113 protein-coding genes, 1 tRNA gene and 1 pseudogene (1 of these 115 cut by a window edge) are annotated in these 111,506 nt (G+C 58.3%); 66 read left to right on the top strand and 49 right to left on the bottom strand.

Annotated elements, in window-relative coordinates:
• From ACN0TS_RS02315 to recN, 19 genes are all read left to right on the top strand, one after another.
• Nucleotides 1-1,239: the 3' portion of a UDP-N-acetylmuramoyl-L-alanyl-D-glutamate--2,6-diaminopimelate ligase gene (locus ACN0TS_RS02315; protein ID WP_417257698.1), read on the top strand. Its footprint begins 234 nt before the window's first position; only the last 1,239 of its 1,473 coding nucleotides appear in the window; its start codon lies off the left edge, out of view; it ends in the stop codon at nt 1,237-1,239.
• On the top strand, nt 1,236-2,672 hold the full coding sequence (locus ACN0TS_RS02310; protein ID WP_417257697.1) for a UDP-N-acetylmuramoyl-tripeptide--D-alanyl-D-alanine ligase: 1,437 nt from the start codon (nt 1,236-1,238) through the stop codon (nt 2,670-2,672). The genes ACN0TS_RS02315 and ACN0TS_RS02310 overlap by 4 nt, the downstream gene beginning before the upstream one ends.
• Before the next feature lie 7 nt (nt 2,673-2,679).
• Complete coding sequence (mraY, locus tag ACN0TS_RS02305; RefSeq protein WP_417257696.1) at nt 2,680-3,762, top strand: phospho-N-acetylmuramoyl-pentapeptide-transferase; 1,083 nt, start codon at nt 2,680-2,682, stop codon at nt 3,760-3,762.
• Nucleotides 3,763-3,807: 45 nt separating this feature from the next.
• Nucleotides 3,808-5,202 (top strand): UDP-N-acetylmuramoyl-L-alanine--D-glutamate ligase, encoded by a 1,395-nt coding sequence (murD, locus tag ACN0TS_RS02300; protein WP_417257695.1) that lies wholly within the window; start codon nt 3,808-3,810, stop codon nt 5,200-5,202.
• Nucleotides 5,203-5,340: 138 nt separating this feature from the next.
• Nucleotides 5,341-6,507 carry a putative lipid II flippase FtsW gene (gene ftsW / locus ACN0TS_RS02295; protein WP_417257694.1) on the top strand — a complete coding sequence of 389 codons (1,167 nt, stop codon included), beginning with the start codon at nt 5,341-5,343 and terminating at the stop codon, nt 6,505-6,507.
• Nucleotides 6,508-6,523: 16 nt separating this feature from the next.
• Nucleotides 6,524-7,615 (top strand): undecaprenyldiphospho-muramoylpentapeptide beta-N-acetylglucosaminyltransferase, encoded by a 1,092-nt coding sequence (gene murG / locus ACN0TS_RS02290; RefSeq protein WP_417257693.1) that lies wholly within the window; start codon nt 6,524-6,526, stop codon nt 7,613-7,615.
• A 69-nt stretch (nt 7,616-7,684) separates the two neighbouring features.
• Nucleotides 7,685-9,085, top strand: a complete 1,401-nt coding sequence (gene murC / locus ACN0TS_RS02285; protein ID WP_417257692.1) for a UDP-N-acetylmuramate--L-alanine ligase — start codon at nt 7,685-7,687, stop codon at nt 9,083-9,085.
• A gap of 56 nt (nt 9,086-9,141) precedes the next feature.
• Complete coding sequence (locus tag ACN0TS_RS02280; protein ID WP_417257691.1) at nt 9,142-9,429, top strand: hypothetical protein; 288 nt, start codon at nt 9,142-9,144, stop codon at nt 9,427-9,429.
• Complete coding sequence (locus ACN0TS_RS02275; RefSeq protein ID WP_417257690.1) at nt 9,413-10,603, top strand: APC family permease; 1,191 nt, start codon at nt 9,413-9,415, stop codon at nt 10,601-10,603. Before ACN0TS_RS02280 ends, ACN0TS_RS02275 begins: the two co-directional genes overlap by 17 nt.
• The gene (locus ACN0TS_RS02270) at nt 10,603-10,848 is read left to right on the top strand and encodes a DUF2484 family protein (protein ID WP_417257689.1); all 246 of its coding nucleotides are present in this window, start codon (nt 10,603-10,605) and stop codon (nt 10,846-10,848) included. Before ACN0TS_RS02275 ends, ACN0TS_RS02270 begins: the two co-directional genes overlap by 1 nt.
• Nucleotides 10,849-10,862: 14 nt before the next feature.
• Nucleotides 10,863-11,123 (top strand): DUF2484 family protein, encoded by a 261-nt coding sequence (locus ACN0TS_RS02265; protein WP_417257688.1) that lies wholly within the window; start codon nt 10,863-10,865, stop codon nt 11,121-11,123.
• 69 nt (nt 11,124-11,192) lie between these two features.
• Complete coding sequence (gene murB, locus ACN0TS_RS02260; RefSeq protein ID WP_417257687.1) at nt 11,193-12,152, top strand: UDP-N-acetylmuramate dehydrogenase; 960 nt, start codon at nt 11,193-11,195, stop codon at nt 12,150-12,152.
• 168 nt (nt 12,153-12,320) lie between these two features.
• The gene (locus tag ACN0TS_RS02255) at nt 12,321-13,232 is read left to right on the top strand and encodes a D-alanine--D-alanine ligase (RefSeq protein ID WP_417258170.1); all 912 of its coding nucleotides are present in this window, start codon (nt 12,321-12,323) and stop codon (nt 13,230-13,232) included.
• Complete coding sequence (locus ACN0TS_RS02250) at nt 13,220-14,221, top strand: cell division protein FtsQ/DivIB (protein ID WP_417257686.1); 1,002 nt, start codon at nt 13,220-13,222, stop codon at nt 14,219-14,221. Before ACN0TS_RS02255 ends, ACN0TS_RS02250 begins: the two co-directional genes overlap by 13 nt.
• Nucleotides 14,218-15,549 (top strand): cell division protein FtsA, encoded by a 1,332-nt coding sequence (ftsA, locus tag ACN0TS_RS02245; protein ID WP_417257685.1) that lies wholly within the window; start codon nt 14,218-14,220, stop codon nt 15,547-15,549. The genes ACN0TS_RS02250 and ftsA overlap by 4 nt, the downstream gene beginning before the upstream one ends.
• Before the next feature lie 478 nt (nt 15,550-16,027).
• Nucleotides 16,028-17,665, top strand: coding sequence for a cell division protein FtsZ (gene ftsZ / locus ACN0TS_RS02240; RefSeq protein ID WP_417257684.1), 1,638 nt, complete (start codon nt 16,028-16,030; stop codon nt 17,663-17,665).
• 294 nt (nt 17,666-17,959) lie between these two features.
• Nucleotides 17,960-18,895, top strand: a complete 936-nt coding sequence (gene lpxC, locus ACN0TS_RS02235; RefSeq protein WP_417258169.1) for a UDP-3-O-acyl-N-acetylglucosamine deacetylase — start codon at nt 17,960-17,962, stop codon at nt 18,893-18,895.
• A gap of 174 nt (nt 18,896-19,069) precedes the next feature.
• The gene (locus tag ACN0TS_RS02230; RefSeq protein ID WP_417257683.1) at nt 19,070-19,921 is read left to right on the top strand and encodes an outer membrane protein assembly factor BamD; all 852 of its coding nucleotides are present in this window, start codon (nt 19,070-19,072) and stop codon (nt 19,919-19,921) included.
• Nucleotides 19,922-19,940: 19 nt separating this feature from the next.
• Nucleotides 19,941-21,593 carry a DNA repair protein RecN gene (recN, locus tag ACN0TS_RS02225; protein WP_417257682.1) on the top strand — a complete coding sequence of 551 codons (1,653 nt, stop codon included), beginning with the start codon at nt 19,941-19,943 and terminating at the stop codon, nt 21,591-21,593.
• 35 nt (nt 21,594-21,628) lie between these two features.
• Here the strand turns inward: recN and ACN0TS_RS02220 are convergent, their stop codons facing one another.
• Entirely contained in the window at nt 21,629-22,996 is a 1,368-nt protein-coding gene (locus ACN0TS_RS02220) for an FAD-binding oxidoreductase (protein WP_417257681.1), read from the bottom strand.
• A 104-nt stretch (nt 22,997-23,100) separates the two neighbouring features.
• On the opposite strand from ACN0TS_RS02220, the gene ACN0TS_RS02215 reads away from it, so the two are divergent.
• Nucleotides 23,101-24,786: a chloride channel protein gene (locus tag ACN0TS_RS02215; protein ID WP_417257680.1), complete on the top strand. Its 1,686-nt coding sequence runs from the start codon at nt 23,101-23,103 to the stop codon at nt 24,784-24,786.
• Between the two features lie 77 nt (nt 24,787-24,863).
• Here ACN0TS_RS02215 and ACN0TS_RS02210 read toward each other — a convergent pair whose 3' ends face one another.
• The 4 genes from ACN0TS_RS02210 to cobS form a co-directional block, all read right to left on the bottom strand.
• The gene (locus tag ACN0TS_RS02210) at nt 24,864-25,205 is read right to left on the bottom strand and encodes a DUF427 domain-containing protein (protein ID WP_417257679.1); all 342 of its coding nucleotides are present in this window, start codon (nt 25,203-25,205) and stop codon (nt 24,864-24,866) included.
• A 62-nt stretch (nt 25,206-25,267) separates the two neighbouring features.
• Nucleotides 25,268-27,058, bottom strand: a complete 1,791-nt coding sequence (locus ACN0TS_RS02205) for an aminopeptidase P family protein (RefSeq protein WP_417257678.1) — start codon at nt 27,056-27,058, stop codon at nt 25,268-25,270.
• Nucleotides 27,059-27,114: 56 nt separating this feature from the next.
• Nucleotides 27,115-28,992 carry a cobaltochelatase subunit CobT gene (gene cobT / locus ACN0TS_RS02200; RefSeq protein ID WP_417257677.1) on the bottom strand — a complete coding sequence of 626 codons (1,878 nt, stop codon included), beginning with the start codon at nt 28,990-28,992 and terminating at the stop codon, nt 27,115-27,117.
• A 206-nt stretch (nt 28,993-29,198) separates the two neighbouring features.
• On the bottom strand, nt 29,199-30,167 hold the full coding sequence (cobS, locus tag ACN0TS_RS02195; RefSeq protein WP_417257676.1) for a cobaltochelatase subunit CobS: 969 nt from the start codon (nt 30,165-30,167) through the stop codon (nt 29,199-29,201).
• A 252-nt stretch (nt 30,168-30,419) separates the two neighbouring features.
• On the opposite strand from cobS, the gene ACN0TS_RS02190 reads away from it, so the two are divergent.
• Nucleotides 30,420-30,977, top strand: coding sequence for a fasciclin domain-containing protein (locus ACN0TS_RS02190; RefSeq protein WP_417257675.1), 558 nt, complete (start codon nt 30,420-30,422; stop codon nt 30,975-30,977).
• A 140-nt stretch (nt 30,978-31,117) separates the two neighbouring features.
• Nucleotides 31,118-32,098, top strand: a complete 981-nt coding sequence (locus ACN0TS_RS02185) for a DUF808 domain-containing protein (RefSeq protein ID WP_417257674.1) — start codon at nt 31,118-31,120, stop codon at nt 32,096-32,098.
• Nucleotides 32,099-32,138: 40 nt separating this feature from the next.
• Here the strand turns inward: ACN0TS_RS02185 and ACN0TS_RS02180 are convergent, their stop codons facing one another.
• The 3 genes from ACN0TS_RS02180 to ACN0TS_RS02170 form a co-directional block, all read right to left on the bottom strand.
• Complete coding sequence (locus tag ACN0TS_RS02180; protein WP_417257673.1) at nt 32,139-32,684, bottom strand: hypothetical protein; 546 nt, start codon at nt 32,682-32,684, stop codon at nt 32,139-32,141.
• Nucleotides 32,681-33,187 carry a hypothetical protein gene (locus tag ACN0TS_RS02175; RefSeq protein WP_417257672.1) on the bottom strand — a complete coding sequence of 169 codons (507 nt, stop codon included), beginning with the start codon at nt 33,185-33,187 and terminating at the stop codon, nt 32,681-32,683. The genes ACN0TS_RS02180 and ACN0TS_RS02175 overlap by 4 nt, the downstream gene beginning before the upstream one ends.
• Nucleotides 33,188-33,287: 100 nt before the next feature.
• A complete protein-coding gene (locus tag ACN0TS_RS02170; RefSeq protein WP_417257671.1) occupies nt 33,288-33,923 on the bottom strand; it encodes a J domain-containing protein in 636 nt (211 codons plus the stop codon).
• 70 nt (nt 33,924-33,993) lie between these two features.
• Here ACN0TS_RS02170 and ACN0TS_RS02165 point away from each other — a divergent pair, with 70 nt between their 5' ends.
• Nucleotides 33,994-34,251, top strand: a complete 258-nt coding sequence (locus tag ACN0TS_RS02165) for a BolA family protein (RefSeq protein ID WP_417257670.1) — start codon at nt 33,994-33,996, stop codon at nt 34,249-34,251.
• On the opposite strand, the gene ACN0TS_RS02160 is transcribed toward ACN0TS_RS02165, so the two are convergent.
• The 3 genes from ACN0TS_RS02160 to gatB form a co-directional block, all read right to left on the bottom strand.
• Nucleotides 34,248-34,658, bottom strand: coding sequence for a DUF4177 domain-containing protein (locus ACN0TS_RS02160; protein ID WP_417257669.1), 411 nt, complete (start codon nt 34,656-34,658; stop codon nt 34,248-34,250). The genes ACN0TS_RS02165 and ACN0TS_RS02160 overlap by 4 nt on opposite strands.
• A gap of 146 nt (nt 34,659-34,804) precedes the next feature.
• The gene (locus ACN0TS_RS02155; protein WP_417257668.1) at nt 34,805-35,077 is read right to left on the bottom strand and encodes a DUF4177 domain-containing protein; all 273 of its coding nucleotides are present in this window, start codon (nt 35,075-35,077) and stop codon (nt 34,805-34,807) included.
• Nucleotides 35,078-35,217: 140 nt separating this feature from the next.
• Nucleotides 35,218-36,735, bottom strand: coding sequence for an Asp-tRNA(Asn)/Glu-tRNA(Gln) amidotransferase subunit GatB (gene gatB, locus ACN0TS_RS02150; RefSeq protein WP_417257667.1), 1,518 nt, complete (start codon nt 36,733-36,735; stop codon nt 35,218-35,220).
• 137 nt (nt 36,736-36,872) lie between these two features.
• On the opposite strand from gatB, the gene ACN0TS_RS02145 reads away from it, so the two are divergent.
• Both ACN0TS_RS02145 and ACN0TS_RS02140 read left to right on the top strand, forming a co-directional pair.
• Entirely contained in the window at nt 36,873-37,595 is a 723-nt protein-coding gene (locus ACN0TS_RS02145; protein WP_417257666.1) for a transglycosylase SLT domain-containing protein, read from the top strand.
• 97 nt (nt 37,596-37,692) lie between these two features.
• Nucleotides 37,693-38,820 (top strand): aminotransferase class V-fold PLP-dependent enzyme, encoded by a 1,128-nt coding sequence (locus ACN0TS_RS02140; RefSeq protein ID WP_417257665.1) that lies wholly within the window; start codon nt 37,693-37,695, stop codon nt 38,818-38,820.
• A gap of 70 nt (nt 38,821-38,890) precedes the next feature.
• Here the strand turns inward: ACN0TS_RS02140 and ACN0TS_RS02135 are convergent, their stop codons facing one another.
• The 3 genes from ACN0TS_RS02135 to ACN0TS_RS02125 form a co-directional block, all read right to left on the bottom strand.
• Nucleotides 38,891-40,153 (bottom strand): FAD-dependent monooxygenase, encoded by a 1,263-nt coding sequence (locus tag ACN0TS_RS02135; RefSeq protein WP_417257664.1) that lies wholly within the window; start codon nt 40,151-40,153, stop codon nt 38,891-38,893.
• Between the two features lie 129 nt (nt 40,154-40,282).
• Nucleotides 40,283-40,495: a hypothetical protein gene (locus ACN0TS_RS02130; protein WP_417257663.1), complete on the bottom strand. Its 213-nt coding sequence runs from the start codon at nt 40,493-40,495 to the stop codon at nt 40,283-40,285.
• Nucleotides 40,496-40,683: 188 nt separating this feature from the next.
• On the bottom strand, nt 40,684-41,337 hold the full coding sequence (locus tag ACN0TS_RS02125) for a pyrimidine 5'-nucleotidase (RefSeq protein WP_417257662.1): 654 nt from the start codon (nt 41,335-41,337) through the stop codon (nt 40,684-40,686).
• 139 nt (nt 41,338-41,476) lie between these two features.
• Here ACN0TS_RS02125 and ACN0TS_RS02120 point away from each other — a divergent pair, with 139 nt between their 5' ends.
• Nucleotides 41,477-42,121, top strand: a complete 645-nt coding sequence (locus tag ACN0TS_RS02120) for a GntR family transcriptional regulator (protein WP_417257661.1) — start codon at nt 41,477-41,479, stop codon at nt 42,119-42,121.
• A 50-nt stretch (nt 42,122-42,171) separates the two neighbouring features.
• Here the strand turns inward: ACN0TS_RS02120 and ACN0TS_RS02115 are convergent, their stop codons facing one another.
• Both ACN0TS_RS02115 and carA read right to left on the bottom strand, forming a co-directional pair.
• The gene (locus tag ACN0TS_RS02115) at nt 42,172-44,640 is read right to left on the bottom strand and encodes a glycosyltransferase family 2 protein (RefSeq protein ID WP_417257660.1); all 2,469 of its coding nucleotides are present in this window, start codon (nt 44,638-44,640) and stop codon (nt 42,172-42,174) included.
• Between the two features lie 176 nt (nt 44,641-44,816).
• A complete protein-coding gene (gene carA, locus ACN0TS_RS02110; RefSeq protein WP_417257659.1) occupies nt 44,817-45,980 on the bottom strand; it encodes a glutamine-hydrolyzing carbamoyl-phosphate synthase small subunit in 1,164 nt (387 codons plus the stop codon).
• A 205-nt stretch (nt 45,981-46,185) separates the two neighbouring features.
• On the opposite strand from carA, the gene ACN0TS_RS02105 reads away from it, so the two are divergent.
• A complete protein-coding gene (locus ACN0TS_RS02105) occupies nt 46,186-46,644 on the top strand; it encodes a GatB/YqeY domain-containing protein (RefSeq protein WP_417257658.1) in 459 nt (152 codons plus the stop codon).
• A 121-nt stretch (nt 46,645-46,765) separates the two neighbouring features.
• Nucleotides 46,766-46,951, top strand: a complete 186-nt coding sequence (locus ACN0TS_RS02100) for a DUF3008 family protein (protein WP_417257657.1) — start codon at nt 46,766-46,768, stop codon at nt 46,949-46,951.
• Between the two features lie 10 nt (nt 46,952-46,961).
• On the opposite strand, the gene ACN0TS_RS02095 is transcribed toward ACN0TS_RS02100, so the two are convergent.
• The 6 genes from ACN0TS_RS02095 to lipB form a co-directional block, all read right to left on the bottom strand.
• The gene (locus ACN0TS_RS02095) at nt 46,962-47,582 is read right to left on the bottom strand and encodes a DUF2244 domain-containing protein (protein WP_417257656.1); all 621 of its coding nucleotides are present in this window, start codon (nt 47,580-47,582) and stop codon (nt 46,962-46,964) included.
• A 75-nt stretch (nt 47,583-47,657) separates the two neighbouring features.
• Complete coding sequence (locus tag ACN0TS_RS02090; protein WP_417257655.1) at nt 47,658-48,095, bottom strand: bleomycin resistance protein; 438 nt, start codon at nt 48,093-48,095, stop codon at nt 47,658-47,660.
• Nucleotides 48,092-48,541 (bottom strand): hypothetical protein, encoded by a 450-nt coding sequence (locus tag ACN0TS_RS02085; protein ID WP_417257654.1) that lies wholly within the window; start codon nt 48,539-48,541, stop codon nt 48,092-48,094. Before ACN0TS_RS02085 ends, ACN0TS_RS02090 begins: the two co-directional genes overlap by 4 nt.
• Before the next feature lie 129 nt (nt 48,542-48,670).
• On the bottom strand, nt 48,671-50,323 hold the full coding sequence (locus ACN0TS_RS02080; protein WP_417257653.1) for a cytochrome c oxidase subunit 1: 1,653 nt from the start codon (nt 50,321-50,323) through the stop codon (nt 48,671-48,673).
• Between the two features lie 374 nt (nt 50,324-50,697).
• Nucleotides 50,698-51,102 (bottom strand): c-type cytochrome, encoded by a 405-nt coding sequence (locus tag ACN0TS_RS02075; RefSeq protein WP_417257652.1) that lies wholly within the window; start codon nt 51,100-51,102, stop codon nt 50,698-50,700.
• Between the two features lie 64 nt (nt 51,103-51,166).
• Nucleotides 51,167-51,841 (bottom strand): lipoyl(octanoyl) transferase LipB, encoded by a 675-nt coding sequence (gene lipB / locus ACN0TS_RS02070; protein WP_417258168.1) that lies wholly within the window; start codon nt 51,839-51,841, stop codon nt 51,167-51,169.
• 300 nt (nt 51,842-52,141) lie between these two features.
• Between lipB and ACN0TS_RS02065 the strand changes: the two genes are divergently transcribed.
• Together ACN0TS_RS02065 and mnmH are read left to right on the top strand one after the other, a co-directional pair.
• Nucleotides 52,142-52,228, top strand: a tRNA-Leu gene (locus ACN0TS_RS02065).
• A gap of 193 nt (nt 52,229-52,421) precedes the next feature.
• Nucleotides 52,422-53,471: a tRNA 2-selenouridine(34) synthase MnmH gene (gene mnmH / locus ACN0TS_RS02060; protein ID WP_417257651.1), complete on the top strand. Its 1,050-nt coding sequence runs from the start codon at nt 52,422-52,424 to the stop codon at nt 53,469-53,471.
• Here mnmH and selD read toward each other — a convergent pair.
• The gene (selD, locus tag ACN0TS_RS02055) at nt 53,455-55,662 is read right to left on the bottom strand and encodes a selenide, water dikinase SelD (RefSeq protein ID WP_417257650.1); all 2,208 of its coding nucleotides are present in this window, start codon (nt 55,660-55,662) and stop codon (nt 53,455-53,457) included. The genes mnmH and selD overlap by 17 nt on opposite strands.
• A 79-nt stretch (nt 55,663-55,741) precedes the next feature.
• Nucleotides 55,742-56,317: a pyridoxamine 5'-phosphate oxidase family protein gene (locus ACN0TS_RS02050; RefSeq protein WP_417257649.1), complete on the bottom strand. Its 576-nt coding sequence runs from the start codon at nt 56,315-56,317 to the stop codon at nt 55,742-55,744.
• A gap of 111 nt (nt 56,318-56,428) precedes the next feature.
• Between ACN0TS_RS02050 and ACN0TS_RS02045 the strand changes: the two genes are divergently transcribed.
• Entirely contained in the window at nt 56,429-57,697 is a 1,269-nt protein-coding gene (locus ACN0TS_RS02045; RefSeq protein ID WP_417257648.1) for a glycerate kinase type-2 family protein, read from the top strand.
• Between the two features lie 18 nt (nt 57,698-57,715).
• Here the strand turns inward: ACN0TS_RS02045 and ACN0TS_RS02040 are convergent, their stop codons facing one another.
• From ACN0TS_RS02040 to ACN0TS_RS02025, 4 genes are all read right to left on the bottom strand, one after another.
• A complete protein-coding gene (locus tag ACN0TS_RS02040) occupies nt 57,716-58,741 on the bottom strand; it encodes a YeeE/YedE family protein (RefSeq protein WP_417257647.1) in 1,026 nt (341 codons plus the stop codon).
• 39 nt (nt 58,742-58,780) lie between these two features.
• Nucleotides 58,781-59,155: an ArsR/SmtB family transcription factor gene (locus ACN0TS_RS02035; RefSeq protein WP_417257646.1), complete on the bottom strand. Its 375-nt coding sequence runs from the start codon at nt 59,153-59,155 to the stop codon at nt 58,781-58,783.
• A 26-nt stretch (nt 59,156-59,181) separates the two neighbouring features.
• The gene (locus ACN0TS_RS02030; protein ID WP_417257645.1) at nt 59,182-59,697 is read right to left on the bottom strand and encodes a GlcG/HbpS family heme-binding protein; all 516 of its coding nucleotides are present in this window, start codon (nt 59,695-59,697) and stop codon (nt 59,182-59,184) included.
• Between the two features lie 99 nt (nt 59,698-59,796).
• A complete protein-coding gene (locus ACN0TS_RS02025) occupies nt 59,797-60,222 on the bottom strand; it encodes a hypothetical protein (RefSeq protein ID WP_417257644.1) in 426 nt (141 codons plus the stop codon).
• Nucleotides 60,223-60,335: 113 nt separating this feature from the next.
• Between ACN0TS_RS02025 and ACN0TS_RS02020 the strand changes: the two genes are divergently transcribed.
• The 11 genes from ACN0TS_RS02020 to ACN0TS_RS01970 all read left to right on the top strand — a co-directional run bounded on the left by ACN0TS_RS02020 (nt 60,336) and on the right by ACN0TS_RS01970 (nt 69,637).
• Nucleotides 60,336-61,091: a cytochrome c biogenesis CcdA family protein gene (locus ACN0TS_RS02020; RefSeq protein WP_417257643.1), complete on the top strand. Its 756-nt coding sequence runs from the start codon at nt 60,336-60,338 to the stop codon at nt 61,089-61,091.
• Between the two features lie 29 nt (nt 61,092-61,120).
• A complete protein-coding gene (locus ACN0TS_RS02015) occupies nt 61,121-61,720 on the top strand; it encodes a thioredoxin family protein (protein WP_417257642.1) in 600 nt (199 codons plus the stop codon).
• Nucleotides 61,721-61,868: 148 nt separating this feature from the next.
• The gene (gene soxX, locus ACN0TS_RS02010; RefSeq protein WP_417257641.1) at nt 61,869-62,342 is read left to right on the top strand and encodes a sulfur oxidation c-type cytochrome SoxX; all 474 of its coding nucleotides are present in this window, start codon (nt 61,869-61,871) and stop codon (nt 62,340-62,342) included.
• 34 nt (nt 62,343-62,376) lie between these two features.
• Nucleotides 62,377-62,793, top strand: a complete 417-nt coding sequence (gene soxY / locus ACN0TS_RS02005; protein WP_417257640.1) for a thiosulfate oxidation carrier protein SoxY — start codon at nt 62,377-62,379, stop codon at nt 62,791-62,793.
• A 33-nt stretch (nt 62,794-62,826) separates the two neighbouring features.
• A complete protein-coding gene (soxZ, locus tag ACN0TS_RS02000) occupies nt 62,827-63,156 on the top strand; it encodes a thiosulfate oxidation carrier complex protein SoxZ (protein ID WP_417257639.1) in 330 nt (109 codons plus the stop codon).
• Nucleotides 63,157-63,186: 30 nt separating this feature from the next.
• Nucleotides 63,187-64,038 (top strand): sulfur oxidation c-type cytochrome SoxA, encoded by an 852-nt coding sequence (gene soxA, locus ACN0TS_RS01995; protein ID WP_417257638.1) that lies wholly within the window; start codon nt 63,187-63,189, stop codon nt 64,036-64,038.
• 114 nt (nt 64,039-64,152) lie between these two features.
• Nucleotides 64,153-65,850 (top strand): thiosulfohydrolase SoxB, encoded by a 1,698-nt coding sequence (gene soxB / locus ACN0TS_RS01990; protein ID WP_417257637.1) that lies wholly within the window; start codon nt 64,153-64,155, stop codon nt 65,848-65,850.
• Between the two features lie 132 nt (nt 65,851-65,982).
• Complete coding sequence (gene soxC, locus ACN0TS_RS01985; RefSeq protein WP_417257636.1) at nt 65,983-67,284, top strand: sulfite dehydrogenase; 1,302 nt, start codon at nt 65,983-65,985, stop codon at nt 67,282-67,284.
• Nucleotides 67,265-68,356 carry a c-type cytochrome gene (locus tag ACN0TS_RS01980; RefSeq protein WP_417257635.1) on the top strand — a complete coding sequence of 364 codons (1,092 nt, stop codon included), beginning with the start codon at nt 67,265-67,267 and terminating at the stop codon, nt 68,354-68,356. The genes soxC and ACN0TS_RS01980 overlap by 20 nt, the downstream gene beginning before the upstream one ends.
• A 106-nt stretch (nt 68,357-68,462) precedes the next feature.
• Nucleotides 68,463-68,903, top strand: coding sequence for a DUF302 domain-containing protein (locus ACN0TS_RS01975; protein WP_417257634.1), 441 nt, complete (start codon nt 68,463-68,465; stop codon nt 68,901-68,903).
• Between the two features lie 65 nt (nt 68,904-68,968).
• The gene (locus ACN0TS_RS01970; protein WP_417257633.1) at nt 68,969-69,637 is read left to right on the top strand and encodes a Crp/Fnr family transcriptional regulator; all 669 of its coding nucleotides are present in this window, start codon (nt 68,969-68,971) and stop codon (nt 69,635-69,637) included.
• A 15-nt stretch (nt 69,638-69,652) separates the two neighbouring features.
• Here ACN0TS_RS01970 and ACN0TS_RS01965 read toward each other — a convergent pair whose 3' ends face one another.
• Together ACN0TS_RS01965 and ACN0TS_RS01960 are read right to left on the bottom strand one after the other, a co-directional pair.
• Nucleotides 69,653-69,847 (bottom strand): DUF2892 domain-containing protein, encoded by a 195-nt coding sequence (locus ACN0TS_RS01965; protein WP_417257632.1) that lies wholly within the window; start codon nt 69,845-69,847, stop codon nt 69,653-69,655.
• 82 nt (nt 69,848-69,929) lie between these two features.
• Nucleotides 69,930-70,097 (bottom strand): annotated as a pseudogene (locus ACN0TS_RS01960) (enoyl-CoA hydratase/isomerase family protein); the annotation flags it as partial.
• A gap of 319 nt (nt 70,098-70,416) precedes the next feature.
• On the opposite strand from ACN0TS_RS01960, the gene ACN0TS_RS01955 reads away from it, so the two are divergent.
• Together ACN0TS_RS01955 and coaD are read left to right on the top strand one after the other, a co-directional pair.
• Complete coding sequence (locus tag ACN0TS_RS01955; RefSeq protein ID WP_417257631.1) at nt 70,417-70,851, top strand: CBS domain-containing protein; 435 nt, start codon at nt 70,417-70,419, stop codon at nt 70,849-70,851.
• A 149-nt stretch (nt 70,852-71,000) separates the two neighbouring features.
• The gene (gene coaD / locus ACN0TS_RS01950) at nt 71,001-71,495 is read left to right on the top strand and encodes a pantetheine-phosphate adenylyltransferase (RefSeq protein WP_417257630.1); all 495 of its coding nucleotides are present in this window, start codon (nt 71,001-71,003) and stop codon (nt 71,493-71,495) included.
• A gap of 72 nt (nt 71,496-71,567) precedes the next feature.
• Here coaD and gap (ACN0TS_RS01945) read toward each other — a convergent pair whose 3' ends face one another.
• From gap (ACN0TS_RS01945) to tkt, 5 genes are all read right to left on the bottom strand, one after another.
• Complete coding sequence (gene gap, locus ACN0TS_RS01945) at nt 71,568-72,569, bottom strand: type I glyceraldehyde-3-phosphate dehydrogenase (RefSeq protein ID WP_417257629.1); 1,002 nt, start codon at nt 72,567-72,569, stop codon at nt 71,568-71,570.
• 140 nt (nt 72,570-72,709) lie between these two features.
• The gene (locus ACN0TS_RS01940) at nt 72,710-72,853 is read right to left on the bottom strand and encodes a hypothetical protein (RefSeq protein ID WP_417257628.1); all 144 of its coding nucleotides are present in this window, start codon (nt 72,851-72,853) and stop codon (nt 72,710-72,712) included.
• A 195-nt stretch (nt 72,854-73,048) separates the two neighbouring features.
• The gene (gene gap, locus ACN0TS_RS01935; RefSeq protein ID WP_417257627.1) at nt 73,049-74,050 is read right to left on the bottom strand and encodes a type I glyceraldehyde-3-phosphate dehydrogenase; all 1,002 of its coding nucleotides are present in this window, start codon (nt 74,048-74,050) and stop codon (nt 73,049-73,051) included.
• A 168-nt stretch (nt 74,051-74,218) separates the two neighbouring features.
• Nucleotides 74,219-74,752, bottom strand: a complete 534-nt coding sequence (locus tag ACN0TS_RS01930; RefSeq protein ID WP_417257626.1) for an NADPH-dependent FMN reductase — start codon at nt 74,750-74,752, stop codon at nt 74,219-74,221.
• A 124-nt stretch (nt 74,753-74,876) separates the two neighbouring features.
• Complete coding sequence (tkt, locus tag ACN0TS_RS01925; protein WP_417257625.1) at nt 74,877-76,895, bottom strand: transketolase; 2,019 nt, start codon at nt 76,893-76,895, stop codon at nt 74,877-74,879.
• Nucleotides 76,896-77,226: 331 nt separating this feature from the next.
• Here tkt and ACN0TS_RS01920 point away from each other — a divergent pair, with 331 nt between their 5' ends.
• On the top strand, nt 77,227-77,763 hold the full coding sequence (locus ACN0TS_RS01920) for a hypothetical protein (protein ID WP_417257624.1): 537 nt from the start codon (nt 77,227-77,229) through the stop codon (nt 77,761-77,763).
• Nucleotide 77,764: 1 nt separating this feature from the next.
• Nucleotides 77,765-78,172: a cell division protein ZapA gene (locus ACN0TS_RS01915; protein WP_417257623.1), complete on the top strand. Its 408-nt coding sequence runs from the start codon at nt 77,765-77,767 to the stop codon at nt 78,170-78,172.
• A 73-nt stretch (nt 78,173-78,245) separates the two neighbouring features.
• Here the strand turns inward: ACN0TS_RS01915 and grxD are convergent, their stop codons facing one another.
• The 5 genes from grxD to ACN0TS_RS01890 form a co-directional block, all read right to left on the bottom strand.
• Nucleotides 78,246-78,605 carry a Grx4 family monothiol glutaredoxin gene (grxD, locus tag ACN0TS_RS01910; protein ID WP_417257622.1) on the bottom strand — a complete coding sequence of 120 codons (360 nt, stop codon included), beginning with the start codon at nt 78,603-78,605 and terminating at the stop codon, nt 78,246-78,248.
• A 60-nt stretch (nt 78,606-78,665) separates the two neighbouring features.
• Nucleotides 78,666-78,896, bottom strand: coding sequence for a BolA/IbaG family iron-sulfur metabolism protein (locus ACN0TS_RS01905; RefSeq protein WP_417257621.1), 231 nt, complete (start codon nt 78,894-78,896; stop codon nt 78,666-78,668).
• A gap of 79 nt (nt 78,897-78,975) precedes the next feature.
• A complete protein-coding gene (locus ACN0TS_RS01900; RefSeq protein ID WP_417257620.1) occupies nt 78,976-79,461 on the bottom strand; it encodes a hypothetical protein in 486 nt (161 codons plus the stop codon).
• A 92-nt stretch (nt 79,462-79,553) separates the two neighbouring features.
• The gene (purL, locus tag ACN0TS_RS01895) at nt 79,554-81,713 is read right to left on the bottom strand and encodes a phosphoribosylformylglycinamidine synthase subunit PurL (protein WP_417257619.1); all 2,160 of its coding nucleotides are present in this window, start codon (nt 81,711-81,713) and stop codon (nt 79,554-79,556) included.
• A 445-nt stretch (nt 81,714-82,158) separates the two neighbouring features.
• Nucleotides 82,159-83,058, bottom strand: a complete 900-nt coding sequence (locus tag ACN0TS_RS01890) for a LysR family transcriptional regulator (RefSeq protein ID WP_417257618.1) — start codon at nt 83,056-83,058, stop codon at nt 82,159-82,161.
• Nucleotides 83,059-83,256: 198 nt separating this feature from the next.
• Here ACN0TS_RS01890 and ACN0TS_RS01885 point away from each other — a divergent pair, with 198 nt between their 5' ends.
• The 13 genes from ACN0TS_RS01885 (at nt 83,257) to ACN0TS_RS01825 (ending at nt 92,959) form a co-directional block, all read left to right on the top strand.
• Entirely contained in the window at nt 83,257-84,204 is a 948-nt protein-coding gene (locus ACN0TS_RS01885; RefSeq protein WP_417257617.1) for a lysophospholipid acyltransferase family protein, read from the top strand.
• A 1-nt stretch (nt 84,205) separates the two neighbouring features.
• Nucleotides 84,206-85,018: a glutamate racemase gene (gene murI / locus ACN0TS_RS01880; protein ID WP_417257616.1), complete on the top strand. Its 813-nt coding sequence runs from the start codon at nt 84,206-84,208 to the stop codon at nt 85,016-85,018.
• A 131-nt stretch (nt 85,019-85,149) separates the two neighbouring features.
• Nucleotides 85,150-86,178: an N-acetyl-gamma-glutamyl-phosphate reductase gene (gene argC, locus ACN0TS_RS01875; protein ID WP_417257615.1), complete on the top strand. Its 1,029-nt coding sequence runs from the start codon at nt 85,150-85,152 to the stop codon at nt 86,176-86,178.
• A gap of 24 nt (nt 86,179-86,202) precedes the next feature.
• Nucleotides 86,203-86,646 (top strand): cytochrome c maturation protein CcmE, encoded by a 444-nt coding sequence (gene ccmE / locus ACN0TS_RS01870; protein WP_417258167.1) that lies wholly within the window; start codon nt 86,203-86,205, stop codon nt 86,644-86,646.
• A 125-nt stretch (nt 86,647-86,771) separates the two neighbouring features.
• Nucleotides 86,772-87,383: a holin-associated N-acetylmuramidase gene (locus ACN0TS_RS01865; protein ID WP_417257614.1), complete on the top strand. Its 612-nt coding sequence runs from the start codon at nt 86,772-86,774 to the stop codon at nt 87,381-87,383.
• Nucleotides 87,374-87,928 (top strand): holin family protein, encoded by a 555-nt coding sequence (locus ACN0TS_RS01860; RefSeq protein WP_417257613.1) that lies wholly within the window; start codon nt 87,374-87,376, stop codon nt 87,926-87,928. The genes ACN0TS_RS01865 and ACN0TS_RS01860 overlap by 10 nt, the downstream gene beginning before the upstream one ends.
• On the top strand, nt 87,918-88,100 hold the full coding sequence (locus ACN0TS_RS01855; RefSeq protein WP_417243239.1) for a hypothetical protein: 183 nt from the start codon (nt 87,918-87,920) through the stop codon (nt 88,098-88,100). The genes ACN0TS_RS01860 and ACN0TS_RS01855 overlap by 11 nt, the downstream gene beginning before the upstream one ends.
• A 3-nt stretch (nt 88,101-88,103) precedes the next feature.
• Entirely contained in the window at nt 88,104-88,241 is a 138-nt protein-coding gene (locus ACN0TS_RS01850; protein ID WP_417257612.1) for a hypothetical protein, read from the top strand.
• A complete protein-coding gene (locus ACN0TS_RS01845; RefSeq protein ID WP_417257611.1) occupies nt 88,238-88,660 on the top strand; it encodes a hypothetical protein in 423 nt (140 codons plus the stop codon). The genes ACN0TS_RS01850 and ACN0TS_RS01845 overlap by 4 nt, the downstream gene beginning before the upstream one ends.
• A 234-nt stretch (nt 88,661-88,894) precedes the next feature.
• Nucleotides 88,895-90,877, top strand: a complete 1,983-nt coding sequence (locus ACN0TS_RS01840) for a heme lyase CcmF/NrfE family subunit (protein ID WP_417257610.1) — start codon at nt 88,895-88,897, stop codon at nt 90,875-90,877.
• Nucleotides 90,874-91,326 (top strand): cytochrome c-type biogenesis protein CcmH, encoded by a 453-nt coding sequence (locus tag ACN0TS_RS01835; RefSeq protein ID WP_417257609.1) that lies wholly within the window; start codon nt 90,874-90,876, stop codon nt 91,324-91,326. The genes ACN0TS_RS01840 and ACN0TS_RS01835 overlap by 4 nt, the downstream gene beginning before the upstream one ends.
• A 228-nt stretch (nt 91,327-91,554) precedes the next feature.
• Nucleotides 91,555-92,094, top strand: coding sequence for a DUF2087 domain-containing protein (locus ACN0TS_RS01830; RefSeq protein ID WP_417257608.1), 540 nt, complete (start codon nt 91,555-91,557; stop codon nt 92,092-92,094).
• A gap of 88 nt (nt 92,095-92,182) precedes the next feature.
• Complete coding sequence (locus tag ACN0TS_RS01825; RefSeq protein WP_417257607.1) at nt 92,183-92,959, top strand: enoyl-CoA hydratase-related protein; 777 nt, start codon at nt 92,183-92,185, stop codon at nt 92,957-92,959.
• Between the two features lie 7 nt (nt 92,960-92,966).
• On the opposite strand, the gene ACN0TS_RS01820 is transcribed toward ACN0TS_RS01825, so the two are convergent.
• Together ACN0TS_RS01820 and gltA are read right to left on the bottom strand one after the other, a co-directional pair.
• Nucleotides 92,967-93,902 (bottom strand): hypothetical protein, encoded by a 936-nt coding sequence (locus tag ACN0TS_RS01820; protein ID WP_417257606.1) that lies wholly within the window; start codon nt 93,900-93,902, stop codon nt 92,967-92,969.
• 129 nt (nt 93,903-94,031) lie between these two features.
• Complete coding sequence (gene gltA / locus ACN0TS_RS01815) at nt 94,032-95,327, bottom strand: citrate synthase (protein ID WP_417257605.1); 1,296 nt, start codon at nt 95,325-95,327, stop codon at nt 94,032-94,034.
• Between gltA and ACN0TS_RS01810 the strand changes: the two genes are divergently transcribed.
• The gene (locus ACN0TS_RS01810) at nt 95,314-95,496 is read left to right on the top strand and encodes a hypothetical protein (RefSeq protein ID WP_417257604.1); all 183 of its coding nucleotides are present in this window, start codon (nt 95,314-95,316) and stop codon (nt 95,494-95,496) included. The genes gltA and ACN0TS_RS01810 overlap by 14 nt on opposite strands.
• Before the next feature lie 154 nt (nt 95,497-95,650).
• Here ACN0TS_RS01810 and gltX read toward each other — a convergent pair whose 3' ends face one another.
• Nucleotides 95,651-97,099 (bottom strand): glutamate--tRNA ligase, encoded by a 1,449-nt coding sequence (gene gltX / locus ACN0TS_RS01805; protein WP_417257603.1) that lies wholly within the window; start codon nt 97,097-97,099, stop codon nt 95,651-95,653.
• A 79-nt stretch (nt 97,100-97,178) separates the two neighbouring features.
• Here gltX and ACN0TS_RS01800 point away from each other — a divergent pair, with 79 nt between their 5' ends.
• A complete protein-coding gene (locus ACN0TS_RS01800) occupies nt 97,179-99,368 on the top strand; it encodes a ComEC/Rec2 family competence protein (protein ID WP_417257602.1) in 2,190 nt (729 codons plus the stop codon).
• On the opposite strand, the gene lexA is transcribed toward ACN0TS_RS01800, so the two are convergent.
• The 5 genes from lexA to ACN0TS_RS01775 all read right to left on the bottom strand — a co-directional run bounded on the left by lexA (nt 99,365) and on the right by ACN0TS_RS01775 (nt 103,942).
• A complete protein-coding gene (gene lexA, locus ACN0TS_RS01795) occupies nt 99,365-100,075 on the bottom strand; it encodes a transcriptional repressor LexA (RefSeq protein WP_417257601.1) in 711 nt (236 codons plus the stop codon). The two genes, ACN0TS_RS01800 and lexA, sit on opposite strands and share 4 nt — an antisense overlap.
• Before the next feature lie 126 nt (nt 100,076-100,201).
• Complete coding sequence (locus tag ACN0TS_RS01790) at nt 100,202-101,374, bottom strand: molybdopterin molybdotransferase MoeA (RefSeq protein ID WP_417257600.1); 1,173 nt, start codon at nt 101,372-101,374, stop codon at nt 100,202-100,204.
• Nucleotides 101,371-101,862, bottom strand: coding sequence for a cyclic pyranopterin monophosphate synthase MoaC (gene moaC / locus ACN0TS_RS01785; RefSeq protein ID WP_417257599.1), 492 nt, complete (start codon nt 101,860-101,862; stop codon nt 101,371-101,373). Before moaC ends, ACN0TS_RS01790 begins: the two co-directional genes overlap by 4 nt.
• A gap of 1 nt (nt 101,863) precedes the next feature.
• On the bottom strand, nt 101,864-102,670 hold the full coding sequence (gene trpC, locus ACN0TS_RS01780) for an indole-3-glycerol phosphate synthase TrpC (protein ID WP_417257598.1): 807 nt from the start codon (nt 102,668-102,670) through the stop codon (nt 101,864-101,866).
• 75 nt (nt 102,671-102,745) lie between these two features.
• Complete coding sequence (locus ACN0TS_RS01775) at nt 102,746-103,942, bottom strand: cytochrome P450 (protein ID WP_417257597.1); 1,197 nt, start codon at nt 103,940-103,942, stop codon at nt 102,746-102,748.
• Between the two features lie 60 nt (nt 103,943-104,002).
• On the opposite strand from ACN0TS_RS01775, the gene ACN0TS_RS01770 reads away from it, so the two are divergent.
• From ACN0TS_RS01770 to ACN0TS_RS01750, 5 genes are all read left to right on the top strand, one after another.
• Nucleotides 104,003-105,808: an ATP-binding protein gene (locus tag ACN0TS_RS01770; RefSeq protein ID WP_417257596.1), complete on the top strand. Its 1,806-nt coding sequence runs from the start codon at nt 104,003-104,005 to the stop codon at nt 105,806-105,808.
• Nucleotides 105,808-107,061 (top strand): sigma-54-dependent transcriptional regulator, encoded by a 1,254-nt coding sequence (locus ACN0TS_RS01765; protein WP_417257595.1) that lies wholly within the window; start codon nt 105,808-105,810, stop codon nt 107,059-107,061. The genes ACN0TS_RS01770 and ACN0TS_RS01765 overlap by 1 nt, the downstream gene beginning before the upstream one ends.
• A 280-nt stretch (nt 107,062-107,341) precedes the next feature.
• The gene (locus tag ACN0TS_RS01760) at nt 107,342-108,343 is read left to right on the top strand and encodes a DctP family TRAP transporter solute-binding subunit (RefSeq protein WP_417257594.1); all 1,002 of its coding nucleotides are present in this window, start codon (nt 107,342-107,344) and stop codon (nt 108,341-108,343) included.
• A gap of 116 nt (nt 108,344-108,459) precedes the next feature.
• Entirely contained in the window at nt 108,460-109,149 is a 690-nt protein-coding gene (locus ACN0TS_RS01755; RefSeq protein WP_417257593.1) for a TRAP transporter small permease, read from the top strand.
• Nucleotides 109,150-109,154: 5 nt separating this feature from the next.
• On the top strand, nt 109,155-110,543 hold the full coding sequence (locus ACN0TS_RS01750; RefSeq protein WP_417257592.1) for a TRAP transporter large permease: 1,389 nt from the start codon (nt 109,155-109,157) through the stop codon (nt 110,541-110,543).
• Between the two features lie 74 nt (nt 110,544-110,617).
• Here the strand turns inward: ACN0TS_RS01750 and trpD are convergent.
• On the bottom strand, nt 110,618-111,506 hold an 889-nt coding region (trpD, locus tag ACN0TS_RS01745; RefSeq protein ID WP_417257591.1), incomplete at its 5' end, for an anthranilate phosphoribosyltransferase.

Genomic DNA, 111,506 nt, shown 5'->3' with positions numbered 1-111,506 from the left:
GCGCCTGCATTGGTCGTTGTGGAAGACCCGCGTCAGGCCTTGTCCTATGCTGCCGCTCTGTTCTTTGGGCGTCAGCCAGATACGATGGTGGCTGTCACTGGCACCAATGGCAAAACATCCGTGGCGAATTTCACCCGTCAGATCTGGCAGATCATGGGCGCGCGGGCGATCAATATCGGCACCACGGGTGTCGAGGGCGATTGGCAAGCGCCAAGTCCGCACACTACGCCCGAGCCGATCACCTTGCACCGATTGCTCTCGCAAGCGGCACTCGCGGGCGTCACCCACGGGGCGATGGAAGCCTCAAGCCACGGGTTGTCGCAACGGCGTCTTGATGGCGTGCGGCTGACCTCTGCGGCATTCACGAATTTTACCCAAGATCACCTTGATTACCACGAGACCTTCGAGGCCTATTTCGCGGCCAAGGCAGGGTTGTTTACTCGCGTGTTGCCCGATGACGGCGTGGCGGTGATCAATATCGACGATCCGAAGGGAATGGAGCTTGAAGCCATCTGCGCCGAGCGCGGCATCGACGTGATGCGGGTCGGGCGCTCGGATGCCGCGGACTTGCGGGTGGTCGGTCAGCGGTTTGACGCGACGGGTCAGGATGTGCGGGTGGATTTCGTCGGTAACATTTCTCAAATCCGTCTTGATCTGATCGGCGGATTTCAGGCCGACAACGTGATCGCTGCGGCGGGATTGTGCATGACCAGTGGCGCGGACCCTGACGAGGTATTCTCCTGTCTGGCGGAACTCAAAGGCGTGCGCGGGCGCATGGAACATGCGGCGACACGCGAAAACGGCGCGGCAGTCTTTGTCGATTACGCGCACACCCCCGATGCGGTCGCCACGGCGATCAAGGCGCTGCGCCCTCATGTTATGGGGCGTGTTGTTGCCATCATCGGTGCAGGCGGGGATCGGGATAAGACCAAGCGTCCCCTGATGGGGCAAGCTGCGCGTGAGAACGCGGATTTGGTGATCGTCACCGATGACAACCCGCGATCCGAGGATGCGGCAGCGATCCGCGCGGAAGTGATGCTCGGCGCGGGTGAGGCCATCGAAGTGGGTGATCGCGCCGAGGCGATATTGCGCGGCGTTGACGCGCTGCAATCTGGAGATGCGCTTTTGATTTGTGGCAAGGGGCATGAGACGGGGCAGATCGTGGGCGACACGGTCTATCCGTTTGATGATGTGGAACAGGCCTCCGTCGCTGTGGCGGCGTTGGATGGTGCAATATGAACGTGCTGTGGACGAGCGGCGAGATCGCCGCAGCCACGGGCGGACGCGCCACGGCACAGGTCGATATCTCGGGCGTCTCGATTGATACGCGCACCATCGGCGCGGGTGATTTGTTCGTGGCGCTCAAGGCGGCGCGGGATGGCCATGACTTTGTCGCGGCGGCTTTGGCGAATGGTGCCGCGGCGGCCCTTGTGACCCATGTGCCCGAGGGCGTGGATGCTGATGCGCCCTTGATCATTGTGGATGAGGTTCTGCCTGCTTTGGAGCGTTTGGGCGCTGCGGCGCGTGCGCGGGTTTCGGGCAAGGTGATCGGCGTGACTGGGTCGGTCGGTAAAACCTCGACCAAGGAAATGCTGCGCGCGATTTTGCGCGGTCAGGGCAAGGTCCATGCTGCCGAGGCGTCTTATAACAACCATTGGGGTGTGCCGCTCACGCTCGCCCGTATGCCCGCCGATACCGACTTTGCGGTGATCGAAATTGGCATGAACCATCCCGGTGAGATTGCGCCCTTGGCGCGTTTGGCGCGCCCACATGTGGCGATGATCACGACGGTGGCCGCGGCCCACATGGCTGCGTTTGATAATCTTGAAGGCATTGCCGTTGAAAAAGCCGCTATCTTTGACGGGCTTGAGGCGGGTGGCGTGGCCGTCATCAATGGCGATCTTAGCGTGACGCCTGTTTTGACGGCGGCGTGGGGTGGGGCGACGATCACTTTCGGCGAGTTGCCCGAAAACGATGCGCATTTGACCTCTGTGCGCTTGGCCAATGATGTGACTGTGGGCGAGGCGGAGATCGACGGCGAGGTGCAACTGTTCCGCCTGTCGACCGCAGGACGCCACTTTGCCACCAACGCGGTGGGATGTTTGGCCGTGGTGCAGGCTTTGGACGCCGATGTGACGATGGCGGCCCGCGATCTGGCGCTTTGGGCCCCGCCCGAGGGGCGCGGGGCGCGAGAGATCATTTTGCTTGATCCTGTCGAGATCGACCAGACGATGGTGCTCCTTGACGATGCGTTCAACGCCAACCCGACCTCGATGGTCGCAAGCCTCGAGGTGCTTGCTGCCGCTCAGGTCACTGATGGCGTGGGGCGGGTGTCCAAGGGGCGGCGTGTGGCGTTCTTGGGGGATATGTTGGAACTGGGCGCGAGCGAGGTCGTGGATCACGCGGCGCTTGCAAATCTCTCTTATATTGATGCCATTGATGTTGTGCATTGCGTCGGTCCGCTGATGGCGCATCTGTTCGAGGCACTGCCTGCACATAAACGTGGGCAGCGTTACGATCAGGCCACCGATGCGCTACGCGATCTCAAAGGGCTGATTGATGCGGGCGATGTGGTCTTGGTGAAGGGCTCGAAGGGGTCGCGCGTCAGCTTGCTTGTTGACGCGATCAGAAACTTGGGGCATCCGCTGCCTAACGAAGAACAAGAGGTATAATGGTCACATGCTGTATTGGTTGACTGGACTTTCGGATGGCGGGGATGTTTTCAACCTGTTTCGCTACATCACGATGCGGGCAGGCGGAGCGTTTTTCACCGCTCTGATTTTCGGGTTCATCTTTGGACGTCCCCTCATCAACCTGCTGCGCCGTCGCCAAGGCAAGGGCCAACCCATTCGCGAAGATGGTCCCGAAGGACATTTCGCCAAGGCGGGAACTCCGACGATGGGCGGGCTGTTGATCCTGACCGCCTTGCTCACCTCGACCTTGCTCTGGGCGCGGCTTGATAATCCCTATGTGTGGATTGTGCTCTTCGTCACCATTGCCTACGGCGCTATCGGATTTGCCGATGATTATTCCAAAGTGTCCAAAGCCACCACGGCGGGCGTGTCGGGTAAGGTACGGCTTTTGCTTGGTTTTCTTATCGCATTCGTCGCTTCTATTTGGGCGGCCTATGTGCATCCCGACGAGTTGTCCAACCAACTGGCGCTGCCTGTCTTCAAAGACCTGTTGGTGAATTTCGGCTATTTCTACATCCCCTTTGCCATGTTCGTCATTGTCGGTGCGGCCAACTCCGTGAACCTCACCGATGGTCTCGACGGCTTGGCGATTATGCCCGTGATGATTGCGGCTGGCACGCTTGGCGCAATTGCCTATGTCGTGGGACGCGTCGATTTTACTGAATACCTCGGCCTGCACTACGTTCCAGGCACGGGGGAGCTGTTGGTGTTTGTTGCGGCACTCATCGGCGGAGGCTTAGGCTTTCTGTGGTATAACGCACCACCCGCCGCTGTGTTCATGGGCGACACGGGGTCTTTGGCGCTTGGCGGCGCTTTGGGCGCGATTGCCGTGGCCACCAAGCACGAAATCGTTCTGGGCATCGTTGGCGGCCTGTTTGTGGTCGAGGCGTTGTCGGTGATTATTCAGGTGCTGTATTTCAAGCGCACGGGCAAACGCGTGTTCCTGATGGCACCGATCCATCACCACTATGAGAAAAAGGGTTGGGCCGAGCCTACGATTGTGATCCGCTTCTGGATCATCTCGCTTATTCTCGCGCTGATCGGTTTGGCTACGCTCAAACTGCGCTAAGGCGCGGATTTTTGACCTGACATTTGACATCTTGGAGAGACTGCCATGATCCCCGTTCTTGAATACGAAGGCCGCAAGGTCGCTGTTTTGGGGCTTGGCCGCTCGGGACTGGCCACAGCGCGCGCACTCAAAGAGGGCGGGGCTGAGGCGCTGTGTTGGGATGACAGTGTCGAGGCCCGCGAAGGGGCCGCGGCAGAGGGGTTCACGATCCATGACTTGACCAAACAGGGCGCGTTTGACGGCGTGGCCTGTCTTGTCGTCAGTCCGGGCATTCCCCATCTCTATCCCGAACCGAATAGGGTGATCGCCTTGGCGTGGGACGCGGGTGTCCCCGTGGACAACGATATCGGCTTGTTCTTTCGTTCCTTGGGGCAGGGCGACTGGATGGAGCATGACACGCCGCCACGGGTGATCGCGGTGACTGGCTCCAACGGCAAATCGACAACATCCGCCCTGATCCACCATATTCTGACCGAGAACGGCACCCCCGCGCAATTAGCGGGCAACATCGGGCGTGGCGTGTTGGATATTGAAGCCCCGATTGAAGGCGAAGTGATCGTGTTGGAGCTGTCGTCGTATCAGACCGATCTGGCCCGTGCGCTGACCCCTGATGTGGCGGTGTTCACCAATCTGTCGCCCGACCACCTTGATCGTCACGGCGGCATGGGCGGTTATTTCGCGGCCAAGCGGCGCTTGTTTGCGGAGGGTGGCCCAGACCGCGCCGTGATCGGGGTTGATGAGGTTGAGGGGCGGTATCTGGCCAATCAACTCGTTGAGGGGCTTGAGGATGCCCGTCTGATCCGTATCTCTGCCGAGCGCAAACTCACCACGGGGTGGACGGTCTTTGCACGCAAGGGGTTTCTGTCCGAATGGCGCAAGGGGCGGCAAACCACCTCGATTGACCTGCGCGGCATCGACGGGTTGCCCGGTGCGCATAACCACCAAAATGCTTGCGCAGCCTATGCCGCGTGTCGCTCGATCAACATTGCCCCCAAGACGATTGAAAAGGCGCTTGGCTCCTTTAAGGGGCTGCCGCATCGGTCGCAAATGGTCGGGGAAAAGGACGGGGTGAAATTCGTCAACGACAGCAAGGCCACCAATGTCGATGCCGCCGCCAAGGCGCTTCAAGCCTTCCCCCGTATCCGATGGATTGCGGGCGGGATGGGTAAAGATGGCGGGATCGCTGATTTGGCGCCGCATCTGGGCGCCGTGGCTAAGGCCTATCTCATCGGCTTTTCGGCGCGGGATTTTGCGCTGCAACTGGGGGATACGCCCTATGAGATTTGCGAAACGATGGCTGTGGCTGTGGCGCGTGCTGCGGAGGAGGCCGAGGCGGGCGATACTGTGCTGTTGGCTCCTGCAGCGGCCTCGTTTGACCAATATCCCAATTTCGAGAAACGCGGCGAGGATTTCACCCGTGCGGTTGAGGCGTTGCTCTAACACGCCTGCTGTTTGACGCACATGCGCGGCCTCTTGCTTGTGGCGTAATCTCTAGTGGATTCGCGCGAGAAAACCCGCTACCCTATTGGGATAGATCCGCATAAGCGGGCATGGCAGTTTGAGGCAGTAGGCGGTCCCATGACAGAAATGGTTTATGGCTCGATTCCCCAACGGGAAGGTGAGCCGGTTCTCCCGCGTTGGTGGCGTACCATCGACAGATGGTCCTTGGCGGCCGTGTTTGTGTTGTTCGGGATCGGGCTTTTGCTCGGCCTTGCGGCCTCGCCGCCGCTTGCGCAAAAAAACAACCTTCCTGCATTCCACTATGTGCAACGCCAAGCCTTCTTTGGCTCTGTCGCGCTGATCGTTATGGTGCTGATGACCATGATGGACCCGCAAAAGGTGCGCCGTTTGGGGGTTTTGGGCTTTGCTGCGGCCTTTATTGCCTTGGTCCTTCTGCCGTTCTTCGGCACGGATTTCGGTAAAGGGGCGACGCGGTGGTTCTCTCTTGGCTTTGCTTCGGTGCAGCCCTCCGAGTTTCTCAAGCCCGCATTCGTTATCACTGCCGCATGGCTGATGGCTGCCTCTTACGAGATTGGTGGCCCTCCGGGGCGGCTTTATTCCTTTATGTTGGTCTCTATCATTGTGGTGCTGCTCGCCTTTCAGCCCGATTTTGGTCAGGCATCCTTGATCCTGTTCAGTTGGGGCGTGATGTATTTCGTTGGCGGAGCGTCGATTGCTGTGCTGCTTTTGCTCGCGGGCGGGGTCGTGCTGTTTGGCACGGTCGCCTACAACAACTCCGAACACTTCGCGCGGCGCATTGACGGCTTTCTTAACCCCGATATCGATCCAACCACCCAGATCGGCTATGCCACCAACGCGATCCGCGAGGGCGGGTTCTTTGGGGTTGGTGTGGGCGAGGGGACCGTGAAGTGGTCGCTTCCTGATGCGCATACCGATTTTATTATTGCAGTGGCCGCCGAAGAATATGGGCTGATCCTCGTTCTGATCATCCTTGGCCTTTACGCCACGATCACTGTGCGGGCGCTGTGGCGTTTGCTGCGTGAGCGCGATCCGTTCATCCGCCTTGCCGGCACGGGGCTTGCCTGTGCGTTCGGGGTTCAGGCCTTTATCAACATGGGGGTCGCGGTGCGCCTTCTGCCCGCGAAGGGCATGACCTTGCCGTTCGTCTCTTATGGTGGCTCGTCTGTCATTGCGTCGGGCATTGCACTCGGGGCGCTCTTGGCGCTTACCCGCACACGTCCCCAAGGTGAGATCGGCGATCTGCTGGTCCGTCACGGTCGATAACCAAGGGAGCTTGGATATGTCTTATAATGCGCCCCTACTTGTCATCGCTGCAGGCGGGACAGGTGGTCACATGTTTCCTGCGCAATCTCTTGCCGAGGTGATGCTTTCGCGCGGGTGGCGGGTCAAGCTGTCTACAGATGCCCGTGGTGCCCGTTATACGGGCGGTTTCCCTGCGGAAGTCGAGATCGAACAGCTACCCTCCGCGACCTTTGCGCGGGGTGGGATCGCGTCCAAGATCAAGGTGCCGTTCAAGATTGCAGGCGGTGTTATGGCGGCGATGCGCAAGTTCCGCCGTGATCGCCCCGCCGTTGTGGTGGGCTTTGGCGGTTATCCCGCGATCCCTGCGGTGGCGGCTGCGACCTTGATGAAGTTGCCGCGCATGATCCATGAGCAAAACGGGGTGCTTGGCCGCGTCAACAAGGTCTTTGCCTCGCGCGTTGATCATGTGGCCTGTGGCACATGGCCCACGGATTTGCCAGAGGGCGTAGCAGGTGTGCATGTGGGCAACCCTGTGCGCGGCGCGGTCTTGGATAAAGCCGCAGCACCTTATATTGCGCCGGGAGATTACCCGATGGAAATTCTGGTGATCGGCGGCTCGCAAGGGGCGCGGATCACGTCCGACGTGGTACCCGCAGCCATTGCCGCACTCCCCGAAGCGATCAAATCCAATCTGCGCGTGAGCCAGCAGGCCCGCCCAGAAGACGTTGAACGGGTCGAGGCATTCTACGCGCAAAACGGCATTGGCGCGGATATCAAGACGTTCTTTGACGACATTCCCAAACGCATGAGCGAGGCGCAGCTTGTGATTTCGCGGGCTGGGGCATCTACCGTGGCGGATATTTCCGTCATAGGTCGCCCGTCGATCCTTGTGCCTTATGCGGCCGCAACGGGCGATCATCAGACCGCCAATGCGCGTGGTTTGGTTGATGCAGGGGCTGCAATCATGATCCCTGAGAGCCAATTGAGTGCCGCCACCTTGTCCGAACAGATCGCATTGGTTATGGGCAACGCGGATGGTGCTGCGCAAATGGCGCAGGCGGCTTTGTCCGTGGGCAAACCCCAAGCCGCCCAAGAATTGGCCGATATGGTCGCCGCCTTAGCCGTGTGAAGCGGCAAACGGATCAAGTACCCGCGCGTTAATCGCGGCAAAACGTAAACGTGTAAGAGAGACGAGACCATGAACGTAGCCACAAAACTTCCCACCGAAATCGGCCCTATCCATTTTGTCGGCATCGGCGGGATTGGCATGTCAGGCATTGCCGAAGTGCTTTTGAATTTTGGCTACACGGTGCAGGGGTCTGACCTCAAAGCGTCCAAGATCACCGACCGACTGGCCGAGCTTGGTGCCCGTATTTTCGTGGGTCAAAAGGCCGAGAACCTTGATGAGGCCGAAGTGGTGGTGATTTCCTCCGCGATCAAGCCGGGTAATCCCGAACTGGACGCGGCCCGTCTCAAGGGCCTGCCTGTTGTGCGCCGCGCCGAAATGCTCGCGGAATTGATGCGTCTCAAATCCAACATCGCGGTTGCGGGCACCCACGGGAAAACCACGACAACGACGATGGTTGCGGCGTTGTTGGACCAAGGCGGTATTGATCCTACCGTGATTAACGGCGGCATCATTCACGCCTATGGCTCGAACGCCCGCGTGGGGGAGAGCGACTGGATGGTGGTTGAGGCCGACGAGAGCGACGGAACGTTCAACCGTCTGCCTGCGACCATCGCCATTGTGACCAACATCGACCCCGAACATATGGAACATTGGGGTGATTTCGACACGCTGCGCAAAGGGTTTTATGACTTTGTGTCCAACATTCCGTTTTACGGTCTGGCCGTGTGCTGCACCGACCATCCCGAGGTGCAAAGCCTTGTGGGCAAGATCACCGACCGCCGCGTTGTCACCTACGGCTTTAACGCCCAAGCGGACGTGCGTGCCATCAACTTGACCTACAAGAAGGGCGTGGCGCATTTCGATATCGTCTTGGCGGCCGATGACATCACCATCGAGGGCTGCACCCTGCCGATGCCGGGCGATCATAACGTCTCCAACGCGCTTTCGGCGGTGGCGGTGGCCCGTCATTTGGGAATGAAGCCCGAGGAGATCAAAGAGGGCTTGGCCAATTTTGGCGGCGTCAACCGTCGCTTTACCCGCGTGGGCGAGGTGAATGGCGTGACGATTATTGACGACTACGGCCACCACCCTGTCGAAATTGCCGCCGTGCTTAAAGCTGCGCGTCAGGCCACCGAGGGCCGTGTCATTGCCGTGCATCAGCCGCATCGCTACTCGCGCCTGCATTCGCTGTTCGAGGATTTTTGCACCTGCTTCAACGAGGCTGACGTCGTGGGCATCGCTGACATCTATTCCGCAGGTGAAGATCCCATTGAGGGCGCATCGCGCGACGATCTTGTGGCGGGGCTTATCCGGCACGGTCACCGCCATGCGCGGGCCGTGACCTCCGAGGACGATCTGGAACGTCTTGTGCGCGAACAAGCGCGTGATGGCGATATGGTCGTCTGCCTTGGGGCAGGGACGATCTCGGCATGGGCACATGGGTTGCCTGCACGGCTTGCAAAAGGGTAGGGCTGATTTGTTCTAGCGCACAGACGCGCGAAAGTGCATCGGGTAAGCTGTGAGGTATGATGGACCAGATCAACGGCGCACTTCTGTTCAAAATTCTGATTGCGTTTTTCGCCTTGGGTGGCGTGGGCTATCTCGTGGCACTTGCGCCCAAATGGGTGTGGGCGGTCCTTGGTGGCGTTGTTGTCTTGGCCGTGGCATACGGGTTTTGGGCGAGTGACACGCGCGGCGTGGCTCTGTTCTATCTGATTGTAGGCGTACCAATGGCACTCCCCGCTTTCGGGATTGGTGCCTTGTTCGGTATTGCGAAACGCAGACGGGAGACGGATCATGGCGGACACTCTTAAACGGCGCATCGGACCAGTTTTACTGACGGCTTACGGCGTGGGCGTGATGGTGGGTGCGGGGATTTATGTGCTTGTGGGGGCGGTTGCCGCCCATGCGGGAATCTATGCGCCGCTGGCCTTTCTGCTTGCTGGGCTGATCGCGGCCCCATCGGCGCTGTCTTATTCCGAATTGTCTACCCGCATCCCACAAGCCGCAGGCGAAGCGGCCTATATCGAAGCAGGATTCGGCTCTCGTTTCCTTGGTGTGATCGTCGGACTTGGTATTGTTGCCGCCGGCACCGTATCGGCGGCGGCTGTCTTGCGTGGTGGTGCGGGGTATTTTACCGGCGTCTTTGATTTGCCGTGGAATATGGTGATCATCGTTTTCGGTGGCGGCTTGGTTGTTGTGGCCCTTGTCGGGGTGCTTGAAAGCCTTGCCTTGGCGGCGCTGTTTACAGTGATCGAAATTGCGGGTTTGGCGCTTGTGGTTTGGGCGGGGTGGACTGCACCTGTCTCACCAGACTGGACGGCCTCCGCGCCGATGTATGTGCCCGGGATCGGGATTGCGGCGACATTGGCCTTCTTTGCCTTCATCGGGTTTGAGGACATCGTCAACATGGCCGAAGAGGTGCGCAATCCATCGCGGACCCTGCCGATTGCGATTATTTCTTCTCTGATTATCACAGCACTTTTATATGCGGGCGTTACGGTGGCGGCCATTCGTGCTGTTCCGCTTGAAGCCTTGGCGCAGTCCGAACGCCCACTGGCGCTTGTCTATGAAGCTGCGCGGGGCGGGGACGGGCAGATGCTGTCTCTGATCGCGGTTGTGGCAGCTCTGAACGGGGTTTTGGCGCAAATGGTGATGGCGGCGCGGGTGTTGTATGGATTGGGCGGACGCGGTGGCCCGTTGGGCTTGTTCCACCATGCCCATCCTCGGTTTGGCACGCCTGTCGTGGCCACGGTCTTGGTCGGTGCGAGCGTTATTGTCGCGGCGCTGTTGCTGCCCGTGGCTGATCTGGCGGGGGCGACGTCATTTATTCTGTTGATCGTCTTTGCCATGGTTAATGGCGCGTTAATCTATCTTAAACGCCGTCTGCCCGCCGCACCGTTCCGTGTTCCCACATGGGTGCCCTACGCGGGGTTGGTGCTTTCGGTTCTCGCGCTGATCGTATTTGGCATCGCGGGGCAGGGGTAATGTCCTCTATTTTGGCGATGTGCATATGGGCGCTTGCAACTATGGCCCTTGCTCCGTTACCATTGCGCCACCAGAAACGGTTCGGGCTTGTGTCACTGCTGACGCTGCCCGTGATCCTGATCTGGCTAGGACGGGACTATGGAGCGGTCCCTGTTCTGATTTGTAGTTTTGCTGCCATGTCTTTGTTTCGAAAACCGCTCGCCGCGCTTTATCGCGCAGTAAAGCGGCAGATTGCCAAGAGATGACAGGAGCCAAATACGTGCAACTATCCCTAATTCTGGCCTGTGTTTGGGCTATAGCCGCGAATGTCGTGGCGATGGTGCCATCCAAGAGCAACCATTGGCGTCAAGCCTATGGGTTGATTGCCGTGGGCGTGCCGATCTTGGGATATGTGACCTATCAAAACGGTCCTTGGGTGGGATTGATTGTCTTGGCCGCAGGTGCATCGATTTTGCGCTGGCCCTTGATTTATCTTGGTCGCTGGATCAAGCGCACCGCTTTTAAAGGCCCCGCAGAGTAACGCCGATCCGGACAAGGCGGCACGAATTAGGCTTTCGCAGGGCCTGTTCCTTCGGCTATAGCGACACCCATGACGCATTATCCTATTCCCCGCGGTACCTTAACCCAAGCACGCCCCCTTGCGGACCTGACATGGTTGCGTGTGGGCGGGCCTGCGGATGCCTTGTTTATCCCTGCCGATCTTGATGATCTGCGCGAATTCCTAGCCGCACTTGATCCCAGTGTTGCCGTGTTTCCGATGGGGGTCGGTTCTAACCTGATCGTGCGTGATGGTGGGTTGCGAGCGGTTGTGGTCCGCATGGGGCGTGGGTTCAATGGTATTGAGATTGACGCCGAGGCGGGGCGCGTGACGGCGGGTGTTGCAGCCCTCGACGCGCACGTCGCGCGCAAGGCCGCGACCGCAGGGCTTGATCTGACGTTCCTGCGCACAATTCCGGGTGCCATTGGTGGCGCGGTGCGGATGAATGCGGGCTGCTACGGCTCTTATGTGGCTGACCATTTCGTGTCGGCCAAGGCTGTGACGCGGGCGGGCGAGATTGTGACGCTCACGTCTGATGATCTCAATTTCCAATATCGCCAAACGGATTTGCCCGAGGGCTGGGTGATCGTTGAGGCCACGTTTCGGGCCGAAAAAGCCGACACAGCGGCTCTTGAGGCGCGTATGGAAGATCAGCTCGCCAAGCGCGATGCGACCCAACCCGTTAAGGACCGCTCGGCGGGCTCGACCTTCCGTAATCCTGCGGGGTTTTCCTCGACGGGGCAGGCCGATGATGTCCACGATCTCAAGGCGTGGAAGGTCATTGATGACGCCGGAATGCGCGGCGCATCGGTCGGCGGGGCGCAGATGAGTGAGAAGCATTCCAACTTTATGATCAACACAGGTGTTGCAACAGCGCGTGATTTGGAAACTTTGGGCGAAGAAGTCCGAAAAAAAGTATTCCAAAATTCGGGGCTTAGGTTACAGTGGGAAATTATGCGCATCGGTGAGTTTGACGGGGAGCCAATTCCCGCGGGTCTTCCCGAGGCGTGATCTGCAAAGCTCCTCATAGAAGGGGCGTGTAGACGGAGGCTGAGCAGCTTCCATAGTTTTAGGCCGAATGGTCAACGAAAGCGTGCCAATGAGCGCGCTCGAATGGAGTCTTTGGACTCCGCTAATGAGGGCCATAAAAATGGCTCCGTGAATGAGGCTTTGGTGGGTATGTCGAGCAGGCAATCCCCGAAAGTGGCGGTATTGATGGGCGGGCCAAGCGCAGAGCGCGAAGTGTCGCTGTCATCTGGGCGTGAATGCGCTGCTGCACTGAGGGGCGAAGGATTTGAAGTGGTCGAGATCGACGCGGGCGAAGATATCGCTCAGCGCCTATTGGACGTACGTCCCGACGTCGTGTTTAACGCGCTTCACGGTCGCTATGGCGAGGACGGCTGCGTCCAAGGGCTGCTCGAATGGCTGAAAATTCCCTATACGCATTCTGGTGTGCTGTCCTCGGCTCTGGCGATGGACAAGGAAAAGACCAAAGAAGTCTACCGCGCCGCCGGCCTTCCAGTTGCCGAAAGCCGTCTGGCCACGCGCGAAGAGGTTGAGGCGGACCATGTGATGGTCCCTCCCTATGTCGTCAAACCCTATAACGAAGGCTCCTCTGTGGGTGTCTATATTGTGCATGAGGGCAGCAATGCCCCGCGCATGGCGGCTGACATGCCCGATGTGGTGATGGTCGAAGCCTTCGCGCCCGGTCGGGAATTGACCTGCACAGTCATGGGAGATCGTCCGCTTTGCGTCACCGATATCATTGTTGATGGATGGTATGACTTCGAGGCGAAATACGCGCCCGGCGGCTCGCGCCATGTTTGCCCTGCCGACATTCCCGCCGATGTGACCGCCGCTTGTCAGGATTATGCGCTGCGTGCGCATGATGCTTTGGGCTGTCGTGGTGTGTCGCGCACGGATTTCCGGTGGGACGAGGAAAAGGGCGTCGACGGTCTGATCCTGCTTGAGACCAACACACAGCCCGGCATGACGCCGACCTCGCTGTCGCCCGAACAGGCGCAAGAGGCGGGACTGACCTACGGCCAGTTCGTGGCTTGGATGGTGGAGGATGCCTCATGCAACCGGTGAACCACATGCAATTCCGCCCCGCGCCTCAACCGCCAACGCAGGCTCGTCGTGCCGTTGAGGGGGGGTCCGCTTTGGTGTCCGAGGCCGTCGCTCGCGTGATGGGCGCGCGCAAAGGGGAGGCCCCCGCAGCCCCGCGCAACCCCGCGCCATCGCGCACGGTCTATCGCATGAACCGTCTGTGGCTGACCCCGTCGTTCCGCTTTTTCATGCGCCGTATTGCTCCTGTGTTGGCCATCGTTGCCTGTGTGGCGCTTTGGTTTGCCGACGTTGATCACCGCCAGAGCTTTAACGAGAGCGTCGCGGCGATCAAACGCGAAGTGCAAAATCGTCCCGAGTTCATGGTCAAGTTGATGGCCGTGGACGGGGCGTCCGATGGTTTGGCCCAAGAGGTCCGTGATGTGGCGCATGTGGATTTTCCGATCTCGTCTTTCGAACTTGATCTGGAAGGGATGATGGAGCGCATCGAGGCGCTTGATGCCGTGGCCGACGTCGGGCTGCGCGTTCGGGCGGGTGGAATTTTGCAAATTGATATAACCGAGCGTGTGCCGACGGTGGTGTGGCGTGGTCCCAACGGGCTTGAGCTGCTTGACCACGAGGGGCATCGCGTTGCCCAAATCGACAGCCGTCTTGATTACCCCAACCTGCCATTGGTGGCGGGCGAGGGGGCGAATACTGCCGTTGCCGAGGCCGAGTCCATCCTGCGTGTCGCGGGGCCAATCCTGCCGCGCGTGCGGGGCCTGATGCGGATTGGCGAACGCCGTTGGGATGTCGTCCTCGACCGCGGCCAGACGATTATGCTTCCCGAACAAAACCCGATCGGCGCTTTGGCGCAGGTGATTGCGCTCGATCAGGCGCAAGATCTTCTGGATCGTGATGTAACCCATGTGGACCTGCGCAATCCGTCGCGGCCCACCCTACGATTGACCGAGATCGCGCATGAGGACATGCGAAAGATCAAAGGTTTGGAACTTGGAGTATCCTTTCAATGACTGACCTTTATGCAGCACAACGTGCTATGCGCAATATGCGGAACGCGGCCATCCAACGTGGTGTGATTGCCATTCTGGATGTGGGCACATCAAAGATTTCCTGCCTGATCCTGCGCTTTGACGGCGAGCGGTTTACGGGTAGCGAGGGGGTCGGTTCGATGGCGGGGCAATCCTCATTCCGTGTGATCGGGGCGGCGACCACACGTTCGCGAGGGGTGCGCTTCGGCGAAATTGACTCCATGCCCAAAACAGAAGGCGCCATTCGCACGGTTGTGCAGGCTGCACAAAAGATGGCACAAACGCGCGTTGATCACGTTATTGCCTGTTTCTCGGGCGGGGCGCCGCGCTCTTACGGTCTTGATGGTCAGGTTGAAGTGGACGGGCAAACCGTCTCCGAGCAGGATGTCGCCCGCGTTCTGGCCGCGTGTGATCAACCTGATTACGGCGCTCACCGCGAAGTGCTACACGCGCAGCCTGTAAATTTCGCGCTCGATCATCGCTCGGGTCTCGACGATCCGCGTGGTCAGATCGGCCAGACGCTTGCTTGCGACATGCATATGCTCACTGTCGATAGCGCCACGATCCAGAACCTTCTCTATTGTATCAAACGTTGTGACCTCGAAGTGGCAGGCCTTGCCTCAGGGGCGTATGTCTCGGGCATCTCGGCGCTTGTCGAGGATGAGCAGGAGCTTGGCGCGGCCTGTGTGGACCTTGGTGGCGGGGCCACCGATGTGTCGATCTTCATGAAGAAACACATGATCTACGCAGACAGCGTGCGGATGGGGGGCGAACATGTCACCTCCGATATCGCGATGGGGCTGCAAATCCCACTGGCCACTGCCGAGCGGATCAAAACCTTCCACGGGGGTGTTCATGCCACAGGCATGGATGATCGCGACATGATCGAAGTGGGCGGCGACAGTGGTGATTGGGACAAGGATCGCCGCACAGTGTCGCGCTCCGATCTCATTGCCATCATGCGCCCGCGTGTTGAGGAAATCCTCGAAGGGGTGCGTGAGTGCCTTGATGCCGCTGGGTTTGAACATCTGCCCTCGCAACAGATCGTGTTGACGGGCGGGGGGAGCCAGATCCCTGGCCTTGAGACGCTTGCGCCAAAAATTCTCGGCCAACAGGTACGCATCGGGCGCCCGTTGCGGGTTCAGGGCCTGCCTCAAGCGGCGACAGGGGCTGCCTTTGCCTCTGCCGTCGGGTTGTGTCTGTTTGCGGCCAATCCCCAAGACGAGTGGTGGGATTTCGAAGTTCCTGTGGACAGCTATCCCGCGCGCTCGCTCAAACGCGCTGTGCGGTGGTTCAAGGAAAACTGGTAACGGTTGGCATCGTACTTTAGTGGGAAACTCCGTGCGATGGGCGGTTCACACTGTCCATCAGGCATGTTATGATTTTGGCAATGGCAGGTGCAACGTCACCTAACGACGAAACGACCAGACGATATAAAGAAGATGGCACCGAGCAGTGCCCCCACAGTGTTTGACCGATTTGACGGTCACGACCTCACAGCGCAACGCGCTCCTTCATGGGAGTGTGGGTGATTTTTGTGGCCTCTGACTTGTGCTTTGGGCTCTAAGGTTCGCCTAAATCTCGTAGAATGCGCAAAATCCCGCCTAAAAATGCAAGATACCCCCCACATTTTGTGTTGAAACTGTGTTTTTTGGGTGACGTGGTAAGTGAAAACCACTACGTTTAGAGGGGAAAAGGTAAATTATGCCCCGATTCAGGGGTGGGGACATTCATATCGTGACGTTGGCGAAAGCATCGGCGCACGACAACAAAAGCAGGCGGTAGATCATGGCTTTGAATCTCACGATGCCCGAGCGGGACGACTTGAAACCGAAAATCACAGTGTTTGGTGTCGGTGGTGCCGGTGGTAACGCGGTGAACAACATGATCGAAAAGGCGCTTGAAGGCGTTGATTTCGTCGTGGCGAATACGGATGCGCAGGCGCTCCAACATTCCAAATCTTCCGCCAAAATCCAGATGGGCGTCAAAGTCACCGAGGGTCTCGGTGCTGGCGCACGTGCCTCGGTTGGGGCTGCTGCCGCCGAAGAGAGCATCGAGACGATCGTCGATCACCTCGCAGGTGCGCACATGTGCTTCATCACTGCCGGTATGGGCGGTGGCACGGGGACAGGGGCCGCGCCGATTATTGCGCAGGCCGCTCGCGAGCTTGGCGTTCTGACCGTCGGTGTTGTGACCAAGCCGTTCCAGTTCGAAGGCGCAAAACGTATGCGTCAGGCCGAAGAAGGCGTGGAACAGCTGCAAAAGATGGTCGACACCCTGATCATCATCCCTAACCAGAACCTTTTCCGTCTGGCCAATGAAAAAACCACCTTTACCGAAGCCTTCTCTATGGCCGACGATGTTCTGTATCAGGGCGTTAAAGGTGTGACAGATCTCATGGTCCGTCCTGGCCTCATCAACCTCGACTTCGCGGATGTTCGCGCCGTGATGGACGAGATGGGCAAAGCCATGATGGGCACAGGCGAGGCTTCTGGCGAAGATCGTGCGATCCAAGCTGCCGAGAAAGCCATTGCCAACCCACTTTTGGACGAAATCTCTCTCAAAGGCGCTCGTGGCGTTCTTATCAATATCACGGGTGGCGATGATCTGACCTTGTTCGAATTGGACGAGGCCGCCAACCGTATCCGCGAAGAAGTCGATCCAGACGCAAATATCATTGTCGGGTCCACAATGGACCCAAGCCTCGAAGGCGCGATGCGTGTGTCTGTTGTGGCGACGGGTATTGACGCCAATACCAACGTTCACGAGACACCTGTTCCTCGCCGTCGTTTGTCCGAGCCATTGGCGCAGCAGCAAGTTGAAGACGAGGCTCCTGCCGCAGCAGCAGCTGTTGCCGCGACACAGGTTGACGCAGCAGAAGAACAAGCACCAGCCGCGGCGCCTGCGCAGCCAAGCCTTGATGTGTTCGAGCCTCAGCCATCTTATGAACCCGCAGCGCGGGTCGAAGATGAGGTCGACGATCTTCCTCCTCCCGCTTACCGACCAGCGGCTCAAGCTCCGCAGCCGACACAGCCGCAACCTGCATATGATCCTGCGCCCGAGGCCTATGTCGCGCCGCAGCCTGCACAGTCGGGAACGCCCGCGCCAGAGACGTTGGCCCGTTTGCAAGCCGCTGTCTCGCGTCAGCCTGCACCTCAGGCCCGTCCTGCGGCACCTGCCGCCGAGCCAGAGCAGAAGCAAGGTCGCTTCGGGATTAACTCCCTGATCGGTCGTATGACGGGGCACGCTGCTGAAGAGCCGCAGCGCCCTGCCGCACCGCAACAGCCCGCTGCACAGCAGCCTCGTTTCGGTGCAGCTCCTCAGCGTCAGCCGCAGGTGCATCAAGGCTACGACGAAGATCAAGAGCCCACCGCAGAGCAGGATAAGATCGAAATTCCGGCATTCCTGCGCCGTCAGGCTAACTAAGCCCGTGTGAAAATGCTGCGGCTGCACGGTTTGACGTGGGGTCGCAATCACAAAAATTTACCATTTGGAAAGACTCGCTTAGGCGGGTCTTTTCTTTTCATTAACAACACATTGGGTCGGTTCGGGGCTGCGGTTGGCTGTTTTTCGCGCGAGGGAGACGCCCAGTGTTACATTCCGTTACAATCTGTGTGTTGAGGTGGCCCGTACCCCGACATAAATTGTGCCTCAACAGAAAAGGGACTTTTGCGTTTGACGCTTGAGCACACGCAGATCTCCCGCAACCCAAGGCATACCGTGCAAACAACACTCGCAACATCAGTGGTCTTTAATGGAGTAGGGCTCCACTCTGGCGCACCCGTGCGCATGGTGATCTCTCCTGCGTCAGTGAATGCAGGTGTGACCTTTGTGCGTTCAGACGTTGCTGCCGATGTTGCGGATGATCGCTCAGCCGAAATCCCCGCGCGTTGGGATAACGTGGTTCCCTCGCAGCTGTGTACCTTGATGCGCAACGAGGATGGTGTGACCCTTTCCACAGTCGAGCATATCATGGCCGCTTTGGCGGGGCTTGGTGTGACGAATGCGGTTATCAGTGTGGATGGTCCCGAAATTCCGATCCTTGACGGCTCGGCCGCGCCATTCGTCGAGCAGTTGTTGCAAGCAGGATTGTCCCAACAAGAGGGGCCGACACGGGTTCTTAAAGTCTTGAAGGCCGTTGAGGTTGAGCAGGGCGATGCGCGCGCGCGTCTTGAGCCTGCTGACACATTGGAAATTGATTTCCATATCGATTTTGCGGACGAGGCAATCGGTGTGCAGGATAAACGCTTGAGCATGGCCAATGGCGCATTTGTGCGTGAATTGTCTGATTGCCGCACGTTCTGCCGTAAATCTGACGTGGATGTGATGCGTGAAAATGGTCTGGCTTTGGGCGGGACGTTTGACAATGCCGTGGTTGTCGATGGCGATATGGTTCTCAGCCCTGGTGGATTGCGCCGCGACGACGAGCCTGTGCGCCACAAAATGCTAGATGCGCTCGGCGACCTCTATCTCGCAGGGGCCCCTGTTTTGGGGCGTTATGTGGGCGAAAAGGCGGGTCATGCCATGACCAACGCACTGTTGCGCAAACTTTTCGCGACCAAGGGCGCATGGGCCTATGTGACCGTCGACGCGACGACAGCGGCGCGGTTGCCCGGGGCAGGGGTGTCGCGCTTCGATCTGGCTGTGTGCGCCTGAACAGGCCTTTGATTTGCGTCTTTCAGGTCTGCTTTGAGCGTATAAATTCCTCTCGTAATCGCGTATGTGACATAATTTCCGCGCAAAGACATTTTGCACGGAAATTTTCTGTGCTAGGAAGCAAGTCAACGCCCTGTTAAAAGGGCTAGTGAATTGGCAAGGGTAGGACCTTTCATGGCGGCAAAGACGCATCGCAGTGTGAAAGTTGGACTCAAGTTGGGGTTGGGGGTGTCTTTGGCGCTCCTCATGTCAGCGTGTGGCAACAACGCGCCTGAGCGCGACCTTGAAGGCTATCCGGCGGATGCCATCTACAAGCGGGCAGAATATGAAATCAGCCAGAATGATTTCGGTGACGCAGCGCATTATTTCGCAGAAGTAGAGCGCCTGTATCCCTATTCCGATTGGGCCAAACGTGCCTTGATCATGCAGGCGTTTTCTTACCATCGTGACCGCGATTACGAGAACGCCCGTGTCGCGGCTCAACGCTACATCGATTTCTATCCCGCTGACGAAGATGCCGCCTATGCGCAGTATCTTCTGGCGCTGTCTTACTACGATCAGATCGACGATGTTGGTCGAGATCAGGGCCTGACCTTTCAGGCGTTGCAGGCCCTGCGTGTCGTTATCGAGAAATACCCCGACAGCGAATACGCGCGTTCGGCAATCCTGAAATTCGACCTCGCCTTTGACCACCTCGCCGCAAAAGAGATGGAAATCGGGCGCTACTACCTCAAGCGCAAGCATTACACCTCAGCCGTGAACCGCTTCCGTGTGGTTGTCGAGCAATTCCAGACCACACAGCACACCGCAGAAGCGCTGCATCGTTTGGTTGAAAGCTATCTGTCGCTTGGTCTCGTCCAAGAAGCACAGACCGCCGGCGCTATTTTGGGGCACAACTATCGCTCCACAGAGTGGTATGAGGACAGCTATAAACTGCTCACGGGCAGAGGGCTTGAGGCGAAAGCCTTCGAGAACAACTGGCTCGGGTCTGTGTATCGTCAGATGATCCGCGGCGAATGGCTCTAATCCCGCGCACGGGTCTGTCATGCTAAGGCATCTCGACATCCGCGACATGTTGATCATTGATCGGTTGGAGCTTGCATTCCAACCGGGGCTCAACGTGTTGACAGGCGAGACAGGTGCGGGGAAATCCATTCTGCTCGACAGTCTTGGTTTTGTTCTCGGCTGGCGTGGTCGGGCCGATTTGGTGCGTGCAGGGGCCGAGCAGGGCGAAGTGACGGCTGTGTTTGAGCTTCCCAAAGGCCATGACGCTGAGGAAATCCTCGCCGAGCTTGATATCGAAGCCGAAGATGGTGAGTTGATTTTGCGCCGTGTAAACGCACAAGACGGGCGCAAAACCGCATGGGTCAATGACCGCCGTGTGTCCGGTGAAATGCTGCGCCGTCTGTCGAATGTTCTGGTTGAGCTGCACGGACAACATGATGATCGTGGCCTGCTTAACCCGCGCGGGCACCGCGTCTTGCTAGATGAGTTCGGCGGCACTGCCGAGCGACTCGCGGCCACCCGCACCGCATGGAAGACCCTTTCTACCGCACGTAAGTCCTTGAGCGAAGCGCTCGCGAAACAGGCGGCGCTTAAAGACGAGGAAGACTTCCTGCGCCACGCTGTCGCGGAGTTAGACGCGCTTGACCCGCAGGCGGGTGAGGAGGCCACGCTTGATGCCGATCGTCGTCGGATGCAACAGGCGGAGAAAATTGCCGTGGATGTTGCCAAGGCCCACCAAGCGCTCTCCTATGACGGGGGCGAGGGTCTGTTGGTCGATGCCCTCAAATGGCTCGAAGGGGCTGCGGAGAAGGCAGATGGGGCGCTTGACAGTGCCATTGATGCCTTGGGCCGTGCGCTCAACGAATTGGGCGAGGCACAGGGCGGTGTCGAGGATGCGATTGAAGGATTGCGCTTTAATCCGCATGAACTGGAGAGTGTAGAGGAACGGCTTTTTGCTATTCGCGGGTTGGCCCGCAAACACGGGATCGCCGCCGATGAGCTTGGTCCCTTCGCCGATGGGTTGCGGGACAAACTTGCGGCTTTGGATGGCGGGGTTGAGGATATTGCCCGTCTGGAGGCCGAAGTGGCCACGGCTCAGGCCGCCTATGACGCTGCTGCCGCGCAACTGACGCAGGCGCGCCGTGCTGCTGCGTCCCGTCTTGATGCACAAATGGGCGAGGAACTCGCGCCACTTAAAATGGAACGCGCCGTGTTTACCACGGACGTCACCCCGACCGAGGCGGGGCCAGATGGATGTGATAATGTGGCCTTTACGGTTGCCACAAACCCCGGTGCGCCCGCCGGACCGCTCAATAAAATTGCTTCTGGCGGTGAGTTGTCGCGCTTCCTTCTAGCGCTCAAGGTCTGTCTGACACGTGACCAAACAGGTGTGACGATGATCTTCGACGAGATCGACCGTGGCGTGGGCGGGGCAACCGCAGATGCCGTCGGGCGACGTCTCAAGGCGCTTGCCCAAGAGGGGCAGGTTTTGGTCGTGACCCACTCGCCGCAGGTGGCGGCCCTTGGCGGGCATCATTGGCGCGTAGCCAAGCGGGTTGAAAACGAGGTGACACTCTCCGAGGTCACGCCGATGATTGGCGAGGACCGTGTGATGGAAGTGGCGCGGATGTTGTCGGGGGACACTGTCACCGATGCCGCCCGCGAAGCCGCTATATCGCTGCTGGACGGCTAGATTCGCCACCAACGTTTTTTAAGTCTTTGATACGATTACGGAACAAGTTTTCCGGGGTTCATGAGGTTGTGCGGGTCCATCGCGGCTTTGATCGCGCCCATGACCGTCCAAGCCGCGCCGTGTTCGGCCCTCATCAATCCCTTTTTGCCCATGCCGATCCCATGCTCGCCCGTGATGGTCCCGCCCAAGGCCAAAGCGCGGTCGGCCATTCGGCCCGCGAGTCGTTTGGCCTCGGCCAGTTCGGCCTCATTGCCATCTTCGATCAGCAAAATAGCATGAAAATTACCGTCCCCCACGTGGCCAAGGATCGGCCCGTCAAGCGGAGAGGCGGCGATGTCGGCGGCGGTTTGCTCGACTGCTTGCGCCAGTTTCGAGATCGGGACACAGATGTCCGTCACAACCGCCTTGCATCCCGGTTTAAGTGCGAGGCAGGCGTAATAGGCGTTGTGGCGCATGGTCCAAAGGGCATTGCGATCCTCGGCTTTGCTCGCCCAATCAAAATCCGACCCGCCAAAGTCGCGCACAATCTCGCCAAAGGTTTCGACCTGATCGGCAACGCCGACATCCGAGCCGTGGAATTCCACAAACAAATGCGGGCGCAGGGGAAAATTGACGCCTGAGTAAGCATTGACGGCCTGAACGCTGGCGGTGTCGAGAAATTCGATCCGCGCCATGGGCAAACCGTATTGGATGGTGGCGATCACGGCATTCACGGCGGCGTCCATATCGTCAAAGGCGCAGACAGCGGCGGAAATGGCTTCGGGTTGTCCGTGCAGGCGCAGGGAGACCTCGGTGATCAGGCCAAGCGTGCCCTCGGAGCCGACGAACAGTCCTGTCAGGTCGTAGCCCGCGGAGGATTTGCGCGCCCGTGATCCTGTCTCGATGATCGTGCCGTCAGCCATAACCACCGTGAGCCCGATCACGTTATCGCGCATCGTGCCGTAGCGGACGGCAGTCGTCCCCGAAGCCCGCGTCATGGTCATGCCGCCGATGCTTGCGTTTGCACCGGGGTCGACGGGGAACATCAATCCCGTGGTGCGCAACTCGGTGTTGAGCTGTTCGCGCGTCACACCGGGTTGCACGCGGCAGTCCATATCGGCGTCATTGATCCGGAGCACGCGGTTCATGCGGGAAAAATCCACCACAAGCCCCCCGTGAATGGCCAGAGTTTGCCCTTCAAGAGACGTGCCCGCACCCCATGCTGTGACGGGAATGTCATGCTTGTGGCAGATTTTCATCATCGCCGAGACTTCCTCGGTCGTTTCGGGATATGCTACGGCGTCGGGTGGCGTGGGGGCAAACCACGTTTCTGAACGACCATGAACCTCAAGATCGGACTTGGAACGGGTTACGCGACCTTCTAGAACGGATGAAAGTGCGGCGAATGCGGTGTCTGGGATCATGTTTATCTCTGAGAACACGGGAAGCTGGCTGCGTGACCATAGTTGAAGCGCCACGGTGGTTAAAGCCGTTGTGGCACGAAAGCATAAGAGAGCCGTAAACACGGATGCACGAAGGCAATATCTCCCCCCTAAAAAAGGCGCTTCGTGAGATGCGGGACGGTCTGGCGCAGATTTTGGCCGTTGTGCGCACCAAGGGGCTTAGTCAAATCCAGTTCTGGTTTGTTGCCCTGTTGGTCGGGATCGCATCAGGATTTGCTGCGCTGTTATTTCGAAAAGGTATCAATTGGTTGCAGGGCACCATGTATGGCACCGACGATCCTGCGCATCTACACAGTTTTGCCAGTAGTATGCCGTGGTATTGGCTGCTGATCATTCCCGTTTTAGGGGGGCTTGTCGTTGGGGCCATTCTCAACTGGTACACGCCTGACGGGCGGGTGCGCACCGTCTCCGATGTGATCGAAGGGGCCGCTTTGAATGAGGGGCGGGTGGAGCGTCGCGCGGGTTGGGCCTCGGCTGCGGCCTCTTTCATTACCCTGTCCACGGGGGGATCGACGGGGCGTGAAGGGCCAGTGGTTCACTTGGCGGCTTTGATTTCGACTTGGGTGTCCAACCGTTTGCATGTCAACGGCGTGACGGGACGTGATTTGATGGGCTGTGCGGTGGCGTCGGCAGTGTCGGCCTCGTTTAACGCACCCATTGCGGGGATGTTGTTCGCGCTTGAAGTCGTTTTGCGCCATTTTGCGGTTCATGCCTTTGCACCGATTGCCATCGCTGCGGTGGCGGGCACCGTTATCAATCGTCTTGAATTTGGCGATGTGACCGAGTTCACCCTCGTGGCCGAAGGGGCGCAGGCATTCTACGTCGAGTTTCCTGCCTTTTTGTTGCTCGGTCTCATCTGTGGTCTGGTGGCCGCGATGATGATGCGGGCCATTTTTGCGGCGGATGAGTTTGGCACATGGGCGCAGGGCAAATTGGGTGTTCCACCGCTGTTTCGGCCTGCCATTGCGGGTGTGTTGCTCGGGCTTATGGCCATTGCGTTTCCTCACATCATCGGGGTCGGGTACGAGACGACCTCGCTGGCGCTGACGGGGCATTTGTTGCTGTGGCAGGCTATTGTCTTCACCGTGCTTAAAGTTGCCGCCGTGGCGATCACGATGGCGGGGCGTATGGGCGGCGGCGTGTTTTCGCCTTCGCTCATGGTCGGTGCGCTTACGGGGCTGTCATTCGGCCTCATTGCCACCGCTGTGTTTCCCGACATGTCGGGCTCAGCGACGCTCTATGCGCTTGCCGGCATGGGGGCTGTGGCTGCCGCTGTTTTGGGAGCGCCGATTTCCACCACTTTGATCGTGTTTGAGCTGACGGGGGACTGGCAGACGGGATTGGCTGTGATGGTTGCCGTGTCGCTCTCGACCGCACTGGCCTCGCGCCTTGTGGATCGCTCGTTCTTTCTCACGCAGTTGGAGAAGCGTGGCATTCACCTCGCTGCGGGGCCGCAAGCCTATCTGTTGGCAACCGTGCGTGTGCATCAGTGCTACCGCAAACCCGACGCGCCCCGCGCGGCCTCCGAGGAGGACTGTCGGGAGTTGATCAACCAAGGGATCTACGTCTCTCCCAATGCCACATTGGAAAAGGTGATGCCGCTCTATGATCAGCATAATCTGGTGTTTATTCCTGTTGTGACACTGCGTGAGGAGCTTGGACCGGAGCTGCACGGGGCCTTATTCCAAGTGGACGCGCTGCGCGTGTTCAACGCGGCACTCGCTGCGACAGCCGCCGAAGAGCATTCCTGATCAAATCGCTAAACGCATAAAAAAACGCGACCTCCCAATGGGAGATCGCGCTTGAAACTGTTTTAAATGTGTGTGGCTTAAAGCTGCTCTACAGCGGCCTTTTGCGGATAAAATGCAATGTAATCCTTGATCTCGGATACAAGCTCTTTGGGGTCTTCATAAGACCAACCTGCATCTTTGATCACAACGGATTTCGTGTGGATTGAATAGTATGTCGCCTCACCCTTGAACGGGCAGGACGACCGTGTCTCCGAGGCTTCCAGAAAGGCCATGCCCAGATCGGCGCGTGGAAAGTAAATCACGGCAGGCATATCGCCTTCGCTCAGTTCAAGCGCGTTTGTGGTTTCCCCCAAAACGGCCCCACCTGCGCGCACAACCCAAGTGCCAGTGGCCTTGCGGATTTTGATGTGGTCACCCATGTGTCTCTCCAATTTTTCGTCACGTGTGGGCTCTATAGCAGCGTTTGCCAGAATACGCCATGTTAGAGGGGGGCAACCGCCTGTCGCAGCCAGTCTTTCGCGACGTCACTCACGCGTGGGGAAATTTTGTCCCAGACCTCTTGGTGATAATCGTCGAGCCAGTCGCGCTCCCAAGGGGCCAGTTCATCGGCCAGAATGAGCGTGCGATCAATCGGCACAAAGGTCAGCGTTTCAAAGTCGAGCATGTCGCGGGGATCGGCGCCCGCGGGCATTTGGGCAGGGCGCACGACGATAAGGTTTTCGGTGCGGATGCCAAAGGCCCCTTCGCGGTAATAGCCCGGTTCATTGGATAGGATCATGCCCTCGGCCAAAGGGAGCGTGGAGGTGCGCGATATACGCTGCGGGCCTTCGTGGACGGAGAGATAAGCGCCCACCCCGTGACCCGTGCCGTGGTCATAGTCGCGCCCCATCCGCCAGAGCGGCGCACGGGCAAGCGCATCCAGATGCCCGCCAGATACGCCACGAGGGAAACGGGCGGTGGAAATCGCAATCATCCCCTGCAACACGGCGGTAAAGGCCGCGCGGGCGTCTCCGGCGACATCGCCAAGCGCCACGGTGCGGGTGATGTCGGTGGTACCGTCAACGTATTGGCCACCACTGTCAATCAGCAGCAATTCGCCCTGTGCCAGTGGCCGATTGGTGTCCTCGGTGACGCGGTAATGGACAATGGCGCCGTTCGGACCTGAGCCGCAAATGGTGTCAAACGAGATGTCTTTGAGTTGATTGGTCGCAGAGCGGAACCCTTCGAGCGCCGTGACCACGTCAATCTCGGTGAGGGTCTCAATCTCTTGCGCATCAAGCCACGCCAGAAACTCGACCATCGCGGCACCATCGCGCAAATGGGCTTCGCGCGTGCCTGCGATTTCGGCCTCGCTCTTGATCGCTTTGGGCAGGATACAGGGATCGTCTCCTTCGATGATCTGCACATCGCCACCATCGCGCAGCATGGTCATGACCGCATGGGGCGCCGTATTCGGGTCGATCAGAACCGGCCCTTCCATATCGCGCAAATAGGGGCCAAAGGCGCTGCGCTCGGAAATGGTGATGCGGCTGTCAGGGCCGAGGTCGGTGAACTTGCTCGGCTCGGCAAAGAGCGCGAGTTTTCCGTTGGTCGTCAAAACGGCAAAGGCTTGGACCACGGGGTTGTGTGCTATGTCGGAGCCACGGATGTTGAGCAGCCACGAAATGCTGTCGGGCAGGGTGAGGACCACAGCCTGTGCGCCGCTTTTGGCGATGGCCGCGCCGATCTCGGCAAACTTTTCTTCAGAGGTTTTTCCCGTGAGATCATAGGGTTGCGCCACAGCGGGGGAGGCGGGGCGTTCAGGGCGGTCGGACCATATTTTGTCAACGAGGTTGGCTGTCGTGACCAAATCCTTGCCCTGAATAGCGAGGCTTTCGCGCATGGTCCGCACCTCCGCCACCGTATGCAGCCACGGGTCGAACCCGATCTTTTGGGCTGTCGTACGGCCAAGCCATTTGGCCACGCTTGTGGCGGGCCAGTCGATACATTCAAAAAGATCGGTGTCGCATTGCGCACGGACCTGAACGGTGTAGCGCCCGTCGGTGAAGATCGCGGCGCGGTCGGCCAGAATGGCGGCAGATCCTGCCGATCCTGTAAAGCCCGTGAGCCATGCGAGGCGCTCGTCGCAGGGGGCAACATATTCGCCCTGATGGGCATCGGCGCGGGGCACAAGAAATCCGTCGAGCCCAGCATCGGTCATCACAGTGCGCAAGCTCGTGACGCGTGGAGCGGCTTGTTCAGGGGTCGAGGTCACGTTGAAAGTCTGAAACATCCTGTGCCCTTCTTTGTTAGGTTCATGCGATAGAGGTGCGCGTGGGAGCGCAAGAATTAGGAGGCGCGGCGTATCCCCATGACACGGGCGCGGGCCCGTGGATCACTGTCAAACAGCGCGGCCAGTTGTTCGGTCATCGCCCCTGCAAGTTGCTCCACATCGGTGATGGTCACAGCGCGGTCATAGTATCGTGTCACGTCATGGCCAATACCGATGGCCAGTAGTTCGACCTGACGGCGCTTTTCAACCATCGCGATTACATCACGCAGGTGCTTTTCGAGATAGTTGGCGGGGTTGACGCTCAAGGTACTGTCGTCCACAGGCGCACCGTCGGAGATCACCATGAGGATTTTGCGCACTTCGGGACGGGCCGTCATGCGGCGGTGTGCCCACTCAAGGGCTTCCCCGTCGATGTTTTCCTTGAGCAGTCCCTCTTTCATCATCAGGCCGAGGTTCTGTTTGGTGCGGCGCATGGGCACGTCTGCGCCCTTGTAGATGATATGGCGCAGGTCGTTGAGGCGGCCCGGTTGTGCGGGGCGTCCGGCGTTGAGCCATGCCTCGCGGGCGGTGCCGCCCTTCCATGCACGTGTGGTAAAGCCGAGAATCTCGACCTTGACGTTGCAGCGCTCAAGCGTGCGGGCAAGCACATCAGCACAGATCGCCGCGATAGAGATCGGACGGCCGCGCATCGAGCCTGAGTTGTCGAGCAGGAGCGTCACAACGGTGTCGCGGAACTCGGTGTCTTTTTCGATCTTGAACGACAGCGGTGTGGTGGGGTTGGCGACCACACGGGCAAGGCGGCCCGCGTCGAGAATACCCTCTTCGAGATCGAACTCCCACGAGCGGTTTTGTTGCGCCTGAAGGCGGCGTTGCAGCTTGTTGGCCAGTCGCGACACGGCCCCTTTGAGCGGTTCCAACTGTTGGTCGAGATAGGCGCGAAGCCGTTCCAATTCGGCAGGTTCGGCCAAATCTTCGGCGCGGATTTCTTCGTCGTTGGCGGTCGAATAGACAACGTAATTGGGGTCGGCATCGGAGATGGGCGCGGGCTGAGGCGGATCAATTTCGGCCTCATCGTCGGGCATTTCCACCTCTTCGTTGAACTCGTCGGTGGCCGCGTCGTCTTGGGAGACAGACGCCTCCTGCATGTCTTGTTGTTCGTCTTGGGTGCTCTCGGCAGAGGCGTCGTTTTCGTCCTCCTGCTCTTGCTCCTGATCGCTCTCGCTGTCGTCTGTGTCGTCTTGATCGTCGGTCTCTGCGTTCTGGTCGTCCTCGGGGTCGGCCTCATCGGGGTCGTCGCCCAACTGGTCGCCATAGCCCAGATCCTCGATCACGCGCCGCGCCAGTTTGGCGAAGGTCTTTTGATCCTCAAGGAAGCTGTCGAGGTCGTCGAAATCGCCCTGTGTTTGCTGTTCGATAAAGTCGCGCCACAGCTCCATGACGTTGCCCGCGCCACCGGGCAAAGGACGGCCCGTCGCCATGTGGCGCAGGTAGTATCCCATGGCCTGAGCCAAGGGCGCGTCCTCGGTCTTGGTGATGCCCTCATAGCCACGGCGCATCGCATCATTGCCGATCTTGGCGTCGATGTTGCTCGCCGTGCCGGGCATATAACGGGCTCCAACGGCCTCACATCGCGCGGTCTCAAGCGCATCGTAGATGTCAAAGGCCATCTGGCCCTGCGGAGCATAGCGGTTAAAGGTTTTGCCGTCGTGATATTTGTGACGCAAGGCCAGCGCATCGGCGGTGCCTCGCGCGATCAGCACCTCCTCTTTGGTCATGCGGCGAGACACCTGCGGCAGGCGCACGGTGTCGTTGGTCAACCCTGCGGGGTCCATCGAAAAGGTCACAGTCAATTCGGCATCGTCGGCCATCACGCGGGTGGCTTCGGCGAGGGCCTTTTTGAACGGATCTGCGGGGTTGTCACTTGGCTTTTTCATGGGTCTTTTAAATCACCGCTCAGGCGGCGCGGCAAGCGAAAGCAGGGGACGCATGGACGCACAGGGGGCGGAAATGTCCTTGTTGATTGTGTCGGTCAAATATGGGGCGTGAAATCGACCTTATGGATGAAAACGCCGCGCGATCCTTGCGGGGCGCGCGGCGTTCACAACTGGTCCGATCTTGGACGCGAAGCGGCCTGATCAGGTCAGCTTGCGACGGAAACGGCGCTCTCGGGTAGTTCCTCGTCAAAGCAACGCTGGTAGAACTCGGCCACGGTTTGACGCTCCAACTCATCACATTTGTTGAGGAAGGTCAGGCGGAACGCATAGCCGATGTTGCGGAAAATCTCTGCGTTCTGCGCCCAAGTGATCACCGTGCGCGGGCTCATCACTGTGGACAGCTCGCCATTCATAAAGGCGGTGCGGGTCAAGTCGGCGACCGTCACCATCTGGCTGATGTCCTTGCGGCCCTTTTCGGTGTTGTAATGCGGGCATTTGGCCAAGACGATATTCGACTCGGCGTCATGGCTGAGATAGTTCAACGTCGCGACGAGGGACCAACGGTCCATCTGGGCTTGGTTGATCTGTTGCGTGCCGTGGTACAGCCCCGTGGTGTCGCCCAAGCCAACGGTGTTGGCGGTGGCGAACAGGCGGAAGGAGGGGTGCGGGGTGATGACTTCGTTCTGATCCATAAGCGTCAGTTTGCCGTCGGCTTCCAATACGCGCTGGATCACAAACATCACGTCAGCGCGGCCTGCATCGTATTCATCAAACACGATGGCGCAGGGGTTGCGCAGCGCCCAAGGCAAAATGCCCTCTTGGAATTCAGTGACCTGCATCCCGTCACGCAGCTTGATTGCGTCTTTCCCGATCAGGTCGATGCGGCTGATGTGGCTGTCGAGGTTGACGCGCACGGAGGGCCAGTTGAGGCGGGCGGCGACCTGTTCGATGTGGGTTGATTTGCCCGTGCCGTGGTAGCCCTGAATCATCACGCGGCGGTTGTGTGAGAACCCTGCGAGAATGGCGAGCGTAGTGTCGGGGTCGAATTTGTAGGTCGGGTCGACGTCAGGCACACGGTCGATGGCCTCGGCAAATCCTTTCACCGTCATATCGGTGTCGATGCCGAAAACATCGCGGACTGAAATCACTTCGGTAGGTTTTGCGTTGGCGTCCATAATTTAATGCTCGTCTCTTCGGGAATTTGTTGTCCCTTCGTGCAACATCTGCGCGAAGGGTGCAAGGGGCGAGGGAGCGCCATATCACCACATCCCGTTTTGCAAAACCGCAAAAGGTTCCATCACGGGTGATCGCTATCTTGTGAACATTTAATTTGAGATTTCTATGATCCAGAATGCAAAGTGCCTGCGTATCCCTTGTAACTTCGGCATGAGGCCGAGGCGTTACACCACTCTCAGGGAGACACCTCAATGAAACGCATTCTTTCAACCGCCGCCGCTATCTCCGTTCTCGCCACCGCCGCTTTCGCAGATCACCACGGTGAGAACCCGATGGTGGGTGGGGCTAAAATGTTCGCTGACAAAAACATCGTCGAGAACGCCGTAAACTCCGCGGATCACACCACGCTCGTGGCTGCTGTTACCGCCGCAGGTCTTGTCGAGACATTGTCGGGTGAAGGTCCCTTCACCGTGTTCGCGCCTGTGAATGACGCTTTCGCAGCCCTTCCAGAGGGCACAGTCGAAACACTTCTCAAGCCAGAGAACAAAGATCAGCTTGTGAAAATCCTCACCTGCCACGTCGTTGCGGCTGATGTGATGTCCGACGCGCTCGTCGGCATGATCGAAGCTGATGGCGGCGTGCATGACATCCCGACGGTCGGCGGCTGTACGCTCAAAGGATCCATCAAAGACGGCATGGTGATGATCGAGGACGAAACAGGTGGCATGGCCACGGTCACAATCGCCGATGTGGATCAGTCCAATGGTGTGATCCATGTGATCGACAAGGTTCTTCTCCCTGCGATGTAATTTGATTTACGATGATCCGACCGCGTTTGTTTTGGTCGGAGGAAAAGGAGAGCATTTGCTCTCCCTTTTTCACGTTTGGGGTTTGAATTGCCGAGGCGCAGCCCGTACACCTTTGGAAGGTTTTATATGAGGATTTGGGCATGAGCGGTCTTTTGGCATTGTTGGATGACGTTGCGGGCATCGCGAAAATCGCGGCGGCTTCGGTGGATGATGTGGCGGGTCAAGCGATCAAAGCCTCGACCAAGGCCGCAGGGGCGGTGATTGATGATGCCGCCGTGACGCCCAAATATGTGCATGGGTTCAAACCTGCCCGCGAATTGCCCATCGTTGGCAAGATTGCGCTTGGCTCTATCCGCAACAAATTGCTGATCTTGCTGCCTCTCGCGCTGCTTTTGTCGGCTTTCGCGCCGTGGCTGATCACGCCCTTGCTGATGCTTGGCGGCTCCTACTTGTGTTTCGAGGGAGCTGAAAAGATCTATCACCTGTTTCGCCCTCACGCGCATTACGCCGATGGGCACGCAGGCGTAGAGGATGATCCCAGTCACTTGGAGGCGCAAAAGGTTGCGGGTGCGGTGAAAACCGATTTCATCCTGTCTGCCGAGATTATGACGATTATTCTTGCCGCGCTTGATCCTGCCTCGTCAATCTGGATGACTGCGGGGGCTTTGGCTCTTGCGGGGATTTTGATCACTGTTGTGGTCTATGGCGCGGTGGCGTTGATCGTAAAGGCCGATGACGTAGGCCTGTGGATGGCACGGGTCGGGCGTTTTCGTATGACGCGGGCTTTCGGGCGCGGGATCGTCAAGGTCATGCCCTATCTTATGACCGTTCTTATGGTGGTCGGGACCGCCGCGATGATCTGGGTCGGGGGCTCTATTGTGATCCACGGGTTGCACGCCTTCGGCCTTGATCAGCCTTATGACGGCATCCATGACATTGCCTATGCCGCTGCCCATGCCGTTCCGAGCTATGAGGGTTTTGTGAAATGGAGCGTCACGGCGTTCTTTGATGGCGTGTTCGGCTTGATCTACGGTTTGATTTTGATCCCGATAGTGACCAAAGTGATCAACCCCGCGATTGCGGCGGTGAAGGGGACATCCGGCAGCACTGACGCGCATTAACGCTCGCCTATCTTGCCGGCGTGTTCGTGAAAGCCCGTGGTCAGTTTCGATACCACCACCGAAAGGGCAGGATGGAATAGCTGAAATGTTCGCGGGTGTTTGATCTCCCGTGAATGTCGCCGTTTTCTTCCTCCAACCAATAGACATGGCGGCGGGCACAATAGCCGATGAGCAATGTGCCAATGGCCCATGACAACATGGCGAGTGGCTTTGTCATCAGGGCGATGACCAGAATGATTGCACCCGACATGGCGCCGCTAATCACAGACAGAACGATATCGATAAACTTGACAGCACCTTCCAGATGAAACGGGGCCAACACCGCCAGACAAATCGTGGCTGAGATCACCCCCGTCAGTGTCGAGGCCCAATACATGTTGAGCGTTGAGGCAGGCCAGGAAATGCGAAACAGCGGTCCGATATAGGCGGCCAGAAGGCTCATCATCACGATGATTGTCAGGGTCATTGGCAATCCGAGAACGAAGGTGAAGTTGTCATAAACGGCGAGGCGTGTGGCATTTGCCGTGCCCAAAAAGAGGGCCGCCCGCATGGCCCAATGCCATTTTGTGGATGTCAAAACCGTCATCCGTAATCACTCACATAATCAAGAGGTTCATCCCGTGGTTCGTGGATGGATGGTGTGGTGTGCTGCGTGGCCCGCCATTTTGCGATCCGTCCGATGGCAAGCGTGCCTGCGACCCAAACCATTATACTGATCGGATGGGTTATGACGGAGTACGGTGCCAATAAGGCGCCTGACGTAAATAACACCGGTAGGGTCACAATCGAAGCGAGCGGTTCGTCCCCGATGAGGATTGCAGGCAGCAATGACAGGGCGATCGTTGTGCCCGCAGAGACCATCATAATGGTTAAGGAGGCGAGGATCTGTTTGAGCGGTCCCTGCGCATACAAAGGCTCAAACGCAGGACCGACGAGCGCGGCAAAAAACACGGCCGCGATCAACATGCCGAGACCTGCCCACGGGCCAAGTTCGGCCAGAACCGCATTGAAAACGGAGAAATAGATCGACGTGGCCGCCCATATCGCGATGGCGAGCCGCATCTGCCATTTCGGTTGTTTCACTTGCATTGGTCTCACCCTGATTGGATCCGCGCGAAATCCGTTCGGGTGAGACTAACAAGAAACTCTTACCAAAGCGTTGAAGCCGCCGCTGGCGCGGCGCTTCGTCTTATTTGAACCAACGGCTTTCTTTGAGTTGGTCCCATGCCCAAACAACTTCCTGAAGCTGTTCTTCTTGGCTACGGTCGCCGCCGTTCACATCGGGGTGCAGGACTTTGATCAAGGATTTATACTGCTTCTTGATCTCTGCCTTGGTCCAATGATCCTTGGCCTCAAGAATGGTGATGGCCTTGCGTTCGGTGGGGGGGAGTTTACGCGTCGAGGCCGCAGGGTCGGAGCGCCCGGGGTTTTGCGTCGCGTTTTCTCCCAACACCTGATGGGGGTCATCCACCCCAAGACGTTCCCACGCCTGTTGCTCCACCGACTTTTTCCCGAACGGCTTGGTGGGGCGATCACCGACCTTTGAGGATTTGATGTGCTCTTCCATCTCCTCAGGGGTGGCGTTGTTGAAGAAATTCCACTTCAAATTGTACTCGCGCACGTGCTCCTTGCAGAACCACTTGTATTCGTCGAGATGATCGGGCGAACGTGGCGCACGGTATTGGCCTTGCTCCTCGCATCCGTCATGCTCGCACTCGCGTTTTGACGTCTCAAACGCACCGGACATGCCTCTGCGACCGCCACGGCGTTTCTTTTTGTCCTTCGCTGCGGACATATTAAAACCAAAGGGATCGTTCTTATCCATGTGCCTCAACCTTTTCGACTCGGACGCAGGACCATAGATGAAGAACGGGAAATGGAAAAGGGCAAGAGCTATGAAAATCGCAGACGAAATGCACGAAATACTCGAAAAAGCGTTTTCTCCAAGCTACTTGGAGGTCATCGACGAAAGCGCCAGTCATGCAGGGCACGCCGGAAATCCGAGTGGTGAAGGTCAGACACATTTCCGCGTGGTCATGCGGGCCGCAGGATTGGCGGGGAAGAGCCGTTTGGCGCGACACCGCGCGGTGCATAGCGCCTTGGGCGATCTGGTGCACCGCATTCACGCGCTGGCGCTTGATCTCGACGCTTAGGAGCGGGGTTCGGGGGCGCGTGTGGCTGTTAGTGTCGGGCGCGGCGCCTCATCGGATATGCTCTGATTGCTCTCAGGGGCCTCAGCGGGCGTTTCGGTGATGTCGTCCTGTGCGGTATTTTCACTCCACTCGACGCCGTTGTCAGTCTCTGTGAGCGTCTCAACCTGTGAAGAGGCGACCTCGCGGCGGAACACCAGAACGGTATAATAATGCACGGCCTTGGACGTCAGCCCTGTGCGCTCTTCAAGCGGCAGTGTATCGGCGCGCAGGTATTCCCAGCCGTCAGCGCCCATCTCGTTGAGCAGCGATGTCATGGCCTGCGCCATACGTCCGTCGGAGCCTTTAACGCCTTTGGCTTTCTCGCCCTTTTTTGGGGCGGGAACGGATTTATATTCGAATTTGGCCATACGGGTCTCTCCTGATGCTGTCAGAGGTTTAGCCGACAGGGGGCAGGGGTCAAGCACCAGAAAGGCGCTGCGGCTTATTGCGCGAAAAGATGTCGAAAAACTGCATCGTTTATTGGCCAATACATACCTTCTGGGTGATGCAGGCGCTATTCGGCGGCATCCCCAAAGGTGCCAAACTCAGGTTTCTCCTCGGTAAACATACCAAAATCGCAGGCGCGGCGGAAAATTAGCACAGTGGTGGTGCCCTGTTCGCCGTCGGTCGTAAAATTATCCGCTCGTACATAGGACCACCCGTCGGCGGCCATCGCATTGAGGCGTGTTTCGACGGCATTTGAAATGCGGGCGGCGATGGTTTGTGCCGATGATGTCGCTTCGCCTGATGTTGGGGCAGGGACGGCTTTGTATTCATAATGGGACATGCGGCTCTCCTTGTGTTTCAGGTCAGGGTAGAGCGTGAGGGTTAACTGGCGCTTTACGCTTCGCAACAAAGGACAGCCCAAAAGAAAGGCGCCCGTTGGGGCGCCCTTCGTCATGCTGGTATGTGTCGTATGGTGTCCGACTACAGGCCGAGTTTCTCGCTGATCAGCTTATTCACGGCGGCGGGGTTGGCCTTGCCGCCCGACGCTTTCATCACCTGACCGACGAACCAGCCTGCAAGTTTCGGGTTGGCCTTGGCCTTTTCAACCTGCGCGGGGTTGGCGGCGATGACCTCGTCCACGGCGGCTTCAATCGCGCCCATATCCGTGACCTGTTTCATGCCGCGTTCTTCGACGATTTTGGCGGGGTCGCCGCCCTCGGTGTAGACGATCTCGAACAGGTCTTTGGCAATCTTGCCTGAAATGTCGCCCGCCTTGATCAGCGCGACGATACCGCCAAGCTGTTCGGGGGAGACAGGGCAGTCCGCGATGTCCTTGTCGTCTTTTTTCAGACGACCGAACAATTCGTTGATCACCCAGTTGGCCGACAGCTTGCCGTCCTTGCCTGTGGCGACCACCTTTTCGAAGTAATCGGCGTTCACCGTATCAGCGGTCAACACGCCTGCGTCATATTCCGACAGGCCGAAGCCTTTGACGAAACGTGCCTTTTTCTCGTCAGGCAGTTCGGGCAGGGTCTTGGCAATGTCGTCGACCCAGCTTTGCTCGATCTCCAGCGGCAATAGGTCGGGGTCGGGGAAGTAGCGATAGTCGTGGGCCTCTTCCTTGGAGCGCTGCGTGCGGGTCTCGCCGCGATCAGGATCAAACCCACGGGTCTCTTGGTCAACTTCGCCACCATCCTCAAGGATGGCAATCTGACGACGTGCTTCGACCTCGATAGCCTGTTGAATGAAGCGGGTCGAGTTCATGTTCTTGATCTCGCAGCGCGTGCCGAGATGGGAGAAGTCCTGCGTCTCTTGGTATTTCTCATACTGGCCCGGACGGCAGACCGACACGTTCACATCGGCGCGCAGGTTGCCGTTTTGCATGTCCCCGTCACAGGTGCCGAGATAGCGCAGGATTTGGCGCAGCTTCAGCATATAGGCGGCGGCCTCCTCGGCGCTGCGGATGTCGGGGCGCGACACGATTTCCATCAAGGCAACACCAGCACGGTTGAGGTCCACGAAGGAGCTGTTGGGGTCCATGTCGTGGATCGACTTGCCCGCGTCCTGCTCAAGGTGGATGCGCTCGATGCGCACCAGACGCGCGACACCGGGTTCCATATCCACAAGCACTTCGCCTTCGCCGACGATAGGGTGGTAGAGCTGCGAGATTTGGTAGCCTGCGGGCTGGTCGGGATAGTAGTAGTTCTTGCGGTCAAAGGCGGAGAACAGGTTGATGTCGGCTTTGAGGCCGAGACCCGTGCGCACGGCTTGCTCGACGCAAAACTCGTTGATCACGGGCAACATGCCGGGCATGGCGGCGTCAACGAAGGACACGTTGGAGTTTGGCTCATTGCCGAACTGTGTCGATGCACCAGAGAACAGCTTGGCATTGGAGGCCACCTGCGCGTGGATTTCCATACCGATCACAAGTTCCCAGTCTTCCTTCGCCCCTGCGATGGTTTTGACTTTTGGTGTGGTGTATTCGAGATGGTCGAGCATGGGTGAAATCCCTCGAGTTGGCGTTTAATCGCCTGTCTAAGACAGCCCCGCGCGGGGAGCAAGGGGGAGGCGCTTTGCATTTGGAGAGATTTATAGCACAGTAAGAACGGTTTTCGAGAAAGTGAGTGCTGCCGCACATGCGATTGACCCGTTTCAAACCTGTGATTGTTGCTGTCGTTCTGTCCGTCCTGACGGGGGGAGCTGTGCAGGCTTTGGAGCGTAGCCCCGTGCCGCAGCCGCGCCCTTATGAGATATTCATTCCCGACCTACGGTGGGATCATACGCCCAAGGGCAAGACATGGACCAAGGCAACCATGGGCTTCATCACAAGCCACGGTCAGCGCCTGACCAAAACTGTGCCTCGCGATATTAACGAATGGTGTCCGGGTTATCCCGATCAGGATACCCGAGGCCGCGCGGCCTTTTGGGCGGGGTTGCTGTCGACATTGTCCTATCACGAAAGCACATGGCGCGAAGCGGCGGCGGGTGGTGGCGGCAAATGGTTCGGTTTGACACAGATCGCGCCGCCGACCGCACGGTGGCGCAAATGCCGTGCGCGCACGGCGGAGGAGTTGAAAAACGGCGTGGCCAACCTGTCGTGTGCCGTGCGTATTATGAACATCACCGTGCCGCGTGATCAGGTGGTCAGCGCAGGGATGAAAGGGGTCGCGGCGGATTGGGGGCCGTTTCATTCAAGTAGCAAGCGCGAAGATATGAAGCGGTGGTTGAAGCGTCAGGACTTCTGCAAAGTCGTGATGCGGCGCTCGCCCATCCCGCTCCCGCGTCCTGCCCGTCTGGATGCCCGTGCGGTGTACCATGTGCCTGACGCGATCTTGCTGCCCGCGACCCAAGCGCGATAGCGACAGCACATTCGCAATCCCCATGCGCGTCACCGCCCCACTTCCCTCATTGCCCTTACCCGTGATAGCCCTGAGACAAACAACAGGAGTACCGCCCATGCCCGCTTTGCGCCCCGATATCGATCCCGATGGTCTTTTGGAATATTCCGTGGTCTTTACTGACCGTTCCCTCAATCATATGTCCGCAGCTTTTCAACAGGTTATGCGCGACATCCATGACACGCTTTGCGAGGTCTATTGCGCACAAACGGCTGTCGTCGTCCCCGGTGGTGGCACCTACGCGATGGAGGCCGTGGCGCGGCAACTGGCGACGGATGAGGACGTGATGGTGATCCGCAACGGTTGGTTTTCCTACCGTTGGACGCAAATCTTTGAGGCAGGGTCTATTCCTGCCTCTGAAACTGTTCTCAAGGCGCGGCGCACAGGCAATGCCATAGACGCGCCTTTTGCCCCCGCGCCGATTGACGAGGCTGTGGCCAAGATCAAAGAGATCAAACCCAAGGTGGTTTTTGCTCCGCATGTGGAAACCTCGTCGGGTATGATCCTGCCTGACGCCTATATCAAAGCACTCGCGGAGGCCGTCCATGCCGAGGGTGGCCTGATGGTGCTTGATTGTATCGCCTCAGGCTGTGCATGGGTCGATATGGAGGCTTTAGGCGTCGACGTGTTGATCTCCGCCCCACAAAAGGGCTGGTCGGCGCAACCTTCAGCGGGTCTGGTGATGCTGTCCGAGCGCGCGCTTGCGGTGGTCAAAGCCCGTCAATCGACGTCCTTCGCGGTGGATTTGGGCAAATGGCTGTCCATCATGGAAACTTACACGGGCGGCGCTCACGCCTATCACGCGACCATGCCCACCGACGCGCTGCGTGCCTTCCGCGATACGATGTTGGAGACCAAAGACTACGGGTTCGACAAACTGTGTGATGCGCAATGGGAGCAGGGCAACCGTGTGCGGGCCATGCTCAAAGCGCGTGGGATCAAATCCGTCGCCGCAGAAGGCTTCGAGGCTCCGGGTGTGGTCGTGTCCTACACGTCAGACCCCGAGGTGCAGTCGGGCCGTGCCTTTGCCGCCTTGGGGATGCAGATCGCGGCGGGTGTGCCGTTGCAATGCGACGAGGGGCCAGACTATGCGAGCTTCCGTTTGGGGCTGTTCGGGTTGGACAAGCTCTATGACGTTGATGCCTCGGTGGCGCGCCTTGAGGCCGCACTCGACAAGGTGCTGTAAGGCATCGCGTGAGAGACTTGAAAGCGGCGCGTCCTTATATCGGGTGCGCCGTTTTGCTGTTCGAGGGCGATTAGGCGAGGGGGCCAAGCCCTGCCTTCATCACGCCCATGCGCACGGGCTTGATGTCATGCACCGCCTTGAGGCCCATCAGGCGGATCGCATTGAGCAACCCGTCTTCTTCACGCACCACGCGGTTGAATTTATCCACCACAAAGGCGCGGGAGGCGATATCGCGGTGGCGCGTTTTGGCGTAGGTGTCGAGCATCTTTTGATCGCCCAAGGTGGCGGGGCTTTGCGACGCCAGATCAAGAAGCTGCGCCAGATCGTTGAGCGAGGTATTCAACCCTTGCGCCCCGATGGGAGGCAGCACATGCGCGGCTTCGGCAATCACCGCGACCCGCTCGGCGGCGAGCCTGTCGGCCAGTTGCGTGATAATCGGGAAAATACCGCGATGGGAAGCCAGTTCGAGCGTGCCGAACAGACCCGCAGAGCGTTCGGTCATCGCTGCGTTGAAGGCGTCCGGCTCCATGTTCAACAACTCCACCGCCCGTGGTCCGTGGTTCATCCACACAATCGCCGAGGCATGTCGCCCGTCGATATCGGCCAAGGGCACCATCGTGAACGGGCCGCCCTCGCGGTAAATCTCTGTCGAAACATTGTGGTGCGGAAGTGTGTGGAACGCCGTAAAGGCCAGTGATTTTTGCCCGTAGCGGGTGGTTTTGACGCCAATCCCTGCGGCCTCGCGCACGGGGCTGTTACGTCCGTCAGCGGCGATCACCAATTTGGCTGAAACCTGTGTGCCATCGGTGAGCGTGACAAGCGCCTCACCTGTGCGGGTCAGCAGGGATTTGAACCCCGTGCCATAGCGCATTTCAGTGTTGGTGATGGTGGGCAGAATGGCGAGCAATTCGCGGCGAATCTGCCAGTTGAGGAAATTCCACCCGAATGGCTCGTCGCCTGTTTCCGTGCCTTCAAATTGACGTTCGGTGCGTATCTCGGACGGGATGCCGTCCGCGCCAACGGTGTCCACGATACGCAGCGCGTCGAGCGGGGTGGCGTAGGGTTCAAGCGCGGACCAGATGCCGATGCGTTGAAACAGATCACGCGCGGGGCGCAAAAAGGCCGTCGAGCGCAAATCGGAGGCGTGATCATCGCCCACCGTGACGGGGGGCGTGGGATCAACCATCAGGGTCTTGAACCCGCTCGCGCCAAAGGCTGCCGCCGCAATCATACCCGCAATGCCACCGCCACTGACAAGAACGTCAACGGTTTCGCGCTGTGCTTTCGGTGCAGCGGTCAGCGTGGTGGTTTGGGCGGCTGGTTGTTCGGGCATGGGTCTCTCCTTTGCGCGGCGCGTGGCGCATGGCCTAGACATAGGCGCAAAGGAGCAGTTTGTCCAAGCGTCAGCCTGTCCCACCTGTCAAAGGCGAGGCTGCGCGTCAGGGTGCGGTTGAACGGGGCGTTAACCGCCAATCGTGAGCAGGAACAACACGATGTAGATCACAGGCACAAAGGCCAGAGCCGTCAGGCCAAGAACCCAAGGGCCGATCAGAAACGAACCTGCAATCACCGCAGCGAGGACCACGACAATAAACAATATGGTTAAAGCGACACCTTTCGGAGAAATGGCATCTTCTTCGTGGTGGTCTTCAGATTGTGTGGGGGCGACAGTCATGGTGTATCTCCAAAAGGGGCGTGTGCGTGTCCAGAGGCGGAGCGATCAGGGTGTTTGATTTCGCGCCTCTATATTTTTGCACATCTTACACGTCACGGCGACGGGTTGCCGCGCGACAGCACCGCGCAGTGACATTTTTACGCAGGATGCGCCTGTGGCTTGCGGCGTTTGAACGGCTTTGTCGCGGCTTAGGTGAGAAGCGTGGCCAGAAATCCGGTGAGATCAGCGGCATGGAATTGCACATGGGGCGCGGGCGGATCGAGGGGCGCGGGCGCTATATGCACGGTCTTCATGCCAAGCGCATGCGGCACTTTGAGATTGCGGGGATCATCCTCGAACATCGCGGCCTCATATGGGGCAAGCCCGTCTTTCTTGAGAATGGTGTCAAAGGCTTGTGCGGCGGGTTTGGGGTGAAAATCTGCGTGTTCAATGCCATAGATCGCATCAAAAATACCTGTAAGGCCACGCGCCTCAAGCACGCGTTTGGCATAGGGCTCGGACCCGTTGGTGAAGACGATCTTACGTCCTGGCAGGGCATTGATATGCGCGCGCAGTTCCATATCGCGCGACAGGGTCGAGAAATCAATGTCATGCACGTAGGTCAGGTAGGGCAACGGATCGGTGCCATGCAGCTCCATCATGCCCGAGAGCGTTGTGCCATAGTCCATCCAATAGGCATGGCGCAGGCGGTTGGCTTCGGCTTCGGACACGTTCAATTCACGCTGCACCCAGTCGGTCATGCGCGGTTCGATTTGCTCGAACAGGCAGGCGGACGGAGGATAAAGCGTGTTGTCGAGATCGAAAATCCATTCGCGGACGTGGGAAAAGTGATCGCTAACCATGTGTGTAGTGATAGGTGAGGGCCGCGCATGAGACAAGGGTGCCTCAGGGTCTATCGGTGCAGTGCGGCCATCTATCGCTTGATTGCCTATGTCAGGGGTGTCTATGGTCGCGCAAACACGAGGTCAGCAAGGAAGCCTGATGAGAGAGCCGCGCACGGGACAAAAAGACGCCTACCAAATGATTTTGGAAGCGATTGATACGGGGACTTACCGGCCCGGAGACCGTTTGGTCGAAAGTGAGTTGGCCGAGCGGTTCGGCGTATCGCGCACGCCTATTCGTGAGGCACTTCAACGGCTTGAGACCCAATCCATGCTGACCCGTGACGGGCGTTCGCTCATCGTTGCGTCACTGGATCACAACCAGATGGCGGATCTCTATGTGGTGCGTACCGAGCTTGAGGGCTTGGCCGCGCGTCTGGCTGCGCGTCACGCAACGCCCGAAGAGGTCCGTGTGCTACGTGATATGGTCGAAGAGGACCGTGGTCTGATCGGAAATCCAGAAGCCTTGGCGCGGGCCAACCGTCGGTTTCACAAGCAAATCCACCTCGCTTCACACAACCACTACCTCGTGCAGCAGCTCGATCTCGTGCATCGCTCTATGGCGCTTTTGGCGACGACATCCTTGGCCGTGGACGGACGTGGTGCGGAAGCCATTGCCGAACATGATGCCATTGTCTCTGCCATTGAAGCAGGGGACGGGGCAACCGCGCATAAGGCACTGTCCGATCATATCTCGAAAGCCTTTGTCACCCGTTTGAAAATCGACGCGAACAAAGAGGTGTAACCGCACACGGTTTTGTCTGTTGTGTGTTGACTGATCGGAGGTCCGCAAACCTAATGTTTGCGCCCTCGCGTCCATCCCAATGACATTCTGTTCCTGATCTTGGAGTTCCGCCCGTGCGGCAAGAACGGCAGGTAAAGACTGTCGGGGTCTCTAGGCTGATGGACAAATGTGGCATCGCGGGCAGGCTCGACCGCAAAGGGGGCAGGAGGGTCGGCCAAGGCATCGACCTTTGGCCCTCGGCTCGCGGGATGTGTCCGCGTGGGGCTGTCCACACGACCTTTGCGACGCTTCAATGCGGCTTTCTTCCCGAGATCGGCCACCTTGATCTGTGGCTTCGGATGTGGAGCGGTGGATAGGTTAGACGGCTTGAGCCCTGCGACGGTGGGAGGTTGTAACCATTCGTTTGCGACTTCAGCGGGTGTTGTGGTCTTCGGTTCCAGAATTTTGGGATCACACAGGCGAATGACCGAAGCGTTTTCTGCGGTCTTTGGACCTGTCGGAGCGGGGGTGGGCAAAGGGGGCAGCTTGTCTGTGGCCTTCGCCTTGGGAGAGGGGATAAATGGCGCGATCTCATTGCTCATCCCATGTGCGGTCTTATCCCAATAATAGGGGCGAGTGACGATCTCCCATAACCCTTTAGCTGTCGCGATCGTGGCGAGCGGGTAGTACAGATGGAGCGTCGGCACCCAAGGCCAGAGCCATTTGTGCTTCGGTGTACTTGTGGCAAGCATCCCAACCGTCACAGTTGCGACCTCTGAGAGGATAAAGAGGACACCTAGAGCGATGAACGCTTCATGGGGAAGGACGTTACGCAGAGGGTGAGGCAGTCCAAGTGCGACAGCCCAGAAAGACCACAAGAACGGCGCGAGGATGAACTGGCTGATGGTGCCCAAGAACAGGGCCTGAACGCCGAAAAAACGCCACAGACCGAGATCACGTAACAGTTTTCGGGGCGAGCGCATATGGACCGCCCATGTCATGGCATAGCCCTTGAGCCAACGGGAGCGTTGTTTGATCCACGGCCACGCGCGACAGTTGGCCTCTTCCTCGGTCACGGTTGAAATCAATTCTGTGCGGTAGCCATGACGGGCAAGGCGAATCCCTAAATCGGCGTCCTCCGTGACATTATGGGCATCCCATCCGCCCAATTCCTCAATTGCATCGCGGCGGAAAAACAAGGTTGTTCCACCAAGCGGCACAACCAATCCCATTTTCTCATACCCGGGGAGAACAATCCGAAACCACGACGCATATTCAACTGTGAAACAGCGCGACAACCAATTGGTGCGGGCGTTGTAGAAATCAAGCACCCCTTGCACACAGGCCACGTCTGGTGCGGCCATTTCAAAGTGGCTGACAACTTTATGAATCTGACTGGGTTCGGGGGCGTCTTCGGCGTCCCAAATGCCAATGATCGATCCACGGCAGAAATCGAGTGCGAAGTTGAGAGCCCGTGGTTTGGTTTTGACTTGGCCGCGCGGCACGATGATCTGGCGCATCCATCGTGGCAGGTCGGCGGTGGCCACAGCGGCTTGGGTTACTTGGTCGTCTTCCTCGACCACCAAACAGATGTCGAGCAGTTCATGCGGATAATCAAGGCGCGACAAGCGTTTGACGAGGTGCGCGGTGATCGCGCGTTCGCGAAACAGTGGCACCATGACCGATACAATCGGCAAGGTCGCGGGCTTGCGCCGCAGCGCCATTATCGGCTTTGGCCGTCCCGCGTCTCGCGCCTGAACAAAGGCGGCGGCGACTTTCAAGACCGAGTTGACGACCAAGGTGAGCACCGCCCACAGGGTCAGCATGATGAAGGCTGTTTGAGGAAAGAACCCGATGAACACCAAGGCCAAAACGGCCATACAGGATAATGTGCGGGTGAGGCGTTTGATGTCGATTTCACGACAACTCTCGGAGGCTGCAACACGGGTCTCGGCGGCATCGGCCAATACCCGTTGACGGGATCGCAAGAGAGCTTCGTGGAGGGCGGTCTCGGAGGAGATGGCGAGGCGGACGGGGCCATAAATTTCCGTCAGGCGCGCTCTAAGATCGTTGAACTCTTCCGGCCGGCAGGAGGCGATGATCGTTGCGCCACCCGCACGGCGCCACGGTAGCAGGCCGTATTTGAGGCATTCATCCGCCCCGATTTCGTCGATCAATCTCACATCGGGCGGGGTCTCATGAAAATCGGCAACGATGGCTTGGTATTGCGTTCCGATGGCCTTGTAGAGCGTGGCCTCATCCACCATGCCGCGGGCCAAAAGAATGTCGCCGATGCGCGTGTTTTCGCGTTGGCGCACGGCGGCGGCGCGTTCGACATCGGCGGGGGTGAGTGCGCCCATTTCCACCAGTATCTGCCCAATAGGTTTGCGCGGGCGTGGCGTTGCAACAGCGTGGAGATGCGGTGGTTGGGCTGCGTTGGTGCGGGTCTGTGAAGGTAGGGGATTGCCCAGCACAAGGGGAGCCGTTGCGACAGCCTTCATGTTAGGGGAGGTTTGAATACGGTGTCGCCCGTATGTCATTGGAACTCTATCCACAATTACAGTTGTGCCCGCACATCAGGCACAGTCAAAGGTGGAGTAGAGTGGTTAACAGATCGTTAAATTTTGTGGATAACGCTGTGGATAAGAGCAAAAGACGCTGCCTTTGCTCTTATTCGATTTACACCTGTTGCGAGAATGTCAGCGGAGGCTGCGCCTTAGGCCATTTCACGCGCGGCCATCGCGGCGGCGAAGCGTTCAAACAGGTAATAGCTGTCCATCGGGCCCGGGCTGGCTTCGGGGTGGTATTGCACGGAGAAGACGGGTTTGCCCTCAACCTTGATACCGCAGTTCGAGCCGTCAAACAGGGACACGTGGGTTTCGACCACACCCGCAGGCAGGCTTTGCGCATCGACGGCAAAGCCGTGGTTCATCGAGGTGATCTCAACTTTACCCGTATCTTTGTCTTTGACAGGGTGGTTGGCGCCGTGGTGGCCGTGGTTCATCTTGATCGTCTTGGCACCGAGCGCCAGTGCGAGCATCTGGTGGCCGAGGCAAATGCCGAAAACGGGGAGTCCCTTGTCCAACACGGCCTTGATCATCGGCACGGCATATTCGCCCGTGGCCGCCGGATCACCCGGACCATTGGAGAGGAAGACCCCGTCGGGATCATGCGCAAGCACCTCTTCGGCGGTAGCCGTTGCAGGCAGAACCGTGACGTCACAGCCCGCCGACGCGAGGCACCGCAGAATGTTGCGTTTCGCGCCGAAATCGAGTGCGACGACCTTGTGGCCTTTACCCTCACGTTTGGGGAAGCCATCGGGCCATGCCCACCGCATCTCATCCCATTTGTAGGATTGGGCGCAGGTGACATCCTTGGCCAGATCCAAACCGACAAGGCCGGAGAAGGCGCGGGCCTGCGCCACAAGCGCCTCAATGTCGAAGTTGCCATCGGGATCATGGGCAAGTGCCACGTGGGGCGCGCCTTGTTGGCGGATTGCACGGGTCAGGCGGCGCGTGTCGACGCCGCCCATGCCGATACGACCACGCTTGGCGAGCCAAGGGCCAAGCTCGTCTTGCGAGCGCCAGTTGGAGGGCTCGGTCGGGTCCCATTTGACAATCATGCCCGCAGCAACGGGATCGGCTGTCTCGTCGTCCTCGGCGTTGACGCCCGTGTTGCCGATGTGCGGGAAGGTGAAGGTCACGACTTGGCCCGCATAAGACGGGTCGGTCATGATCTCTTGGTAACCCGTCATGGCGGTGTTGAAACACAACTCGGCGGTGGTGACGCCCGTTGCACCGAACCCCATGCCGTAGAAAACTGTGCCATCGGCAAGAGCCAAACACGCAGTCGGTTTCTTAGTGGATTGACCCGTTGCCATGTCGCGACTCCCAATGTGCCCAAAATTGTCGGGAAATTAGGCACATCAGAGGGGAGCGTCAAGGCGCATCGGTCGCAGAATTGGGGAAATTCAATAATATAAATTTAGCTAATGAAACCAGTCTCTTGCAAAAATGGCTACATCTTGAGGTCAGGTGACGTTTTGGGTATGGTGAACGCTTCGATAGCGATAGGAAGAGATGTCTATGGATATGCGTGACCGGATCAACACCGCCTTGAAAACGGCGATGAAAGAGAAGGATAAGGAGCGTCTTTCCACGCTTCGGCTGATCAATGCAGCCATCAAGGATCGCGATATCGCGGCTCGTGGTGATGGCGATGACAGTGGGGTAGAAGACAGCGATGTGCTTCAAATCCTTGGGAAAATGGTTAAGCAACGCCAAGAAAGCGTGAAGGCGTTTGAAGAGGGTGGACGCATTGAGCTGGCCGATAAGGAGCGTTCCGAGATCAGCGTGATCGAAGAGTTCCTGCCGCGCCAATTGGATGCCGCCGAAACCGAAGCTGCCATTGATGCGGCCATTGCCGAGACCAATGCCGAGAGTATTCGCGACATGGGTAAGGTCATGGGCACTTTGAAAGCCAAATACACGGGCCAACTCGATTTCGGTGCTGTCGGCGCCAAGATTAAGGCCAAACTCGGATAAAAATTTCGAGATTTACCAGTCAGATTACAAAAGGGCCGTCCAGAGTGGGCGGCCCTTTTAATGTTTCGCTAATATCCGCCTGTTTCACTGCTTCAATCAATTTTTGAAAGTGGAGCCGCAAATGACCTTCATGTCCAAACTGCCCCTAGATGCTGTGGGTGTCGCCCTTGCCGCGAAGCGTGGTGAGAGGACAAGCCATGATTTGAGCGGGGCTTCTAAACAATTGTTTGAGAATTTGACGGAAGGCGAGTTGGAGGAAATGACGGTCCGCGCCCCACAGGGATACGGGCCTGAGCCACGGGGTTAAGGGGGCGTCTTTACTGGAGTTGACGCAGACGCCCCAATACCAGTTCAAGATCGCCGCGTAGGGTTTGGCGCTCTTCAGGGCTTAAAAACGCGCCGAGTTCAACTTCGCGGGTTGCCTCGGAAGGCGTTGTCTCGGTGTCGTATGAAATAGGGCCGCCACCTTTGAGCGTGAGATATTGTTCGACCTTGCCATTGGGCGTCAGTGTGAGCTTCACCCAATAGGGATTGGCCACCCAATCGAACCGCGCCCCCTTGGAGGTCCAATGGGTCAGGGTGATGCGGTCATGCCAAATCAGGAGTTCTTCGCGTAAAAGATCGCGGTCCGATTTGCGCAAGGCAATCCATAGTGCGGCCAGAACACTCAGCATACACAGCAGTAAAACCCAAAATGCCGTGGTGCCGATAAAGGGAACGACGGGCACGAGACCTGCCACAAACATTAACCAGATAGCGGCTGCAAATCCCTTGGATGGAAGGGACCGATGCGGCCAGATTTCCAGTCGCAGTATTGGCTCCCCCCGATCTGTCTGCGTGCCACCTTGCCCACCTTGCGCTGCGGAATCGCTATGATCCTGCGCAGGCGGAATCGGCGGCAGGGGCGCATGATGGGCGGGAGTCCAGAGATAGGGCATATGTGTGCGATTGTGTGGGGTGCATTTATTGTGTGCTTGCACGGAGTGTAGCGTGTGCTTTCGGCCCGTAAAGGGTCAGCTCGTCGCAGGTCGTTCCCCCAGCGGTTCAAAGAGGCGCAGCAAATAGCCATCTGGGTCGGCCACAACAAACTGGCGCTGGCCAAGCGCCACGGTTCTTTTGCGATACCACGCCTCCTCAAGGGGAGGCATCAGGGCGTAGCTCCTGCGGGTGAGGCGGTCCAGAATGGGGTGAACGCTAGGGACTTCGATCTGGAGGTTCACGCCGCGGCCGAAGGGGTAGCTGTCGGGTAAATGCCCGTCGTCAAAGGTGCGCCCTGCGCCAATTTGATCAATCATGAGCCGCGCGTGTCCGAGTGCCAACATCGCAAACCCGTCCTCTTCGCGAGCGTAGTCGATGGTGAACCCGAGCAGGTCGCAATAAAAGTCGCGCGAGTCTCGCCAATCCGACACCGCAAATTCGGGAATGAGGGCAGGGCGGGGCGCTCGACTCATATCGTTACGCATTGCTCGACGCTGTCATCATCAAACCTATGACCTGCGGGTTGGAGGTCTCCGATCTTATTGCCGTCAAAGGCATAGATGGCCTGCACCCGCTGTGTGCGCGTCGCATAGGCTCCAAGAGCGGCGTGTTCGAGAATCACGACAAAGTTCGAGACGGGCATATCGGCAAACATGCGTGCGGCTTTGCCCGCTTCGTCCTCGGCCCATTTTGTGCGGACATAGCGCTCGATCTCGCGTGCGAGGGTGTCGATGTCTTCGCGGGCGGGATTGTCCATGTTATAGAGCGGTTCCGGCGAGGTGATGAGCATCGCCACATTGGTCTTTCCCGTGGCTGTATCGAACAGTTTCGAGAACTGTGCGGGATGCCAATATGTGGAGAGGTCCGACGCCTTTGGTGGCGCGCCTTTATCCCAAAATTTTGCAAATAGTGCCACCATATCGGTCTCCTTCGTTCAAAGGGGTAGCAGGGGAATTGGGACAAAAAAAGACCCCGCCGTGGCGGGGTCTCCTTAACTGTTAATGGTTAACGCTCTGGAAAAATCTGCGGAGCGTTAGCTGTCCCAAACTTAATGGGCGTGGCCTTTGTCCCAGTCTTCTTGCTTGGCAAGAGTCTCGAACGTGTGCTCTGGAGGAGGGCATGGCAGGGTCCACTCAAGTGTATCTGCATACTCGTTCCAGTAGTTGTTCTCGGTCACGCGTTTGCCTGCGACCAGCGTGTAGATCACGATGCCGATAAAGAGCAGGAAGGACGTGAAGGAGAGCAGTGCGCCCCACGAAGAGACATAGTTCCAGTAAGCGAAGGCTTCAGGATAGTCGATGTAGCGACGTGGCATGCCCTGACGACCCAAGAAGTGTTGTGGGAAGAAGGTCAGGTTTACACCGATGAAGAACATCCAGAAGTGCAGCTTGCCGAAGAATTCGGGATACTGCCGCCCTGACATCTTGCCGATGTAGAAATACACGCCCGCGAAGATGGTGAAGGCTGCCCCCATCGACATGGTGTAGTGGAAGTGCGCGACGACGTAGTAGGTGTCGTGATAGGCGCGGTCCACACCAGGTTGCGACAGAACGATGCCTGTAACGCCGCCGATGGTGAAGAGGATCAAGAAGCCGAATGCAAAGAGCATTGGCGTTTTGAACTCGACAGAACCGCCCCACATGGTTGCGATCCAAGAGAAGATCTTAACCCCTGTAGGTACCGCGATCACCATTGTGGCCAACATGAAGTAGGACTGCTGTGTGAGCGACAGGCCGACTGTATACATGTGGTGCGCCCAAACAACGAAGCCCAGAACACCGATTGCGATCAACGCCCAAACCATTGGCAGGTAGCCAAAGACGGATTTGCGCGAGAAGGTGGCGATGATGTGGGACACCAGACCGAAGCCGGGAAGAACCACGATGTACACTTCGGGGTGACCGAAGAACCACAAGATGTGTTGGTACAGGATCGGATCGCCGCCGCCGCCAGGTTGGAAGAACTGGGTGTTAAAGTTGCGGTCGGTCAACAGCATGGTGATGGCGCCGGCCAGAACAGGCAGGGACAACAGGATCAGCCATGAGGTGACAAAGATCGACCATGCAAACAGCGGCACTTTGAACAATGTCATGCCGGGGGTGCGCATGTTGAGGAAGGTGGTGATCATGTTGATCGCGCCGAGAATCGAGGAGGCGCCGGAGACGTGAACCGCGAAAATCGCGAGATCCATCGAATATCCGCCTTCATTGGTCGAGAGCGGTGGATAAAGAACCCACCCGACACCCGAGCCAAGCTGACCATCCCCGCCTGGAGCCAACATGGATGCAATGCCAAGGCCAACGCCAGTGACAAACAGCCAGTAGGACAGGTTGTTGAGGCGTGGGAATGCCATGTCCGGAGCGCCGATTTGCAGCGGCATGAAGTAGTTGCCAAAGCCGCCGAAGAGCGCAGGGATCACCACAAAGAACATCATCAAAACACCGTGATAGGTGATCATAACGTTCCAGAGGTGGCCGTTTGGCGTACAGGGGTTGGCCATGAGGCCTTCCATACACATGTACTGAACACCGGGTTCCATGAGCTCAAGGCGCATGAAGACAGTGAAGCAAACGGAGATGAAGCCCACAGCGGCAGCTGTGAACAGGTAAAGGATACCGATATCCTTGTGGTTGGTCGACATGAACCAACGAGTAAAGAACCCGCGGTTGTCTTCGTGCCCGTGAATGGCTGCGTCTGCCATGCGGTCCTCCCGATTTATGTGCGTCGTATGCGTTTGGTCCGCCGCCCCTTTAGGTCAGGAGTCAGTGGGCGGAATTGGGACATGTTTAGTAGCTCACGCGGACGTGCGCAATGTGTCAACGTGCCCCATCCGTAGAAAAATACGGCTTCTGGCTTGTAATCGGCTCTGCAACTCCCACGCGGAGGGGAGTGACGTGTTCGAATCGTGGCCGAGGCGTGTATGCGCGCGGTGGGTGTTGGGCTTGATGGGAGACTCACATGGAGAAACCGCCGTACCTGATGAGGCACGGCGGTGAACCTTTAACGGATCACTCTCTTTTGTGCGGGCGGGGCGGTGTGCCCGTGGGGGCCGTGATTGGAACGTGGTTCGCGGGATTAGCCCGAAATCGAGGCAAGATAGGCCGCGATATCCGAGGCGTCTTTCAATTTGAACGTCATTTTGGATTTCGCAGCGTCACCGAGTTGTTTTGACAGGAAGGCTTTGGGGTCTGCTGCGTATTCAACGAGCAATTCTTCGGTCCAAACCAGACCCGCTTCGCCTGCGGCAACGATGCTATCGCCGTAGCGGAAACCATCAACAGAGCCTGCGGTTCGTCCGATAACACCAAACAGGTTCGGACCGGTTTTGCCGCCTTTGACAATGACGTTATCCCCGTCGGCGATCATGTGACAGGATTTACATTTTCTGAAATCCTTTTCCCCCTTAGCCACCTCGCCGGCAAAAGTCGCAGAGGCAGAGGCGATGAGAGCTACGGCGGTGAGGGTGAACAACTTAGTCATAGTGAATCTCCAAAACGTGTGCGGTTATCGGCGCAGGCTCTACGCCTCGTTCCCTAAAGATAGGTTACAATTGGTCGTTTGTCGCCTCCTGCGCACCAAACACCTTATCAAACCCGCGTTTGAGCGCCACATCGACGTCGTCCATCGTCACGGGAAGCCCGAGGTCTACCAGTGAGGTCACGCCATGTTCGGTGATTCCGCAGGGCACGATGCCGTCGAAATGGCTCAGGTCAGGTTCAACGTTGATCGACAGCCCGTGAAAGGACACCCATTTGCGGATGCGCAGCCCGATGGCGGCGATTTTATCTTCGGGCTTCGCGCCTGTGACCGTGAGTGGTTTGTCGTCACGCACAACCCACACGCCCACACGTCCCTCGCGAATTTCACCGTGGACGTTGAATTCTTCGAGCGCGGCAATCACCCAGGCCTCCATATCGGCCACGAACTTGCGCACGTCCTTGCCGCGTTTGCCGACATCGAGCATGGCATAGGCCACGCGCTGCCCCGGGCCGTGGTAGGTATATTGCCCGCCGCGTTTGCTCTCGTAGACGGGAAAGCGGTCAGGGTCGACGAGGTCTTCGATCTTGGCCGATGTGCCCGCAGTATAGAGTGGCGGGTGTTCGACGAGCCAGATCAACTCATCAGCCTCGCCCCGCGCAATCGCTTCGGCGCGGGCCTCCATTTGGGCCACGGCGTCGTCGTAATCGGTTAGTCCAGTTGCAATGTGCCATTCGACCATAGCCGTAATTCCTTTTAGCGTGGCCACAGCCGCGCCTGCTTGTGTGTCTTGTCGTGCGTATTATCCGTCGCGCCGTTCAAATGGCATGATGGACGGGGGATTGTCCAGTTCACCCGCGCCCGATGTTTCCGGATCGCAGCCCTTGTGATCATTGGGCGTGGATCGGGTTAATCCCTATGTGCGTTGGGCCTGAAATGGGGAGCAAAGCCCGCGTCAGAACTTTCCCCGAAAAAACTTCGAAATAGTGCTTGCGGCTCGTTTGAACATTCATTAGAGAACCCCTCACCAAGTCAAGACAGTGCGGTCGTGGCGGAATTGGTAGACGCGCAGCGTTGAGGTCGCTGTGGGGTAACACCCGTGGAAGTTCGAGTCTTCTCGACCGCACCATTGAACAAGATTAAGCCTCTGCTTTCGCAGGGGTTTATTTTTTGGGTAAATGTCAGTCCCACAGCCAGTCCCACCATTCGGCGGGGCTTTTCTTTTGAGAGGAAAAGCGGGCTTTTTGCATAAAGAGCATGTTTGGGATGGGACATTGATCTGGCCCCTGTTCGCATAACGTGAAAGTGGCTAAACATTTCGTATGACCCAAGTTTTTACATCCATCTCTGATTTCCTCGCAGCGCCCTTTGATACGCTCATTGACGTGCGTGCCCCTGCCGAATTTGCTGAGGATCATGTCCCTGGTGCGATCAACCTGCCTGTTCTGGATGACGACGAACGGGCGCGGGTTGGCACCATCTATGTGCAGCAATCGCCCTTTCTGGCCCGCAAGGTCGGTGGCGCATTGGTGGCGCGCAATGCAGCGGCGCATATCGAGGGGCCGCTTGCCGACTTTGAGGGGAACTGGAAGCCGCTTGTCTATTGTTGGCGTGGCGGACAGCGATCGAACTCTTTTGCGACAATCCTGCGCCAGATCGGATGGCGCGTGGAGGTGGTTGAAGGCGGATACAAATCGTGGCGGCGCTTGGTGGTCAAAAGCCTCTATGATGATCCGTTGCCCCACAAATTTGTGTTGATCGACGGCTACACAGGCACGGCCAAAACGGACCTGATTGCCCGCGTCAAAGCTCAAGGCGGGCAGGTGATTGACCTCGAAGGTCTAGCCAATCATCGCGGTTCGGTGTTTGGCAATATGGGTCAACAGCCTGCGCAAAAGGCGTTCGAGAGTGCTCTGGCGGTAGAATTGTCCAAACTTGATCCGAGCAAGCCGACATTGGTGGAGGCCGAAAGTTCGCGTATCGGACAACTTTATGTGCCTGCTTCCATCTGGGCCGTGATGTGTGCTGCCCCCCGTATTGAGGTCACAGCTTCTCTTTCGAGCCGTGCGATCTACCTTGCTCAGGCTTATGCCGATATTGTTCAGGATGCCCAACTGCTTGAGGATTTGCTGACCAAACTCATTCCGCTTCAGGGCTATGAGCGGGTCGAGGCGTGGAAAGATCTCGCGCGGGCGGGAAATTTTGTTGATCTCGCGGGCGGCCTGATGGCGCAGCACTACGACCCGCGCTACAAACGGTCCCGCGCCAAACATGCGCCCGTAGTCTCGGCTACGATAGATTTGTGCAGCATGGATGAGGCGGCACGGGATCAGGCCGCCGAACAGGTAATCAAGGTTATGAACGCGCTTTAAGGGCGACACCGCCCTCTGAGGTAGGCTCTGTGATTTCTCCAATGATTGCCGCATTGTATCCGGCTTTGTTTAACTTCTTGGTCAGATTTTCCGCGCCACCGTTTCCGACGCAGGCGAGCAGTCCGCCAGCGGTTTGGGGATCGAATAACAGATCGGCCATTGCATCGTTTGGGCCGTCATATTCGGCGGCATAGGCGCGATTGGCGGGTAGGATGGTGGATGCCACGCCCGCCTGTGACAGGCCTAACGCGCCGTCCAGAAGCGGAATGCGTGACAGCGTGAGCGTCGCACTCACGCCGCTTGCGCGACAGATACCGAGCAAATGCCCCGCAAGACCAAACCCCGTCACATCCGTCATTGCATGTGCGCCACTCAAGATACGGGCAGCCTCGCCAGAGGACTGCGCCATTGAGGCATAGGCCGTGGCGACATCGCGCCCGTTGGCTTGCATCGCCATTTCGGCAGCGAGCAGAACGCCTGTGCCGATGGGTTTGGTGAGAATGATCTGATCGCCCACCTTCGCGCCCGAAAGCGTTATGGGCGCGTCGGCCAATCCCGTGACGGTAAATCCGATGGAAAACTCCGCGCCCATAGAGGTATGCCCGCCGATGATCTCCGCACCCTCGGCGGCAAAGATTGCGCGGGCGGCGCTCATGATTTCGGACAGCCATGCCTCTTGGAGCGGGGGAGAGAGGCGCGGCAGGGTCACGGTGGCCAGTGCCGATTGCGGTGCGGCCCCCATCGACCAGACATCGCCCAAGGCATGAATGGCGGTGATCCGTGTCATCAACACAGGGTCGGGGATGAAGGACCGTAGATGATCGACAGAGATCACTTGTCGTGGTCCGCCGTAGGCTTCGCCGTGGGTCAGCACGGCGGCGTCATCGCCCGCAAGGCGGATCACATCGGTGCGTTCCGTTTCGGTTTCCTCGCGAAGCACGCGGGAGAGAACATCACCGCCCACTTTGGCACCGCAAGCCCCGCACATCGGCTTTTTGCCCTCGACTTCATCGCGCAGTCCGGCGGCGACGACATCGGGTAGGACGGGCGGGCGCATGGGCTTGAGGTCTTTGAGGCCCGCCATGAATTTGCGGTCGATACTATCTTTCCATCGCCACATCGCAGCACCCTTGAGGCGTAATCCGTTCTTGTCGGCCAGTGCCGCCTTGCCACCAAGCGAGATCAGTTTGAGGTAATCCTTTTGCGGGTGATACAGGCTCTTTTTGACCTTGCCGCGTTGCTCGGACAGTAAAATGCGCAGGTTGTCGAACAGCACGGACGCCTCTCGCACAGCAAACACGCCCGCTTTCGGGCGCGGGGCATGGGCAAGGTGGGCGCAGTCCCCCACGGCGAAAATGGTGGGGTCGGAGGACTGCAATGTGGGACCAACGCGCACGTAGCCCTGCACGATGGTTAGATCGGTTTCTTCGAGCCAGTCATAGGGGCGTGCGCCTGCCGCGCCGAGGGTGAAGTGGGATTGGATGGTGCTGCCATCGGTCAGGGTCAGGCTGTCCGCTTCGATCTTACCCACAGCGGTGTTGGGCAACAGCGTCACACCAGCGTCGTTCAGGGCGTTCAAAAGGGCGCGGCGTGTTGGTGCGCGGAATTCTTCCAATATCTCGCCACGATCAATCAATGTGACGCTGAGGCCATCGGTGCCCTTGAGCGCATGGGCCATCGCCATGGCCAGTTCGGCCCCTGCAACACCGCCGCCGATGACGCACATGTGCGGTGGCGTTTCGCCCGCGCGGACCAAGGCGCGGTAGCTGTCCCATTGTGTCGCAAAGCGCTCAAGCGGTTTGGCGGGAATGCCGTGTTCGGAAAATCCCTCAAGGTCGGGCATGGCCGAGGTGATGCCAATATCAATCGAGGCCACATCGTAATGAATGGGCGGACGCCCTTCGACGTGGATCAGCTTGCGCTTGCGGTCGATCCCCGTGGCGCGCCCCAAGACGGCGCGTGCGCCTGCAAACCGTGCCAGTCGCAAAATGTCGAGTTCCAGATCCGTGCGGGTGTAATGCCCTGCGACAAAACCCGGTAACATGCCGGAATAGGCGGCAACGGGTCCCGGATTGATGACCGTTACCCGTACGCCCGCAAGGGGCTTCATCCCCCAGCGTTTAAGGACAAGCGCGTGGGTATGCCCGCCGCCAATCAGCACGAGGTCACGGGTCAGGGGGAGGTCTTGCATAGTGTCGGCTTTCTGTGGTGCATCACGTCAGTGTGCCACGTTCGGACTTCGAGAGCGTTAACATCGCCTGTTTGCCCGCTTAGGGCGCTTGCCATTGCCCGCGCCATCCGTCGCGCCGTTCGTAAAAGGCGCGGGTGTGGGTGGGGCGGTTGAGCGAGACGACATCCATTGTGTCGACGGTCATACGCAAGATCGCAAAGCGTGCGGCATCGGGGCTGCGTGTATAGGCGTCGGGGGCGTTGATGGGCGTTCCCGGTTTCGGGGTGACGCCATAATCGGGCAGGGCGCTATCGCTTAGGCCAGCCCATGCGTCTTGGGCCATTGGCCCCTCAATGACTGCAACCGTGCCGCGCAGACGCAGTTGCAACAAGACATCTTCGCGCCAGAGCGTCAGGGCCGCGCGCGGATCGGCGGCGATTTCGTCGCATTTGCGGGTGGCTGCGTCGGTGACAATATCAAGCGTGCATCTCGCAGGGTCGGCAGCCCGTAGCACCACGCCGCGGGCTTCAGGGGCACCATCCGCACCTATCGTGGCCAAATTGGCCAGCCGCGCATCCACACGGGCGGACACGGTTTGAGGGAGGAGTACCCCCCAACTTGCGTTGAAGAGTTGGGCGAGGTCGTGGGTCCAAGTGGGTAAATCTGCATCATTCATGCAAAGACCCTGCCGTGTGGGGCGCTGGGATGCAAGTGTTCTGGACGTTGCCGCATCAGGCGCTACAGTTGTGCATATGACCGTAATCAATGCCTCCGTGCGATCGAGCTTATGAAACCCACCGTTTCCGACCTCCCCCCCGAGTCTTCCGACCCTGCCACCACCCAGATGCGTCAGAGAGCGCTAAAACTGTTCGAGGTCGGGGTGGAAGAGGCCGATCCCGCGCGTGCGGTTGAGGCAGCTTTGAAAGGGCGCAGCTTTCACAATCCGCTCGTGATCGCAATTGGCAAGGCGGCACGCGCGATGGCCGAGGCTGCCATGCGCCATGTCACGGCGGATATGGTTGTGGTCGTCACAAATTATGAAAACGCCTCGCCGCTGAAGGGCGCAGAGGTCCATGCGGCGAGCCACCCTGTGCCCGATATCCAAGGCGCGCGCGCTGCCCTGCGCGTGGAACAGGTTCTGGCCCATGCCAAGGGGGAAGTTCTGGCGCTGATCTCCGGGGGCGGTTCGGCCTTGTTGCCTGCGCCCGTGACGGGGGTGAGCCTTGAGGAAAAGGCCGAAGTGAACCGTCTTTTGATCGGGTCTGGCGCCGACATTGTAACGGTCAATCTCGTGCGCCAACACCTGTCGCGGCTCAAGGGGGGCGGGATTTTGCGGGCGGCCTATCCGTCCAAAGTCACCACATTGGTCTTGTCCGATGTGGTCAACGATGATCTTCGCGCCATTGCCTCGGGTCCAACAGTTTCACCGATTGGCACGCCGCAAGAGGCCGTAGCGGCGCTGAAAGACTTTGATCTTTGGGACCGTTTGCCCGCTTCGGTGCGCAGTCATTTGTCACAAGATTTGCCTGACATGGGGGATTTGCCCGAAGGGGAAATCGAGTTGATTGGCTCTAATGCCCGTTCCCTGGCCGCGATGGCGCGGGCAGCGGGGGGCGGCGTGGCCCACGGCGTGCATGTCTTTCCTATCCCGCTTGAGGGCGATGTGGCCCATGCGGCAGAGGTGGTTGTGGATTGTGTGACGCAAAAGGGCATCTACCTGTTTGGCGGCGAAACCACGGTCAAGATCAAGGGCGAGGGGCTTGGTGGCCGCAATCAGGAACTGGCGCTGCGCGTGGCGCAACTGGCCGCTGCGCGCGGGATAACGGACTATGTGTTCCTGTCGGGCGGAACGGACGGGCGCGATGGGCCGACAGATGCTGCGGGTGGATTGGTCGATGATGGCACGCTTGCGCGAATGGCGGCGGCGGGAGTTGATATCGACGACATTCTGGCCCGCAATAACAGTTATCACGGCCTTGATGCGGCTGGGGATTTGCTCAAAATCGGGCCGACGGGCACCAATGTGGCCGACCTACAGGTGTTCATCAAAGCCTGAGTTGAGCCGTGTCGCGCCTTAGCGGGCGAAGGAAATTCCGTAGATCAACTGGCGCAGTCCAAGGGCGGCTCCCGCGATGATGGATATCATGGTGACGGGGGCGGAGTAGGCCAGAACCGACATCGCAGACAGGCCCTGCCCAACGGTGCAGCCAAAGGCAACGACCGCGCCCACGCCCATAAATGCCGCGCCAAGGATCTGACGTTTTAATTCGCGTGGATCTTCGCAGGCTTCCCATCTGAAATGGCCTTTGAACAAAGAGCCGATCGCAGCCCCGACTAGCACACCTGCAACCGAGCCGACACCGAAGTTGAGCGAGGTGGCCGAGGAGGTCATCACGTAGAACATCGCATCTCCAATGGGGGCGGCGAAGGTGTGGGAGACAACGGGTTCGGCTTCGAATGCGGCGATTGATAGCCACGCCGTGCCCGCCCATCCCGACACCACTGCCAAGCCGACGACCGCGCCCCACAGGATGAGTTTGCCATTGGCGCGAAAGGCTTTTGACCACAGCGACACCACGAGGACGAGGGTGCCTGCGATATAGGGCGACAGGCCCCAGTGCATGAGTGAGGGCGTTGTCGCTGCGGGGGCAGGCGGGAACAGGGAGACGCGTAGCGCTGCGAGGGGGCCGTTGAGGGTGACATAAGTGGCCAAGCCCATAACGATGACGATGACGAAGTTGCGCAGATCACCGCCGCCCAATCGCGCCAAAGCGCCAAAGCCGCAGTTGCCTGCAAGCGCCATGCCATAGCCAAACAGCAGTCCGCCACCGATGGAGGCGAGCGGATACCATTTCATTGAGAGATAGGTGGACATGGAGGGATCGAACAGACCTGTGGAGATCATTACCCCCGTGCCGATCATGGCCACGCCGATGGCCACGCCCCACTGGCGGGCCCGCAAATCAGATCCTTGGTACAGGGCATCTTCGATAGCGCCCATAGAGCAGAACCGTCCCAAACGGGCGGCAAGCCCTAACAATAGGCCGCCAAACAGGCCGATCAGGGCTGCGATTGTTCCGGGTTCGAATGTGTCGAGCACTGTGTGACCTCCCCAAGTCAAAAGGAGAGACCCGCAGATTTACGTCGCGGGTGTCGCCTTGTCAGCATCTACGGAACAGAACATTTCATAGATCACTTCGAGAATGCGTTTGGGGCGATCATCCGTCAAGGAGTAGTAAATCGCCTTACCCTCGCGGCGTGGTGTCACCAGACCCTCAAGGCGCAACCGCGCCAATTGTTGGCTCACCGCAGCTTGTCGTGCGGAGAGCAACTCTTCGAGTTCCGTGACGGATTTTTCGCCCGTTACCAGATGGCACAAGATCATCAGACGCCCCTCGTGGCTCAAGGCCTTGAGCAGTTGCGAGGCATCACACGCATTGCTCATAATGAGGTCCATGTCCTCGGAGGACATGTCGGGTGTGATGGTGGGCAATGAAGACGATTGATGATCCATACGCACGCCAGCGGTCTCACTTCTGTTTAGAATGCAATCTCATCCAGGATTGCGTCTATTCCTGCCTCGGCACATTCCGCGTCCAGATCCGGACCGGGCGCGCCCGAGACACCAATTCCCGCTACTATAGAGCCTGCCGCTTCAATCACAAGCCCGCCGCCAAGTGCAAGTGGCTCGGTCAGGTCGCGGATGCCGGACATCATTTCCCCGGGAGCGGTCAGCTCGCCCAGTGATAGCGTGTCGGTGCGAAAGGCGACGGAGGTCCATGCTTTGCGGCGTGCGGTTTCAAACACGTGCAGACCTGCGAAACGATCACGCACATAGGCCTGTGGCAGGCCGAAACGATCCACCACCATCACGCCAACCTGATAGCCCGCGTCGCGGCAGGCCTCCATCGCAGCTGTTGCGGCGGTCAGGGCGACCTCGGGTTTGAGAACCTGAAAGGTGACAAAGGCGCTGTCCTCGTCTTGGGCCGATGCAGGTGCAACGGCGGGGAGGGCGAGGGAGAGGGCCACGAGAGCGGCAGAGGCGATACGGGTCATTGTTGGTCTCCTTTGAGGGCTATGTCCGCGCCGTTGGTTGGCGGGTCGAGATCAAATGGTCGAGATCGTCTTGGGGTCGTCCTTTGGTCAGGCGCCGGATCAGTTCGAGGCGGGCGCCTGCGTGTTGTCGCGGTCGACAGCAGTGGGGGCTGCGGCGAGGGCATCGGGGTCATAATCGGTGTGGTCACGAAGAATCACTGTCATCATCGACCAGAATAGATCCTCGCCGCCATATCCCTCAATACGGGTCAACTCCTGTCCCTCATCGACCAGAACAAAGGTCGGTGTCAGCACGGGGCGAGAGGTGAATTTGACGTCCTCCGGCCGATCTGTGATATCCATGCGGCGCAAGGGGGCAAAGCTTCCCTCGGGTGTTTTGGGATAAATTGGCGCGATTTCGTCATTCCAACGGGCGCAATAGGCACAGCCTTCGCGTTCGACCATAATCAATTCCATCGCCTGCGCGGGCAGGGTGGTCAGGGAGAGAAGGATGGCGGACCCGAGGGCCGTAATTTTAAACCACATTGGATTGTCCAGTTGACGGCTGCGATACAAACAACATAATTTGAATGTGTGAATGACACAAGGCGCGCTTGAGTTGCGCCCGTGGGACGATAGCCCACTTCGGGAGGACATCAATGTTAGACGTTAGTTTTATTTCGGCCTTTTTAGGCGGGCTTGTGGTGTTTTTTTCGCCCTGCATCCTGCCGATCGTGCCTTTTTATCTTTCTTATATGGCAGGTGTCGGCATGGGAGAAATCCGCGCCGATGGTGAATTGGCTGCGGGCGTGCGCAAACGCGCGATTGCCTCTTCGATCATGTTTTCGCTCGGTATTATTACTGTTTTCGTATTGCTCGGTGCCGCCGCGTTTTCATTGTCGCAGGCGTTTCGCTCTTATCAGGATGTGTTTCGCATCGGCGCGGCGCTCATTGTGTTTGTCATGGGGCTGCACTTTCTCGGTGTGATCAAAATCGGCTTTTTGAACCGTCAGTTTCAAGTGAGTGGTGGCGATGTCACGAAGATGAACGTGTGGTCGTCCTATGTCATCGGTCTGGCCTTTGCCGCAGGGTGGACGCCCTGTGTCGGTGGTATCCTGACCGCTGTGGTGTTTACCGCTTCTGTCGAGGAGACGGCGTTGCGCGGTCTGGGGTTGATGTTGGTGTTTGGCGTCGGGATGACGCTGCCTTTTGTGATCGCGGCGGTGTTTATCAAGCCGTTCCTGAAATTCGCGGCCAAGTTCCGTCGCCATTTGCCAAAAGTCGAAAAGCTGATGGGCGTTTTTCTGATCTTGTTCGCACTGTTGATCGTGACAAATTCGGTCAATCTGATCGCCGCTTGGTTGCTCGAAACCTTTCCGGCCTTTACCAAAATCGGGTCATCAGGCTCGCTTTGAGACCCCACCTAGATATACGGGAGACACACATGTTTCATCTCGCACGACGCACATTTATCGCCGCAGGTATTATTGCCCTGTCAGGGCTTCCTGCCTTTGCCCAAGAGTTGGGCGACGACGGCTTGCATAAGGCTCCGTGGCAGCGCGAAACCTTCAAGGATCTGCGCGAAGACCTCGAGGAGGCCAACGCCGAGGGCAAGCGCCTGTTGGTGATGATTGAACAACGCGGCTGTATCTACTGCAAGAAAATGCACGAAGAGGTCTATGTCGACCCTGAGATTTCAGCGCTGCTCGAAGATCGTTTCTTTGTCGTTCAAATCAACATGTTTGGTGATGTCGAAGTAACAGATTTTGATGGGGAGATTCTGTCGGAAAAGGATATGGTGTCGAAGTGGAATGTGCTATTTACACCAACGAATCTTTATTTCCCTGAAGAGGTCGAAGAGGGTGTCTCAGCCCCTGCCGCTGCGGTCGCAAGTGTGCCGGGTGCCTTTGGTCGTCTCACCACTTACAACATGATGCGCTGGGTGCTTGATAAGGAATACGAAGGCGACGAGCCGTTCCAAAAGTACCACGCCCGTCAGGTCGTAAAGCAACAAGAGACGGGTAAACTCGACGTCTCGGAATGACCTCAATGGGGATCGCTACAGACAATGACGTTCGCAAAATTCGTTTTTTTGAATTTGTTCTTGCGCGTCTGCGAAATGGTGCGCTACGGTATGCTCAAGAAAAGAGCGCATACTTAAGCGTAATAAAAACAAGTCTTAGGGAGGAGACATGAAACGCATTGCAACCACATTCGCTGCACTTTGCCTCACGGCAACCGCAGCTACGGCCGAGGTCGCCCCAACAGACGTGATGTTCGAGGACGGCGCAATTGCCGAATCTCTGACGGGCGCTGCCGGGAATGCCGAAAACGGTCGTAAGATCATGACCAGCAAATCCTTGGGCAACTGCGTGTCGTGTCACGCCGCTGAAGCCTACGCGGATGTGCCATTCCAAGGCGAAGTTGGTCCGATCCTTGATGGGGCAGGCTCACGTTGGACCGAAGCAGAATTGCGCGGTCTTGTGGCAAACCCCAAGATGACATTTGAGGGCACGATCATGCCTGCCTTCTACAAAGTTGATGGTTTTACCCGTCCGGGTGACGCCTACACAGGTAAAGCCGCTCCGGCTGATCTGCCACCGCTTCTGTCTGCGGCACAGATCGAGGATGTGGTCGCCTATCTCATGACGCTCAAAGACGAATGATCGTCTGGAATTTTACGAAAACGAGGACTAACCCATGAAACTCACACGACGTGACGCTCTGGCTCTCGGCCTTGGTGCAACGGCAGCTTCCTTGCTCCCGTTTCGCGCGTATGCCGCAGCCGACGAAGCTATCGCCGCATTCACCGGCGGTTCCGAAATGGGGGAGGGTGGTATCACTCTGACCGCACCTGAAATCGCTGAAAACGGCAACACGGTTCCCGTGTCCGTTGATGCGCCCGGTGCCACATCCATTCTTCTTTTGGCAACCGGCAACCCGACGCCTGGTGTTGCGACCTTTAACTTTGGTCCTCTCGCAGGTTCGCAAGCGGCATCTATTCGTATCCGCCTCGCAGGGACACAGGACGTTGTCGCAATCGCCAAGATGGCTGACGGTTCCTTCGTGAAAGCAACATCCACTGTCAAAGTGACCATCGGCGGCTGTGGCGGCTGATCGGTTCACCGACTTATCTAGGAGACATATACAATGGCATCTGGTGTAAAACCCCGCGTTAAAGTCCCGAAGTCGGCTGCTGCTGGCGACGTGATCACCATCAAAACCCTGATCTCGCACCCCATGGAGTCGGGTCAGCGCAAAGATGGCGACGGCAACATCATTCCACGCTCGATCATCAACCGTTTCACCTGTGAGTTTAACGGCGAATCTGTCATCGACGTGACGCTTGAGCCCGCTGTATCGACCAACCCCTATGTTGAATTCGATGCGAAGGTTCCTGAGGCCGGTGATTTCAAATTCACATGGTACGACGATGATGGGTCCGTTTACGAGGAAACAAAATCGATCAGCGTCGGCTAAATTAGCCACGTGCTCAGGGAGGAGAAACGCATGAAAAAAACAACACTCAGCACTGTGGCTGTATTTGCAGCCCTCACGTTCGCGGCGCCTGTCGTCGCGGATGAGGACGCCGAACTGGTGATCAATGGCGAGATCGAGATCGTCACGAAAACCGAAGCCGCAGCGCACCTCGACGGCCACCTCGACGAGGTTATGTCTGGTTGGCGCTTCCGCTCCGATGACACACAAGCCATGCAGATGGATGACTTCGATAATCCGGGGATGCTTGGTGCCGAAGCGGGGTTCGATTTGTTCGAGACCGCATGGGGCTCCGAAGGGAAATCCTGTGCTGACTGTCACGATGGTCCTGAAAGCCTCTCTGACGTCCGTGCAACCTATCCTAAGTGGAACGAGGACGCCGGCGAAGTGCGTACCATCCAGATGCAGATCAACGACTGCCTCACCACGAACATGGGCGCGGAAGCTGAAAAGTATGACAGCGGTAAAATGCTGAATCTGGAAGCGATGCTGGCGTCAGTTGCGCGCGGCAAACCTGTTAATGTCGCCATTGACGGGCCTGCTGCGGAGACGTGGGAAAAGGGTAAAGAGATGTACTATACCCGTTACGGCCAGTTGGAATTGTCCTGTGCAAACTGCCACGAGGACAACTACGGCAATCTGATCCGCGCGGACCACCTGTCCCAAGGTCAGGTCAACGGCTTCCCGACCTACCGTCTGAAAAACGCGAAACTTAACGGTATTCACTCGCGCTTCAAAGGCTGCATTCGTGATACCCGTGCCGAGACATTCAGCCCTGGTTCGCCCGAGTTCGTGGCGCTTGAGCTTTACGTCGCATCGCGTGGCAACGGCCTTTCGGTCGAAGGCCCGTCGGTTCGTAACTAAACCAATGAGGGCCCCGCCTTTCCGATGAGAAGGGTGGGGTTTTCTGCTCTCGAATACATTCAAAATTACGCATAGGTCGCGACGCGGCCTTGCCAATCAAACGGAGCAACGCGCATGATTTCCCGCCGCGATTTCCTTCAGGTCTCTATGGCCGCCTCTGCAATGGTCGGGGCTTCCGGCTTTGGCAATTGGTCCCGCCTTGCGGCGCAACAGACGTTGACCCAAGATCAACTGCTCGATTTTGACACCTACGGCAATGTGTCCCTGATCCACGTCACCGATATTCACGCACAGCTCAAACCGATCTATTTCCGCGAGCCGTCGATCAATATCGGCGTTGGCGACAACAAGGGCGCGGTTCCCCATGTCACGGGGGCGGATTTCCGCAAGCTCTATGGCATTGAGGATGGATCTCCCTCTCATTATGCGCTGTCCTCCGGGGATTTTGCCGCTTTGGCAAAGGGCTATGGCAAGGTTGGTGGTTTGGATCGTGTGGCGACCGTGATCAATTCGATCCGCGCGGCACGTCCCGATGCGTTGCTGTTGGATGGCGGTGACACGTGGCACGGCTCCTACACCTGTTTCCACACCCAAGGCCAAGATATGGTCAACGTGATGAACGCGCTCAAGCCTGACGCGATGACCTTCCACTGGGAGTTCACACTCGGCTCCGACCGCGTTCGCGAAGTTGTGGCCGATCTGCCGTTCGCGGCTCTTGGCGCCAATATCTATGACGCCGAGTGGGATGAACCCGCCGAAGATTTCGCACCTTACAAGTTCTTTGAACGCGGTGGTGTGAAGATCGCCGTGATCGGTCAGGCCTTCCCCTATATGCCGATTGCCAACCCTGGTTGGATGTTCCCCGAATACTCCTTCGGTATCCGCACAGAACGGATGCAAGAGGTGGTGGACGAGGTCAAAGCCCAAGGCGCAGGCCTCGTGGTCTTGCTGTCGCACAACGGTTTTGACGTCGACAAAAAGATGGCCTCTTTGGTGAGCGGCATCGACGTGATCCTGACGGGCCACACCCACGATGCGCTGCCCGAGCCAGTGCTTGTGGGCGAGACGATCCTGATCGCCTCTGGTTCCAACGGTAAATTCGTCAGTCGAGTCGATCTTGATGTGCGCGATGGTCAGATGATGGGCTTCCGTCACAAGCTGATCCCGATCTTCTCCGATGTGATCGAGCCCGACAAAGAGGTCGCCGCTCTCATTGATGAGCAGCGTGCGCCGTATCTGGACGATATGACCGAAGTGGTCGGCGAGACCGATAGCCTTCTGTATCGTCGTGGGAACTTCAACGGCACATGGGACAACCTGATCTGTGACGCCCTGATCGAGCAGCGCGAGGCGGATATTGCCATGTCGCCCGGCGTGCGTTGGGGGCCAAGCCTGATCCCCGGTGACAAGATCACCCGCGAAGACATTTGGAACGCCACCTCGATGACCTATGGCAAGGCGTATCGCTCGGAGATGACCGGCGAGTTTATCCATACGATTATGGAGGACGTGGCCGACAACATCTTCAACCCCGACCCCTACTACCAACAGGGCGGCGACATGGTGCGGATGGGTGGCCTTGGCTATACCATCGACGTTACCAAACCGCAGGGCGAGCGGATCACCGACATTACGATGCTCAACACGGGCGAGAAACTCGATCCTGCAAAGACCTATGTCGTCGCAGGCTGGGCCTCGGTCAACGAGGGAACAGAAGGCCCCGAGATTTGGGACGTCGTGGAGGATCACATCCGCGCCAAGGGCACCGTTACGGCAGAGGAAAACACCTCCGTCAAGGTGCTCGGTCTCTAACACATATCCAATCCGTCCCGCGTCCTACCAAGGGGCGCGGGGCGGATTTTTCGCCGCAGATTCATTCACATAGCTGAATGACAGAATTTAACACCGCGTTTGAAACGGTATGCAACACAGGGAGCACATTCCATGAGTGACACCCCAACACACGACGGCCCCACCAAAGGACCAAACCGCCGCGCCTTCCTGCGCGGTGCTGCTGCAACAGGTGTCGGTCTGGCTGCTACGGGCAAGGCAATGGCACAGGATGCGCCTGATCCGTTGATCACCGAAATACAGGATTGGGCCAGTTCCACAGGGGCAGGCGTTGACGCGACGCCCTACGGGATGCCGATCCAATTCGAAAGCGATGTGGTGCGGCGCAACGTGCCGTGGTTGACCGCCGATGTGATCTCCTCGATCAACTTCACGCCGATCCACGCGCTCGACGGCACCATCACCCCGCAGGGCTGTGCGTTTGAACGTCACCACTCGGGCGCGATTGAGCTCAAAAAAGAAGACTACCGCCTGATGATCAACGGTCTCGTTGATCAGCCACTGGTCTTTACCTATGCCGATCTGGAACGCTTCCCACGGGAAAACCGCACCTATTTCCTTGAGTGCGCTGCGAACACCGGCATGGAATGGGCAGGCGCACAGCTGAACGGCTCGCAATTCACCCACGGCATGATCCACAACATGGAATACTCTGGTGTGTCTTTGCGCACTCTTCTCGAAGAGGCGGGCTTGGATGCGGCGGGCGATCTGGCCGACAAATGGGTCTACGTCGAGGGGGCAGATGCCTCGTCGAACGGGCGCTCTATTCCGATGGAAAAGGCGCTTGATGACGTGCTTGTCGCGTTTAAAGCCAACGGTGAAGCGCTGCGCATGGAGCATGGGTATCCCGTGCGCCTCGTGGTTCCCGGTTGGGAAGGCAACATGTGGGTCAAGTGGCTGCGTCGTATCGAAGTGACCGACCACCCCATTGAGAGCCGCGAAGAAACCTCGAAATACACCGACACACTTGCCGATGGTACGGCACGGAAATGGACGTGGGTTATGGATGCGAAATCCGTTGTGACCTCGCCCAGCCCGCAGATGCCAATCACCCACGGCAAAGGTCCGTTGGTGATTACAGGTCTCGCATGGTCGGGTCGTGGTGCGATCACGGGTGTGGATGTGTCCATCGACGGTGGGAAGAACTGGCAAAAGGCGCGTCTGGCCCAAAAGGGCGAGAAAATGGCGCTCACCCGTTTCTATCTCGATATCAATTGGGATGGCTCGGAGATGTTCCTGCAATCGCGCGCCCATGACGAGACGGGTTACGTTCAACCGACCAAAGCGCAATTGCGCGAGGTGCGTGGCGAGAATTCCGTCTATCACAACAACTGTATTCAGACCTGGTGGGTCAAAGAAAACGGGGAGGCAGAAAATGTCGAAGTTTCTTCCTAAACTGATCGCAAGCACAGCCCTTGTCGCCGCCCTCGCTGCGCCCGCAATGGCGGAGAAATTCGGGCTGGGCCGTGCGGCACTCCCCGAAGAGGTCGCGGCATGGAACCGTGATATCGGTCCGCAGGGGCAAGGCCTGCCCGTTGGGTCCGGCTCTGTCGAAGACGGCGAGATGATCTTCTCGGACAACTGTGCCGTCTGTCACGGTGAGTTTGCCGAAGGCGTGGACAACTGGCCGAAACTGGCAGGTGGTGACGGGACGTTGGCGGATAAAGATCCGCTCAAAACCGTCGGGTCATATTGGCCGTATCTGTCCACGGTCTTTGACTATGTCCGTCGCTCTATGCCCTTTGGGGCTGCGCAGACCCTGTCAGATGATGATGTCTATGCTATCACCGCCTATATTCTCTATTCCAACTATCTCGTAGAGGACGACTTTGTCCTGACCAACGAGAACTTCATGGATGTGGAGATGCCCAACGCGGACGGGTTTATCGTCGATGATCGCCCCGAGACGGAGTTGCCGATTTTTACCGAAGCCAACGCGTGTTACGAGAACTGCAAAGACACGGTGGAAATCACCAAGCGTGCCGCTGTTCTCGATGTGACGCCAGAGGAAGAGGGCGCTGATGAGGCGCCCGCTGAGGCAGCTGCGGCGGAAACGGCGCCCGCGGAGGCGGCACCTGTCGAGGAGGCCATGACTGAGGAGGCTCCTGCCGATGAAGCAGCGGCTCCCGCTGTCGCCGCCCTTGACGCCGAACTGGTCAGCGCAGGCGAGAAGGTTTTCAAGAAGTGTAAAGCCTGTCACCAAGTGGGCGAGGGGGCCAAAAACAAGGTTGGGCCCGTACTCAATGGCGTCTTCGGCGCGCCCGTCGCTCATGTCGATGACTTCAAATACTCCAAAGACATGCAGGCCGCCCATGAGGCTGGAACGGTTTGGGACGAGGCGCATCTCGTTGAATTCCTGACCAAACCCAAGTCTGTCTACAAAAAGACCAAGATGTCATTTGCGGGTTTGAAAAAGGAAAAAGATATCCAAGCGGTGATCGAATACCTCAAATCCGTATCGCAATAAGCGCACTTCCCTAGTGACAACTTAGTGGCAGCCTCTAGGGGCTGCCCTTTTTCTATGCTACACTTCTCATGCTACTTTTTTGGCCCCGTGTTCAGGAGGACCCCCCATGCCCCGTTTATTGACCGCACTTGCCGTGAGCGCATCCATGCTCGCATCGGCTGCCACCGCCAATGATGCTGCAATCACCTTTGACTATGATGGCACGTTTGAGGATGCCACCTTTGCGGTTGAGGATGCGATCATTTCCAAGGGATTGGTGATCGACCACCGTAGCCACACGGGCGAGATGCTGGAGCGCACGCGCGCCGATGTCGGCTCCGATGTGGTGCTGTTCGATGCGGCGGATGTCTTCCTGTTCTGCTCGGCCACGATCTCGCGTCAGGTTATGGAGGCTGATCCCGACAATATCGTTTATTGTCCCTATTCCATCTACGTCGCCGACCGCGGCGGCAAGGTGACAATCGGTTTCCCCGATTACCCCGACGGCTCGATGCAGCCTGTCGAAGATTTGCTGACAGAGATTGTGGAAGAAGCCACAAGCTTCTAACTATACTGCCTGAACTCGGTGTTGTGCCTGTGCCGCACAGCATCCCCCGCGCGAAGGGAAACGGCATGGATATAAGTGTGAATTGGATTGATCGATTTGTGGGGCTGTCGCGCCTTGATGACAAGCTGCGCGACCGTCTGACCACGCAGTCGCAAATCGTGACGGTCCCAAAGGGCACCATCCTGTTCGGTCCGGGAAAAAGCCCAGAGAACCTTCTGCTCTTGCTGGAGGGCACGGTGCGGGTACAACAAACCTCGGAGGGCGGGCGCGAGATGGTCCTCTACCGTGTTCATGCGGGTGAAAGCTGTGTGCTGACCACCGCGTGTCTGTTGGCCTATGAGGATTATTCCGCCGAAGGCATCGCAGAGACGGATGTGCAGGCGGCGGCTATTCCGCGCCGTGTGTTCGATGATCTGGTGGCAACTTCAAAGAGCTTTCGCACCTTTGTGTTCTCCGCCTATTCGCGTCGCATCACCGACCTGTTCCATGTGATCGAAGAGGTCGCCTTTCAAAAGGTCGACATACGTCTTGCGCAAAAACTGGTCGAGCTGGCCGATAAAGACGCCACGTTGAAGGCCACTCACGCACAATTGGCCGCCGAACTTGGCACTGCGCGGGAGGTTATTTCGCGGCAGTTGCAAGAATTCCAACGGCGCGGATGGGTGGCCACCGCGCGTGGCGAGGTTCGTTTGCTTGATATTGACGCGCTGAAATCCCTCTCAGAAGCGGCCTGAGAGGGAGATCGTGTTTTAGCGCTTGTCCATCGGGCAGGTGTTGATGCCGAACAGCGAATAGATCAGGCAAGAGTTCAACAGACCCGTGGCCAGTGGCACGATGCCGATCAGGAACAGTGGGTTGCCGTTGATAAAGAAACCCGCGATCAGGGCAACACCGACAACGATGCGAATGATGCGGTCGAGACCGCCTACGTTTTTCTTGAGCATGATATGACTTTCTCTTTTAAGGTCACCTTGAGAATAGCCTCATGTGATTTGTCCGTCTGTGACTAACTCACGTAGGGGTAATTTAATGCGGCGTGCTCTCTTGCGTCCAAAGCCCGTCCTTTCCCAAGGGGCGCAGCAGCGTCGAGACCGTGAGCGCCGGCACATCGCGCAAGGTGTGGCTCCAGTTCGGGGCTCCGTCACGGTCAATGATGCGGGCACGAATCCCTTCGAGAAAATCGGCATCTTTTACGGCGCGGTATGCGTCCCGCCATGCCGTCGCGGCTGATGTTCAATTCTGTCTGTTTTTCACTCATGGTCTTATGTTCGCAGCCCCGTGAAGCGGGGCAAGGGACTGAGGTGGGAAATGTTCGAAAAGGATAAGTTTAAGGTAGATTTTGGCAATTTTTTCCAAATCTGTGGAAGAAAGTGGAAAATTTATACCTCTCATTTTTTTGGTGAGGAGAGGAGAGAACTTGCTCAATCGCGCGCTGTAACTTGACAGAGAGGGCCTCTAAGGGGGACGCTAAGAACAGGGATGGAGCGGGGAAGTGCAAAATGGAGGATACTGCATGATTGTCGGACAGATTTTGAACGGGAAAGCCATCACCACCACAGAGGGCATTGCCCCCGATGCGACAGTGGGGGAGGCCGTTGCGGTCCTGTCAGAAAAACGGATCGGGGCCTTGGTGGTCGGAACGGATTTGGACAAGCCGGATGGCATTTTTTCTGAACGCGATGTGGTGCGCGAATTGGGGCGTCAGGGGGCGAGCGTTTTGGCACAACCCGTCAGCGCACTGATGACGCGCAAACTCGTCACATGTAAGCCTGATGACACCGCGCTCAATGTGCTCGAAAAGATGACACAGGGGCGATTCCGCCACATGCCGGTGATGGACAACGGCAAGATGATCGGCCTCGTGTCAATCGGTGACGTGGTCAAGGCGCGGCTTGAGGAACTGGCGATGGAGCGCAACGCTCTTGAAGGGATGATCATGGGGCATTGAGCCTCCCGTCTGCGATGCGCTCCGTGTGAAATAGCCGTAGAAACGCGTCGCGATGGTGACGTCGCGGAAGAGATTTGGGGTATTTTTCCTGTTTCGCTTGCGTTCAACCGCGCAATATTGTTGCTTGCCTTAAGAGTAAGGAGAGCCCCATGCGCATTGGCCTATACCCCGGTACTTTTGATCCCGTAACCCACGGGCATGGCGACATTATTCGCCGCGCTTGTGCCTTGGTCGATCGCTTGGTGATTGGCGTCGCTATCAACCGCGACAAGGGGCCGATGTTTGCCCTCGAAGAGCGTGTCGAGATGCTCGAATCCTATACCAAGGCGATTGCGCAGGAGACGGGGTGCGAGATCGTTGTGCATCCTTTCGAGAACCTTTTGATCCAATGTGCCCGCGATGTGAATGCGTCGATCATCATTCGCGGTCTGCGGGCTGTGGCCGACTTTGAATATGAATATCAAATGGTTGGCATGAACCGCGCCTTGGACAATTCAATCGAAACTGTCTTTTTGATGGCGGAGGCGCGCCATCAGGCGATTGCGTCCAAACTGGTCAAAGAGATTGCCCGTCTTGGTGGTGATGTGTCGAAATTCGTCACGCCAGACGTTGAGGCACGGCTTGCCAAAAAGGTTCGCACGTAACAGCTAAAGCCCGAAACAAAAAAAGCCCCGCACACATTGTGGCGGGGCTTTCGTATGCTGTGACGAGCGGTCTTAGATGAACTTCGCCATTGCGACAGCCGTGTCGCTCATGCGGTTCGAGAAGCCCCATTCGTTATCGTACCATGTCAGAATACGCACCATAGTGCCTTCCATGACCTTGGTCTGGTCAGTGTGGAAGATCGAGGAATGCGGATTGTGGTTGAAGTCGGAGGAGACCAGTGGTGCATCGGTGTAGCCGAGGATGCCTTTGAGCGGGCCGTCTGCGGCGTCGCGGATGAGCTGGTTTACCTCTTCGATTGTTGTGTCACGTGCGGCCTCGAATGTGAGGTCGACAACGGAGACGTTCGGCGTAGGAACGCGGATTGAGACACCGTCCAATTTACCATTCAGTTCTGGCAATACGAGGCCCACAGCTTTCGCTGCGCCTGTCGACGTTGGGATCATGGACAAAGCTGCGGCGCGTGCGCGGTAGAGGTCTTTGTGCATGGTGTCGAGCGTTGGCTGATCACCCGTGTAGGAGTGGATCGTGGTCATGAAGCCTTTGACGATGCCGATGCTGTCATTGAGGACTTTGGCGACAGGCGACAGGCAGTTGGTTGTGCAAGACGCGTTGGAAACAACGATGTCGTCCGCAGTCAACTGATCGTGGTTCACGCCGTAAACGATGGTTTTGTCGGCGTCTTTCCCTGGTGCGGAGATCAGGACGCGGCTTGCCCCGTTTTCGAGGTGTGCCTGGCAGGCCTCTTTGGAGGTGAAAATACCCGTGCATTCCATCACAACATCTACGTCGGACCATGGCAGGTCGGCAGGGTTGCGAATGGCTGTCACCTTGATCGGGCCGCGGCCCACGTTGATGCTGTCATCGGTATGTGTGACGTCGACGGGGAAACGGCCATGCACACTGTCATACTGGAGCAGGTGGGCGTTGGTCGCCACGGGGCCCAAATCGTTGATTGCGATAACCTCGATGTCGGTCCGGCCCGACTCGATGATCGCACGCAGAACGTTACGACCAATACGACCAAATCCGTTGATTGCCACTTTTACAGCCATGTCAGCACTCCTTGACGCTTGTTCGGCAGGGCGGCCTTTTCTTGGGCCGTCCCTCACATATTTGCCGACGCCTCATGACGTCAGGCAGTTATCGCTAACATCGCGATCACAGCGCAAAGGTCAACCGCAAAGCGTGGATCTTAACGCCAGAAGGCGATGTAGTGGAGGAGGACGAGCAGTTTGCGGGCCAAAAAGAGCGAGGCGGCACCGTCATTCAGGCCGAAATCGAGGCCGAGGGCTACCAATATAACGGCGGCAAGCCCTAAAGCGATGGAGTCGGTCATGAAAAAACTCGTTCCAGTTCCAGTTGGCGCATTGTGTCACTCACGCGCGGCGAAGGAAAGAGGGAAGAGGGACGCAGTCAGGGGATCGACCACCGCCTTGGGCGATGGCCGACCGTTGTTCAGATCGGGCCGCAGTTGCGCATTTAAGCGCGGGTCTAAGGCCCAAAATGTCGTCGCGGAACGTTGAATGCGCTCTTACTGCGACAGGCGACCCATTGTCGCGGCAACGTCGGCCATACGTGCAGAGAAGCCCCATTCGTTGTCATACCATGCCAAGACACGCACCGTGCGCCCGATGACCTTGGTTTGGTCGGGTGCAAAGATGCTGCTTTCAGTCGTATGGTTGAAGTCGATGGAGACCTTGGCTTCGGCGTCGTAGCCCAAGACCATACCCATGTGACCCGCAGCGGCCTCACGCACGATTTCGTTGATGTCTGCGGCGGTGACGTCTTTGCCCGCTTGGAATGTGAGGTCCACGGCGGAGACGTTGGGGGTAGGTACGCGCATTGCCGTGCCGTCGAGCTTGCCGCTGAGTTCGGGCAAGACCTCGCCCAAGGCCTTTGCTGCGCCTGTCGAGGTCGGGATCATCGCCATAGCGGCTGCGCGGGCGCGGTAGAGGTCTTTGTGGCGGCGGTCCAAGGTGGGTTGGTCGCCCGTGTAGGAGTGGATCGTCGTCATGATGCCGCTCTCGATCCCCACGGCGTCGTTGAGAACTTTGGCGAGTGGTGCGAGGCAGTTGGTGGTGCAGGAGCCGTTGGAGACCATGCGTTCGTCGTCGCGCAAATCACGGTGGTTCACACCGAACACAACCGTGCGGTCGACGTTCTTGGCAGGGGCGGAGATCAAAACCTTCTTGGCACCGCGCCGCATGTGGACGTCTGCCTTTTGGCCGTCATTGAATTTGCCTGTGCATTCAAGCACCACATCGACGCCGTCCCAATCCAACTCTTCGGGATCGTAGGTGGACATCACTTGGATCGGGCCGCGTCCCAAATCCATGGTATTGCCGTTGACGGCGATCTTGCCGCCGAAGCGTCCGTGAACGCTATCGTATTTGAGCAGGTGTGCGTTGGTTTCAATCGGGCCTGTGGCGTTGATTTTCACCACTTCGACCTCGTTCAGACCTGCCTCGGCGATATGCGCCAATGTGCAACGTCCAATGCGACCAAAACCGTTGATGCCTAGTTTGATTGTCATGCGTCCCTCAAGCTCCCTGCTGCGGCGATCTGCCGTGTGCTTACGTCAAGCGAGGAGAAAATTGGGCCAGTCCCCCTGCTTGAGAGCCGTATACGGAAGTGTGCAGAGTCGGAAAACCCGTTTAGCGCCAACATGTTAGCGAAAACATGGAGTGATTGCGCTAACGGTTTACTGTGGCGCGGGGTCTTGGCAATAGGTGGCGAAGGTGTCGAGGTAGGCGGTGATCTCATCGCGGTGAGGCTCAAGGTGCGCAGAGATGTCGTGAGGGGCGACATTTGCCACAGGAATGCGCAAGAACAGCTCGGTCGAGAACCGTGTGCTGACTGTGGACAGCACAAGCCGAAGGGCGTCCAACATATCGTCGCCACGATGCGAGGCATGGGCTAGGGCGATGGGTTTGGTGATCAGTTCCTCGCCCGAGACAAGCCAGTCGATGCCGTTCTTAAAGCCCCCTGGAAGGCCGCGCACATATTCGGGACACGCGATAATCACCCCGTCGCATCGCGCAATTCTGTCTGCGAAATCAGTGACGGGTGCGGGGCGACCTTGTGTCTCCAAATCGGGCGAAAAGACGGGGAGCTGCGCAATGCCGTCAAAGACCTCGACTTCCATATCGGGCGGCGCCAAAGCGGCAATGGCGCGTAAAAACGCAGTGTTGACCGATGCGCGGCGCGGGCTTCCAGAGAGGGCGAGAATGTTCATGCCCTATTCAACGGTTTTGAGATTGTGAGATCAAGAGGAGGTCGGAGGGTTTTGATCTTTAGAGCGTAAACAAAAAGCCCGCGCAGAACGCGCGGGCCTTTCAATATCGTAGTCGTAAGACGGATCAGAGCAGGGCTTTGACCTGAGCGACGATGTTCTCGGTCGTGATGCCGTATTTCTCGTAGAGTTCTTCGGCAGGGGCGGAGGAGCCGAAGCCCGTCATGCCGACAAAGGCTTGCTTGTTCTCGCGACCACGTTCGCCCAAGAGCCAACGATCCCAACCGCCAGAGCGCAGCGCCGCTTCGACACCAACGCGCACAGGGCCCGCAGGCAGGACTTTGCGGCGGTAGCTTTCGTCTTGCTCGGCGAACAGCTCCATAGATGGCATGGAGACCACGCGTGTGCCGATGCCTTCGGCTTGCAAGATCTCACGCGCTTCCATGGCCAAGGATACTTCGGAGCCAGTGGCGAGGATGATGGCTTGGCGTTTGCCTTCGGAGTCGGCCAGAACATAGGCACCAGAGGCCACCATGTTCTTGTTCTTATGTTCGGTGCGCAGGGTTGGCAGGCCCTGACGGGTCAGAACCAACACGGATGGCGAGGACTGCGACGTCAGCGCGATTTCCCACGCTTCTGCCGTTTCAACCGTATCACACGGACGCATGGTCACAGTGTTCGGTGTCGCACGGCAAATTGCCAGATGCTCGACGGGTTGGTGGGTCGGGCCATCTTCGCCAAGACCGATGGAGTCATGCGTCATGACGTAGGTCACAGGTTGGCGCATCAGAGCGGACAAACGCATCGCGCCACGGGCATAGTCGGTGAAGCAGAAGAACGTGCCGCCGTAGGGGCGGACACCGCCGTGCAGCGCAATACCGTTCATCGCTGCGGCCATGCCGTGCTCACGGATACCGTAATAGACGTAGCGGCCTTTGCGGTTGGTCTCGTCAAACGTGCCCAGACCTTCGGTCAGGGTGTTGTTGGAGCCCGTGAGGTCGGCAGAGCCGCCAAAGGTCTCGGGCATGATCGGATTGACCACTTCGAGCACTTTTTGCGAGGACGCACGGGTCGCCATTTTGGGCTTCTCGTCCGCAATCTGCTTTTTGAAGGCTTTGATGACGGCAGAGAGCTTCTTGGGCGCTTCGCCAGCGAAAACGCGTTTGAACTCGGCCTGACGACGCTCGGATTGCTCGTCGAAGCGGGCTTGCCATTCGGCGTGGGCTGTACGGCCACGGGCGCCAATTTCTTCCCATTCTGCTTTGACTTTTGGGTCGACCTCGAAAGCACCAAGGGGGGCACCGTAGGCCTCTTTAGCGGCTTTCAATTCGGCGGCATCGGTCAAGGCACCGTGGCCTTTGGAGGTGTCTTGTTTGGCGTGGCCAAGGGCGATGTGCGTTTTGCACGCGATCATCGACGGTTTTTTGGATTTCTTGGCGGCTTCAATCGCCGCGTCGATGGCCTCTGGGTCGTGACCGTCGATCTCTTGCACGTGCCAACCTGCGGATTTGAAGCGCATGGGTTGGTTGGTGCGGTCCGAAATATCCACTGTGCCGTCGATGGTGATGTTGTTGTTATCCCAGAACACGATCAACTTGCCGAGTTTCTGACGACCTGCAAGGGCGATGGCCTCTTGCGAGACACCCTCCATCAGGCAGCCGTCGCCGGCGATACAGTAGGTGTAGTGGTTTTGCAGCTTGGACCCGAAGCGTGCCCGCAGGGATTCTTCAGCCATCGCAAAGCCGACAGCGTTGGAGATGCCCTGACCGAGCGGACCTGTGGTGGTCTCAACGCCGTCAAGCAGGAAGTTCTCTGGGTGGCCTGCGGTTTTCGCGCCCATCTGGCGGAAGTTCTTGATCTCCTCAAGCGGCATTTCCTCATAACCTGTGAGGTAGAGCAGCGAGTAGACAAGCATCGAACCGTGGCCTGCGGATAGGATGAAGCGGTCGCGGTCAGCCCAAAGCGGGGCAGAGGCGTCGAATTTCAGGTGGTTCTTGAACAGAACTGTCGCAACATCGGCCATGCCGATTGGCATGCCGGAGTGGCCCGAATTGGCGGCGGCAACAGCGTCGAGTGTCAAAGTGCGAATAGCGGCAGCGCGCTTCCAGTGATCGGGGTGCGCCTCGCGCAGTTTAGCGATATCCACGTATGGGTCTCCTCAAATAGACTAGAGTGTGGATCGCGGATGGGCACGCGATCGAGTGTGCCCCTGATACCAAGACGGTCGGGAAGATCAAGGATCGAGAGGCAAACAGTGCGTTTTGGCGCTAGGAGAGGCGCGGAAAATGGCCGTGTTCGCAAAAAAGTATGAGTTCGGCCTATGGGACGTGAGTGAAAGAGGGGGGAGATATTGGTAAAGCCGCGCCGTTGCGTTAGGCTCTCGAATCAAAGGCGCGCAGATGAGCCGCGCGAGGCTTTGCCGTGTCAGACGCACGATGGATGACGTGAAGCAAAGCACAAGGAACGAGTGAGGGCCAATGAGCGATATTTCTGAATTTGAAGAGCGGATTACCTCTGCTTTGGAACGGATCGGTCGAGCGGTGGCTGTGGCCGAAGAACGTGCTGCAACTGGTTCCGAGGGCGGTGGCATCGCAAGCGACGAAATGGAGGCCGAGATTGGCCGCCTTAACGAGGCGCTTGAGACCGAGAAAGAGACCAACGCCCAGTTGGAAGAACGCGTCAAGGCAATCCACGAAAAGCAGAACACCCATGTGGCTGCTCTGGAAGCTGAAGTCGAAACGTTGCGCCGTCAGATTTATGAGCTCGAAGGTGCGATGTCGGGGCTGCGTCATGCCAATGACACGCTGCGCGCCAACAACGCAGCTTTGCGTGAGGCAAACGCGGCGGGCGTGGGCGATCCTGATTTGATCAACGCAGGGCTTGCCGCCGATGTTCAGGCCTTGGAAAGCGTGCGGGCGACCGAGCGGGTTGAACTTGACGGGGTGATTGCCGATCTCAAAGCTGCCCTACCCAAGGTGGGCGACGCTTCGACCCCTGCAACGGAGGAGATGTGAAATGCCCGACGTGAAAATCACAATCGGTGGCCGCTCTTACGAAGTCGCATGCCAGGACGGGGAAGAGCATTTCCTGCAATCCGCAGCGGCCCTGCTTGAAAACGAAGCCTCGGTTCTGTCGAGCCAGATCGGACGGATGCCCGAAGCACGGATGCTGTTGATGTCGGGCTTGATGCTTGCCGACAAAACCGCGGGCATGGATGAAAAGCTGCGCTCTTTGGAAAGCAAACTCAGTGCGCAAGAAACGCTGATCGAGGAATTGCGGTCGCGCCCTGCGCCCGAGCCTGAGCGCGTCGAGGTGCCAGTGGTGCCGCGCGGCGTGACAGATTCGTTGGCGGAATTGGCGGCGCGCAGCGAGGCAATGGCCAGTGCGATCGAAGATCGTCTTGGCCTCTCCGACGAGACGTAAGTCTACATTATAAAATGAGAAAAGGCGGGAAGAGTGATCTTCCCGCCTTTTGCATGTCTAGGTGATCTTGGGCTTAGCCGTTGGCCGCGCGGATTTGCTCGGCTTTTTCAGCGTCAAAAGTCACGCCTTTGTCGGCAAGCGCCGTATCGAGTTCACCCGACAGCGTCATTTCGATCACGATGTCACAACCGCCCACAAACTCGCCTTTGATGTAGAGTTGGGGGATGGTTGGCCAGTCGGAGAACTCCTTGATGCCTTGGCGGATCTCGTCATCGGCCAGCACGTTCACATCGGTATATTCAACCCCCATGAAGTTGAGGATGCCTGCGACTTTCGAGGAAAAGCCACACTGAGGCGCAGATTTCGTGCCCTTCATGAAGAGCACAACATCGTTGCTGTCGACGGTATTCTGGATGGTTTCTTGTGCGGACATGTCTCAAACTTTCTGCATAAATTCTGTAAGTTAGGTCGTAACCGGCGTGTGCCTGTCCGATCAATCGGGGGCGCGAGTTGTGAGCGCCATTGCGTGCAATTCGCCACTATCGAGTTTGGCCTTAACGGCGGCATTCACGGCGCGTTGTTGTTGAACGCGGTTCTGGCCACGAAAGCTCTCATCGATCACTTCGGCGGCGAAATGGTGGCCGTCGTCGCTTTGCACGGTGATCTGGGCGTTTGGGAAAGCGTCACGGATCAGGTGTTCGATCTCGGTGGTGGTGATGGCCATTTACGGGCGCTCCATGCTTGATCTTTGGATGTTCAGTCGGGGTAAATCTAATGGTGCAGTGGGGTGGCTGCAAGGTGGATCAGGGTGTTTGCTCTGTGAGGGTGGTCACAAATGCGTCGAAACGGGTGCGCAAAGTGTCGCTGTCGGACCAAAGCCGTGCATGTCGCGCCAAAAGCGCCTTCCGTTCGGCCTCCAAGTCGTCGTTGAGATCAAGATTGCCCGCTTCGACCAATTGCGCCATGCGTTCGTGCAGTGGTTTGAGCGCGTTAAAGTCGCGCATCATGGCGGGAAGCAACGTGGGATCGTCGCGCCAGCTTTCGCCATTGAACCGCATTTGCACCACACGTTGCCCTGCGCCCGCACAGTCATACAGGGTGCAGCCCTCCATGCCCTTGTCCTTTAGATCGGCGTGGATCGTGCATCTGCAATCGCGCGACAGATTGGGGCAGGGGGTGCCGCTTGGCTTGTCGATGGCGAACAACTCACCTTGATCCAATGTTAGCCCGACACAGCATAGGGCGGCGCATTGGTTACAATCGGAGGTGAGTGAGGGGAGGTGATCCATGAGGTCAACGTGGCTTAATCCGGAGGCAAAGGAAAGGCCCGCACATATGAGCGCGGGCCTGTCGTGCAATTGGGTGTCGCGGTCTGCGCGTCTTAAGCGAATGTTTCGCCAAAGGTGCTGCGGTAGATCGCGGACAGGTCGGACATCGGCGCGGAAGAGGTGCCCATTTGAACCGTGTCGCCGCCGAATTTACCGACGGTGGCGAGCGTGACGCCTGCTTGTCCCGCCGCAACCATCAAGGCTTCGGCTTGGTCAAAGGAGCACGACACGAGGTAGCGAGCCTGATCTTCGCCAAAGAGCTGCGCGGTGTCGCTTTCATCAAGCGTGAGGCCCAGACCTGCGGCTTCGGCCATCTCAAATGCAGCCAGAGCCAGTCCACCATCGGACAGGTCGGTGGCGGAGGTCAGCAGATTGCTATTGGCGCGCAGGAATTCACCGTTTTGCTTTTCCAAGGCCAGATCAACATGGGGCGCATCGCCGTCTTCGCGGTTGAACACTTCGGCCAAGAGCGCCGACTGACCAAGGTGGCCGTTGGTTTCGCCGATCAGAATGGCAATGTCGCCGTCGTTTGGCAGGCCGGAAATCAGCTCGTCCTCATTGGCGATGAGGCCAACAGCGCCGATGGTCGGGGTGGGCAGGATGCCTTCGCCGTAGCTCTCATTATAAAGAGAGACGTTGCCCGACACGATGGGCATGTCGAGGAAGGACACCGCTTGGGCGATCCCGTCCAGTGCGCCAACAAATTGCCCCATGATTTCGGGCTTTTCGGGGTTGCCGAAGTTCAGGTTGTCTGTGGTTGCAAGTGGCTTTGCCCCTACGGCCATCAGGTTTCGATAGGCTTCAGCTACGGCTTGTTTGCCGCCCTCAACAGGGTTGGCCTTGACGTAGCGCGGGGTCACGTCGGAGGTGAAGGCGAGCATCTTGCCCGTGTCGTGAATGCGGACAACGCCTGCGCCAAGTCCCGGTTTCTGGACCGTGTCGCCCATCACTTGGGTGTCGTATTGCTCATAGACCCATGCTTTGGACGTGTAGTTTGGCGAGGAAATCAGACCTTTGAGGCCATCAATCGGGTCGATCTGTGGCACGTCCTCGACGGGAGCCGCGGCGGGTGTTGGCTCCCACGGGCGGTCGTACTCAGGTGCGGAGGAGGCGAGCGTGGACAGAGGCAGATCGCCCACACAGGTGCCATTGTGCATGATTAGGAAACGATCTTCTGCGATTGTTTCCCCAACGATAGCAAAGTCCAGATCCCATTTCTCGAACACGGCGCGGGCCACGTCCTCTTTTTCGGGTTTGAGAACCATGAGCATCCGCTCTTGGGATTCAGAGAGCATCATCTCGTAGGCGGTCATGTTCTCTTCGCGCTGCGGCACGTTTTCGAGGTCAAGGCGGATGCCCAGCTTGCCCTTGTCGCCCATTTCTACGGCCGAACAAGTCAGGCCAGCGGCGCCCATATCCTGAATGGAGATCACCGCGCCTGTGGCCATGAGTTCCAAGGTGGCTTCCATCAGGCATTTCTCGGTGAACGGGTCGCCAACCTGAACGGTGGGACGCTTATCCTCGATGGTGTCGTCAAACTCGGCGGAGGCCATCGTCGCGCCGCCGACGCCATCGCGGCCTGTTTTTGCGCCGAGATACACGACGGGCATACCGACGCCAGAGGCGGCTGAGTAGAAGATTTTATCGGTGTCGGCCAAGCCCGCCGCAAAGGCGTTTACAAGGCAGTTGCCGTTGTAGGCGTTGTGGAAACGGACTTCGCCGCCCACGGTGGGCACACCGAAACAGTTGCCGTAGCCGCCAACGCCCTCAACCACACCGTGGACAAGTTGACGGGTTTTGGGATGCTCTTTGACGCCAAACGACAGCGAGTTCATCGCCGCAATGGGACGCGCGCCCATTGTAAAGACGTCGCGCAAAATGCCGCCCACGCCCGTGGCAGCACCCTGATAGGGCTCGATATAGGAGGGGTGGTTGTGGCTTTCCATTTTGAAGACCACACATTGCCCGTCACCGATGTCGACAATGCCTGCGTTCTCGCCTGGTCCACAGATCACTTGGGGGCCGGTGGTGGGCAGGCCGCGCAGGTGTTTCTTGGAGGATTTATAGGAACAGTGTTCGTTCCACATGGCCGAGAAAATGCCAAGTTCCGTGAAAGACGGGTCGCGGTTCAGAATGCGCAGGATCTGGGCGTATTCGTCAGGGCTGAGGCCGTGTGCGGCAATCAGATCCTCGGTGATGGCAGGCTCGGTCATGTGTATTCCCTCGAAGGCAGCAATTCTTGGCGCTGTCTTATGCCATGCGCGGGCGTGGGGGAAGGGGGTAGGCGTCACCGAAGGACGGAATCGCAGAGATTCGGTGCAAAACGGACGGAGTTTACGAAATCCCAAAAAAAAGGCCGAGCATAAGCTCGGCCCAAGTCTAACAGGGAGGTTGAAGATGCCAAGACTTTCGTCAATCAGCAGCTTCGATGCTCGATTTAGGTGCGGTTTGTAAATGGTGCAAGGTTTTAAACAGGGAAATCGCGCAATGCTGCCATGCGGCACACGCATAGCTTGCAAGATTTAACCTATGTCGCAGAGATTTCCGTAACGGCATCAAGGGACTAGTTGAGGGCAGTAGAGATGGGTGTTTTGGCCCCCGCTGATACACCTGTGGCGACAAGGTCACAGTGCTGCGGCGCAGCGCGGGCCGTTAACCTCAGTCGTCGTCGCGCATTTGCCGACGATGTTCGGAAATTTGCTCGGTCACAAAGTCACGGAACACCGCAATGCGCTTGGAGTGGCGCAGTTCTTCAGGGTAGGCGAGGAACACGGGCACTTCGCCGCTTTCCATTTCGGGCAGAACCCGAACGAGGCTTGGCGAGCTTTCAATGAGGTAGTCGGGCAGGACGCCGACGCCGAGATCGTGCAGTACCGCCTGAAGCACGCCGAAATAGTTGTTTACATAGAGGGTCGAAGGGATCGACACCTCGGTGAGTTCCTCAATCAGACTTGCGCCAGCGGCCACCTGCGCGGAATTTGGATTTTGACAAATCAGGCGATGGTTGGCGAGGTCTTCGATCGTTTGCGGCATCCCGTTTTTGTCGAGGTAGGGTTGGGTCGCGTAAAGACGCATACGGATGTTCATCAACCGTTTGCGGATCAGATCGGCTTGCGATGGCTCTTTCATACGAATGGCCACATCGGCCTCACGCATCGGCAAGTCCAACACACGTTCCTCAAGCATCAGGTCAATTTTCAGCTCGGGGTATTTCTCATACAAGAGGTGCAGACGAGGGGCCAACCATAGCGTGCCGAACCCCGTGGCCGTGGTCACGCGCAACTCGCCGTTGACGCCTTCTTCGCTGTCGCGAATCCGTGCAGAGGCGGCCTCCAGACGTTTGTTCATGGCGCGGGTGGCCTCGAACAACAACTCGCCCTGTTCGGTCAGGATCAAGCCGCGGGCGTGGCGGTGGAACAGAGTGGTGGAGAGTGATTCCTCTAAAGCGCGGATTTGGCGCGATACGGCGGATTGGCTCAGGTGCAGGGTGTCGCCCGCATGGGTCAGTGACCCTGCGTCCGCAACCGCGTGGAAAATCCGTAGCTTATCCCAATCCATCTGACCCTCACCTTAAACTCGTCTAGCTCAAACTCAGACTGGCTCATAGCATAGCGACTGCATGGCGCAAGGCGCAGGGCCCTCATATCCGTAAAATATGTGGGTTTTGGAGCCAGTGCCGCTTTTATACGCTTTTTATGGCGGCTGCGTCACCTGTCCATTACAGTCAGGCCATGAACAGCTTGGAGGGCTGCATGAATGCGGGATACTGAGACGACAGGTGGTATGGTCGCACGGCCCATGTCGGCACGTCAGGTTGCCCGTGATATCTCATATGCCAGTTCGGCAAAAAGCCGCTCGGGCCGAACGCTAATTCGAGCTATGGAAAATGTAACGGGCCGCTTGCGCCTGATCCGCCGTGCCGCAGGCTATGGGGCCGATGTCGGGCAGGGGCGAGATTTCTGGCAGGTGATGGTTGAGCGTTACGGACTTGAGTTGGATGTGGTCGGTGGAGCGCTCGACAATATTCCTGAGACGGGGCCTGTGATCGTCGTGGCGAACCATCCTTACGGTATTCTCGACGGGTTGATGTTGGGGCACATTCTGTCGGTGCGGCGTGGTGATTTTCGTATTCTGGCGCATCGTGTCTTTAAACAGGCCGAGGATATCGACCGTGTGATCCTGCCTGTGTCGTTTGAAGAGAGTAAAGAGGCGGTGGCGCTCAATCTTGAGACCCGCAAGGACGCGCTGAACTATTTGGCGGAGGGAGGCTGTATCGGCGTGTTTCCCGGCGGGACTGTCTCGACAGCGGCGCACCCCTTTGGGCGTCCGATGGACCCGATTTGGCGGGCGTTTACCGCTAAAATGGTGGCGCGGTCGGACGCCACGGTGGTGCCGATTTATTTCGACGGGGCCAATTCGCGCCTGTTCCAATTGGCGAGCCATTTGCACAGCACCCTGCGCATGGGGTTGCTGATCCGAGAGTTCCGCGCCCGCATGGGCGCACCTGTGCGCGTGGTGGTCGGAGCGCCGATAACGCGCGAAAAATTGCAACCTTACCTGCGTGATCCCAAAAAGATGATGGATTTCCTACGACGTGAGACCTATTCACTATCCCCGACACCTGTGGCAAATTTTGATCACGGGTATGAGTTTGAAGTCAAACATGGGGCCAAGCCCCGCAAAGGTCTGAAGGACCGATATTAAAATGGCAGTAGGCGTTTTTGACAGTGGATTGGGCGGTTTGACCGTTCTGGATGCGGTGACCAAGCGGTTGCCGGATGTGCCGTTCGTGTATTTCGGCGATAACGCCCATGCGCCTTACGGTGTGCGCAGTGCGGATGATGTCTACGATCTAACGACCGCCGCCGTTGAGCGACTGTGGGAAGCGGGCTGCGATCTTGTCATTCTGGCCTGTAATACGGCTTCGGCTGCCGCATTGCGGCGGATGCAGGAAAACTGGATTCCCAAGGATAAGCGTGTGCTTGGCGTGTTCGTGCCGCTCATTGAGGCGCTGACGGAACGCGAATGGGGGGATAACTCACCACCCCGCGAAGTGGGCGTCAAGCACGTGGCGCTTTTTGCGACGCCTGCGACGGTTGCAAGCCGTGCGTTTCAGCGCGAATTGGCGTTTCGCGCCATCGGTGTGGATGTGGAAGCACAAGCCTGTGGCGGTGTCGTGGATGCGATTGAGGACGGCGATATGATTTTGGCCGACGCCCTGGTGCGCTCTCACGTAGATGCGCTCAAACGCAAATTGCCCAATCCCGATGCGGCGATCCTTGGCTGTACCCATTACCCGATGATGGAAAAGGAATTCCAAGAGGCGCTTGGCCCTGATGTCAAAGTGTTCTCGCAGGCCAACCTCGTGGCCGAGAGCCTTGCTGATTACCTTGAACGCCACCCCGCGATGATCGGGACGGGCACCGAGTCGATGTTCCTGACCACGGGCGATCCCGCAAAAGTGTCGCGCGGTGCCACGCAGTTCCTGAAGCGAAAAGTCGAGTTCATCAAGGCCTGATCTCCACAGGCGTTGATCCGTGACGCGGTTGTGAACCCTGCGCGTTTTGCCGCAATTGCGGTGGCGCCCCATACACCCTACATTAAAGCCGACCCTATACTGGGCGGTCCAGTTCGATGAAAGACAGTGATATGACCCATAAAATCGCCATTCTCGGTGCCTCTGGTTACACAGGTGCGGAGCTTGTTCGTTTGATTGCCACCCATCCGTCGATGGAGATCGTGGCGCTGTCAGGCGACCGCAAGGCAGGTATGGCGATGTCCGAGGTCTATCCGCATCTGCGTCACATGGACCTGCCTGCGCTGTGCAAAATCGAGGACATTGATTTCTCGAACGTGGATTTGGCCTTTTGCGCCTTGCCCCACGCGACGTCTCAGGCGGTGATCAAGGAACTACCCGCGACGACCAAGGTTGTGGACCTGTCCGCAGATTTTCGTTTGCGCGATCCCGAGGCTTATGCGTTTTGGTACGGCAAAGAGCATTCTGCCACCGAATTGCAAAAAGAGGCGGTTTATGGCCTCACCGAGTTTTACCGCGATCAGATCAAGGACGCGCGCCTTGTGGCGGGGACGGGCTGTAACGCGGCCACGGGGCAGTTTGTGCTGCGTCCGTTGATTGCTGCGGGCGTGATTGACCTCGACAACATCATCCTTGATCTCAAGGTGGCGGTGTCGGGCGCGGGGCGTGCGCTTAAGGAACACTTGCTCTTCGGCGAGTTGGAAGACAACGCCTTTGGCTATGCGATTGGCGGTAAGCACCGTCACTTGGGCGAGTTTGACCAAGAGTTCTCTGCCATTGCAGGGCGCGATGTGCGTATTCAATTCACGCCGCATTTGATCCCTGCAACGCGCGGTATTCTCGCCACGGCCTATGTGCGTGGCGAAGCGGGGGCGGTGCATTATGCGCTCGCCAATGCGTATCAAAATGAGCCCTTTATCAAGGTGCTGCCAACGGGCGAAGCGCCGAATATGAAACATGTGCGCGGATCGAATTTCTGCCACATCGGTGTTGTGGCGGATCGTATCCCAGGGCGCTGCATCGTGATCGGTGCGCTCGACAATCTCACCAAAGGCTCATCGGGTCAGGCGATCCAGAACGCCAACCTGATGCTCGGCCTTGAGGAAACGGCGGGTTTGATGAACGCGCCGATGTTCCCGTAAACTAGGAGGCCCGAAATGGCAGGAATGAAAAACCTTAAAAAGGCCCGTCGTGTTCAGGTCTTCGCCATCCTTGCGGTGGTGTTGGTGCTCGCTGTCGGAATGATCGGCTATGGCTTTAAGGATGGGATCAACCTGTTCCGCTCGCCCACCCAAGTGGTCGAAGAGCCTCCGCGCGTTGGCGAGATTTTCCGTATCGGCGGTTTGGTCGAAGAGGGCAGTATTGTGCGCGGTGAGGGCACGGTTGTGACGTTCAATGTCACGGATGTGACCAACACGATCCCCGTGCGCTATGAAGGCGTCTTGCCCGATCTGTTTTCCGAAAACCAAGGGATGATCGGCACCGGCAGTTTGCAAGACGGGGTGTTCGTGGCGACCGAGATTTTGGCCAAGCACGACGAGACTTACATGCCCAAAGAGGTTGTGGATGCGCTCAAGGAGCAAGGCGTATATCAGGAGCCTGAAACCTAGGACTTCCAAGGGCTTACGTAGCGACAATTAATGTATCTTAAGACGCCGCCGACCGCTGATGTTCGGCGGCGTTAACTATTTTCAGGCAGCCTTCTAGACCATCAAATAGGTGGGATTTGAGGCACATGAAAACAGTTCAACAAATCGCAGACGAGATCATTGCCCGTGAGGGTGGATACGTCAACGACCCCAGCGACCCCGGGGGCGCAACGAAATATGGTGTTACCATTGGCACGCTCAGGCGTCTGGGTGTTGATGTCGATGGGGACGGCAAGGTGAGCATCAGCGATGTGCGTCAGCTGAGCCGAGAGCAAGCCCGCGATATCTTTATCACGCATTATTTTCACGGGCCGCGCATCGACGAATTGCCGCCCGTATTACAGGCAAGCGTGTTCGATATGTATGTCAACGCAGGCTCCAATGCTGTGCGGGTGTTGCAGCGGCTCTTGGGTGACATGGGGATCAAGATCGCCGTGGATGGTGTGATCGGGCCGCAGACGATTGAGGCGGCACAGATTGCCCAATCACTCGCCCCGCATCATCTCGCGGATGCTTACGGGATCGCACGGCGTAATTACTATTACGCCTTGGCGGATCGTCGCCCGTCTTCGCGTAAATACGCCACACGACGGGATGGCGGCAAAGGGGGGTGGATTGTGCGTGCGGAAGCATTCATTTCTCCCCGTTATCACCTCACACAGGCCGAGCATGATGCACGGGTGGCGTCATGGGGGTAGTCGAAAAACTCTTGGGTCTGTTGTTCGGAGATGGGCGCAACGTCGTGCGCGAAACCGTCGAACTCTTCATGGAAAACAGTGAAAATGCAGGGGCACGCGATGCCGAGTACCGCAGTTCTGCGTTACAGCAATTCGCAAGTGAATTTGCCATTGAACGTAAGGGCAGGTTTGATCGGTTTATGGATGGGCTCAACCGCGTGCCGCGCCCGTTGATGGCTTTTGGCACCATCGGCCTGTGTGTGGCGGCGATGGTGGACCCTGTGTGGTTTGCCACACGGATGCAGGGCATTGCCCTCGTTCCTGAGCCGCTTTGGTGGTTGCTTGGCGCGATTGTCAGTTTCTATTTTGGCGCACGATTTCAATACAAAAGCCAGGACCTGCAACGCTCGATCGCGACGACAATGATGCAAGCCCCGATCGTGTCCGCCAATATCGCTGCCCTCAATGCCTTGGCGGCGGGGCAAAGCGGCCTGCCGCCTGTGTACGCGGCGCACGGACAGGACAATCCTGCGCTCTCTGCGTGGAGGGCTGCACATGATGAGTGATGCACTGATAAAGGCACTGGCCGAGAACGGGCCGTGGGCGCTGATGGTTTTCTACCTTCTTTACAGAGACTTGCAGAAAGATCAGGCGACCCGTTCCGTGCTTGATAAAAATACGCAGATCTTGGTCGAGATGACCACGATGATCCGCGAACGTCTTCCGCGAGAGAGGTGAGCCATGGCCCGTATCCTGTTCCGTCTTTGGCGGTGGTTGAAAGCAAAGTGGACCGAGCATGGCGTGCGCGCCGCCCTCAAACGAAACGCGCAGGCTGCCGATGCTCTGGATGCCGCCGTGAAGGAGATGTTGAAGCAATGAAACAAGTCGCAGCCCTTTTTGGCGCCATTCTTATGGCGGCCCTCGCAGGCGCCCACGGACTCGGGTTCGCCGCGATGATGCAAGTGGCCTATGGCGCCATATCCGTCATGGCGCTTTTAATTTCAGCCACGTTTTTCTGGCTCTGGCACGAGCGGGCCACGCCTCTTGCGCTTGGCATGTCTTTGTCTTGGGCGGGCACGGGGTTCACCATCGGGTGGTGGTGGCTCATGCGTGTGCTTGGCGATCCCGCATGGGGGATGGAAGCCGCAGCCCTGTTTGTGTTCCTGTCCTTGTTGATCTGCGGTGCAGTGCTGCATTTCGCTGTGATCCAAGGATCGTTCGGCCTGCGGGGCTTGGCGTTTGTCTGGCCCGTTCTCGGAGCGTTTGCGATGTCCCTTGGGGTGCTTCTCTTTTTGTAGAAGTCGTGGGTAGGGACAGCGGGGGAGGGGTCGCACGCGGCCCCTTTTCCGCATGTGTGCTCTGCGGATGATTGCGTCGCGTTTTGCCGTTATCGGCCGTTTGTGGGGGGCTGTGCGACACCAACGCGCACCCTGAGGCGCTATATCTCGATCATTTCTTTGCGACATGGCTCTGCTGCCCATTGGCCTGTGTCCTGCGAGAGGGTAAACCTTTGTCCAAAGGGAGATACGTATATGCTCGTTGAACTTGGACATTTTGCACTGATCTTGGCGTTTTTTGTGGCGATCGCCCAAACGGTTCTGCCGCTTTGGGGGGCACATACGGGACGCCGTGCCTTTATGGCAGTGGGTGAACCTGCCGCTGTGGTGCAATTGGTGCTGATTGCATTTTCCTTCGGCGCGTTGACCTATGCTTTTGTCACCTCCGATTTTTCGCTCAAACTTGTGGTCGAAAACTCGCATACGGCCAAGCCGATGCTATACAAAGTGTCGGGCGTTTGGGGCAACCACGAAGGGTCCATGTTGCTGTGGGTTTTGATCGTGGCATTATTTGGTGGTGCGGCGGCGCTGTTCGGGGCAAACCTGCCCGCAACGTTGCGGGCGCGGGTCTTGGGCGTGCAAGGGTCAATCGGCGTGGCGTTTCTTGCCTTTATCCTGTTTACCTCCAATCCGTTTTTGCGCCTGCAATTTCCACCAATGAACGGCAATGACCTCAACCCGTTGCTCCAAGATCCGGGTTTGGCGTTTCACCCGCCGTTCCTCTATTTGGGCTACGTAGGTCTTTCGATGACCTTCTCCTTTGCTGTTGCTGCGCTCCTTGAGGGGCGGGTGGATGCGGCGTGGGGCCGTTGGGTGCGTCCGTGGACCTTGGCCGCGTGGGTGTTCTTGACCATCGGCATCGGCCTTGGCTCTTGGTGGGCCTATTACGAGCTGGGTTGGGGCGGGTTCTGGTTCTGGGACCCCGTTGAGAACGCGTCCTTTATGCCGTGGCTCTTTGCTGCTGCGCTGTTGCATTCGGCAATGGTGGTCGAGAAGCGCGAAAGCCTTAAGGCGTGGACGATCCTTTTGGCGATCTTGGCCTTCGGGTTTTCCCTGATTGGCACCTTCCTTGTGCGCTCTGGCGTCATCACCTCGGTACATGCCTTTGCAAATGACCCCGAGCGCGGGATTTTCATTCTGCTCATTCTGGGCATCTTTATGGGCGGGTCTTTGACGCTCTTTTCCCTTCGGGCCTCGGCGATGACGGCCAAGGGGGTGTTCTCTATGGTGAGCCGTGAAACCGCACTTTTGACCAATAACATCTTGTTGGCCGTGGCGGCGTTTGTCGTGTTTATCGGCACCATTTGGCCGCTCGTGGCCGAAGCTTTCTGGGACCGCAAGCTCTCTGTTGGACCGCCGTTCTTTGACGCGGCCTTTACACCGTTCTTTACCGTTTTGGCGCTTATTTTGCCCGTTGGAGCGATGATGGCGTGGAAACGTGCGCGTCTTGGCGCGACGCTCAAGAAACTTATCCCGTCGATGATCCTCGCTCTCGCGATGTTTGGCCTGATCTGGTCAATCCAGACCCAAAAGACCTTGCTTGGTCCCATTGGCTTGGCGCTTGGCATGTGGCTCGTCGCGGGCGCGGTGCAAGATCTTTTGTCCAAAACGGGCCAGTCGCGCGACCTGTCGCGTCTGATGCGTTTGCCGCGTGCTGATTGGGGCCGCCTGTTGGCTCACGGCGGTCTAGGCGTCACCATTGCGGGCATCGCGGGTCTGACCGCTTGGTCGGTCGAGGACATTCGCGTCGTCAATATTGGCGAGACTTTTGACGTGTCGGGCTACACGATCTCATTGGATCAAGTGGAGCGCAAACAAGGGCCGAACTATATCACCACAATGGCCACCATGTCGGTGTTTGAAGAGTCCAAAAAGGTTGCAACATTGCATCCCGAAAAGCGCTCCTATCCTGTGCAGCAAATGCCCACCACCGAGGCGGGGATAGACAACGGGTTTTGGCGCGATGTCTATTTGGTGATCGGTGATGTGCAGGCCAACGGCGGATGGGCCGTGCGCACCTATATCAAGCCACTGGCCAACTGGATTTGGGGCGGCACGATCATCATGGCATTGGGTGGCGTGTTGAGCCTTACCGACCGTCGTTACCGCGTGGCCGCAGGGGCGCGGCGCCGTAAAAAGGCTGCGTCCTCCGCTGCTGTGGGAGTGCCTGCAGAATGAAACATCTTGTTCTCATCTTCACCCTGTTGATGACGGCGGTGCCTGCGCTGGCCGTTCAGCCCGACGAAGTCCTTCCCGATGCGGCGATGGAAGCGCGTGCGCGTGAGATTTCCAAGGGCCTGCGCTGCCTTGTCTGTCGCAATGAAAACATCGACGAGAGTAACGCCGATCTGGCGAGAGACCTGCGTTTGTTGGTGCGTGAGCGCCTTGTCGAGGGCGATAGCAATGAGCAGGTGATCGACTATGTCGTGGACCGTTACGGCGAGTTCGTCTTGCTCAAGCCAACCCTGACGGGGGCGAACAAGCTACTGTGGGTTGCGGGTCCATTGATGCTTTTGGCGGCGCTGTTTGTCGGCATAAACTTCGTGCGCCGTCGCCAAAACGAGAGCGACGTGGCGGAGCTGACCCCTGAGGAACAGGCTCGCGTTGAAGCGATTATGAAAGACTGACCGCTGCTGCGGTTACGGATTGGAATTGCCCGCCGCTTGCCATGCATCGGCGGGCAAACTATGTCTGGGACATCGGTCCGCAGTTCACCGAGTCGCTGCCGTCCCTCAAACGGGGATACGCTGAACCTGCTTTTGAACGTTCCAATCCGGTTTTCCGCGCGTCTTTGAGCGTGGGCCAAGGGCAGCTCCCCGCACGACCAACAAGACGCGATCAACGGAGATGAACCGATGACCCGCGAACCTATTTCGCTCACCCTTCCTGATGTGTCTGCCTTTGCGCGGGCTCTCAAATCCGATCTCGGGCCCGATGCCCCGCCGCATCAAACCCTCCTGAACGCCATTGCGCGAGCAGGGGGCTACCGCAACTTTCAACACTTGCATGCCATCCACGGTCCGGCGACCCCCGTTGAGACGCCAGAAGGCCGCGCTGTGTCCCGTGCCTTGGCGCGGTTCGATGACGCGGGGGTGATGACCTCGTGGTCGACCAAGCGCAAGGTGCGTCAGCATTGTCTTTGGGCGCTCTGGGCACAGGTGCCTGCGCGCACGGTGTTCACGGAACGTCAAATCTCGGACTTGTTCGACGAGATGACAACCTTTCGCGATCCCGCGCAAATTCGTCGCTCCTTGATCGAGGATGGATTGCTTACACGCACCCTAGACGGGTCCGAGTATACTCGCGTCGAGGTCACGCCCGACGCTACCGCACGTGAGGTGATCCGCGCCGTGGGAAAAAGGCGGGCTTTGGCAAAACAGACAACGGCGCAATAAAAACGTGCCGTGACGGGGCGTTCCCCTTCCCTCAGCCGCGTGGATGCCTATCTTGTGAGGAACCCGTGACCGAGGGAAGGGACCACCAATGCACTATGAGACCATTAAATTCGCCGTTCGCGACGGGGTTGCCGTTCTGACATTGAACCGCCCCGATGTGCGCAATGCGCTCAACACGCAGATGCGTGCGGAAATCACCCACGCGGTGCGTGATGCGCCTAAATCAGCCCGTGTTTTGGTCATTACAGGATCAGGTGGATCCTTCTGCTCAGGGCAGGATCTGGGGGATGGTGTCAATGCGGGCACCGCTGATCTGGAGCGCACTTTGCGTGACGAATATGAGCCGATGATGTTCGCAATCCACGATTGCCCCATCCCGACCATCGCCGCCGTTGGTGGGGCTGCTGCTGGCGCGGGCGCATCACTGGCTCTGGCCTGTGATGTGACGATTGCCACCGAGAGCGCCGTGTTCCTTCAGGCGTTTTCGCGCATTGGCCTGATCCCTGACGCGGGTGGCACCTATTTCCTGCCCCGTCAGGTCGGTCTGGCGCGGGCTATGGGCTCGACATTGTTTGCCGACGAAATCCCCGCCGATAAAGCAGCGCAATGGGGCATGATATACGAGAGTGTCGAGGACGAATTGTTCGAGGGCCATTGGATGGCGCGGGCAAAGTATCTTGCCGCGGGGCCAACCGTGGCCTACCGCCACCTGAAAGAGGCGATGCACGCCTCTTACGACAACACGCTCAAGCAGCAGATGGGTCTTGAGGCCAAGTTGCAAAATGCCTGCGGCCAGACGCGCGATTTCAAAGAGGGTGTGATTTCCTTCCTCGAAAAACGCAAACCCGTCTACGAAGGCCGCTAAGCGCCCCTTACTCTTTGACGTTTTTCGCTTTTGCCCCGGCTTTTCGTCCCGGGGCGAGGCGGGAGATGGCCCGAGCCAATGCCGCCTCGGTAGGGGCATAGAGGGGCGTTTCGCGCTCTTCGGGCATCGTGTCGTCAAAGCGCACACCATAGCGGTCCGCAAGTGCGGCGTTGCTCTCACGGCACTGGTCTAAAATCTGTGCCCGCAGGGTGCTGCCAAGAGCGGTTTTGAGCGTGTCGGCGCGGAAGGCTTTGACCACTTTTACCTTATTGTATTTAACGTCTTGGCGATTGAGCAAGGCCAAGAGAGCGGCGCAGTTCATGGACGGGCTTACGTTTGCGCGGGCTTCATTTTCGACGGCAATCTCGATGCCAAGAGTGTCGAGAAAATTCTGCACAAGTGCGAATTTCTCTGCATCATAGGACAGTGCGCGGACCGTGCCGACCTTGCTCCACGGGTCAAGCATCGCGACATAGTCGAGTTGATTTCTGATCTCTCGTGCGGTTGCGAATTTGCGGATGCTGCGCGTTTCGCGCCGCCCTTCGCCACAATATTGGTTCCACAGGCTTTCTACAAAGTAATCTTGGCGGCGCAGATAACAAATCACAGTGGTCTCGAAGGGAGCGGCGAACTCGGCCAGTCGCGCAATCGCCTTTGCGCCACATTCCGATAGAACCTCATCACTGAGCAAAAGTGTATCTAGGCCCGACGCGTCAAAATCCGCCAAAATTACCTCGCGTTCGGCGGCCCATTTGCGTGGGCTGCGGCGCACGGCATAGCTAAGACTGGAGTGACGTGGTGCCTCCGCCCGCGGTGGACGTGTGGAGTCGGCCCAGTGGATGCCCCTTGCGGACAGTTGGTCTCGATGGGCAAAGAGTGTGTGTTGAAGGGAGGTGGACCCTGTTTTGGGGGTGCCGATGTGCAAAATCAATTTGCGTGCCATGACTCTCGCCGTTTCTGTGACCACTTAAGGGGCGTGCGGATAAATGCCTGACGTATTGTCTGACACAGATCGCAACAAAAAACCCGCCCAAAACGGGCGGGTTTGTAATTTCTTTGTCGGACGGCTGATTTAGCGGTCTTCGACGTTGGTGTAGGTGCGCAGAGCCTCGCCTGTGTAAAGCTGACGAGGACGACCGATTTTCATTGCAGGATCTTCGATCATCTCTTTCCACTGCGAAATCCAACCGATGGTGCGCGAGAGTGCGAAGATCGGTGTGAACATCGAGGTTGGGAAGCCCATGGCCTCCAAGATGATGCCGGAATAGAAATCGACGTTCGGGAAGAGTTTCTTCTCCGCGAAATACGGATCGGCCAAGGCGGCTTTTTCCAACTCTTTCGCAACCTGAAGCGTCGGGTTGTTTTCAACGCCGAGCAGATCGAGAACCTCATCTGCCGATTGCTTCATCACTTTGGCGCGGGGGTCAAAGTTTTTGTAAACGCGGTGACCAAAGCCCATGAGGCGGAACGGATCGTTCTTGTCCTTCGCGCGGGCGATGTATTCGGGGATACGATCCACGGTGCCGATTTCGCGCAGCATTTCGAGACAGGCTTGGTTCGCACCACCGTGCGCAGGGCCCCAGAGACAAGCGATACCAGCCGCGATGCAGGCAAACGGGTTCGCACCAGAGGAGGACGCGAGACGCACAGTCGAGGTGGAAGCGTTCTGCTCGTGGTCGGCGTGGAGCGTGAAGATACGGTCCATCGCGCGGCTCAGGATCGGGTTCACCTCGTAATCCTCGGCGGGCACCGAGAAACACATGCGCAGGAAGTTCGACGCGTAGTCGAGGTCATTGCGTGGGTAAACCATAGGCTGACCAATGGTGTATTTATACGCAGCGGCCGCAATTGTTGGCATTTTCGCGATCAGGCGAATGGTGGCCACTTCGCGCTGGTAGGGGTCCGAAATGTCCGTGGAGTCGTGGTAGAATGCGGACATCGCACCCACAACAGCAACCATGATGGCCATCGGGTGCGCGTCACGACGGAAACCGGAGAAGAACTTGTGCATCTGCTCGTGGATCATCGTGTGATTGGTCACGAGGCTTTCGAATTCTTCCATCTGCGCGGCTGTTGGCAGCTCACCGTAGAGCAGCAGGTAGCACACTTCGAGGTAATGGGATTTTTCGGCCAACTCGCCAATGGTGTAGCCACGGTGCAATAGAATGCCTTCGCCGCCATCGATGTAGGTAATGGCGCTATCGCAAGAGGCGGTCGAGGTGAACCCCGGATCGTAAGTGAATACTCCTGCATCGGCGTAGAGCTTGCGGATGTCGATCACGTCGGGCCCTTCGGTCGGAGAGTAGACGGGAAGCTCAAAAGAGTTGCCATCAATCGTCAGGGTCGCTGTCTTCTTGGTATCTGCCATCGTCATTCCTTCGGTTGGCAACGGCGCTCCCGCAGGGGCCGTTGGTGGTATGGCGGACGTCGAGGCTTGCGGAACATATCCGCGTGCATCAGACGCCGTTTGGGGCATCAAAGCGCAGGGCGCTTTCGGTAAATCCGTGGTGTCCCGTGTCGCCTTCGAGAGGGATTAAGGGGCCGCGGTTGCCAGAGCGTTAACCGCTTTGGCGTAAACTTTAATGACCTTTGTCAACTGCGCTGTGTCAGACCTAAAAAGGTCGCGCATGTATGGGAGAGACAGGTCCGTTAACCAAGAATCACACCCGAGTGGATGTGAAAGAGATTATATTACGCGCTCGGGCATTTGGCGGTAAATTCCGCGATACGGGCGAGGCTCTCCTCCCGCCCCAAAACGAGCATCATGTCGAGGACGCTTGGTGTCACGGCACGTCCTGCAAGGGCTGGGCGCAGGGGACCGGCAACCTTCCCAAAGCCGATCTCACGTGCCTCACAGACCGCATTGATCGCGCCTTCGAGCGCCTCGCGGTTCCAGCTACCACTTTGCAGGTGCGGCGTCAATTCTTTCAGTATACCGTTGGATACATCGGTGAGTTGTTTTTGCGCTTTTTCGTCAAGCTCAAGTGGCCGTTGAACAAGGGCAAAATGTGCTTTTTCAAGGAGTTGCGGATAGGTCTTTGATGATCCCTTGACCGAGGGCAAAGCTGCCGCCAATTGCCTTTTTTGATCTGACGTGAGGTCAGGGAATTTTGCGGCTGCGAGATAGCCGTCGACTTCGCTCAAAATCTCGTCATCATCCATGACGGAGATGTGCTGACCACAGATGTTTTCAAGCTTCTTGGTGTCAAAACGTGCGGGCGATTTGTTGACGCCGCTCAGGTCAAACCACTCTTGTGCCTGCGCGTCGGAAAAGAATTCGTCATCGCCGTGGCTCCATCCCAGACGCGCGAGATAGTTGCGCATCCCCGCCGAGGGGTAGCCCATGGCCTGATATTCCTTCACACCCGTTGCGCCGTGGCGCTTGGACATCTTCTTGCCATCGGGGCCGAAGATCAGCGGGATGTGCGCATAGACGGGCAGGGGCCAGCCCATAGCCTCGTAGATGGTCATCTGCCGCGCTGCATTGTTCAAATGGTCGTCTCCACGGATCACATGGGTCACGCCCATGTCGTGATCGTCGACCACGACAGCAAGCATATATGTGGGTGTGCCATCGGATCGTAACACGATCATGTCATCAAGCTGATCGTTTCGGATGGTCACATCGCCCTGCACCTCGTCGCGGATCACCGTTACCCCCTCACGCGGAGCTTTTACCCGCACCACATAGGGCGCGTCGGGATGGGTTGCGGGATCGGCGTCGCGCCACGGCGAGCGGTATAGCGTGCTTTCGCCTTTGGCGCGCGCCTCTTCGCGGAAGGCTTCAATCTCCTCTTGGGTGGCAAAGCATTTATAGGCTGCACCCGAGGCGAGCATGGCTTCCGCCACTTCCACATGACGCGCGGCGCGTTCAAACTGGCTCACGGCCTCCCCGTCATAGTTGAGGCCAAGCCACGCCATACCGTCGAGAATCCCCTGTGTCGCTTCAGGTGTTGAGCGCGCGCGATCGGTGTCCTCGATGCGCAACAGGAATTTGCCTCCACGGCCACGGGCATAGAGCCAGTTGAACAGGGCAGTGCGGGCAGTGCCGATGTGCATGTCGCCCGTGGGGGACGGAGCAATGCGGGTCACGACGGGTGTTGCGCCAGATGTCGGATCGGGGCGGGAGGCTGCGCTCATAGGAATAACCCTTTTGTAACCAAGTTTTTGGAGATTGATGTCGCAGCAGATTTACGCGACCGCGAAAGGGGACACAAGGGTGGGCCCAAGGTTAGAACTCTGGCAAGACGATCAGGACGGGTGGGCGAGGCGCACCGCGTTGCGCAGTGGTGCGTGGTGTCGAGCGAGCGTCGGGGCGCTACGTGTCTCGCTGGATGCGCAACGAGGCACGTTGTTTGTCTGGTCGCCCGTGTTGGTCAGCCTCGGCATGGGTGTCTATTTCGGCCTACCTGTTGAGCCGCGCCCGCTGTATTATGCTGGTGCATTCGGAGGCGCAGTTTCTTTGTTGCTGTCTGGGCGGGCTTTTGGGGCTGATCGTGCGGTGATTCCGTTTGCACTGTGTCTTGTCTTGGTGGGGTTTATCGCGGCGGGAGCGCGGGCCAACCTAATGGCCGCGCCCGTTTTGGAGTTTCGCTATTACGGTCCGGTTGAGGGCCGTGTGGTGGCAATTGATCGCTCTGCTTCAGGGGCCGCGCGTTTGACCTTGGATCATGTGGAGTTGCATGGATTGCCGCCGCCGGATGTGCCTGCCCGTGTGCGCATCTCGCTGCACGGTCCTATGATATTTCCTCCAGAACCCGGGCAATGGATTGGTCTGACCGCCAATTTGTCACCACCTGCGGCTCCCGCGGAGCCGAGAGGTTTTGATTTTCAACGCATGGCGTGGTTCGACCGTCTCGGTGCCGTGGGCTATTCCCGTGCGCCTGTGATCCGTTTCGCCGCAACGGACGACGGCGTGGGGCTATTTCTGCATCGTCTGCGTCAATCGCTTGCCCGCGACATTCGCCGCACCATCAGCGGACAAGAAGGCGCGTTTGCAGCGGCGATCCTGACAGGCGACAGATCGGCGATAACGCCAGAGACCGAAGAGGCGTTGCGCGGGGCCAACCTGTCGCATCTTTTGGCTATTTCGGGTCTGCACATGGGATTGTTAACAGGGGCTGTGTTCGGGGCTATCCGACTGATTTTTCTGATTGGTTTTCGTGAACGCGCTGCGGTTTCAAGCAAAAAAATCGCCGCCGTGTTTGCGCTCTGTGTCGGGGCCTTCTACCTCGCTTTGTCGGGTTGGAATGTCGCAACCGAGCGGGCCTATATCATGGTGTCTGTGATGTACGTGGCGGTGCTGTTGGATCGCCGTGCAATATCCCTGCGAGCGGTGGCGCTTGCCGCACTTATTATTCTGATCCTGCGCCCTGAAGTCCTTCCCGAACCCGGGTTTCAGATGTCTTTTGCAGCCACGACATCGCTTGTGGCGGCGTTTGAAGCGTTGCGGCGGGTGCCGCAGTTGCCACATCTGCCCAAGCCCGTACGGATCGTTTTGGCGGTGGTGGTGTCGTCTTTTGTGGCAGGCATGGCCACCGCGCCCGTGGCAGCGGCGCATTTCAACCGCATTGCGGATTACGGTCTGATTGCCAATGTCCTGTCCGTCCCCCTCATGGGGCTGATCATCATGCCGATGGCCGTGTTTGCGGCCGTGCTCGCTCCTTTTGGGGCACAGGGAATCGCATTGTCCGTTATGGCTCCGGCGATCTCGTGGATTTTGGGCGTGGCAGAGACCGTCTCGGGATGGGAGGGGGCCGTGACCCATGTGCCGACACCGCCAAGCGGGGTTCTGGCGCTGTTGGCTCTGGGCGGGGTGTTCGTGGTTGTGTGGCGGGGGCCTGTGCGTGTGATCGGGTTGGCTCCGATTTGTGTGGCCTTCGCGCTTTGGATCGGGGTTGTGCGGCCTGTGTTGCTTGTCTCTGAAGATGGCGGCTTGGTCGGATATATGACCCCGCAAGGTCGGGTATTGAACAAGCCCAAAGGCGCGGGGTTCGCCGCCCGCACATGGTTGGAAAACGATGGAGACGGCGCGGATCAGGCGGAGGCCGCCGCCCGCGATGTTCCCGCACTCCGTGTTGGTCCGCTGCGTGTCGCGCATATCACAGGACGCGGGTGGCAAGAGCGTGTGAAGGTAGCTTGCGCCACGCATGACATCGTAATTGTTAATCAAAAGGTGGAATTAAACGCGGTTCACGCCTGCGAGATGTTCGATTTGTCCATGTTGAAGACATCAGGTGCATTGGCCTTTCATCTTGCAGACGGGCAAGTTGTGCTTGAAACAACGCGAGATGCGGTGGGGCGGCGGTTGTGGAATAGTCCTGCTCCTGCACGGGGGGCCGCCAAAGAAAAGGCCGCGCCAAGCGGCACGGCCAAAGAGAATGTCATTCTCGCTGAGGCGCGGGATTAGTAGCTGCGGATCAGACCGACAAGTTTGCCCTGAACCTCGACCTGACCTGCGGGCAGGACACGGGTTTCATAGGCGGCGTTTGCAGCTTCCAACGCGACGCGGTCGCCCATCTTGCGATAGGTCTTCAGCGTGGTTTCATAGCCCTCGACCATTGCCACGACGATGTCGCCATCTTTGACGGCAGAGGTTTCCTGAATCACCACGATGTCGCCGGAGTTGATTCCTGCGTCGATCATCGAATCCCCTTTGACTTCCAAGGCGTAGTGCTTGCCATGTCCCGAGAGCATCATTGAGGGTACGGAGACGCCTGTGTCATTGTCTTCCACAGCCTCAATGGGCACACCTGCGGCAATCTTGCCCATGATGGGCAGGGTGACAGCGGCCGCTTCGACATCCATCGCGGAAGCGGGGGGCGGGCTATTGGGGCGGTCGCCCTCAATCACGCGCGGGGTGAAACCCGCAGCGGTGGGGGCGGTTGGTGTGCCGCCTAAGGCTTCGGGCAGTTTTACGATTTCGATGGCCCGCGCCCGATGGGCAAGGCGGCGGATAAATCCACGCTCCTCAAGGGCCGTGATCAGGCGGTGAATGCCCGACTTCGAGCGCAGATCAAGCGCCTCTTTCATCTCGTCAAACGACGGTGGGACGCCCTCTTTGCGCATCCGCGTGTCGATGAACTCCAAGAGTTGCATTTGTTTCTTTGTCAGCATCTGCTCGCTCCCGTTTGGTGCGCAATGAAGGCTCTCACTTGGCCTGTGTTCTGACTATGTTCTACTCATGTTCTTTAATTGTGTCAACAATCCCTTGGCCATACCCGAATGCACCGTCGAAGAATGTTAGAGCGCGATATACTCGACGGTCTCGCCATGGGCGGCGGCGGGCGCATCGGGGGCGCGGACCAGCAGGGCGTTGGCGGTTGAGAGGATCGACATGAGCGAGCTGTCTTGGCGCTCGAACGGGGTGATCCCGTCATCCGTCAGGCGCGCGCGCATATAGTGCTCGCGAGGGCCATTGGCGCTTACATCGGTCAAGAGCGTCGTCTTGCGGCGCGGCACAGGTGCGGCGGGCAGGCCCATGAGCGCGTGTAGCGCAGGGATCAAAAAGAGCTGTGCGGTGATCATGGACGACACAGGGTTTCCAGGCAACCCGATCATCAGCGCATCATTCAGACGCCCCGCCATCAACGGCTTGCCCGGGCGCATCGCCACTTTGTAAAAGGCGCGGGCAAGGCCGAGATCGGCGGCCACTTTGCCGACGATGTCATGGTCTCCCACAGACGCGCCGCCAATGGTCACAATCACATCGGCGCCCTGTGCAAGCTCAAAGGACTGGCGCAAGGCGCTTTCGGTGTCGCGGGCAATGGGGAGCATCCGCGCGATACCGCCCGCCGCCTCGATCATGGCAGCAAGGCCGAAGCTGTTGGAGGCGATGATCTGCGAGGGGTTTGGTGTCTCGCCGGGCATCACCAGTTCGTCGCCCGTTGCGATCAGCGCCACGGTGGGTTTGCGGGCCACCTCCACCTCGGCCACGTTCATTGCGGCCAAGAGCGTGACGTCTTGAGCGGTCAGGCGGTGCGGGGCGTCAACGCTGTCGCCTGATTTGAAATCGCCGCCCAAGGGTCTGATATTTCGGCTGTCTGCGGAAGGGACATTTTGCGTGATCGTGTCGCCTGTGCGGGTCACGTCCTCTTGGATGATCACGCGGTCGGTGTCGGCGGGCACGGGGGCACCCGTGAAAATGCGCACGGCTTGGCCTTTGCCGATAGGTCCGTCAAAGGCATGTCCTGCGGCGGCCTCTCCGATCACGGAGAACTGCGCTCCTTGGCCCGCGTCCGCATCGCGCACGGCGTAGCCATCCATAGCGGAGGAGGCAAAGGGCGGTTGGTCGCGCCGTGCGGTGGCTGGAACGGCCAAAACACGACCCGCAGCATGGCGCAACTTGACCGTTTCCGTGCCAATCGGGGCGCAAAGGGCGAAGACTTCGCCAAGGGCATCGGTGACAGAAATCATGTGTTGGCCTCCGTGGTGGCCTCGAACAGACCCGATTTTCCGCCTTCTTTGCGCAGTAGACGCACGGAGGTGATCTCCATGCCTTTCTCGGCGGCTTTGAGCATGTCGTAGACGGTGAGCGCTGCAGTGGTGGCGGCGGTGAGCGCCTCCATCTCGACACCGGTTTGGCCTGAGGTTTTCACGGTGGCCTGAATACGCACCCCCGGAAGGGCCTCGTCAGCCACGAGATCAAGCGCCACTTTGGTGATCGGCAGGGGATGACACAGCGGGATCAGATCGGAGGTCTTTTTCGCCCCCATGATCCCCGCTAGTCGCGCCACGCCAAGCACGTCGCCCTTTTTGGCGGTGCCTTGGGTGATGTGTTCGAGGGTCTCCGACGTCATCTTGATCGCGGCTTCCGCGGTGGCGGAACGGTCGGTGACGGGTTTATCGGACACATCGACCATATGCGCATGTCCACCCGCATCGAAATGGGTCAAATCGGCCATGTTACAAAGACCCTCCTGCGGGATTTGCGAGCAACCTGCGCGTGGCGGCTTCGACGTCGTCTTGGCGCATCAGGCTTTCACCGATGAGGAAGCACCGCGCGCCGTAGCTTGCCATGTCGGCCAGATCGGCGGGGGTGGACAGCCCGCTTTCGCAGACAAGTGTGCGGTCCTCGGTGGCCAAGCGCGACAGTTGGCGAGTGGTGTCGAGTGTGGTTTCAAAAGTCTTGAGGTTGCGGTTGTTGATTCCCAAGAGCGGCGATTTCAAGATTGAGGCGCGTTCCAACTCTTCGGCGTTATGCACCTCGACCAGAACGTCCATGCCGAGGGCAAAAGCGGCGTCTTCAAGTTCGGCCGCCTGAGTGTCTTCGACACTCGCCATGATGATCAAGATGGCATCCGCGCCCCATGCGCGCGCCTCGGTCACTTGGTAGGTGTCATACATGAAATCCTTGCGCAACACCGGTAGCTCCACGGCGGCGCGGGCTTGGATCAGGAATTCGGGGGCCCCTTGGAACGAGGGGGTATCTGTCAAAACCGACAGGCAGGCCGCTCCGCCGTTTTCATAGGCGCGGGCCAATTCGGGCGGGTTGAAATCGGCGCGGATGAGACCTTTGGAGGGGGAGGCCTTTTTGACTTCCGCGATCAGCCCGTAGCCTGTTTTGGCTGCGGATTGCAGTGCTGCGGCGAACCCGCGTGGGGTGCCATGTGCTGCGGCCTGATCTTCGAGAGCGGCCAGCGGGACAGCCTGCTTGGCGGCGGCCACTTCTTCGAGTTTGTAGGCTTTGATTTTATCCAGAACTGTTGTCATGGCAGTTGATCCCTCTGCTGTCGCACTGGCGAAAGGGTCCGCGCGCGCACATTGTCGTCTTTGGCGCTAAAATACTCACTTTTCAGTCAGCCGCACGTGCAAATTGCTCAACCCGTGGAAATGCCATGTATTTGCATAACTTGGAGCCTCGCTCAGTTGCAAGTCGGGGTAGCGGGCGAAGAGGCGCGGCAGCGCCACGCGCATCTCCAGACGGGCCAGAGGTGCGCCGACGCAGAAATGGATACCTGCGCCAAAGGCCATGTTTTGTTTGATTTTCCGTGCAGGTTCAAAACAATCGGGATCGTCCCATGCGTCAGGGTCGCGGTTCGCTGCCCCGAGCAACAAGCCGATTTTGTCCCCGCGTTTGAAAGTGTGGCCCATAAAGTCCATGTCTTCATAAACCCAGCGGTCAAAGAAATGCAGTGGCGAGTCGTAGCGCAGCACTTCCTCTATCGTTGCGTCAATGCGCTCCTCGGCCAAGGCATCGGATGGCGTTTGGTGTTCGAGTAGCGTTTTGACCGCAATGCCAAGGCTATGCACCGTCGCCTCATGGCCCGCGTTGAGCAGCAGGATACAGGTGGTGATCAATTCATCGGTAGACAGCTTTTCACCGTCTTCCTCGGCAGCAATCAGATGGGTGATGAGATCGTCGCGCGGCGTGGTGCGACGGGCCTCGACATAGGAGCGCATAAAGGCGGAGAAGTCTTTGGCAGCGGCTTCGGCAGCTGCCTCGACCTCGGGGGTACGTAGCGGGGTGTAAACCGCAACCATTGCATTTGACCACGCGAGCAACTGGCTGCTCATATCCTCAGGTACGCCCAAAAGCCGCGAAATGACCCGCACGGGCAGTGGTTGGCAAAACGACTGAAGCAGATCGGTTTGCGGCGCGGTGTCTGTCATTTTGTCAAATAGGTCGTCACAAATTTCCTCGATGTCGGGCACGAGGTCTTTGATCCGGCGTGAGGTGAAGGCCCGCAAGACAAGGCCGCGCAAACGGCGGTGGCGTTGGCCCTCAAGCTCCAGCATCGAATGGGCATCAATGTCGTAGAATGTGCGCAGGCCTTCGGGGATGGGGCGCGCGAAACCTTCGGGGGCTTCACGGCCAAAGCGTTTGTCGCGCAGCGCCATCGACACGCCATCATAGCTCGTCACCACGGGCACGCCCAATTCCTCCCAATAGGCCAAGGGGCCACCGTCGCGCATCTCGGAATAGAGCGCATAGGGATTTTGGACGAAGGCGGGATCTTTGGGGCTTTGCGAGAATCTTTTCATGAGGGGACGCTGCCGCTTACCGCTTTGCTTTGCAAGCCGTTCTTTCTAGACTGGGGCCAAATGACCGATGTCCGAGCCACGCCCCGTTCAACCGCCATAAAACCGCCCGCGCCGCGTCGCGTCGGGCTGGCTCTGGCGTTCGTCGTGGCGGCGGCGCTGTTCGGGGCGGCGGTCTACGGCTTTGCCTACCGCACGGAACTGGATCAGGCAGCGGCGCGGGGGCGGTCGGATTTGGCCCTTGCCTCGGACCGATTGACCACAGGATTGCAGCGCTACCGCGAAGTGGCGGTATTTCTGGCCGATCACCCTACCACGTTGACCACGATATTGGAGGGCGGCAATGCGCGTTCTCTGGTTGAGGCCGCCGATGCGCTTCTGATCGATATTGCGGATAAGACAGGGGCGCATTCGATCTCCATCGTGTCACAAAAGGGATTTATCCTCGCCGATACGGGGGACGCCGTGCGGATGCCCGCAGGGGTGCAGGTGGCGTTTGAACGGGCGTTGCATGGCGCGTTGGGCGTGGCCCATTTCGTCGACGAGGCTCAGCGGCGGCGTTTTGTTATCGCGGCCCCTGTGTTCTATCCAGGGGGCGCGTCACGTGGCGCGGTTTTGGTCAGCGTTGATGTCGGACTGCTGGAGTGGTCATGGCCCACAGACCCGTCAGCGATCTATTTCACCGACGAGGCAGGGGTGGCCTTTGTCGCCAACCGTGGCGAGTTGGTCCTGCGCCAAGGCCGTGGCGGGGACGACAGCGATTTCCCGATTACCAAGACACGCACCATCGGAGCTTACGAGGTGTTCGAGTTGGATGCGGGGCCATATATCCCCGATCATGCGTTGCACCTGACGCAAGAGCTTCCCGTGATCAGATTGACGGGGGAGTTGTTGATGGACCTTGCGCCCGTGCGCGCGTTGGCGCGGCTACAGGCGGGGTTCGCGGTGGCGCTGTTTTTGACCTTCGGGGCCTTTGCATGGGTGGCGATGGAGCGCAGACGGACCTTGGCTGAGGCCAATTCGCGCCTTGAGGCCCGTGTGGCGAAGCGGACGCAGGCTTTGGAGGCGGCCAACCGTGATTTGAAACGCGAAGTAGCCGAGCGCGAAGAGGCCGAGGCGCGGCTCAAACGCGCGCAGGCCGATCTGGTGCAGGCGGGCAAGCTGTCGGCGCTGGGGGAGATGTCGGCGGGGATCAGTCACGAATTGAACCAACCGCTCATGGCCATTCGCTCCTTTGCCGAGAACGCACAGGCATTTTTAGAGCGCGGCCGCACCGATAAGGCAGGCGAAAACCTTGGGCGCATTTCGGAACTGGCGCGGCGCATGGGGCGGATCATCAAGAACCTGCGGGCCTTTGCGCGTCAGGAAAGCGAAGCCATCACAGACGTTGATTTGAACGGTGTGGTTGATGCGGCGTTGGAAATGATGCAGGCGAAAATTTCCAAATCAAGCGTGCAGACCGATTGGGTCGCGGGACCGCCCGCCATTGTGCGCGGGGGGGAGGTGCGTTTGCAGCAGGTGGTGATGAACCTCGTGTCCAATGCGGTGGACGCGATGGAGACGATGGACGAGGACGCGCCCAAGTGGCTGACGATCCGTATCGAGACGACTGCCGATATCGTGCGCCTGACGGTGAGTGACACAGGGCCGGGCATCACCGAGCCCGAGAAAATGTTTGATCCGTTTTACACCACCAAAGAGGTCGGCGCGGCGCAGGGGATGGGGCTTGGCCTGTCTATTTCTTACGGGTTGATCCAATCCTTTGACGGTCAGATCAAAGGGGCCAACCGACCTGAAGAACAGGGCGGCGGGGCGACGTTCACAATCGAATTGGCCCGCGCAGGCCACAATCAGGAGGCGGCACAATAATGTCGAATATGGGCACACGCGGTGCAGCCGTGGAACGGGTTTTGATGGTTGATGATGACCTCAGCGTGCGCGAAGCCTTGGGTCAGACCTTGGAGCTTGCCGATCTCGTGCCGACCCTCGCGGGTAGCTATATCGAGGCCAAAGACCACATCAGTCGTGATTTCGCAGGAGTGGTTGTCACTGACATTCGGATGCCGGGCAAGGACGGGTTCCAACTGTTGGAGTTTGCGCACAGTGTCGACCCTGAATTGCCGGTGATCCTGCTCACGGGGGAGGGCGATATTCCCATGGCGGTCAAAGGGATTTCGTCGGGCGCCTTTGATTTCCTCGAAAAGCCCTGTGCGCCCAAAGAGTTTTTGGCCGTAGTGGAAAAGGCCATTCGCACCCGTGCGCTCGTCCTCGAAAACCGTCGCCTCAAACGTCAGGTCGCCCAAGGGGATGCCGCGGCGCGTATGTTGCGCGGCACCTCCGAGATGTCGCGCAAGATGCGTGACGAGGCCCGCGCGGTGTCGCGCTCGGCGGCGGATGTTCTGATCACAGGGGAGCCGGGTGTCGGGACGGCGAAAATGGCCGAAGTGGTGCATCTTTTGTCGGCGGGTAGCCTCGCGCCGTTTCTCAAATTTTCTGCCGCCTCGCAGACGGGGGACAGTCTTTCTGCGGCCTTTGTCGAGGCCAAGGACGGCTCTATTTTTCTCGACGAGATTGCGGCTCTCTCGTCATCGGCACAGTTCACCCTGCTTGATCTGTTAGAGCGTCACGATCGCCCTCGTCTGATTGCGGGAACCTATGCCGATCTGGGACAACTGGCGAAAGAGGGGGCGTTTTCGCCTGACCTGTTTTACCGTCTCGACGCGGCGGTGATCCGCATTCCTCCGCTGCGCGAACGGCGCGAAGATATTCCTGTGCTGTTTCGTCACTACGTTGATATCGCCTGCGAACAGGCGGGCTTGCCCAGTCCGCAGATCACTCCCGAAGTGATCTCGCGTCTGATGGCGCAGGACTGGCCGGGCAATTCGCGCTCGCTGATGAATGCGGCAATGCGGTTTGTCATGGGGCTATCGGACGGGGAGGCGCAAGAGGAAGAGTTGGGACTGGCCGAACAATTGGCGCAGGTCGAGCGCTCGCTGTTGATTTCCGCTCTGCAACGCCACAACGGCAACGCCACGGAGGCAGCCAAGGGGCTGAAGCTGCCGCGCAAGACCTTTTACGACAAACTCGCGCGGCACGGCGTCAAGGCGGAGTTGTATCGGTAGCCTTTCCACGACTCACATCCGAGTGTGCGAAAATTCGCACAGTTGTCGCTAACAGGTGTGCGGATCATCGCACATGATGCGAATGCAGCATGGCGGCTATGCGTTGTGGTTCTTTCTAATAAGCTGAAAATAATGACAAAATGATTACTGCTCACAATTTCTTCACGATCTCTTGTGCGGATTGTGTCCCTGATGTTGTCTCCCCTTGAGTGTGCCGTGACCCGCGATGGGCGACGCGCACCGACTTGTAATATTCGGGATCATGTCAGGGAGGACACCCATGAAATTGCTCGCAACCGCCGCTACGGCGCTCGCTCTTACTGTCACCGCACAAGCTGGCTTTGCCGCCTGTGATGACGGCGAAATGGTTATCAAGTTCAGCCACGTGACCAACACCGACAAACACCCCAAAGGCATCGCCGCGAACCTGTTCATGGAACGCGTGAACGCCGAGATGGACGGTAAAGCCTGTGTTGAGGTCTACCCCAACTCTACGCTTTATAACGATGACCAAGTTCTCGAAGCCATGTTGCAAGGCGACGTGCAGATGGCGGCTCCGTCGCTGTCCAAGTTCGAGACCTTCACCAAAGTTTACCGCATCTTCGATCTGCCTTTCATGTTCAAAAACATGGCCGCAGTTGAGGAATTCCAGCAATCCGAAGCCGGTCAGAACATGAAAGAAGTCATGGTGCGCCGTGGTCTCTTGGGTCTTGGGTTCTGGCACAACGGTCTCAAGCAGTTCTCCGCGAACAAGCCTCTGCTGTTGCCCGAAGATGCCGCAGGTCTGAAATTCCGCGTTCAGCCTTCCGACGTTCTCGTGGCCCAGATGGAAGCCCTCGACGCATCGCCACAGCCAATGGCCTTCTCCGAGGTTTACGGTGCGCTGCAAACGGGTGTTGTCGACGGTCAGGAAAACACATGGTCCAACATCTACGGCCAGAAGTTCTTTGAAGTTCAAGACGGTACAACAGAAACGAACCACGGTTTGCTCGACTACATGGTCGTGACGTCCGTTGACTGGTGGGAAGGTCTTGATGCGGATATCCGCGATCAACTCGCCACCATCATGAGCGAAGTCACCGCCGAGCGGAACGCTGCGATTGCCGAAGTTGACGCGCAGAACCGTCAGGCTGTGCTTGATGCAGGTGGCGTGATCCGTGAGTTGACCGACGAGCAGCGTCAGGCTTGGGTCGATGTGATGAAACCCGTTTGGGAGCAGTTCGAAGGTGACGTTGGTGCCGAGAACATCGCAGCGGCCCAAGAGATCAACGCCAAGCACTAAGCACCCGCGATTGATGTAAACACGTCGGCCCCGCCCAATCGGTGCGGGGCCGTTTGTCAACCACCGCTCGACGCGACCGTAGGGGCGCAGGGCGGGATAAGAGGGACGGGGGACGAATGACACAGGATCAAGACAACTTATCCAAGTCACCGCTCGCGCGGTTTTTCGATGGGCTGGAGGAGAACGTCATCGCGTTCATCCTCGGGGCTATGACATTGATTACGTTTGTCAATGTTGTGATGCGATACGTGTATAACACCTCCCTGATCTGGGGGCTTGAGGTCGTTTTGATCCTGTTCGCATGGCTTGTCCTTTTGGGCATTTCCTACGGGTTCAAAAAGACCACCCACCTCGGCGTGGATGCTGTCACCAATATGTTGCCTGCGCGGGGAAAGCGGATCGCCGCACTTCTGTCTGCTGCAGCCTGCATCATCTACGCGGCGCTCTTGCTCAAAGGTGCATGGGATTACTGGGCACCCTTTGCCGCCCTTCAGCCGACCGAGGGACGCTGGTTCCCCACAGGCTTTACCGAGGGGGTGCGGGATCGTGCCTTTTACACCACGGACCAGGTGCCCATGCTCGGAATGTTCCGTTGGCTGGAGGATGCCATCAATTATGGCGACAGCTATGACAAGTTGCCTCGCGTCATCCCCTATTTCATTTTGCCGTTTGGTTGCGGGATGATTTTGCTGCGTGTTGTTCAGGCAACCGTGCGGATCATCGCAGGTAAACAGGATAGCCTGATCGTCTCTCATGAGGCCGAAGAGGAAGTCGAGCGCGTTGCGCACGGCGAATACGAGGAATAATCCCCATGGAAGTCGTCATTCTCTTTTTGTTCGTGATCGGTCTCTTGCTGATCGGTGTGCCGATTGCCGTCTCGCTCGGCCTGTCGTCCATGATCTTTTTGTTGGCCTTCTCCGACACCTCTCTCGCCTCGGTGGCGCAGTCGCTCTATCAGGCGATGGCGGGCCACTACACGCTCTTGGCCATTCCGTTCTTCATCCTTGCCTCGTCATTTATGTCGACGGGCGGGGTGGCGACACGCATTGTGCGCTTCTCCATTGCCTGTGTCGGCCACTTTCACGGCGGCTTGGCGATTGCGGGTGTATTTGCCTGCATGATCTTTGCCGCTCTGTCTGGCTCATCGCCCGCCACGGTGGTGGCGATTGGTTCCATCGTGATCGCTGCGATGACCAAGGTCGGCTATTCCAAAGACTTCGCCGCAGGGGTGATATGTAACGCAGGCACCTTGGGCATTCTGATCCCGCCTTCCATCGTGATGGTGGTTTACGCCTCGGCCACGGATGTCTCTGTGGGCCGTATGTTCCTCGCTGGTGTGATCCCCGGTATCTTGGCGGGCACGATGCTGATGATCGCCATCTACGTCATCGCACGGGTCAAGAACCTTCCCAAAGGCGAATGGGCAGGGTGGGGCGAGATTTGGGCCTCGTTCAAGGATGCCTTCTGGGGGCTCATGTTGATCGTGATTATCATGGTCGGGATCTACGGTATTCCCGGTCTGACTGGCGCGATCTTTACCCCGACCGAAGCGGCCGCCGTGGCCTCTGTCTATGCCTTCCTCGTGGCCTCGTTCGTCTACCGTGACATGGGGCCGCTCAAGGGCGTAAAGGGCGGGCCGATGGCGGTTTTCAAATGCTTTGCGATCTTCCATGCGCTTGTCCACAAAGACACACGCCAGACCCTGTTTGATGCGGGTAAGCTGACAGTGATGTTGATGTTCATCATTGCCAACGCCTTGATCCTCAAACATGTTTTGACCGATGAGCAAATCCCGCAACAAATCGCCAATGCGATGCTCTCGGCGGGCTTCGGCAAGATCATGTTCCTCGTGATGGTCAACGTGATCCTGCTCATCGGCGGGCAGTTTATGGAGCCTTCAGGCCTCATTGTGATTGTCGCTCCTCTGGTCTTCCCCATTGCCATCGAGCTTGGCGTGGACCCGATCCACCTTGGCATCATCATGGTGGTGAACATGGAGATTGGCATGATCACACCGCCTGTGGGTCTCAACCTGTTCGTGACCTCAGGCGTCGCGGGAATGCCGATGATGTCCGTGGTGCGGGCGGCGCTGCCGTTCCTTGCGATCCTGTTCGTCTTCCTGATCCTGATCACCTACGTGCCGATCATTTCGACCTTCCTCCCCACCACATTGATGGGGCCGGAGATTATAACCAATTAGTGAGTAGTGAGTGTTTCATAGTGAAAGGGGCCTCCCATGTGGGGGCCCCTTTTTTGATTGCCGAGAAGAGATCATTAGCCTTGGGTGGTTGCCCGCGCCAGTCCTTCGAGCTTTTCGAGCGCCTTGCCGGAGGCGATGCTCTCGGTCGCGATTTCGACACCGTCCCTGAGGTCTGCCGCCTTGTCGGCTACCACCAGCGCGGCAGCGGCATTCATCAGTACAGCGTCGCGGTAAGCCCCTGTCTCTCCTTTGAGCAGGTTGCGCATGGCTTTGCCGTTTTCCTCCGGAGTTCCGCCCAGAATGTCGCGCAGCGGATGCACGGGCAGGCCCGCGTCCTCGGGGTGGATTTCCAACGAGCGGATGTCGTCATTTTCCAAAGCCGCAACAGACGTCGGGCCAGTGATCGACACTTCGTCGATGCCTTCATGACCGTAGACCAGCCATGCTTTTTCGGAGCCAAGCATTTGCAGCACTTCGGCCATGGGCCAGATCAGGTCGGGGGCGAAGGCGCCTGTCAGTTGGCGTTTGACGCCTGCGGGGTTGGTGAGCGGGCCAAGAATGTTGAAGATGGTTTTGCACCCCAACTCGACCCGCACAGGGCCGACATATTTCATCGCGGGGTGGTGCATGGGGGCCATCATGAAACCGATGCCGATTTCGTTGATTGCTTTTTCGACCACATCCTTGCCGACCATCACATCAATGCCGTTGACCGACATGGCGTCGGCGGAACCGGATTTCGAGCTGAGGTTGCGGTTGCCGTGTTTGGCCACGGGGATGCCTGCGCCCGCAACGACAAAGGCCGTGGCGGTGGAGATGTTGAGCGTGCCCAGACCGTCGCCCCCTGTGCCCACGATGTCCATTGCATTGTCTGGGGCGGAGACGGGCACGCATTTGTCGCGCATGACCTTGGCGGCGGCGGCATATTCCGACACGGCTTCACCGCGTGCACGCAGCGCCATC

It is taken from the genome of Celeribacter sp. (assembly GCF_048266405.1).
Taxonomy (GTDB): domain Bacteria; phylum Pseudomonadota; class Alphaproteobacteria; order Rhodobacterales; family Rhodobacteraceae; genus Celeribacter.
Note: the sequence above shows the minus strand (reverse complement) of the source record. Positions and strands in the feature narration are given on the sequence as shown.

Coding starts and splice junctions, on each gene's coding strand:
- ACN0TS_RS02310 (WP_417257697.1), top strand. CDS start 1,236: ATGAACGTGCTGTGGACGAGCGGCGAGATCGCCGCAGCCACGGGCGGA.
- mraY (WP_417257696.1), top strand. CDS start 2,680: ATGCTGTATTGGTTGACTGGACTTTCGGATGGCGGGGATGTTTTCAAC.
- murD (WP_417257695.1), top strand. CDS start 3,808: ATGATCCCCGTTCTTGAATACGAAGGCCGCAAGGTCGCTGTTTTGGGG.
- ftsW (WP_417257694.1), top strand. CDS start 5,341: ATGACAGAAATGGTTTATGGCTCGATTCCCCAACGGGAAGGTGAGCCG.
- murG (WP_417257693.1), top strand. CDS start 6,524: ATGTCTTATAATGCGCCCCTACTTGTCATCGCTGCAGGCGGGACAGGT.
- murC (WP_417257692.1), top strand. CDS start 7,685: ATGAACGTAGCCACAAAACTTCCCACCGAAATCGGCCCTATCCATTTT.
- ACN0TS_RS02280 (WP_417257691.1), top strand. CDS start 9,142: ATGATGGACCAGATCAACGGCGCACTTCTGTTCAAAATTCTGATTGCG.
- ACN0TS_RS02275 (WP_417257690.1), top strand. CDS start 9,413: ATGGCGGACACTCTTAAACGGCGCATCGGACCAGTTTTACTGACGGCT.
- ACN0TS_RS02270 (WP_417257689.1), top strand. CDS start 10,603: ATGTCCTCTATTTTGGCGATGTGCATATGGGCGCTTGCAACTATGGCC.
- murB (WP_417257687.1), top strand. CDS start 11,193: ATGACGCATTATCCTATTCCCCGCGGTACCTTAACCCAAGCACGCCCC.
- ACN0TS_RS02255 (WP_417258170.1), top strand. CDS start 12,321: ATGTCGAGCAGGCAATCCCCGAAAGTGGCGGTATTGATGGGCGGGCCA.
- ACN0TS_RS02250 (WP_417257686.1), top strand. CDS start 13,220: ATGCAACCGGTGAACCACATGCAATTCCGCCCCGCGCCTCAACCGCCA.
- ftsA (WP_417257685.1), top strand. CDS start 14,218: ATGACTGACCTTTATGCAGCACAACGTGCTATGCGCAATATGCGGAAC.
- ftsZ (WP_417257684.1), top strand. CDS start 16,028: ATGGCTTTGAATCTCACGATGCCCGAGCGGGACGACTTGAAACCGAAA.
- ACN0TS_RS02230 (WP_417257683.1), top strand. CDS start 19,070: ATGGCGGCAAAGACGCATCGCAGTGTGAAAGTTGGACTCAAGTTGGGG.
- recN (WP_417257682.1), top strand. CDS start 19,941: ATGCTAAGGCATCTCGACATCCGCGACATGTTGATCATTGATCGGTTG.
- ACN0TS_RS02220 (WP_417257681.1), bottom strand. CDS start 22,996: ATGATCCCAGACACCGCATTCGCCGCACTTTCATCCGTTCTAGAAGGT.
- ACN0TS_RS02215 (WP_417257680.1), top strand. CDS start 23,101: ATGCACGAAGGCAATATCTCCCCCCTAAAAAAGGCGCTTCGTGAGATG.
- ACN0TS_RS02210 (WP_417257679.1), bottom strand. CDS start 25,205: ATGGGTGACCACATCAAAATCCGCAAGGCCACTGGCACTTGGGTTGTG.
- ACN0TS_RS02205 (WP_417257678.1), bottom strand. CDS start 27,058: ATGTTTCAGACTTTCAACGTGACCTCGACCCCTGAACAAGCCGCTCCA.
- cobT (WP_417257677.1), bottom strand. CDS start 28,992: ATGAAAAAGCCAAGTGACAACCCCGCAGATCCGTTCAAAAAGGCCCTC.
- cobS (WP_417257676.1), bottom strand. CDS start 30,167: ATGGACGCCAACGCAAAACCTACCGAAGTGATTTCAGTCCGCGATGTT.
- ACN0TS_RS02190 (WP_417257675.1), top strand. CDS start 30,420: ATGAAACGCATTCTTTCAACCGCCGCCGCTATCTCCGTTCTCGCCACC.
- ACN0TS_RS02185 (WP_417257674.1), top strand. CDS start 31,118: ATGAGCGGTCTTTTGGCATTGTTGGATGACGTTGCGGGCATCGCGAAA.
- ACN0TS_RS02180 (WP_417257673.1), bottom strand. CDS start 32,684: ATGACGGTTTTGACATCCACAAAATGGCATTGGGCCATGCGGGCGGCC.
- ACN0TS_RS02175 (WP_417257672.1), bottom strand. CDS start 33,187: ATGCAAGTGAAACAACCGAAATGGCAGATGCGGCTCGCCATCGCGATA.
- ACN0TS_RS02170 (WP_417257671.1), bottom strand. CDS start 33,923: ATGGATAAGAACGATCCCTTTGGTTTTAATATGTCCGCAGCGAAGGAC.
- ACN0TS_RS02165 (WP_417257670.1), top strand. CDS start 33,994: ATGAAAATCGCAGACGAAATGCACGAAATACTCGAAAAAGCGTTTTCT.
- ACN0TS_RS02160 (WP_417257669.1), bottom strand. CDS start 34,658: ATGGCCAAATTCGAATATAAATCCGTTCCCGCCCCAAAAAAGGGCGAG.
- ACN0TS_RS02155 (WP_417257668.1), bottom strand. CDS start 35,077: ATGTCCCATTATGAATACAAAGCCGTCCCTGCCCCAACATCAGGCGAA.
- gatB (WP_417257667.1), bottom strand. CDS start 36,735: ATGCTCGACCATCTCGAATACACCACACCAAAAGTCAAAACCATCGCA.
- ACN0TS_RS02145 (WP_417257666.1), top strand. CDS start 36,873: ATGCGATTGACCCGTTTCAAACCTGTGATTGTTGCTGTCGTTCTGTCC.
- ACN0TS_RS02140 (WP_417257665.1), top strand. CDS start 37,693: ATGCCCGCTTTGCGCCCCGATATCGATCCCGATGGTCTTTTGGAATAT.
- ACN0TS_RS02135 (WP_417257664.1), bottom strand. CDS start 40,153: ATGCCCGAACAACCAGCCGCCCAAACCACCACGCTGACCGCTGCACCG.
- ACN0TS_RS02130 (WP_417257663.1), bottom strand. CDS start 40,495: ATGACTGTCGCCCCCACACAATCTGAAGACCACCACGAAGAAGATGCC.
- ACN0TS_RS02125 (WP_417257662.1), bottom strand. CDS start 41,337: ATGGTTAGCGATCACTTTTCCCACGTCCGCGAATGGATTTTCGATCTC.
- ACN0TS_RS02120 (WP_417257661.1), top strand. CDS start 41,477: ATGAGAGAGCCGCGCACGGGACAAAAAGACGCCTACCAAATGATTTTG.
- ACN0TS_RS02115 (WP_417257660.1), bottom strand. CDS start 44,640: ATGACATACGGGCGACACCGTATTCAAACCTCCCCTAACATGAAGGCT.
- carA (WP_417257659.1), bottom strand. CDS start 45,980: ATGGCAACGGGTCAATCCACTAAGAAACCGACTGCGTGTTTGGCTCTT.
- ACN0TS_RS02105 (WP_417257658.1), top strand. CDS start 46,186: ATGGATATGCGTGACCGGATCAACACCGCCTTGAAAACGGCGATGAAA.
- ACN0TS_RS02100 (WP_417257657.1), top strand. CDS start 46,766: ATGACCTTCATGTCCAAACTGCCCCTAGATGCTGTGGGTGTCGCCCTT.
- ACN0TS_RS02095 (WP_417257656.1), bottom strand. CDS start 47,582: ATGCCCTATCTCTGGACTCCCGCCCATCATGCGCCCCTGCCGCCGATT.
- ACN0TS_RS02090 (WP_417257655.1), bottom strand. CDS start 48,095: ATGAGTCGAGCGCCCCGCCCTGCCCTCATTCCCGAATTTGCGGTGTCG.
- ACN0TS_RS02085 (WP_417257654.1), bottom strand. CDS start 48,541: ATGGTGGCACTATTTGCAAAATTTTGGGATAAAGGCGCGCCACCAAAG.
- ACN0TS_RS02080 (WP_417257653.1), bottom strand. CDS start 50,323: ATGGCAGACGCAGCCATTCACGGGCACGAAGACAACCGCGGGTTCTTT.
- ACN0TS_RS02075 (WP_417257652.1), bottom strand. CDS start 51,102: ATGACTAAGTTGTTCACCCTCACCGCCGTAGCTCTCATCGCCTCTGCC.
- lipB (WP_417258168.1), bottom strand. CDS start 51,841: ATGGTCGAATGGCACATTGCAACTGGACTAACCGATTACGACGACGCC.
- mnmH (WP_417257651.1), top strand. CDS start 52,422: ATGACCCAAGTTTTTACATCCATCTCTGATTTCCTCGCAGCGCCCTTT.
- selD (WP_417257650.1), bottom strand. CDS start 55,662: ATGCAAGACCTCCCCCTGACCCGTGACCTCGTGCTGATTGGCGGCGGG.
- ACN0TS_RS02050 (WP_417257649.1), bottom strand. CDS start 56,317: ATGAATGATGCAGATTTACCCACTTGGACCCACGACCTCGCCCAACTC.
- ACN0TS_RS02045 (WP_417257648.1), top strand. CDS start 56,429: ATGAAACCCACCGTTTCCGACCTCCCCCCCGAGTCTTCCGACCCTGCC.
- ACN0TS_RS02035 (WP_417257646.1), bottom strand. CDS start 59,155: ATGGATCATCAATCGTCTTCATTGCCCACCATCACACCCGACATGTCC.
- ACN0TS_RS02030 (WP_417257645.1), bottom strand. CDS start 59,697: ATGACCCGTATCGCCTCTGCCGCTCTCGTGGCCCTCTCCCTCGCCCTC.
- ACN0TS_RS02025 (WP_417257644.1), bottom strand. CDS start 60,222: ATGTGGTTTAAAATTACGGCCCTCGGGTCCGCCATCCTTCTCTCCCTG.
- ACN0TS_RS02020 (WP_417257643.1), top strand. CDS start 60,336: ATGTTAGACGTTAGTTTTATTTCGGCCTTTTTAGGCGGGCTTGTGGTG.
- ACN0TS_RS02015 (WP_417257642.1), top strand. CDS start 61,121: ATGTTTCATCTCGCACGACGCACATTTATCGCCGCAGGTATTATTGCC.
- soxX (WP_417257641.1), top strand. CDS start 61,869: ATGAAACGCATTGCAACCACATTCGCTGCACTTTGCCTCACGGCAACC.
- soxY (WP_417257640.1), top strand. CDS start 62,377: ATGAAACTCACACGACGTGACGCTCTGGCTCTCGGCCTTGGTGCAACG.
- soxZ (WP_417257639.1), top strand. CDS start 62,827: ATGGCATCTGGTGTAAAACCCCGCGTTAAAGTCCCGAAGTCGGCTGCT.
- soxA (WP_417257638.1), top strand. CDS start 63,187: ATGAAAAAAACAACACTCAGCACTGTGGCTGTATTTGCAGCCCTCACG.
- soxB (WP_417257637.1), top strand. CDS start 64,153: ATGATTTCCCGCCGCGATTTCCTTCAGGTCTCTATGGCCGCCTCTGCA.
- soxC (WP_417257636.1), top strand. CDS start 65,983: ATGAGTGACACCCCAACACACGACGGCCCCACCAAAGGACCAAACCGC.
- ACN0TS_RS01980 (WP_417257635.1), top strand. CDS start 67,265: ATGTCGAAGTTTCTTCCTAAACTGATCGCAAGCACAGCCCTTGTCGCC.
- ACN0TS_RS01975 (WP_417257634.1), top strand. CDS start 68,463: ATGCCCCGTTTATTGACCGCACTTGCCGTGAGCGCATCCATGCTCGCA.
- ACN0TS_RS01970 (WP_417257633.1), top strand. CDS start 68,969: ATGGATATAAGTGTGAATTGGATTGATCGATTTGTGGGGCTGTCGCGC.
- ACN0TS_RS01965 (WP_417257632.1), bottom strand. CDS start 69,847: ATGCTCAAGAAAAACGTAGGCGGTCTCGACCGCATCATTCGCATCGTT.
- ACN0TS_RS01955 (WP_417257631.1), top strand. CDS start 70,417: ATGATTGTCGGACAGATTTTGAACGGGAAAGCCATCACCACCACAGAG.
- coaD (WP_417257630.1), top strand. CDS start 71,001: ATGCGCATTGGCCTATACCCCGGTACTTTTGATCCCGTAACCCACGGG.
- gap (WP_417257629.1), bottom strand. CDS start 72,569: ATGGCTGTAAAAGTGGCAATCAACGGATTTGGTCGTATTGGTCGTAAC.
- ACN0TS_RS01940 (WP_417257628.1), bottom strand. CDS start 72,853: ATGACCGACTCCATCGCTTTAGGGCTTGCCGCCGTTATATTGGTAGCC.
- gap (WP_417257627.1), bottom strand. CDS start 74,050: ATGACAATCAAACTAGGCATCAACGGTTTTGGTCGCATTGGACGTTGC.
- ACN0TS_RS01930 (WP_417257626.1), bottom strand. CDS start 74,752: ATGAACATTCTCGCCCTCTCTGGAAGCCCGCGCCGCGCATCGGTCAAC.
- ACN0TS_RS01920 (WP_417257624.1), top strand. CDS start 77,227: ATGAGCGATATTTCTGAATTTGAAGAGCGGATTACCTCTGCTTTGGAA.
- ACN0TS_RS01915 (WP_417257623.1), top strand. CDS start 77,765: ATGCCCGACGTGAAAATCACAATCGGTGGCCGCTCTTACGAAGTCGCA.
- grxD (WP_417257622.1), bottom strand. CDS start 78,605: ATGTCCGCACAAGAAACCATCCAGAATACCGTCGACAGCAACGATGTT.
- ACN0TS_RS01905 (WP_417257621.1), bottom strand. CDS start 78,896: ATGGCCATCACCACCACCGAGATCGAACACCTGATCCGTGACGCTTTC.
- ACN0TS_RS01900 (WP_417257620.1), bottom strand. CDS start 79,461: ATGGATCACCTCCCCTCACTCACCTCCGATTGTAACCAATGCGCCGCC.
- purL (WP_417257619.1), bottom strand. CDS start 81,713: ATGACCGAGCCTGCCATCACCGAGGATCTGATTGCCGCACACGGCCTC.
- ACN0TS_RS01890 (WP_417257618.1), bottom strand. CDS start 83,058: ATGGATTGGGATAAGCTACGGATTTTCCACGCGGTTGCGGACGCAGGG.
- ACN0TS_RS01885 (WP_417257617.1), top strand. CDS start 83,257: ATGCGGGATACTGAGACGACAGGTGGTATGGTCGCACGGCCCATGTCG.
- murI (WP_417257616.1), top strand. CDS start 84,206: ATGGCAGTAGGCGTTTTTGACAGTGGATTGGGCGGTTTGACCGTTCTG.
- argC (WP_417257615.1), top strand. CDS start 85,150: ATGACCCATAAAATCGCCATTCTCGGTGCCTCTGGTTACACAGGTGCG.
- ccmE (WP_417258167.1), top strand. CDS start 86,203: ATGAAAAACCTTAAAAAGGCCCGTCGTGTTCAGGTCTTCGCCATCCTT.
- ACN0TS_RS01865 (WP_417257614.1), top strand. CDS start 86,772: ATGAAAACAGTTCAACAAATCGCAGACGAGATCATTGCCCGTGAGGGT.
- ACN0TS_RS01860 (WP_417257613.1), top strand. CDS start 87,374: ATGGGGGTAGTCGAAAAACTCTTGGGTCTGTTGTTCGGAGATGGGCGC.
- ACN0TS_RS01855 (WP_417243239.1), top strand. CDS start 87,918: ATGATGAGTGATGCACTGATAAAGGCACTGGCCGAGAACGGGCCGTGG.
- ACN0TS_RS01850 (WP_417257612.1), top strand. CDS start 88,104: ATGGCCCGTATCCTGTTCCGTCTTTGGCGGTGGTTGAAAGCAAAGTGG.
- ACN0TS_RS01845 (WP_417257611.1), top strand. CDS start 88,238: ATGAAACAAGTCGCAGCCCTTTTTGGCGCCATTCTTATGGCGGCCCTC.
- ACN0TS_RS01840 (WP_417257610.1), top strand. CDS start 88,895: ATGCTCGTTGAACTTGGACATTTTGCACTGATCTTGGCGTTTTTTGTG.
- ACN0TS_RS01835 (WP_417257609.1), top strand. CDS start 90,874: ATGAAACATCTTGTTCTCATCTTCACCCTGTTGATGACGGCGGTGCCT.
- ACN0TS_RS01830 (WP_417257608.1), top strand. CDS start 91,555: ATGACCCGCGAACCTATTTCGCTCACCCTTCCTGATGTGTCTGCCTTT.
- ACN0TS_RS01825 (WP_417257607.1), top strand. CDS start 92,183: ATGCACTATGAGACCATTAAATTCGCCGTTCGCGACGGGGTTGCCGTT.
- ACN0TS_RS01820 (WP_417257606.1), bottom strand. CDS start 93,902: ATGGCACGCAAATTGATTTTGCACATCGGCACCCCCAAAACAGGGTCC.
- gltA (WP_417257605.1), bottom strand. CDS start 95,327: ATGGCAGATACCAAGAAGACAGCGACCCTGACGATTGATGGCAACTCT.
- gltX (WP_417257603.1), bottom strand. CDS start 97,099: ATGAGCGCAGCCTCCCGCCCCGATCCGACATCTGGCGCAACACCCGTC.
- lexA (WP_417257601.1), bottom strand. CDS start 100,075: ATGCTGACAAAGAAACAAATGCAACTCTTGGAGTTCATCGACACGCGG.
- ACN0TS_RS01790 (WP_417257600.1), bottom strand. CDS start 101,374: ATGATTTCTGTCACCGATGCCCTTGGCGAAGTCTTCGCCCTTTGCGCC.
- moaC (WP_417257599.1), bottom strand. CDS start 101,862: ATGGCCGATTTGACCCATTTCGATGCGGGTGGACATGCGCATATGGTC.
- trpC (WP_417257598.1), bottom strand. CDS start 102,670: ATGACAACAGTTCTGGATAAAATCAAAGCCTACAAACTCGAAGAAGTG.
- ACN0TS_RS01775 (WP_417257597.1), bottom strand. CDS start 103,942: ATGAAAAGATTCTCGCAAAGCCCCAAAGATCCCGCCTTCGTCCAAAAT.
- ACN0TS_RS01770 (WP_417257596.1), top strand. CDS start 104,003: ATGACCGATGTCCGAGCCACGCCCCGTTCAACCGCCATAAAACCGCCC.
- ACN0TS_RS01765 (WP_417257595.1), top strand. CDS start 105,808: ATGTCGAATATGGGCACACGCGGTGCAGCCGTGGAACGGGTTTTGATG.
- ACN0TS_RS01760 (WP_417257594.1), top strand. CDS start 107,342: ATGAAATTGCTCGCAACCGCCGCTACGGCGCTCGCTCTTACTGTCACC.
- ACN0TS_RS01755 (WP_417257593.1), top strand. CDS start 108,460: ATGACACAGGATCAAGACAACTTATCCAAGTCACCGCTCGCGCGGTTT.
- ACN0TS_RS01750 (WP_417257592.1), top strand. CDS start 109,155: ATGGAAGTCGTCATTCTCTTTTTGTTCGTGATCGGTCTCTTGCTGATC.